Raw genomic sequence first — 115,343 nt, forward strand, 5'->3', positions numbered from 1 at the left:
AAGATCCGGAGATGCTGGCGTTGGCTGGTAAGATGGAGATGCGGCCTGACGATGAAACTGCCATTGAGATGTGCCATAACGTGCTTACACTGCCGATACTTGCCAAGTTAACAGAGTATAGTGAATTACAGGCAGAAGATGTAAGGTATGTAGCCGATTATCTTTACAAACTGGACTCTGGAGAGCTGAATTCCATCTTTAAGGGCAGATTGCTCTTTGACATCGGCATGGGCATAGTCGGACATTCTTATGGAGGGCCTACGACGGCGATTGTTTGCCGGGACGACGACCGGTTCGCCTGCGGGATTGGCTTGGATAGCGGTGCGTTTGGCCTTCTCGACAGCGACCTTAAGAAACCCTTCTTGCTACTGTTTTGTGAACCTAACTATAACATGAATGCGATAATTGGCGCTAACAATAGCATGGAAACCTATTACTTCTCTGTTGATTGTGTTGCGCATTTAGATTACTGCGACATCGTGTTTACCAGTGTTAATGAGGAACTCAGAGGCGAACGGCATGCTATGGAGATGCGAAATCTTGTTACAGACTATACGAAGAACTTTTTTGATCATTACTTACTGCAGAAGGCTGCGAGTGTGGAAAGCCTGGCATACGATGGCGTGGACTTGATCAAGAAGACCAGCAACAAGTGACATAACCGGGAGGTTGCTGATAAACGCATCTCAAAGAGCTAGCCGTACAGACACAAAGCCGATAACCCTATTACGCGGGTATCGGCTCTCTCATATTTCAGGCTATGAAAATTTCTGTTCGATAAAAGTTTTAAAATACCACTGCTCACGGTACAGATGTCCTTGCAGTGCTGTCCAATATAGTCCACTACCCGGCGCAGGGATAGGTTGTAATCATTGGCAGAATAAATGTCGCTTATGACTGTTTCCCCTTTGTTTTGCTGAATGAGGCACTCCAACAAAAAACAACGCTTATCATCTCTTTGCAGTTTGCAATAAGTTCTTCCTGCGATTCGCCCAAGGCTTGTTTGAAAACTCCATATAAATGGAGCCGCATCTGTAGATAATGGAAAGGCATTAAAACAAACTTCTCAAGATCACACAGGTGCAATATAAATTACAAATTGACAAGTGATTACCAGGACAAGGCTTTGCTGATCCAGGCTATGGCAGCAGGCGACCAGTTGGCATCCATTCTGGAGCGCAGCCAAGCTATAGCTTCCTCGCGGGAACCTTCATAAGGGGTAAGGCCGTGAATTTCCATCCAGTGGCCTACGGTCTCAAACGAAGTGCTGCTCCAGCCATTTACTTCTCCCAAGTCATTTTGGCGTGCCTGAACTCCGGAGATTACAATATCAAGGGTGCCTTGCAGCTCTGTGACCGCATTGTCAAAAGCAGTCTTCTTTTCCTTTGCTTTCATATCACCCAAAGAACGCAGCTGGCGGGTATCTATACCCTCGTTGGCACGGATCACCTGCAGCAATGTCAATGCTTCTCTGCTGGCCAAGCCGTTATTGTACCGTTCTTCCAGTTCTTTAGCGCTGCCAGCGGCTTTTACAAATGCCGGAAACCAGTCCCGCGAGACGAGAATTGCCTTTTTCTTAATAAATTTGCCGTAGCCGGCCAGTCCCTCACCCGGAAACTGTGCACGCCAGCCCCATGGATCCAGCTCTGAACCGGTATGCCAGTTCTCGGCTTTGGTCAGCCCGTTTAATGACGGATGCTCCGGAATCAGCGAAGCAAGAGGTACAATACCCAGCTTGGCAATGACCTCACTCATCTCCTTATATGTTGTTACACCGCCCTGCACTTCCACGTTTTCCATCTCACTTTCCCCCTAACGGAATGGTTAAATCACTTAATGATGTTGTTCTGGACTGCTTACACTTTCTTCATGCAGCTGATCCCTGCAATAAATGTATCAATCAGCCGGGATAAGGTGATCTCCAAGTCGAGCGGCAGGCCGAAGCCTCCCTTGTTCTCCAGTGCAGTAAAGCCGTGCAGAATACTCCGCAGTCCCCGAACAGCATGCAGTTCTCCTTCTTCCCCAAGCCCGTAACCGGACAGCACATGCAGGATTAAGGATAAAATCTGCTCACTTGTCTCTTCCAGCAATGTGTTCCCTTGATCTGGTGCTCGCAGCGTTGTTTCGTATAGACCCGGATGCTGCCTTGCAAAGTCCACATAAGCCTGCCCTATAGCGTGAACGGCTGCATCACCGGCTATCCCCTCAGAGGCCTTAGTCATCGCAGCGTGAAGCTGTTCCAGGCCGTGGACGGCCAACAGAGTCCGTAGCCCTGCCAGTCCGTTAACGTGATTATACAACGACGGAGAGCGTACGCCCAGCTTGGCCGCGAGTGAAGCCAGAGTGACTTCTCCCATCCCCCGCTCATCCGCTAATTCTGCCGCAGCCAATACCAGCGTACGTGTATCCAGTCCAGCCCTTGGTGACATCTCATCTCCCTTCCTTTCCTAGTTGCAATTGAGCTTTGCTCACAGCTTGTTTCATGGCTTCCCCTGGCGCCTTCAGCAGGTTGCCGTGTCCAACGGCAAGCACCGCTGCAGACGTCCCTGCAAGCTTAATTGCGCTGGCCACAGCCTGCTCCTTATTCCAGGTAGCCATTGCCGGAAATGGAAACCATGGTACAACCGTCCCGGCCACCGCAATTCCCCTAAAGGTCTGAAAAGCATCCCCTACAATCAGGGCCCCGCTTCGCTGATCCAGAAAAGACATTGAGCCTGGTGTATGGCCGGGAGTACTGATTGCGGTTAAAGAGCCGACGGTATCTCCGTCATGGAGCAATATATCCGGTTTGGTGGATATTTTAGGTAAACTCCCTTTAATCGGAGTCTGCGGTTCACCTTGTCTAAGCGAACGGTCCCCGCCCAGTAAAGCTGCATCCCGCTCAGATATATATACTACAGCGTCAGGAAGCCGTTTCTTCAGTTCATCCAGCGCTCCAACATGATCTCCATGAGCATGGGACAGCACGATTCGGGTAAGCGGCAGGTTTAATTTAGCAGCTGTACGGAGGATCCCTTGGACACTAAAAGACATCGCCGCATCAATCAATGTTAATTCCTGCTCTTCTACAACAAGATAGCAATTGACCGGAAACCATCCGGGCATCCACGTAAGCTGCAGCAAATTTCCTTCTTGAGTAATTCTCATAAATACACCCCTTAAAAACTAATGATATTAGTTACAATATAAACTAATGTTATTAGTTTTGCAAGAGACAGCATCTTTAGGAGCTCATCCGACTATTCCAGGTGCTTATCCGCATTTTGATTGGAGCGTTTAATCATGAACCATTGCATCCAGGTAATCCCGAAGAAAAAGACAACGGAGCCAACCAATGTGCTCATTACACTCGCAACTACATCAACTTCGTCCTTACCCAACAGGTCATAGCTGATCATCAATATTGCCCATATCAGCGCACCTGTAGCTCCACTGATCAGATTGGTTTTCTTGAGCCGCTGTACTTCCCCGGCCTTGCTCGGCAGGAGGAATAGTCCACCACGCATGCTCCGGAGCGTAACATAGAAACAAGCTGCCATCAGGATTAGGAAGCTGTCCAGCCAATACTTCAGATCCAAGTGCAGAACAAATACTTTAACAAAAAAACTGCCCGCTATGCCCACAAACACAATCGTAAACCCGTGCGCCATTAACTTATGTACTTCACCTTGAATCCGCTCATCCTTGATCCCCTTACCTTTCATAACTACTCCTCCCAAAATATATCGTTTAAAGTTGTTCCCAGTTCCTTGCAGATGGCAATACATAACCGGATTGTCGGGTTGTAATTTCCCGCTTCAATCAGTCCTATCGTCTGTCTCGTCACGCCCACCGCCTCCGCCAGCTGCTCCTGGGACAGGTCCTTCTGAATCCGCGCCAGTTTCAGTTTGATGTTCTTCTCACTCACCAGAGCCCTCCCGGAGAATAAATTCACTTACCGCTCCATTGTAATCTATAACCGTCATTATGTACAATATATATTGCATCTACATTTCAATCCGATAGAAAAAAAGCATCCCGCAGGATGCTTCAATAAGAGCTAGTCCAGGTGTTAGTCCGGATTTTTGTTCCTAACAGCGGCTTAGGTGTTTATTCCACAACTCCACTCTCCGGATAGCTGTCTACAACTGTAAGTAGCTGAGCGGCTTCCTTGCGTGGACGGCTGGCGGGAATAATCTCCGGATAACCGGCATGGATCATCGCAATCACTTTCTCTCCCGGCTTCACACCAATCTTGCTGCGGAATTCCGGAGCGTAAATATAAGGATCCGTCTTCCAAATCGTACCTACTCCCCGTTCCCATGCCGCCAGCTGGAAGTTCTGCACAAGTGCGGATGCAGCGGCAAAATCCTCATCCCACTCTCTTTGACGCGGGTCCTCAGGGATCACGACGACTACTGTTAAAGGAACCGATGAAAGATATTCTTTGCGTTTGGCTGCAAATTCCGGATCAGCTGCCCCGCGCTTCAAGAATGAATAAGCAGCATCCCCAAGGAATTCCGCCCCTTCCCCCTGAAAAGCAATAAATCTCCACGGCTGCCGAAGTCCGTGATTTGGCGCCCATACCGCGATATCCAGCAGTTCCTCAAGCAGGCCTGCAGGCAGAGGTTCAGACTTAAACTGTTTAATGGAGCGGCGCTCCTTGATCACTTCGGCAATGCTGCCGTAAGCTGCAGACTGGTTCTGATTCATAAGGATTCCCTCCAGCACTAAGTTATGATAACCATTCTCAGTGATTGTACATGATTCCAATTGCTTTTTCAAACTTGGGAATGTCCTGATCATGCGCTTCAAGCCTATCCTGTATCTTGGAGGTAAATACGCTTCTTTGCTGTACAGCCAAAAAAAAGCACCACCCGAACGGGCAGTGCCTGTAGCTCTTTTCGATCAGCCGAAACGGCCCATGATATATTCCTGGGTCATTTGATTCTCCGGATTGCTGAAGACTTTCTCTGTCTTGTCGTATTCCACAAGTGAACCGAGGTAAAAGTATGCGGTAAAATCCGAAATCCGCGCAGCTTGCTGCATATTATGCGTAACAATAACAATGCGAAGCTCTTCCTTGAGTTCCTTGATCAGTTCTTCCACTTTACCGGTCGATACAGGGTCGAGTGCCGATGCCGGTTCATCCAGCAGCAGAATCTGCGGATTAACTGACAATGCGCGGGCGATACATAACCGCTGCTGCTGTCCGCCGGACAACGCCAACGCTGAATCCTTCAGGCGGTCCTTGACCTCGTCCCATAATGCCGCACGGCGCAGACTGCTTTCCACAATTTCGTCCAGTGCCTGCTTACCTTTAATTCCATGGTATTTTGGACCAAAAGCAATATTGTCATAAATCGACTTATAGAAAGGATTCGGTTTCTGCCAGACCATGCCGATCTTTTGCCGCAGCTTGATCACATCAGTACCTTGAGCGTTGATGTCCACGCCGTCAATCCAGATGCTCCCTTTCGTTGTCGAACCGGAGATGTCGTCATTCATACGGTTAAGGGAACGAAGGAAAGTCGATTTACCACAGCCCGACGGGCCAATAAGTGCAGTAACAGTATTCTGGCCAAAAGGAAGACTGATTCCCTTCACTGCTTCATATGTGCCGTAAAATATACTTAGGTCCTCTGTTTGAAATGATTCACGCACCACAGGTTCCGCTATCCCCATCTCTTACTCCTCCTAAAATGTTTCTATAATCAAAGTTTTAGTTCATTCTTTTGGAAGCAGTCAGCTTGCGGTAAATATATCTGCCGAAATACCTTGCGGCCAGATTGAAGATCAATACTGTAATAACGAGCACGGCCGAAGCTCCGGCTGCGATTTGTACGGCATCAGGCGCCAGCCCTTCGCTGTTGACTTTCCAGATGTGAACAGCCAGGGTTTCAGCCGGACGGAAAGGATTAAGCGGTGAAGTTTGACTAAGCGGATTCCAGTTGGTGAAATCCAGACGCGGGCTGCTCATGCCCGCCGTGAACATCAGAGCGGCCGCTTCACCGAAGACACGGCCAGCGGAGAGAATCGTACCAGTGATAATCGTCGGCAGTGCCACGGGAAACAGTACAGAGGTAACAATCTTCCACTTGGATAATCCAAGGGCAAACCCTGCCTCTTTCTGCTGCTTGGGCACTGTACGGAACGCCTGCTCCGTAATACGCACCATCAGCGGCAGATTAAATACGGTAAGTGCGAGAGCACCGGATATTAAGGAGAACCCCAGATTGAAGGTGTTTACGATCAATAAGAGACCGAACAAACCTACGACAATGGAAGGGAAGGAAGACAGGACTTCCACGATCAGGCGGATAAAGTTCGTTAGTTTGCCTGGACGTGCATACTCCGCCATAAAAATCCCCGCTCCAAGACCTAGCGGTACAGTTATGATCAGCGTCAGCACCAGCAGGAACAGTGAGTTGAACAGCTGCGGCCCCACACCTCCGCCTGCGCGGATTTTTTGCGGTGCGGAAGTCAGGAAATCCCAACTGATATGGTTTAAGCCACGGATCAGAATATATCCAAGCAATCCAACCAGAATGGCTACAATGAGTAATGCGAAAAAGACGATAACGGTGGTGGCAACCTTGTCTGCTGTTCTCGGCTTCAAATTTTATTTCTCCTTTCGAGCATTCTTACGATGAGGACAAAAGCAAAGGTCATCAGCATAAGAACCAGCGCCATACTCCACAGCGCATTATTGTGCGTTGACCCCATCGTTGTATTCCCCATACCAAGCGTAATTACGCTGGTCAAGGTTGAAGCCGATTCGAAAAGTGACTTCGGCACGAAAGGTGCATTTCCGATTACCATTTGTACAGCAAGGGCTTCACCGAAAGCACGGGCCATCCCCAGCACTACCCCCGTCATAATTGCAGGGAATGTAGTCGGAAGAATCACCCGGGAGATCGTCTGCCACCGTGTAGCACCGAGCGCAAAGGAGGATTCTTTTAAGTTTTGCGGCAAAGAAGCCAGCGCGTCTGCAGCCACGCTTGTAATCGTCGGCAAAATCATTACCGATAGGACAAGCGCGCCTGCAGCAACCCCGATGCCCTGCCCTGGCAAGGTATTACGCAGAAACGGCACAATGACGCTTAAACCCACAAAGCCGTAAACGACTGACGGGATGCCTGACAGCAGTTCGATAACCGGCTGCAGCAGCTTTTTACCCCAACCCGGTACAATCTCAGTCATGAACAGAGCAGCGCAGATACTGAGTGGACTTGCGATAAGCGCTGCAAGCAGCGTAACCAGAAATGAGCCGGTAATAAAAGGCAATGCTCCGTAAGAGGGATTGTCACCTTCCGGGGACCATTTTTTGCCGAACAAGAAATCAGAAAGCTTAATTTCACCGCTGGTAAAGTTAGCAATCCCTTTGGACGCCACAAAATACACCATCGATACAATGATTACTATCAATAGGAGTACACAGAAGGACATATAAGAACGCCCGATAAAATCTTCGATATGATGTTTTTCAATTTTGGATTTCTTAGGTTTTACACTCAAGCTGCTCCCTCTTTCTAAAGTGAAAAGAGAGGCAGAAGGATTCCGCCTCTAATCACATGAAGTTCTAATGGATGAAGTCTGTAAAGCTTGTCAGCCGGGAATTACTTGGTTGATACTTTGCCTTCTACATCACGGGAAACCTGCATTTTCGAAGCCGGGATATATCCAAGCTCTACTACATCGCCGTTCTGCACTTCATCTGTCATGATGTAGTCAAGGAATGCTTTGACATGTTCAGCAGGCTCACCATTTGTGTACATGTGCTCATAAGCCCACACCGGATATTTACCGGAGATAACATTGTCTACAGAAGGCTCAACACCTTCATAGTTCAGCGTTTTTACAGTTTCATCAAGGTAAGACAATGCCAGATATCCGATAGCCCCTGGAGTTTCACCGATCATTTTCTTAACAGTACCGGAAGAATCTTCTTGAATCGATCCTTCTTGGTCTTCTGTTTTAGTTCCAAGTGCAAAGCTTTCAAAGGTTGCACGTGTACCCGAGCTTGCTGGACGGTTGATAATTTGAATCGCTTGATCCGCTCCGCCAACTTCACTCCAGTTCTTAATTTTTCCTGTGAAAATGTCAACCAGCTGCTGTTTAGTCAGGCTGTCTACTCCAGCTTTGGGGTTGCTTACTGCTGCAATCGCTACAACTGCAACTTGATGGTCAACAAGTGATTTTGCTTTTTCTGCATCTGCATCCTTCAGCTTCTCTTCTGCGAACACATCAGAGTTACCGATATCTACTTGCTTCTCAGCAACCTGAGTTAAGCCCGTGCCGCTTCCTCCGCCTTGCACTTGAATATCAACGCCTGCGTTTGCATCCATAAAGCCTTCAGCTGCCATTTCAACAAGTGGCTGAAGCGCTGTGGAACCCGAAGCCAGAATCGATCCGCTTAATTCTGCGCCGCTGCTTTCTGTAGGTGTATTTGTCGCAGCTGCATTAGTTCCCCCATTATTAGTTGCCGCATTATTTCCTCCGTTACCGCATGCCGAAAGTGCTACTACACTGGTTAAAGCCAAAGCCATGATCCACGATTTTCTGAATTGCATTTTTGTTTGTTCCTCCTAAAGGTTTTGTGTGTGTCTGACCCATTGAATCTGCTTCTTACAAAACTCACTTTGGAAGCATTCCTCTTTGTGTATCTCTTATGACTCTTCCTATTCTAGAGCTCGTTCGTTAGAGAAAAAGCTTATGTTTGTAAAACGAAAGATAAAAATTCTAATAGAAAATGTATAACAGTATAGATATAATCTATACTAAGAAGATGTTTTATTAACTTATTGCCATCCAGACCGGAGGAAATTCATGAATATTGTGAAGCTGCAAATTGTAGTCCTGATTGAAAAATACAAAAAAGTAACGGATGTCGCTGCCGAAATGGGTCTAAAGCAGCCTACCGTTTCCTTTCATATGAAAAGCCTTGAAAATGAGCTTGGAGCCTCCCTCTTTCAATACCGCAGCGGGCGTGTGCTGTTAACCGATGCCGGACGGGCGCTTTTTCAATATGCAGTTCGTATTGTTTCCCTCGCTGCAGAAGCGGAACGGAGCGTCAAACAGTTCTCCTCCCTCACATCGGGGAGCCTTACGCTTGAGGCCGGGTACATGCCTGGTACTTACTTTGTTCCTAATATAATGTCACAATTTATCAATCTTCATCCGGGGATAGATGTGTCGCTTACGATACAATCGGATCACCTTGTGCGTGAACGGCTGAGGGGGCGGGAGATCCAACTGGGGGTACTGCAAGACAGTGATGGTGGAGATGACTCCTTTCATACACAGGTGGTTGCCCGGGATGAGGTTGTTCTTATATTTGCACCCGGTCATTCGTTTGCTCAAATTAAAGTGCTGTCCCCGGAGCTGGTGGCGCAGGAGCCGTGGATTCAGCATGATCCCGCTTCCAGCCTGAGAGCAACAGCCGACCAATGGGCACAGCTGAACAATGTGCGTGTATGGAATAATACTGTTGTGAATTCACCGGAGGCTTTTAAAGGGATGATTAGCGAAGGCGGAAATGTGGGACTATTCTCCAAAACAGGAGTTAAAGACGAGGTGGCCTTGGGCCGTTTAAGTTATGCTCCGCTTCCGGGGGTTTCGCCCGGGCTTGCAACTTATGTACTGGCTTGGCGGAAGGATTATACCTTAACTCCCTTGCAGCAGGCATTTGTGGAAATGGCTGCTGCTGAGAGCGTGTTGGTCTGATAACAGAACAGTTATATTGTAGTTAAGCACTATAGTATCTGGACGAAAACAGCAGCATCCATAACAATCTTAATTTACGCATTTTTTTTCAATCTTCGTCTACGCACTTCTTTTTTATTTAATGTCGTTAACTATATATATTAATTAATGATGTGAATTAAATAAACCGGTGATCCACTCAGGCTGATTGATTCAGCTCAAAGCAGACCACCGGTTCTATGATGAACATTTCTTATTAATTCATGCCGTTAACTATATTTCGATTCTCCGCAGAAACAGCCACCGTCCTTAAAAGGACACCAAAGCTATTCGTCGTAAAGTCAACGTTTCTCTGCTACCAGCGCAAACGTCTTGGGAATTCCTTTGTCGTAAACCTCAGACGACAGGTTGGGCTCCTCCACCAGTTCACGGATGACTAGACCACTAGCAGCGGCTGCCGTAACGATCTCCCCCAAAGTCCAGCGCCGCCAATAAACAACACTATGCTTCTCACCCGTCTGACCGCCTGAAGCAGGCATATACTTCGAGTAAGACACCTTCTTCTGTTCCAGCGCCGTATCAAAATAATCGCCGCTTACCTTGTGCTTCCGTACTTTAGCGGTTGATCCTTTAGAAGAAATCAGTTTGGTCGTCACCGGATGAAAATCACGCAGCACGAAGGTTCCCCCCGGAGCCAGCAAACGGCAGACAATTTCCATAAATGGGCTCAGGTCAGTGAAATAATGGACAATCCCCATTTCAGCAAAAACGATATCATACGTGCTGTCCAGCACTTCTTCGGGCAGCTTCAGCACATCCGAGATGATATAGGACAGCCCGACTCCGGCTTCCTGCGCCAATTCCTCCGCATACCGGGCGTTAGCTTCTGAGAAATCGGCAACAGTCACTTCAGCCCCCAGCAGCCCTAGGGCTACCGCCTTCATGCCGTTCGAGCCCATCAGATTCATCATCTTCTTCCCGCGAACCTCACCGAAATAAGCGTTTAACGGGAACAACCGGGACGCCGGGTCTTTAGTCAGCTTCGCTGCTGCCTCTGACGGAGTGCCGAATCTGCTGGTCCATGCGGCATAGGTATCCTCATTCCAGAGTTCTTCACTGGAAGGCGCAGCTCCCGGATTGTCTTGCGGTTCTTGCTCTAAGTCTTGATCCTTCATACTGTGAAATACCCCTTTATATTGATAAGTTGTCTGTTAGAATGTGTGCTTTAGGAGACGCTGGGCAGAGCCTCACTTCTCTTCGCCGCTTTCCTGCGTCCTGCATACAAATAGACTGCAAGTCCTCCCATTACCAATACTCCACCGGACCATTGGAGGATTGTCAACTGTTCGCCAAGCAGCAGGAAGGCCAGAATACTTGCACCAACCGGCTCTCCCAGAATATTCATCGAGACGGTAGTCGCCGAAGTGTACTGCAGCAGCCAGTTAAACAGAATGTGACCGAAGACGGTCGGGACGACTGCCAGCAAGACGAAGATTCCCCACTCCCTTGGCGGATAATCAAAGAACGGAATGCCCGCCAGCAGATTATAGACCGCAAAAACAATAACCGCTGCGATAAATACAATCAGGCTATACAAATACGGTGGCATGCGGGCAACCAGCTTCTGTCCGATCAGCAAATGAGCGGCAACCGCTGCTGTGCCGCCAATAGACAGCAAATCACCTTTTAAATTGTCAGAGGACAGGCCGATATCTCCCCAGCCAATAAATACAACACCAAAGATCGCAATGGCAAGTCCCGCTATGGCGGCCATACTGCTTTTTTCTTTATACAGCAAATAAGCTCCAAGCATAATAAACACCGGCTCCAGTGCCATGATCATCGTCGAGCTGGCTACAGAGGTGAATTTCAGTGAACCCATCCATAATAAAAAATGCAGGGCAAGCATCGCCCCGGACACAACCAGCAGCAGCCAGTCTTTACGGCGCAGGGCAAAAGCGGCACCGCTGTAAGGCCGGGCAAAGGGCAGCATCAATAGAGAGGTGAACAGCAGCCGGTACATCCCCTGAACCGATACCGGAGCGGATGACCATTTTATAAAAATAGAAGAAAAAGAAATAGCCACAATTCCAATCAGCATCAATAGCGGAATGGGAACAGGCGGTTTTTTTGAAGTCACGGCAGGCATCCTTTCGGCTCAGATAAAAGTCACTTATGTAAATTTACCTCAGAATCCGGAAAAAAGCAGCTTTTTTCATGAAAATCCGCAACAGAGGCTGCAGCTTTCTGAAAAACAACAAAAGCATGGCCTCCCGACCTGCGGCGGAAACCCATGCCTTCGTATGTTCCTCCGGTAACCGATGAACTCCTCTAACGTTAAGGTCTAAGTACGACCTTGATACAATCCTCTTCCTTGTCTCCGAATACCTGGTAGCCATACTCCGCTCTGCTGATTGGCAGCCGGTGAGTAATGATGTCTGTCGGATCGAATTTGTTCTCCTTAATCATCTTATAGAGCATCGGCATGTAATGAATAACTGGAGCCTGACCCATCTTGAGCGTAATGTTGCGTTCAAACAATTGCCCCAGCGGGAACATATTATAATTCAGCCCATACACGCCGACAAGCTGGATCGTTCCGAATTTGCGAACCACCTGGGCGGCCGTCCGAAATGCACTGAGTGATCCGCCTTGCAGCATCAGCGTTGTTTCGATTTTCTCCACTACAGACATCTTCGCATCTAGTCCTACACAATCAATCACCACATCCGCCCCGCCACGGGTAATCTCCTTCAGATGCACCTCTAAGTTCTTTATCTTAGCAAAATTAAAAATCTCGACATTATTCTTCTGCTTGGCATGTTGCAACCGGTATGGGATATGATCTACCGCAATGACCCGCGAGGCTCCCTTCATCCAGGCGAATTTCTGCGTGAGCAGTCCGACAGGCCCGCAGCCTAGTACAATGACCGTGTCTCCAGGTTTTACCCCGGCACTTTCCACGCCCCACCAGGCTGTTGGCACAATGTCCGAAAGGAACAGGAGTTTCTCATCCTCCATCTCGGCATCCTCGGGAATAACAAAAGGACCAAAATTACCGTAAGGAACACGCAGCAGCTCCGCTTGTCCGCCGGCAAAGCCGCCGTACGAATCGGAAAAGCCGAGATAACCTCCGGTATCCTTGGCCTCGTTGGCATGGTCACACTGGCTCTCCATTTCATGCTGGCAGAAATAACATTGTCCACAGGCTACATTAAAAGGAATGATGACGCGGTCGCCTTTTTTGACTCTGGTAACGTCCGGTCCGATATCTTCGACAATCCCCATCGGCTCATGGCCAATAATATAGTCGTCGTGCATGCCGGGGATTTCCCCGTTATAGATGTGAAGGTCCGAACCGCATATCGCTGTCGAGGTGATGCGCACAATGATGTCGTCCTTCTTTTCCAGCTTAGCGTCGGTTACTTCTTTAACTTCGACTTTCTTCTTCCCTTGATAGGTTACTGCCTTCATGTTGAGGACCACTCCTTCGGAAGTAGAGTTAAGAACTTAGCAAGGCTAAACTTGTTAGCAGCATACTATGTTATAACCCCAAAGTCCCGGTGTTTATCCGTTATCCTCCGAAGTCTCTCCTAAATGCCTAAGTACTCAAAGAAATCAAATATTTCTTGTAGCACCAGCCAGCCTGCAAGCGCAGCCGCTGCCAATAGAGCAGTAAGTAACACAGTCCATACCCTAATATTGCGTTTCAGTCTGCTTGAGCGTTCCATCCCCACTTCATCATCTGATTTCCAGTACCAATCACTGTCAAGTTTCATTAACTCATCACCCTTCCGCTAATCCAGTGGGCGGATGCAGCAGCGGAGAGTACATCATCAGGGCATGATTTTCGGCCACCGCTTCATCCCCTGCAAGCTCACCACTGCGCGTAAATACTCTGCGGCGGATGCTGTTGCTGCGGACATAACCGCCCCATGGCTTCAGACGGATTACATGATCAGCCTCGTATATCTCATAATGATAAAGCAGCTTGTCATCGCATCTCCATTCGCCGTACAGATGAGTATCATCCAGGTGCAGCTTCAACTGATATGTCCGGTCTGTATTGTTCTGAAGCTGCAGATCCAAATAATTATATGCACAAGTGGCCCCGCTGCCGAAAGGTTGCGTCCGCTGTTCGTCGGGAAATACATCATAGCTGTGGCGGTGCCGCTCGGTCACGGTCAGCGGGGTGTGCAGCGTCATCCAGTAGATCAGATTGGACAGCTGGCATAATCCGCCTCCTGTGCCGGAACGAAAACCACCGTAATATAGAACCATTCCGTCCAAGTAACCTTTACGCCGGGTTAGCTTACCGATCGTTTGCCAATACGAGAAGGTCTCTCCCGGCGAGATCACCAGACCATCCAGCCTGGCGACGGCCAGACGCAGATTTGTAATCTTATTGTACTGTAGCTGCATGTCCACATTTCGCAGTCTGCGCAGGAGCGGGGTTGAATGCCCGGCTGCCTTATAGGGCAGTGCCTCAGACCGATGTCTTGTTGCCTTGTTACCGCGCTGGATAAACCATGTCCAGTATCTTTTCCAGGTGAAATATCGCTTGCCGGCGAACAATCTCAACCTGGACCGGCGCACTGGCTTCATCGCAGATTTCCCTGCATTCATTGGAATTCTACCTCACGCTCCGGCCGAAGCACAGCGAATCTCCCGCCCAGCACTGAATTATGATGCCTGACAATCTCTTCACCGCTAAAATTGGCGTTGCCGAAAGTGCTATGCGCATCCTGGACCAGTACGCTGGAATACCCCATGCTGTAGGCCCGTCTAGTGGTTGTATCGACACAGAATTCGCTTTGCATCCCGCATATGACAAGATTGGTCACACCCAAACGCTGCAGCTCCTCATGCAGCCGGGTACGGTGAAAAGCATCCCAAGTCGGTTTCTCGACTATGGAGTCTTCCTCCTTCGGTGTAATTCGGCCGCTAATCTGCCAGGTGGGCAAACCCTTCGTATACTCCTCATCCTCGGTGTGCTGGATATAGACAACCGGAGCCCCTGCGGAGCGGGCTTTATTCAATAGCGATATAATCCGGTCCATCACGCCTCCTTCATCATGCAGCTTCACATTATAAGAGAACATGGCCTCTTGGACATCGATAATTAATAAGGCTGTTGTCATGTATGATCCCTCGCTATTCCCTGGTTTTCCAATAATTATACCAGAAGACTGCCTGAAGAATCCCCCTTGAGATTTCACAAAATTCATCTCAAACATTATGAAATTGTCATCCTTTTTATTTCCCGCGCTTATTATGCCAGATGAGTGCATGAAGCTGAGGGAGCACCCGTGCCCGGTTCATCTCTGGATCGGCGATCACCTGATTAAACAGCCATTCCAGCCTACCCAGTAGACGTACGGAAATGTCACCTTCCTCCGTGACATCCTCATTGCCCGGCTGCAGGAACAGTGGCACCTCAGGGTATCGTTTATGCACTGCTTTGGCATATTCATAATCGCCTCCGTTAAAGACAACAACCTTCAGGCTATGGGCAGTTTTGCCTTTATCATGCAGCCTCCCCATAATGCCATCAAGGATCTCCCAATCCGTCGTCATACCTGAGCTTGGCGGCTTGGGGCTGATTGTCAGCACATCCACGTCGTTGAACCATTCCTGCCAGCGGCTGCCCTGGGTTTCGATTGCTGCTTGAATGCCCCGCTCGTGCAACCCCATGATGAAGGTACCCATCGCCTCACCAATTAGTGCAGGATTGCCACCGGAGATGGTTACACAGTCAAAATTATTTCCGGCTAGTGAGAGCAGTTCGGCCATAATCTCCTCTGGTGTAAGCATCCGCACCTTATCCTTGGCCGAACCATCCCATGTGAATGCGGAATCGCACCAGCTACAGCGATAGTCACAGCCATAGGTACGGACGAACATGGTTTTCACTCCGATAACTGCGCCTTCCCCCTGAATGGTTGGGCCGAACATTTCTATGACCGGAATCTTACTCACAGTCACAACCCCCATGCATCCGGTAGGAGGGTCCATCCTCCGGAATGTCCTCAGCCAGCACTTCCGCCCAGGAAGTGGGCGTCTCCCACAGCTTAACGGAATATAACGGCAACGCCACCTGCTTCAGCTTGTAGGCTATATAACACGCCATGTTCTCCACCGTCGTTCGGAAGGAGAGCATCGCTACCTTCGATCCCGTATTTATCAATGTATCCAGCACAGGCTCGTTACCCATCGCCAGAAAAGCGTGATCCAGCCGGTCGACCAGACTCTGCTGTACCGTGCTTTTAATATCGCTGAAATCAATCACGAAGCCTTCGTCCGAATGCCCCGCCTCCACGGAAGGTTTACCCTTCAGGACCACTTCAAGCTTGTAGGTGTGGCCGTGGAGATTGCTGCATTTCCCCTTATGTCCAATCAGCTGATGTGCAGCGTCAAAAGTGAATATTTTACAGACCGATACTTCGCCCAGCATTATAAGCCAACCTTCTTTCGCTCAGCCACATACTGCTCAAGACCACGCTTGCGAAGCAAACATGCCGGGCAGGTACCGCAGCCGCTGCCAATGATACCGTTGTAGCAAGTCAGTGTGTGCTGACGGATGTAATCAAACTGGCCCAGCTCGTCGGCCATCTTCCAGGTTTCTTTTTTATCCAGCCACATCAGCGGTGTATGAATGACAAACTCATAGTCCATAGACAGATTGAGGGTTACATTCAATGATTTCACAAACACATCGCGGCAGTCAGGATACCCGCTAAAATCGGTCTGGCATACGCCGGTGACGATATTGGCATATCCCAGCTGCTTCGCCAGAATTGCCGCAAAGGACAGGAACAGCAGGTTCCGGCCATCAACAAAGGTGCTGGGCAATTCATCCCCTTCACCGGATACAATTTCTATATCATCACGGGTCAAAGCATTGGGTGCCAGCTGATTCAGCAATCCCAAATCAAGAATATGCTGCTTCACATTGAATTTGGCGGCAATTCCCTTGGCAACCTCAATTTCAGCGGCATGGCGCTGGTTATAGTTAAAGGTAACGACCTGAACTTCCTCAAAGTGCTGGATAGCCCACACGAGGCAGGTTGTACTGTCTTGTCCGCCGCTGAATACGACGAGCGCTTTTTTATTCATTTCACACTCTCTCCTCTCCACGGTCTGGGATCATCGGTTATCCACTTTTTCTGGATATAGGTCATGATTGATCAGCCGGTGTTCGGCCATCGCCTCATACTTGGTTCCCGGACGCCCCCAGTTGCAGTAAGGATCAATGGATATTCCGCCACGCGGGGTAAATTTGCCCCATACTTCGATGTAACGCGGCTCCATGAGCGAGATCAAGTCATTCATAATAATGTTGACACAGTCTTCATGAAAGTCACCGTGATTGCGGAAGCTGAACAGATAAAGCTTCAGGGACTTGGACTCGACCATCTTTTGCTCCGGAACGTACGAAATGTACATCACGCCGAAATCCGGCTGTCCGGTTACAGGGCACAGGCTGGTGAACTCGGGGCAATTAAACTTCACAAAATAATCGCGGCCGGGATGTTTGTTGTCAAACACCTCGAGAATTCCCGGATCATAGCCGAATTTGTACTGCGTCCCTTGATTGCCCAGCAGGGTGACCTCTTGCATTTCCTCTTTCAATCTGCCTTCTGACATGACAAAAAAACCCTCTCTTTTCCCCCGGCTTACTGCCGGAACTGGAAAGAAGAACGAGATTTCGAAAACATGGCCCTACTAAGAAATTACGCAGCATAGCAGGAAATAAGTATAGGCATCTCCCTATACTCCCTTAAGCCCCCTTCAACCGGAGACTTTACCTATGCATCAAGATGTCTTAGTTTTTTATAGAGGGAGTTTGCGAACCTCTCCTGCGATGTACACGCAGACTTCTTCTTAAGCTTATTATTAACGTCTTGAACTATAACATGATTGGCAGAAGATTGACAACCCATAAGAATTTGCCTGCTAACAGACTTATTGCCATTGCTACTCTTTGCCGGTTCTCAGATCCATAGTACCAGAACGGTCATCCACAGCGGGAGCAGCAGACTCTCGAAAAGTAGCAGGCCATCACCGTTTAGAATACGATTTAAATTTTCCACGATTTCAATGCTTGGCAAAGCGGCGAAGAACGGATAAGTCCAGTCCGGCAGTGCCTGATATACGGAAGCATGCAGGAAAAAGACAAGCGCAGCAGGCTTCTGGCGATTAACACACGCTGCTTCCAGCCTTTGGACAGCTGCCAACCTTGGATTTCTGTCGGCAGGCTGCCAATCACTTCATCCACCCGACCCTTGGACACACCGTATTAATCGGCAAAAGGTTCAAGATTGTCGCGGATGAACTGCGTACATATAGATTTGGCAGCTCAAAGACAACCCCAATCTGAGCGCGAACCTTATTTTTTATATTGTGAAATATTCATGCCATTAATTAATATTTGTCCTTCACTGGGCTGAAGCAGGCCGGTCATCATGCGAATGGCTGTTGTTTTCCCCGCCCCTTTAGGGCCTGGAAAGCCAAATACTTCCCCTTCCCCAACTGAAAAGGACAGCCGGTCTACCGCCCGCTTCTCCTGAAACGATTTCGATACTTCCGTAAGCTGAATCAATGGCCTACCCACCTTTGCCTAAGGTTTGCTTTCCTTCAAGCTTATTCGTAGAAATTGAGAATATCCCAAGGAACTAATTAGATGTTGCAGAAATATGGATTCAATTTCAACAAAAGGGGTAACTTAGAATTTATAATCTCTTAAATAAGGATGGGATCAACTTATGGATCAAACGGTACAGAAGCTTCTAGATTGGCTCGATGCTCACGCAAACCAAACCGTTGTAATCAAAAAGCAGGAGCTTGAAGATCTCGATACAGTCCACTTTCAATTGGAAAACGTAGAGTACCGCACCGCTGAGGATAAGATCGATAATTATCTGGATGATGCGCTTATCTTAAGAGGATCAGGCAATACCCTGAATGGTGATGGTGAACTTGTGCCGCTTCCACAGCATAGTTATGAAATTGCCGTCAGCGGACTACATTTGGATAATATTGGTGAAGATAAAGCGGAACTCCAGACAGACAGAGCCAAGTATGCTCTCTCCACAAGCTAATCGGAATACTGAGAGTCCACTGCACATAACTTAATGCAAAAAAATAGGCCGCGGTAATTGCTACCGCGGCCAACAAAATGAAGTTATTCTTCTCCGATAATTTCTACTTCAGTCTCCAGCTCGACTCCGAATTTATCCTTCACTGCAGCCCGCACATGCTGAATAAGTCCGATATAATCGCTCGCAGTGGCATTATCTGCGTTGACAATAAATCCGGCATGTTTACGCGATACTTCAGCACCGCCAATCCGGGTCCCTTGAAGCCCGCTTTCCTGGATCAGCTGTCCGGCATAACGGCCCGGCGGCCGCTTAAAGACACTTCCGCATGACGGATATTCCAATGGCTGCTTGGATTCACGCAAATAGGTCAGTTCATCCATGGAAGCTTTAATTAAAGCAGAATCCCCCGGAATCAGCGCGAATCTGGCTTCCAGCACGATATATTCACCGCTCGCAAAGACACTTTGTCTGTATCCCCACTGAAACTCATCCCCTTGCAGGGTGACCAGCTGCCCTGCCTTATTGATGGCAAGCGCACTTTGCAGCACATCCTTAACTTCGCCTCCATACGCGCCAGCATTCATATAGAGAGCACCGCCAACTGTTCCGGGGATGCCGCAGGCAAACTCAAGACCTGCCAGTTCCTGCTCCAGGGCATACCTGGATACATCAATGATCTTGGCACCGCACTGGGCGTACAGAAGATCTCCATGAATTCCCATACCGCTTAAGCCTGAGGTCTGCAGGACGATCCCGCGGATTCCACCGTCACGGATAATTACATTTGAACCATTTCCCAGTACTGTAAGAGGAATATCATTCTTCCGGGCATATGTAACAATATTTTGAATTTCCTCATAAGTGGCAGGTTCAGCCAGTATATCTGCACAGCCGCCCATTTGGGTGAATACATAATCCTTAAGCACTTCATGGCTTTTTACCGTACCGGCTGGAGCCAGTTGCTGCAGATCCTCTTGAATTTTGCTGATATTCATCCTTCATGCTCCTTTTACGCTATGAAAATAATAAATCTTACCTTCTATAATGTTTATGTTGATTCAGCTTTACTTTGAACTATGGCAACCACAACTTTAACAACGAACAGGCTCCCTTGTCAATGACGGGAGCCTGCTGTGGTATGCCTGCTATTTTAAGTATGAAACAATTCTTACAGTTATATCCTAAACCTGTGACGACGCAGCTTGAATACGGTATTCGGCTCTACGTGCGGCTCGTTCCTCTTCTTTAAGACGGGGGCAGGTATAGCAGACACTTCCACCTTCGGTTCGATAATACAGACAGCAGCGGTTACGCATGTGTACCCTCTGCTCTGGATCGGCAAGGGATTCAATCTTACGTACCTCTACATCAAATGGATTTCTGGGAAGCTGGAACACATCCGCAGCCAGGCCTTTCCTCAGATAACTGTAGTCGTCCTTCACGTGAATCAGAAATTCCTTATTGCTGTTGCCTGCTGCAAGCATTTCAATGTAGTAGTTGAACTTAGACGGGAGCTGACCCCAGATCTCCCCCAGTCTCAAACCGCTGGCGGCAGACATTGTACGCAGCAGCGGGCTTGCTGTGTTCCTGTAGAACTCTGTAAACACTTTATTACGCCAAGTAACCCGACCCTGTTCGTCAGCAGGCGCTGGCTCTATCACCCAGGAATTCAAAGAGAAGGCAATACGGCAATACCCGCTCGCCGGAATGAGATGAATGCGCAAATTAGATAAGTTGATCGCCGGCACATTGGAATATAACGAGACCGAATATTGTACTGCCAGCGCCACGCTAGAGAACCAGCCGCCGAAGTATGCAGCCACAGCCTTATCGTCCAGTGCCTTCATCAGCGGTCTGTAGCAGTCCATAAATGCTCTCATACCCTCTACATTGATCAAATCCTGCGCTGTAAATGAATATCTCGCCTCCTCTGGGGGAGATGGATAAAGATCAAATTTGCTGCCTATGTCCTTTATCTGTGCCTCATTCATTCGGTTTCCTCCTTAATTCCCCTAGCTAATCCTTCAATTGTCAATTACATGCCGACAGCTTTATAAGCAGCAAGCTCGTAAGGAAGGCATAAAGGTACACCTGTACGCGGATCGGGAACGATATCACATTCGATTCCGAATACTTTGCGAAGCACATCTGGTGTCATAACCTCCATCGGGTTCCCTTCGCTGATTACGGTGCCCGACTTGATCGCTACCATATGCTGCGCGTAACGGGAGGCATGGTTCAAATCATGCACCACCATAATGATTGTGCGGCCCTCTTCCTGGTTCAGCTTCTGCAGCAGCTGTAGTACTTCCAGCTGGTGAGCCATGTCAAGGAACGTCGTCGGCTCGTCAAGGAACAGGATATCTGTCTGTTGCGCCAAGGCCATGGCAATCCAGGCACGCTGGCGCTGTCCGCCGGAGAGGCGGTCGATTGGACGATCATGGAACTCTTCCATCCCGGTAACGGAAATCGCATTGGCGATAATCGCACGGTCTTCAGGGGTCATAGTGCCGAAGCCTTTCTGATGCGGGTAACGCCCGTATCCAACCAGTTCGGATACAGTCAGTCCGTCCGGAGCCGTCGGGTTTTGCGGCAGAATGGCCAGTTGACGAGCCACTTCTTTAGTAGATAGGGTATGAATCGATTTACCGTCGAGCATAACATTGCCGCTCTTAGGCTTCATAATCCGTGCCATCGTCTTAAGAATCGTGGATTTCCCGGAGCCGTTCGCTCCTACCAGCGCTGTGATCTTTCCTGTTGGGAGAGACAGGTTCAAACCTTTAACAATCGTAGCCTCCGCATAACCAATACTCAGCTGTTCTGTATTCAAACGTTCCGACATGATCTTCACTCCTTGAAAGTTTTATGGAGCATGAGCTCCTTTTGGATTAGCAATGTAATAAAACTGACTTCGTAAGCATCCGCTTAGTTTTATGGAGCATTTTGCTCCTTTAGATAATCAGGCCTTTGATTTGGCCAGTAAATATAGGAAGTAGGGAGCGCCGATCAGCGCAACTACAATACCTGTCGGTATTTCAGCCGGCTGCAGAATCCAGCGGCCGATAGTATCCGCGGTAAGCAGCAACAACGCGCCGATTAAGGCACAGGCAGGCAGCAGCACCTGATGCTTCGGTCCAACGAGCCTGCGGGCGAGATGGGGCGCAATCAGCCCCACAAAGCCTATGCCGCCGCTTACGGCGACACAGGAGCCAGACAGCGCAACTGCGGCGGCCAGCAGCAGAATGCGTTCCTTCTCCACCGGCATGCCCAGCCCGGCCGAGGTTTGGTCCCCGAGGTTAAGTACATTCAGCACCCGGGCTTTGTAGAACGCAAATGGCAGCAAAATGGCTATCCATGGTGTCAGCGCAAGCACAAATCTCCAGTCGCCGCCCCAGATTTTACCGGCCATCCAGATCGCCACAAACTGATAATTCTGCGGATCCAGCCTTAACGACAGGATCAATTGGAAAGCATAGATGCCCGCACCTACAGCGATCCCGATAAGTATCATTCTTGTCGGCGAGAGGCCATCCTCGCGCCGGAAAGACAGGAGATAAATAAGTGCAGCCGTAAGACTTGCTCCGGCCAGCGCCAGCAGCGGAAGAACAAAGATTGGAGCTGCCGAGGTTGCCGGAACAAATGAGATAAAGATAATCACCGCAAACCCGGCACCGGCATTAATCCCCAGTGTGGAAGGCTCTGCCAGCGCATTGCGCGACAAGCTTTGCAGAATGCAGCCGGAAACCGCAAACCCTGTGCCGACAAGCAGCGAGATCACTATGCGCGGCAGCCGGAAATCAAAGAGAATCAGCTTTTGCTGCTGCGATCCCTCTCCAAGGACTGTGTGTAAGACATCCAGCGGTGATAATCGCATCAACCCGGTGTTCATACTGACAACAAAGATGACCACGATAAGAACCGCAAGTGAGGTTAATATGGCTGCTTCCCGGATACGGCGTTGTTTCCCGGTGGGTGAGTGCAGAGCTCTGCTCATGACAGCTCCCCCTTCCGTCTACTAGCCAAGTAAATAAAGAACGGCACGCCGATCACTGCGATTAAAGCACCTAGCGGTGTTTCATAAGGCGCGTTAATCATTCTGGCTGCAATATCAGCAAATACAATCAGTAGACTGCCGAGTACTGCAGAGCAGGGAATAATCCAGCGGTAATCGACACCAACCAGATAACGTGTAATATGGGGGATGATCAGCCCCACAAAAGCAATCGGTCCAACCGTCGAAACCGCGGAACCGGCGAGAATCACTACAATAATAATCCCGGCTGTTTGCACTAGCCCGGTCCGCTGTCCAAGTCCCGCCGCTACATCGCGTCCGAGACTAAGGAGAGTAATGGATCGGGAGATCAGCAGAGATCCTATCAGAGCTGCCGCAATCCAGGGAAACAAAATACGAAGCTGTGTCCAATTCGTCCCGCCGATCCCGCCTGCCATCCAGAAGGCAATATCCTGGGACAAATGAAACAGAATCGCGATTCCCTGGCTTACCGCCAGCAGCATAGCACTTACGGCGGCTCCGGCAAGAGTCAGACGCAGCGGGGTTAAACCGCTATGGGAGAGTGAGCCAATCCCGAACACAAGAATGGCTGCCGCTGCAGCGCCGATGAAGCAGTACAGCATAATGTAGAGAAAGGAAGCAGATGGCGCAAAAGCAAAAGCTAACGCCAATCCTGCACTAGCACCGGCATTCAGACCCAGTAAGCCGGAATCTGCCAGCGGATTGCGGGTCATGCCCTGCATGATTGCTCCTGCGACGGCGAAACAAGCACCAACCAGCGCTCCCGCCAAAGCACGGGGAATCCGCAGTTCCCGAATAATCTGATGCTGCTGCAGCTCCGGATTAAACCGGAAGACTGCCTCCCATACCGTCGCCAGTCTAATATCCGCGGCACCTACAGAAACGGAAAGTGCCAGACCAAAGACGACAGCGGCAAGGCCCAAAATCAAAATAACTACCGCAGCAACCGGCCTTGTCTTCAGCGGTTGATCTCTTGACGAATTTGTATTGTCAGCTATAGAACGTGTGGATGACACCATAAGTTTTCCCCTTAATAGGATGAGTTCAATGTTTTAATGAGAACAAATATCATTCTCATTATCGCAAATATCTGAATTATGTACAAGCTTTCACAGCTCGCACTTTCACTGTGAACGATTAAGTCAATGTCCTAAAAAAAGGTGCAGGCCATTGTATCTCAAGATACAAGAACCTGCACATCCCTCCACCGCTGAAGAGTTCTCTCTACACACAGTTAAGGCTGATTATTTCACGAGAAAACTCAAGACATCATCAATGGTTTTGGAGTTGGCAATGGCTCCGCTGTACAACCAGCTGCTGTCCGCGCTAAGTTCATGAACTTTTCCAGCCTTAACCGCAGGGATACCCTTCCAGATTGCACCGTTAAGAATGTCAGAGGCTTCGGTCTTGTCACTGTTCACCAGGAAGATATGATCTGCGGTCAGTTCAGCCAATTTCTCCAGCGTGATCGGATTCCAGGTCGCTCTGGATGCCGCAGGGATATCAGTAACCAGGTTGGGTTGCTTCAAACCCAGATCCCCGTACAATACAGCACCACTGCTGCGTGTTTCATCTACTATAAAGAAGTTCTTCGACACCAGCCACAGAATGGCGACCGAATCATCACCAATGGAGCTGCTGATTTTGGCTTTTGCATCTGCTGCTTTTAGATCGTAGTCTGCAATGGCTTGTTCAGCCTCAGTGCTCTTGTTCAGGAGCTCACCGATTTTGAGCAGCGATTTGCGCCAGTCTTTGCTAATCTTGTCACCAAGGACATAAGTAGGTGCGATTTTGTTCAACTGGTCATACAGACCGTTCTGCACACTCGACTCAGACTGCACAATGTGGAAATCCGGTGCAAAGCTGGTCACAGCCTCCAGCGGAAGATCATAGCTGATGGTTGGCACATCTTTAAGCTCAGCAATCAGATATTCCTGGGTTCCGTTTGTCACGGACCACTGCGCTACCGGGGTAACGCCCAGTGTTACCAGGTAGTCTTCCATGTAAGAAGCAAGGACGCGCTGCGGATTCGCTGGTACTGTGACTTTATGTCCCATGGCGTCTGTCACCGTTTTCTCTGTGGCCGGTGCCGTTGTTTCCGTTGGCGCTGCCGTTGATTCAGCCGTAGCCGTAGGTGCGGCGGTAGCTTCCGTTCCGGAATTTGCAGCTTTCTCATTATTGCCATTGCCGCAAGCGGACAAGAACAAAGTCATAGCCATACATCCGATCAATGCGAGCTTCATGCTGCCTGATCTCTTATTGTTCATCGAAAACATTAAATACCCCTCCTGTATGCACATGCATTAATGGTCAAAGGTGTCCGAGACCTTCGCCTTACTTTTTAAATGATATTGATTCTCATTATCCCTGTCAACAAAATTATTCGTTCTATAAAAAAAGGTTGCCTCCGCAAGCTACGGAAACAACCTCTGCTAACCATATTTAACTGCCTATTTGTGCAAATGATAGGGTACTGTTGATACAACTATATCTTTTTGATTCATTAGATAAGAGCGAATGAACAAGCTGGTCTGATTATGCAGGATCGCCTGCCACCAATGTTTGGTAATGAACTGTGGAATCAATACGGTAATATGATCTGTAGAAGCGGTCTTCCACTCTACGGTATCGATAAATTTCACCAGTGGGCGGATAATGCTGCGGTAACGGGAACGAAGTACAATCAGGCGTACACCCGGGTTCCATTCCTCCCATTTTTGCTCCATCTTGTGAATTTCCTCTTCATCAAAACCAACGTAGACTGCCACCACATTATCTGTTAATGACTTCGCATAACTGATCGAATGCAGCACAGCGCGTGTCACACCCGCAACCGGAACAACAACGGTACTTCCTTTAATCAGCGGTTTATCCGTAGCAGGACAAATGCGAAGCTGATCGGCTATATTCATATAATGACTATGAATGCGGTGGAATACGAACATGACAACCGGCAGGAAGATGAAGGCCATCCACACGCTGGAAAACTTAGTGATGATAAAGATAAGCGTAATCGTCAGGGTGGTCAGCATACCGATTGTATTGACTACAAATTTATTCTGCCAGCCTTTCGGCTTCGTTTTGAACCAGTGCACCATCATGCCAAGCTGCGACAGCGTAAAAGGGATAAATACGCCGACTGCATACAGCGGAATCAGCCCTTCTGTATTTCCGTGGAAAGCAGCTACAAGCACAGCCGACAATACTCCGAGAAAGATAATACCATTAGAGAAGCCCAGGCGGTCTCCCCGGACCATGAAGGCATGAGGCAAATATTTATCTTTGGCAAACATGAACGCGAGCAGCGGAAACGCCGAGTAAGCTGTATTCGCCGCCAGGAACAAGATGACGGCCGTTATCCCTTGGATGAAAAAGTACAAACCGCCCCGGCCAAACGTAGATTCGGCAATTTGCGACACGACGGTGGATTTCTCATTAGGAGTAATCCCATACCAGTATGCCAGCAGCGTAATGCCGGTGAACATCAAACCGAGGATGCCTCCCATCAGCATCAAGGTTTTGGCGGCGTTTTTTTCCGCTGGAGCTTTGAAGTTCGGAATGGCATTCGATACCGCCTCTACCCCGGTGAGTGCCGAACAACCGGAACTGAAGGCTTTGAGCAATAGGAACAGACTGACGTTGGAAACGGCGGAACCGATCTCCGGGATTTCGGCATGAGCCCCGCCTGTAATATATTTGTACACCCCGGCAATGATGAGTACAAAGATAGAGACCACGAACAGATACACCGGAATGGCAATAAATGAAGCGGACTCCGTCACCCCGCGGAGATTGATAATCGTCAAGATCAGAATGACGGAGACTGCAATAAGGACAGTATGATTATGAAGACTCGGAAAGGCCGATGTGATCGCATCCGTTCCCGCCGAAGCACTAACTGCAACTGTAAGAATGTAATCTACTAATAAAGAGCCGCCAGCCAATAGGCCGGTAGGAACGCCGAGATTGCTTTTTGCCACGATATACGCTCCGCCGCCTTGCGGATAGGCAAAGATAGTCTGGCGATAGGAAAAAATAAGGATGGCCAGCAGGCCCAATACGGCTAATGCAATCGGCAATGAATACCAGATGGCGGTGAAGCCCGCGGCCACCAGTACAATGAGAATTTGCTCCGTTCCGTAGGCCACAGACGAGAGTGCATCGGAAGACAGAACAGCCAGTGCTTTCACCTTGGATAACTTTTCATGATCGAGTTCGTTCGACTTCATCGGACGCCCGATCAATAGTCGTTTTACCTTGCTTACCATTGTAGTAACAGTTCCTCTCTTTGTTGAGTTGAAACGGTAATACCGCGCGCCGTTTTCATTGGCAGGTTTCATAAATGCAGGCACAAAAATAAGCATACGGAAATGATCCGCATGCTTACGCATGCTCATTATCCCACCCTTGCTTACGAGGTTAGCTGGCGGATTCGGGCTGTGGTAGCCCTACGGTTCCGGTCAAATTGACCTGCCTCCGATTCACCCCATTGACGTTGCCGCCAAATTTGGTTCCCCCGTTTTTCCTTGCGGAAAATTCAGCGCATATTCAACTTCTCACAAGGACTAATGATAGTCTACAATAGCTTTTCAGTAAAGCGGTGAAAAAAATGAAAAAAGAATGAAAAAACATCCAAAAAGCTCAAATCCAAGACCCGGGATAAGTGGATCTTTCATTCTCTTTCATTATCCCAGCGTTCCGTGATTTTTGAGTGTTTTGGATGTTAATTGTGACAAAAATTTAGGGAATATTTATGCTCTAAATTCTGCTTAGCCTTTTCTTATTCAGCTGGCTCTTCTTGGCGCCCGGTCCAGAGCAAAATTGCGATTAGAGCAAAAGCAATCAACGCAAGCAGAGGTACTGTAATGAACCCTAAAAAGTTCAAATAATCCTCATTGCAGGGTACACCAATTGTGCATGGCAAGATTTTACTGAGTGCAGGAATTTTCTGCTCTGCGTAATGGTACAGGGAGATACTCCCGCCTATCAGACATAAAGGCAGCACATAAGGAATGATGCGTTTATCTCCCCGGTATGTGGCAATTCCGAGCAGAATCAGCTGAGGATACATAAAGATACGCTGGAACCAGCACAGCCTGCAGGGTTCATAATGCAGCACTTCACTAAGATACAAGCTTCCTGCTACAGCAATTACCGAAACAAACCAGGCCAGATATAGGCAGTGGCGTCTGCAGAAGGTAGAGAATTTCATCATTTGGCATCCGCCGAATCAAGGGCGATTTGCACCTGTGAGTCGATAGCTTCGATATCAAAGGCCTTGTCTACTTTCACTCCATTAACAAATACAGTAGGAGTAGAGGTCACTTTGCTGTCATCGGCTAACTTCATATCTCTCTGTAGTTCACTTTCATAGGTGCGTTCCTCAATGTCTTTACGCAAGAGGTCAAAATCTATCGGCAGGTTCTCCTTCTGCGCCAGGCTTACCAGGAAATCAGCGGTCGCCCACTCTTCGCTCTCCTCGCCCTGATTAGCATAGATTGCGTCAGAATAGGTCCAGAAAGCTTCACTGTTCTGATGATAGACAGACAAAGCTGCTAATGAAGCTGTTTCGGAATCCGGTCCGATAAAGGCCATATTTACGAAGTAAAAGGCCGCTTTGCCCGGAGTTACGTATTTTTCAACAAGCTGAGGTTTGATGGTACCGGTAAAGTCTGAACACGCCGGACATTTATAATCCCCGAATTCAACAATTTTGACTGGAGCATCCTCTTTTCCAAGTCTGTGCATCTCGCTGTAATTAAAGTCAGAGTTCGCTTTTGGAATCAGCATGATAAGAGCGACAAAGATAATGATAACTGCTGCTACAGTGCTGAAGATCAGTATTTTGGTTTTTTGCTTCTGCTTTTCCTGTTCTGCCCTGCGTTTCTCCTGCTTGCTCTGTTGGGGAGCCGCGGCACTGTTTCGTTTGTTTTTGCTCAAAGAGAGTTCCTTTCCGTCCACTCAGGACCCGGGTAATGAAAGTCATATAATTTAAAATTATATAATTAAAGTTCTCTCTTTGGCAAACTTCCATAGCAAACTTCAGCTCACACCATCAATATTATAAAAGGTAAACTTCCTCACAGGATAGAAATGCTATCGCAATGGAAAAGAGGACCAGCAGATCATTATAATTATTCTGATGATTTAGCATTTGGACCTTCCTTTCTCGGATAGATAAGTACAATTACACACAAAAGGCACTGCGCTTATTCTGCGCTAGTGCCTTTTGTGTGTAATGCTTAATAAGTTTATGCTCCAGCTTCCTCCGTCAAAAACTGCAGCTTCAATAGCTTAATCCGGGAAATCCGCTTATTCTCGGTTTCCTCTACCACGAACAGATGGCCGTCGAATTCAACGGTTTGCCCTTTTTGCGGCGGATTGACTTCTAACTTGGAGTATAGCCATCCGCCTATAGTATCATAGTCTTCCGTCTCCATATGAAGCCCCAGTGAGTCGTTGATCTCTTCAATCAGCATGAGGCCGTCTATGGAAAACTCATCCTCCCCCAGTTGCTCAACACCGGGACGCTCTTCATCGAACTCATCCTGAATTTCTCCGACAATCTCCTCCATAATATCCTCAAGCGTAACCATACCTGACGTACCGCCGTATTCGTCAATCAGAATGGCGATTTGAGTCTTCGCCCGCTGCATCACCTTCAGGAGTGCACTGATCTGAATGGACTCTGGAACGGTAAGAATCGGACGAATCAATTCATTGTACTTCGGCGCCTGATCCCGGATGAGATCCTTAATGTGGATAAAGCCAAGAATATGGTCCTTATCGCCATCACAAACCGGATAACGTGTTCTCATTCCGTCAAAGGCAATCTCAAGGTTCTCTTCTGCCGACAGATGACTGTTTAGACAGATCATTTCGGTTCGGGGGATCATAATCTCTCTGGCCATCGTATCGGCAAATTCAAAGATATTGTCCACCAAAGTCATTTCTGTATTGTCGATCAGCCCGCTCTTGTTGCTCTCCTGCATGAGGATGCGGATTTCTTCCTCTGTATGCGCAGTGGCCAGCTCTGAGGCCGGTGCCAGACGGAAGAAACGCAGCAGTCCGCCTGCTAACCCATTGACGAGCCAGATAAATGGATACATGATCCTGTAAAAGACGTTCATCGCACCGGCCGTTAGCAGAAGCACCTTCTCCGCTTTGTTCACCGCAATCGTCTTGGGTGCCAGCTCGCCTAGTACAATATGCAGCACCGTGATGAACATAAAGGCAATAATGAGGGAGATCACATATACGGTTGTTTCACCGAAGCCTAGGCTTGTTACAAGCGGTCCCACAATCGTAGCTATAGCCGGTTCACCCAGCCAGCCGAGTGCGAGCGAGGCAAGCGTAATGCCAAGCTGGCAGGCGGACAGATAAGCATCTAGATTGTGGACAATCTTTCTTGCTGCGGGTGCTCTTTTACTGCCCTCCTCAATCAGTGCTTCAATGCGGCCGCTTCGTACCTTGACCATCGCATATTCAACCGAAACAAAAAAGCCATTAAACAGCACAAGCAAAAGAATAAGACCTACATGTAATATACCGGGTAAAGGGTCGCTCAATTTATACTCCTATCCACCGTTCTTCGTATCAGGTGGATAGGCCCACCTCCTTCGATTTTTCAAAATGTTAGCTAGTGAAACGCCAAACGTTCCTTTCAGTTTCAATTTCCCAATGCCTTCAACTCCTGACTAGAATCACGGATTATAAATATATACATTATTATATTATTACTCACTCCATAAAAACAGGTGTAAACCGGAGTAAAAATATGATCTAGTTTTCCTTCTTATGGACATACTCCGTATAAAAGGTATAAAACAAGGTTAACGAATGCAAAAAAGGTTGTTGATACGCTTTTATATATGTTAAATCTTTCGCACCCGCTCCGTCAAACTTGTTGCCTTCAGCGTGATTATCTAATCCTCCAATTTCACACAAAAAACGGCATCCCCCATTTACAGGCGGGCTGCCGTTTGCAAGTTGTGTTCTATGGATAGTTGTTCAGGTGGATTAACGGAAGTTTCGGGCGACCGGTGGATTTCCGATGACTCCCGGATACTGGTAAGCAAGCGGCTCATCGAAGGTAGCATAATCGAAATAAATCATCAGCAGCACAGTTCTCTGTCCGGTAGCCGGATCACTGATAATGATATGATCCCGCCCGGCTGCTTCCAGCACACCTTTGTAAACCTTGGCATTCCAATCCTTGTTGTTCTCATATGTGAAATAAAAGGTCCCGATCTTGCCCAGGTTGAGGCGGAAAATGTTCTCAATGTAGGATTGTTCAAAGGCCGGGGCTGTGGTAGGCACCACGCTTCCTGTAGGCGTCATGGGGCTCCCGCTGGTGACCTGAGGTGGCATGCTGCCCATGCTCCCCATGCTGCCCATGCTGCCCATACTGCCCATGCTGCCCATGCTGCCCATGTGGCCGCTGGCAGGCATTCCACCTCCGTTCATGCCAGTGGAAGAAGAAGTGCTGCCAATCATATAAGTAACGGGACGGTAAGGTTGACCTATCATTTGTGTAAAACCTCCTAAAAGTTTTGTCAGCATTTGCTTCCTTGATTAACTTCGTGTAGAACATGGTGCGACAGCACAATTTTCGCTTGCCAGTTTCAGCGGGAGAGACAGATTACGGAAGCACGCTGACTCTCCCCGCAGGGCCGGCTGTACTAATATACAGCCGGGCAATCCGCGCTGGTTGGTGTAAAGAAGCAATGGGCTTTGTAGCGGCCGGTGTTCTGCTGGTTATACCAGGTGGCAGGACAATCGCCTACAGGACGAAAGAACCATAAGGCATTAGAGGCCGGCCATCGTCGTTCTCCGGCAATCACTCTTTTGGCCAGGCGAATGTCGGATTCCCGGGCACGCTGATAGAAGTACCCCTTCTGAGGCGCTTCAAAGCCACCTGGACTTTGAAACACCATATCGTTCATATTGCGGATATTGTTGAAGTCCAGGCAATTGCCGAGAATCCGGTTGACGCCGACATTCCCGACCATAAGCATCCCGGCTTCTCCGTCCTCTTCGGCTTCCGCCCGCATCAGCCGCGCAAGCACCTTCACATCTTCCGAGTTCGCTTTGATGACGGCCACACATTCTCCTCCTTTTGCTTCGTAGCAGTTCTGAAGGCATCCGCTCCTTACCGGACTTCTTACCTGCCTCGCAAGCTTCCACATCTCTTGACTGCTCGATGTATTGTATGTGCATTCGCCTAAGAGGTGACAGTTCACGCCTATTTTCTTCCCGTTACCTGGATAGCTTAGTTATGGCTCATAAATCATTTTGCGCGTTATTCCGCCGTCAATGATAAGCTGTGCTCCTGTAACGAAATTATTATCCGAAACCTCATCTCTATTGTAAACCGAACCAAATTCATATCACAGACAGTTAAATTAGTCAGCTGTGGAGTAATGCAGGCTGCGCTGAAACCCGTGATACCTTGTGCCTTGGTAAGTCAGCACACCTCTGTCTCCCTCAGCGCTCATGCCGAACTCATTTCCGTCCACTTTAAATTCCATCCTGACACCTTCGTCCGTCTCATAGGTTAAATAGTAGGTTGTACTGGTGCGGCTGCTCTGATTCTCATCCTGAAGCTGCTGCTGGCGGACTTCACTGCGCTTGCTGACGATCCGGGCAGGAACGGTCAACAGGGGTGAGCTGTTGTTCCGGCTCCATTGAAGCAGCCCCCTGCCAGCAGATACAGCGACAATGCCAATCATCAGGGCGAGAAAAATCGGTATTACCGTCCCGGTAAGATCAAACATCCAAGAAGAATCCGGGCCTATCCCCATGACTTATTCCTCCTTAATCCCCATTTTTCAGCTTTCCGCATAACTGCAGTCGCTTCTGTACATGTATATGCCTGTTCCGGTTCATACAGCATCACAAATAGATGAAAACCATATTCGCCGTCAGCTGACGACAGGCTACAAACCAAAAAGACCACCCGGCTCTCAGATTTGAGAACACAAGTGGTCTTTAAAAACGTTCATTCTGCCTATCAATATTAAGCATGTACAAGATCTAAGAGTTGCTTGGTTTCGTTCTCTTCTTCCGGAAGCATTCCGTTGTCCGCCCAGCAGGCTCTGCATTGTTCTTCAGTTTCACAGAGGTGTGCATCATCACAGTTATAGCATAATTGCAGAAGGTTTCTAGTCATATAATCCGTTTCAAAAGTTGTCATTGTAATCTCTCCTATTCGGAATGAAAGTTTGTGAAAAAATGAACTTGCTTTCTATGTGTTAAATATATCACACGGACAGCGCTTTGTCATGTGATTTTTTTCACATTTTTAAAGAAAATTTTAAATACGTTTTTTTGCTTCATTTAAAGCCCAGAGCATCAATACATTCGGTGGGTATAGCTGTCTTGCAGTGAAGCTTTTACTTTTTCTGCGTTCATGCCAGGAAGTTTGGCGTGGTCAGATATCATCTGAGGAACATTCGGCAATTCAGCCTTCGCAATCCAAGAGTCTGGATTCCACAAGCTGGAGCGCTTTAACGATTTTGCACAATGCATATAGCATTCTTCCACTTCAATGACTATGCCTACCAGCGGAGTCCGCCCATGAGATTCCATTCGGACAAGCAGCTCTTCATCACGGACAATATAAGCACGACCATTCACTCTGAGCGTTTCTTCCAGACCCGGAATGAGGAAAATAAGGCCCGCGTTTGGATTGGACAGAATATTCCTTAACGAATCCATTCGGCGGTTACCCGGCCGTTCAGGTATGACAAGATGGTTGTCATCCAGAACAAGCACAAAACCCGGCGCATCCCCTCTGGGTGAGACATCACATAACCCCTCCGCATCGGAAGTGGCCATGATCAACAATGGTGACTTAGCGATAAACTGGCGGCAATGCTCATCCAGGGCATCAATCGCTTTGTTCTTCACCAGTTCGCTTGGATAACCGAGTATAGCACGTAATTCCTCTTCTGACTTGATTGTATTAAAATCATGCATCTTCTTCACTCCATATGTATGAATTTCATAGATTCACCTGCTACTTATTGTAACACAGGGAAATAATGACAAGTGGAAACGGTTGAAGCTAAAATTCTTATATTTTGAAAAAAAGAGACTGCAATCTGCAGCCTCCCCGCTAAATCAACTTACATTACCTTCCAGCTCACGCCCCCATTGGTTGTCTGCAGCAGGATAGATCGCCGATTTTCTTTTTTCTCAATTAAGAGCCAGCCAACATCCTTTGAAATAAACTGCAGCTTCACAATCTCCGGATATTCCAAGAGCTTGGATTGCAGAACGCTGCTGGCCGGAAGTGTTGTCCAGGTTGCTCCCGCATTAATCGTCTTGTACATCAGATTTCCTTTCAAAGCCCAGCCGAGTTGAGAATTTAAAAAGGCAGGAGCCAGGTGGCGGTTGATCCCTGTCTGGATGCCCAGACCGAACGTAGTAAATGTCCAGCTTGCTCCGCTATTGGCGGTAAAATATCCGTTATATGTGATGGTAGCATCCTTATCTTTCTGGCAGGCCACCGGCAACCACCCGGATGCGCTGTTATTGCCGAAGAATTCCGGTTCTCCGGTGACCACTTTGTCGCAGCCTCTCCACTGTTCATTCACTAGAAACTCCGGTCCCTGACTCCATGTTGCTCCACCGTCTTGAGTCATGTAAATCTTGGGCAGCGCTCCGGTCTGGAGTGTCACGAATCCACGGTCTGTATCCTTAAAGATCATCCCGGTCGTCACGCCCGCCATCGGAATTGCAAGATTTGGCAGCTTCGGATTATATTGCTCGTTCTGCATAACCATATTCCAAGTGGCCCCCCCGTCTGCCGTTGCATACAGCGCTTTGCTTGCTTTAGTGGCATTAATATCCCAGGAGGTCATCAGCCAGCCATGGCTCGGAGAACTGAAGTAGATGGAAGAGATCGTATTCGCATCCGGAAATGAAGAGATTTTCCAGCTCAGTCCCCCATCGGTTGTTCGGAGCACAACGGTTTCCGTCGTTCCAAAAGCACTTCTTACAATCCAGCCGTTCTCTAGATCCGTAAAGAAGATCTCTTGGCTGTACACCGGATTAGACAGAAACTGCACATTTACAGAAGGTGAAATATTCGCCCAGGTTTCCCCGTTATCTTTGGTCATGTAGATCCGAAGTTCATTTTTGGTAACACCCCAGGCCAGTCCTGCAGAATCGGTTAACAATCTGAAATCCGTAAGCCGGGTCTGAATTTGATATTTAGGTGTATCTTTATTGACTAAGTTTTTGGCGTCGGGTGTAATCAGGGTAATCGTCTGCCCTTCTTCCGGCGCTTCCGTCGGCTGAGGTGGCTGAGTGGGCTCAGGAGCAGGAGAAGAAGAGCAAGCCGAGAGTATGAGTAGGCTCAGGAGAACCACCAGTAGCGTTCTCAGAACCTTGAAATCTGCTGTTTGGGATGACAAAGCTCTCTCTCCTCTTCTGTTATCGTTTATTTTTGATTCAGTTTGCTGTTTTTGTATCCGTACAGAAAATAGATCAGTAGTCCGACAGCCAGCCAGATGACAAAGCCGATCCAAGTCTCTCTCCCCAGATTATACATTAAATAAGCGCAGGTTGCCGCACTAAGCAGGGGGATGTATGGCACCCAAGGCACCGTGAACCCTCTTTTCAGATTCGGATGGGTACGGCGCAGCACAATTACACCCAAGGACACCACGAGAAAAGCGAACAGTGTTCCAATGCTGGTCAGGTTAGCCAGCCGGTCCAGTGGAACAAATCCGGTGAGCACGGCGATCAATCCTCCGACCATCCAGGTGCTGCGCACGGGGGTATGCGTTTTGGCGCTTACTTTGGACCAGCTTTTCGGCAGCAGCCCGTCCCGTGAGATCGCGAACAAGAGACGGGTCTGGCCGAAGAGCATAACAAGCAGAACCGTGGTCATCCCGGCAATAGCGCCTACAGAGATTAGACCGGCAATCATATTCTGGTCCACGAATCGCAGGGCGTAGGAAACAGGATCACTGACATTCAGGCTTTGATAAGGTACGATCCCTGTCAGAACCAGCGAGACAGTAATGTACAGCACGGTGCAGATTGCAAGGGATGAAATGATTCCGATAGGCAAATCACGCTGCGGGCGCTTCACCTCTTCCGCAGCAGTCGATATGGCATCAAAGCCGATATAGGCGAAAAAAACGGTAGCCGCCCCATTCACCACCCCATGAAAGCCAAATGGTAAAAATGGCGTCCAGTTCTCCGGTTTCACATAGAAAACTCCAGTAACTATGAAGAGAAGCACTACAGACAGCTTAATCACAACCATAATTGCATTAAAGCGGGCCGTTTCCTTGACTCCGCGAGTCAACAAATAGGAGATCAGCAAAATAATGATCATGGCGGGCAGATTTAGATAAGTGCCTTTGTCCGCATTATAAGCCCCGGAGAGTGCTGTGGGCAAATGCAGGCCGAAACCATCCAGCAGGCCCTGGAAGTAACCGGACCATCCACTGCTTACCGCCGCTGCCGCAACCCCATATTCCAGCACCAGATCCCAGCCCAGAATCCAGGCCAGTAACTCGCCGAAAGCGACATAGCTATAGGCATAAGCGCTGCCGGACACCGGGAGCGTTGAAGCAAATTCTGAATAACACAGTGCGGACAGCACGCAGGCAAACCCGGCGAGAATGAAGGAGAGCACAAGGCCCGGCCCGGCATGCTCTGCGGCTGCGACTCCTGTCATAACAAATATCCCGGTGCCGATAATGGCCCCTACACCAAGTGTTGTAAGATCCAGCGCACCCAGTGTCTTGCTCAGTTTAGCGCCATCGGCGCTTTGAGGCGCGGTCAGCGGTTTTTTGCGGAATAAATCCATTCTTAAATTCTCTCCTGTCGATGATATGAATGTGGAACTCCTAGGGTGCCGTGGTCAGCAGCTTCATGCCCAGTCCGACAAATATAACTCCGGCTGCGATGTTGGCGCCTTCCTGCACACGGGGCTTCTCCAGAAATTTGCTGCTGAAGGCACCGGCAAAATAAGCAAGCGCTCCGAAGATCAGAGCGGTCAGCACAATAAAGATAAGTCCAAGCACAAGCATCTGCAAAGGTACAACACCATAGTCATAATTCACGAATTGCGGCAGAAAGGTCAGAAAGAAGATGGCCACTTTGGGATTGAGAATATTCATAATCAGTCCTCTTCGCAGCAATGCCCTTTCATCCTTCTTCTCGCCATCGTTCACTAAGAGCGTTGCTTTACGGTGCTTCAATGATTTGTAGGCCAGGTTAAATAAATACAGTGCACCGGCAATCTTAAACAGGGTGAACAGCAGCGGAGATGTCTTCACAATGATTGACAATCCCAGTGCTGCAGCCAAAGTATGTACTGTATTCCCCAGTGCCAGTCCAACAGCGGTGTAGACACCTGCTTTCCGGCCATTCGTAATCCCCTGGGTAACAGCGAAAATAAGATCCGGACCCGGAATAAGGATCAGCAGAATGGCAGCCCCAAGGTACATAAATAGTGTAGCAATACTAAACATAGCTACCTCCTCTCTGCGAAAGCACGTTGTTAGCTTGCCCGTTTTCGGGTAATGGATTAAAAACAAGCTGCTTGAAAACACTAACTCCAGAGCTTATGATGGATAGGATTGGACAAAAAAAAATCGAAATTCGGAGGAGATGGAACAATGGCCCCCCCATTTAAGCCCAATCGTGTCGTAGTTATCGGTACCGGTGCAGTCGGTACAACAACCGCATATACGCTGCTTCTGCGCAGACGGATGCCTGAATTGGTACTTATCGATGTCAATCACCAGAAAGCGCTGGGTGAAGCACTTGACATGAACCACGGCATGCCGTTTGTCGGCGGTGTAAAACTGTGGGCAGGAACCTATGAAGATTGCCGGGAAGCGGATATTATTATCGTAACCGCCGGCGCCTCCCAGAAGCCGGGTGAGACCCGGATTGATCTTCTGCGAAAGAACATCTCGATTTTTAAAGATATCATCCAAAAGATTACGAAATACAATCAGCATGCCATTCTGCTGATTGCAACGAATCCGGTAGATATCCTGGCTTATGCCACTCTTAAGATCAGCGGCTTCGACCGCAGACGGGTCATCGGTTCCGGTACGGTGCTTGACAGTGCACGGTTCCGCTATTTGATCGGTCTTCATAAAGAAATAGATCCCCGCAGCATTCATGGTCAAATAATCGGTGAACACGGTGACTCCGAGCTTCCGGTATGGAGCCTTGCCAACGTGGCCGGCATCGATTTGGGCTTTGATGAAGCGGAACGCAAGGAGATCTTTGAAGACACCAAGAACGCCGCCTATGAAATTATCGACGCCAAAGGTTCTACCTCATATGCGATTGCTCTTGCCCTGGACCGGATCGTGGTTTCCATTCTGAACAATGAAGGTGCTGTGCTGAATGTCTCCACGCTGCTGAACAACTATAACGGAGTTTCAGATGTGTTCCTCGGTGCTCCATGTGTCGTTGACCGCTCCGGCGTTCGCGAAGTGCTGGATCTGCCGCTGAGTGAAGACGAAAAGGCAATGTTCCAGAAATCTGCAGAGAAGCTCAAAGCGGAAATTTCCAAGCTTGAATTGTAACCATTTTACTCGTTAGCACGGGGTTGTCCTGGTCATTTCAATGACTGGGACAGCCTTGTTTTATGCTTCCCGCACGCAAAAGAAACCGCCCTTCAAGCGGATGGAATATTAACCCCGCGAATAGAAGGACGGATTTTCCTTAAGTACTATAACATGAATCTTTTTTGCCTGACAATGATATTAATCTAATGCTTTAAATTTCCAAGAGCGTTCCCGACCCTTGAGACAGAGTTATTTTGTGACTAGCAATTTGTAATACTCTTTCAGCACTTGTTCCGCTTCCTTACCGTAAATATCAAATCCATTGTTGGACGAAGCCTCTTCCAGAGCGTAGAGCTTTGTACTCCAATCCCACCAGAAGAAACCGGCGAACCAAGGCTCATTCCAAAAGGTTTCAAGTGCCGAACGATAAAAGTTAGCCTGCTCGCTTTCCGAATGAGGCAGATCCTTATGCGTAAAGTCCCACGGCATAGTGGCACAGCCGAGTGCGCTGCGGCAGCCAATTTCGATAAAAACAAGCGGCTTGTTGAATCTTTCGGCTAAAGCCTTAAGCCGGGGTTTCTGCTTCTCCCAGACAGTGAGCATATTCGCATAGGAATCACCCGGCACAGAGGCTACAGGATAATATGCGCTGGTTCCGATGAGATCGACCGCATCGAGCCACTGAATTCCTTCTTCTTTGCCATGATTGGCATTGTAAACGATGGGGCCGGTATATAGGCTCTTCACCTCACGGATAACTTCCCGCCATTCTGCTTCCCTATATTCTGTAGCTACCATTTCACAACCTATACAGAACATTTCGCAGCCCAGCTCCTCTGCCAGCTCCGCATAATGCTTCAAGAAATTCGTGTAGGACTCGAACCAGGCTGCCCAATAGGCGTCTCCATCCTCAGGAAATCCGATCCGCGCTCTCCAAATCCCGTCTCTGGAGTTGACTACAGGCTTCAAGCAGACCTTCAGGCCCAGCTCCTTCGCGTTTCGCACCGCATGTTCGATATCCCGATCTGTCGGCGTATAACCGTAATCAAAGTGAATATCTGTTGAGAACACTGTATCCTGCCAGGTCCAGAAGGACAAAGCGATCCACTCACTTCCGGTATCCGCCAGCTTTTTCATCGAATCCGCTGCATAATCTTTCCGGTACTCTCCTCTTTTTGTTTCCCAGCCATAAGTCATTCCTTTAAAAAAAACTTCCTTCATCCCCAAGTCCTCCTATTAGTTAGTAATAACATGTTCTTTCGTGTACCATTTTCCGTAAATCATTGCTACAGAAATTAAACATTAGATGTAGTTCTTTAGTTCAACTAATATAGTTATTATTAAAAACCTTAATAACAGTTAGAATAAATCAAACAATTAATAATAACAAGTTATTTTTGTTATAAAAAAAGGCCCGAACCGCGTGAGTCATTTAGCGGCCGTGCCTATCAGTGAGGATAACAATTATTCTATTTGCTGGTTGACCTCAAGATAGGATGCGAATTCTGCATCCACTTCCAAAATGACCACATATCTGTGTTTAAGCTGGCAATTGTACAAAACAAGATATAATTAACATATTATTAGTTATGTAAACAATTCGGAATAATGATTTTTCTAGTTCTTCTGCGGAAACTGAATCTGCAGCCTGGACATGGCTTCTTCCTTCTCCCGGCTTGTAATATGCGTATAAACCGTTGTAGTCTGTATGGACGAATGTCCCAGCAGCTCCTGCACAGTACGCAAATCCGCCCCCTTGCGCAGCAGCATTGTGGCAAAGGAGTGACGCAGCTTATGGCTGGAGTACGGCCGGCGGTGAACCATCGGCACTTCCTGCTGAAAACGGCTAAAGGTGTCTGCAGCTATGCCCTGTATTCCCCGTATCGAGAGTCTGCGTCCTTTCTGAGAGATAAACATCGCCTCCTCTTTGCTAAGCCAAGGGGTGAGACGTTCGTTCAAGGCTTGCTGCAGAAAAGGGGCGACATCCTCCGGCACTGGCACATTGCGCCATTTGCGTCCTTTGCCAAATACACGCAGTGTACGCCGTTCTGCATTATAATCACTCAAATTCAGCGTATGGACTTCCCCCACCCGCAGCCCCATATAGGACATCAGTAAGAAAACAGCCAAATTGCGGCTCCGGTATTTGCCTTCTACAGCAGACAAAAACCGCTGCAGATCCACTTCATCCAGATAGACCGGCTCACGGTTTTTTTCGGTTTTGGATTTCTTGATCCCGGCCGCCGGATTGGCTGTCAGCAATTCCAGCTCGATGAGTGCCTTAAACAAACAATTAACCGAGGCATGCTTGCGGTTACGCGTCGCATCGCTTACCCCGCGTTCACGGACCGAGGTCAGATAGGACACTACTTGAAGCTTTTTAACGGATTCCAGACTTCTGCCATTCAGGCTCCCAAGAAACTCCCGCACATCAGCAAGATAGGATTTCTGTGTGTACGCTGTAAATCCGGCATCCTTCATCCAGATCAGAAAGGCCTCAAGCTCTTCTTCATAGTCAGGCCCCAATTTGTTCATGTATGTCCTCCTCCCCCATGATTTCAACAACTTATTGTACCACGGAATTTAATACACCTTCATTAGTATTTGTACTTCTCCACATTGCCGCATGTTTCTCTACCGTCAGCAAAAATTCCTGAAGTGCCGGCGATTTCCATTTCTTTAGATGGTAGACAGTCTGTGTAGCAACCCGCTGCGATTCATCATTCCAGTTCAGCCGGGCCAGCTTGCCGGCGGCCAGCTCGCTTCTTACCGAAATCAGCGGCAGGAATGAGATGCCGAGGCCGGACATGACACACTGCTTGATCGCCTCGATACTCCAGAATTCCAGCTTAGGATCGGGAAACACCCCCTGGCTGTTCAAATGACGCTCAAACAAAATCCGGTAGGTACAGCCTGTTTCTGTAAACAGGATGGTTTCATTCTTAAGGTGCTGCGGTTCGACACTCTCCTGCTGTAGCAAAGGATGATCCGGCGGTGCAATAAGCGTCATCTCTTCAAGAATCAATGTTTCACTGCACAAGTCTTTATATTCCGCCTCCGGCTGCAGCAGAAAAGCCAAATCCAGCTCACCGGAGCGGACGGAATCTGCCAGCTCCCAGCAGACGCCTGGTTTCAGTGTGATTTGAACCTGCGGATATTGCCCGCGGAATTCCTTAATGATGCCCGGCAGACGGAAGGCGGCCAGCGATTCTGGCGCACCAATCCGCAGGACTCCCGATACCTCATTCTCTGCACGCAGGGCATTCTGGGCCAAAGAGTGCATCCGGTGAATTTCCTGCGCATAAGGCAGCAGGCGGCGGCCGGCATCGGTCAGAATAATTTTTTTGCTGATGCGGTCAAACAAAGGCTGGCCAAGCTCTGCCTCCAGCGCTTGAATTTGCGCAGTAATACTGGACTGGGCATAGTCCAGCTTTTGAGCAGCACGGGTAAAACTGCCTGCCTCTACGACTACTAGAAACGTAAATAAATGCCGCGATTCCATATGACTCTCACCAACCTTCCCGGAAGGAATGTATCATCGGTTTTTCGAATGGATAATATTCAAATTTTCCGTTTTTCCTATGGATACATTATCTGATACTCTATAACTAAATTCAAGGTAAAAGGAAAGCGGGATCTTATTTATGAAGGAAACTCATACATTGCAACGAAACATCGGTATGCCGCAAGCCATTGCCCTATACATTGGAGCCGTGCTTGGTTCAGGTATATTAATCGTACCCGGACTGGCCGCGGAAATGGCCGGTCCGGCTTCCCTGCTGGCCTGGGGATTCATGACCCTGCTGATTCTGCCTCTGGCTTTGTCTATGGGTCTCCTCTCCGCTAAATTCCCAAATGCCGGAGGTGTGTCCCATTTCGTCACTTTGGCCTTCGGTCCCAAGGCCGGAGCCTTGGTGGGCTGGTTCTTCCTGATGTCGGTGCCCATTGGCGGACCTGTGGCTGCGCTGACAGGAGCCGGGTATATGACGGCCGCCATGGGCTGGGGAGATGGAGCCCGAATCGCTATCGCCGCCGTGATGCTGGCCATTGGCCTGATCACGAACTGGATGGGCATGCAGGTCGCAGGCAAAGTACAAATTGCCGTCGTAATCGCAATCATTGCTGTGCTGGTATTCTCGTTTGCCACCGCACTCCCCCGCATGGAAAGCACGCATTTCACGCCTTTTGTTCCCCGTGGCTGGTTAAGCATCGGGCAGGCGGCAGCTATTCTCTTCTGGTGTTTCATCGGCTGGGAGGCAGTCTCCCATCTTTCAGAAGAGTTCAAGGACCCGCAGCGTGCAGCTGTTAAGGGGGTCACCATCGCCGCTATTATCGTAGGGGTGCTCTATTTCTTATCCGCGCTGGCTACAGTTGGAACCCAAAGCTACCTCCGTGGAGGCGCTGATTCCTCGCTCGTCTGGATCATCAGCCAGCCGCTTGGCGCATGGGGCGGCTTCATCGCCGGTCTTACCGGCCTGTTCATCTGCACCGCGACGATTATCGCCTATTCCAGCGCTGCATCACGGGTGGCCTTTGCCTTGTCCCGTCAGGGCTATGCTCCCAAGTGGATGGGACGCCTGTCCAACCGGTACAAGACGCCCACTGGGGCTATTGGTTTCTTGTTGCTTTGTTTTGCTGCAGTACTGCTCCTTTACGGCAGTGGCCTGCTCTCCATCACCACGCTGATCCAGTTCCCCAATGCCACTTTCATCCTGACGTACATTGGAGGCTGCGCAGCCGGAATCCGGCTGCTCAAAGGCAACAGGCTTGGAGTAACGATCAGCTGGATATCTTTTATCGCCACATTGGCGGTGTTTCCATTTACGGGGTGGGCAATACTGTATCCGCTGCTGATTACGATCGTCTTTATCGTCGTCGCCGTGTTGGGCAATAAACGCAGCTCCGGCAGCGGTTACTCTCAGACACTGGAACATCGTTAGTCGGCGCACAGGACCCTTGAATAGAGCAGGCCGCATCCTCTTTGCTGGGCAAGGAGGGTGCGGCCTGTTTTCTTTTGAAGGGACTGTCCAAATAACGGAAAGGATGCGCAAGCGGGAAGATCAACTGGAATGTAAGCGAATCTCTGCTGACTGAGGCGGTTTCCGGCAGTGGAAGTGCGGCATAGTAAATGAAGGGTAACGACTTTACGCTGATTCTAAACAAGCGACCGCCGCCCACAGCAGCTGGTCACTTTCACTCTGCAGGGCAATACTTTCAGCGGAATCGTATGCGGAATGCTCTTCGAACATTTCATTGGCCTGCTGTTCAGTGATCGGATAGTCTTTCAATCGTTCTTCCTCCCCGGTTAGTCAATGAATATACGCTTTATCCCTAGCAAACCGTTCGCTTTTGGGCTAAAAGTTTTAGGGAGGTTAACGGGGACTGCTACGCGTTTCGTTTCAGGAAGGCCGCATACGGTTATGGATTGAAGAGAGATAGAACCCATATTTCATTAAAGGAGACGATAAACATGCCCGAAAATAAAAAGATCGTTCTCGAACCGGCAGCGCAGAAGTTTGCCGATGACAATGCAAAGCCCCCTTTCCTTCCAGACCTCGGTCCTGAAAAGGGCCGAGAAACGGTGGATACCGTTCAATCCGGTGAAATAAAAAAACCGGAGACCGATATCCAGGATCTCTCTGTTCCCGGTGGACCCAAAGGTGAGGTTCCGATCCGAATTGTTCGTCCGGTTAACTCTTCTGCTTCATCACTTCCTGTTATCTTATACATTCACGGTGCCGGTTGGGTATTCGGTAACAGCCATACTCACGACCGGCTCATTCGTGAACTGGCCGCCGGCGCGGATGCGGCCGTTGTTTTTCCGGAATACAGCCTGTCCCCGGAAGCTAAGTATCCTACAGCAATTGAGGAAATTTATGCGGTGCTGGAATGGATCTCCAATCATGGTTCCGAACATGGTCTTGACAGGGGTCGATTAACTGTAGCTGGTGACAGTGTCGGAGGCAATATGACTGCGGCCATCACGCTGATGGCCAAAGAACGCAAAGGCCCGGCAATCAGCAAGCAGCTGCTGTTTTATCCGGTAACCGACGCTTCATTCGATACGGAATCGTATCACCAGTTCGCCGAAGGTTATTTCCTCCAGCGTGAAGGGATGAAGTGGTTTTGGGATCAATATACAACAGATCCGCAGGAACGGGCTCAGATTACCGCTTCCCCGCTGCGGGCCAGCCTAGAGCAGCTCAGCGGTTTGCCGGAAGCCCTGATTATTACGGGAGAAGCCGATGTACTGCGGGATGAAGGCGAGGCCTATGCCGCCAAATTGCGTGAAGCGGGCGTAACGGTAACAGCGGTACGGTTTCAAGGCATCATCCATGACTTTGTCATGCTGAATGCGCTCGCGGACACGAATGCTAATAAAGGAGCACTGCGCTTAGCAACAGCGTGGCTGCGGCAGTAGTGCTGAAAGAAACAAGACAAGATATATGTAACGTGAAATCAGGCCAGCTTCGGGTGTATTCCGAAGCTGGCCTGATGCCTTAAAAACGGCTTAATTTCAGTAAAGTGTGCAGCTGCTCAGCAGTTATTTTTACAAATAAAATATTTAACCGCCTTCCCGCACAAATCCGCTGAAGCTGTAGCCTGGGTTAGTTCCGATTGTTATTTACGCTGACTGTAAAATTCCGCCGCTTTGGTCAGCATGTCCTTCAACGAACTGAAGGAAGTCGTATGACTGACATGCTCATTCAACTGATCCTGGGGCAGGGATTTCAAATCCTCCGCCGAAGATGCAGAGAAACCTCCGCTTTGCAGCAGCTCCTGCAGTGACTCAAAAGGCGTAAACTGTTGCAGAAACGATCCTGACAGCAACTGATCCAAAGGGAGTTTCTCCATCAATTGATCCAGCGGCAGCTGATCTAGTGGCAGCTTTTGCAGCAGATCGCCCACTCCGCCTTCTTTAACCGTATCCACCAGACCTTGTATTTTCTCACCGAATCCTCCAAAATTGAATCCCATAACAAGCCCTCCTGTAAAATCTTAGTTGCCCCTTATTACCCCAATCTGGACCGGTTGAATTACTTATTTACATATTAATTATTATGTTAACTAATAAACAACTTCCTTATTTTAGAAACTTAATGAGCATTTATACGTCTAACTAAATATGAACATTCACAAGGAGATGACTCTTTTGCCACAAGTAAAAACAATTCTCACATCACTTCTCGCTGTTTCCCTATTGTCATCCGGTACCACCCTAACGTTGCAAGGAACGGCCACTGATACCGCCTATGCAGCATCCGCCAGCGCCACTTCTGTGAAACCCGCCAAGGACACCTCACTCCCCTTAAAGTGGTCCACAACAACGGACGGCATTGGCATGTATGACAAACTGCCTATCTTGAACGGTATCCTCTATTACTCCGCCTACCCTACACTGTACGCCAAAAATATAGCTACCGGCCAAGTGAAATGGTCCTACAAAAATGGCGGGGAGCCTCAGATCGTGACGAACAACTCCGTCTTTTTTATTGACAATAACGAACAACTCGTAAAAGTATCCGCTGACACGGGGAAACTGCTGTGGAAGGTGAAAGTGTCAAAGTTCCCCATAGAAATTGGTGCTCAGGTCCGTCTGATTAACGGAAAAATATATTTCTCCAATGAACGTGGCGGTGTAGCTGTCTACCATCCGGTTACAGGAAAGAAAATTTGGGAGAATACGGATATTCCCATGTATGTAGGGACCATTTACGGAGAATATAAAGGCGCACTCGTCGTCTCCAGCACCGTAGATAATATACGCACACAATTTTTCGGACTAGATCTTGCTACTGGCAAGAAGTTATGGAGAACAGAAGGCTTTTACGAATATGTGGGTGTTCAGGATGGACATTTGCTGCTGCGGAAACAAGTAAAAGAACATTATGATGCTGAAACCACCCCTGTTGCGGGTCATGTATTAACACTGGTCCAATTGGACCCGGCAACAGGCAAAATATCAGGCCAAGAAGACTACAAGCCTCTGAATGACATTGACAGAATGAGCAATTACTACACTTCCATTCAGAATCCATATATCTACACGGTAGTTGGAAATCTTGATAAAGATGAATATACGCTAACACGGTTTACACGCAGCCAGGACAAAGAAACAGCGGAAAAAAGCTATGAAAGCTATGGCAGATGGCTGGCCGGCCCTACAAACGGAATGGCATTTTTTCAAAAAGGAACCCAAATCACCGGAGTCAATCTTAAGAATGACCGTGTTGTGAATTTCAACAATCCGGCAAGCAAGGTTGAACGTCTGCAGCGGGTTGGCAAGGCTGTATTCGCCATTTACGAGAACGGGTACCTCTCCATTAATCATGCGGATACCGGAGCCTTGTACGGGATTATCAAAACCGGAGCCGGCTACCACTATTTTGGCAATGTTACGATCGAAAAAGGAATCGCACTGATCCCGACAGAGCGTAAATTGCTGGCCGTAGCCTTGCCTAAAGAATTGCAGTAAATGATCTTTACGTTTAGCGGTTCCTGCGAAGAAACTCCCCGATTCTCCGGGCAGCTTCCAGGAGCCGCTTTTCTTCTTCAACCAGCGCGATTCTGACGAACCCTTCTCCCTGCGAACCAAAAGCATCCCCCGGGATTACAGCAACACCAGTCTTCAGCAGCAGCTCTTGAGCAAACTTGCGTGATCGGCCAACTTCACCTGGAGTTCCCCAAGCTTCCGGAAGCCGTGCCCAGACAAACATTGTTGCTTTGGGCTTAACAACAGACCAGCCTTCCAAAGACAAAGCTTCAATGAACACATCGCGCCGATGCTCATAGAGCGGAGCCACCTCCAGTTCCCCACCTCCAGCCATCGCCAGCTCCAGCGCACATACCGCAGCCTCCTGTACCGGATTAAATACCCCATAGTCTACATTGCTCTTCAGTTCACGGAGTGCGCCAACAGCTTGGCGGTTGCCGGTCATAAAACCAACGCGGCATCCGGCCATATTAAAACTCTTGGAGAACGAATGAAATTCAACCGCCGTCTCTAGGGCTCCAGGTACTTGCAGGATACTTAACGGACGGTAGCCGTCAAACCCCATCTCCGAATACGCCAAATCATGAATAACCAGCACCTCCCATTTCCCGGCTAATGCAATCAGTTTCTCCATGTAAGCCAGATCGGCCGTAACCGCAATCGGATTGCCGGGAAAGCTGAGCAGGATAAAAACCGCCTGCTGCCATATCTCATCAGGAATGCTGTCCAGATCAGGCAGAAAGTCATTTTGTTCCAGCAAAGGGAGCTGCCAGGCCTTGACCCCTGCAATCGCCAGTGAGCCGGAATAAATTGGATACCCCGGATCAGGGACAATCGCCAAATCTCCGGGGTTGCAAATGGACAAAGCAAGATGGGCCAGCCCGTCCTGTGAACCCATCAGCGCCACCAGCTCTTCCTCATCATCCACTTCAACATCAAACCGCCATTTCATCCAGGCTGCCGCTTGCTTGCGGAACAAGCCGCTTCCCTTGGAAGCGGGATAAGAATAACTGTTCTCTCTGAGAACTGCATCACTTAACGCTTGGCGAATCTCAAGAGCAGGTGCCTGATCCGGACTGCCGATCCCAAGGTCGATGACCTCGATGCCCGACCTCCGTGCTTCTGCTTTCCATTCGGATACCTCCGAGAATATGGATGAACCCAAATGCGATAGTTTATCCGATCGCCATCCCCGTTTGGAACTGCTGTATGTCAAAATCAAAACCCCCAGCTGTTTTTCCAATTAGTATAGCATGATTTCTTTCACCCGGTTTTACACAAAGCTCACATCAGAAGGCCGTAAACAGTTAAAACCATATTCTAGATTAAATACCGTATTAATCCAATATCAACCCTCAATTCGGCACAACCAGATGGTTAGATGAACCTATTAAAATGGATCTCAGATGAAACAGCGTATAATTTATGTTATACGCTGTTTTTTTTTGGCGTTAAATAGACTATTTGCATATACTCTCTAAATCTCGTTTGCGGCAATCATTTGGATTTCTCTGACATCATTTCACAATGCGTGAAGGATAAGAACTTGTACCCTTAGCCGTAATATTTGCGTTAACACTACCAAATACAATAAGATTTTATTTAGGCACGTTCTTATATTATAAATTTAGATCGTTATCTAATCTGAAATAGCACCATGTTGTTGTCCTTCGACACCTCGGTTCAGCAAATCCCAAAATTGTTCAACCATGACCGATGCCGGATACGGCATCGAACGGATTATCCACCATTCCAATACACCCACTGCCGCTGAAATTAAAAATTGGACCGTAATGTCCCTGTTCAACTCCCCATCGAGTTTGATCGAATCCAGATGCTCGTTCAGTCTTTGCCGAAACATTGTCTCCATTTGGTTTCGAAAAACCGTGTTTCCCTTGCTCGTCAGCATTAAGGAATAGAAAGGAGCATGCTGCTCCAAATATTCAAACGTGCGTAATAGCGTAGTTTTGGAAGGGAGATGAACCATCTTATCATCTTCAGACATACAATTGCGTAGTAACTGGTTAATCTGAGCTTCCATGTGTTGATCGCGCAAATCGTACTTGTCATTGAAATGCAAATACACCGTTCCTCGATTGACATTCGCTTCCTCAGCAATTTGATTGACCGTTATGCTCTCGAATTCCTTTTCTGACATCAGCCTCATAAAAGCATCAAAAATCGCTTGCCTCGATTTTTGAATACGCCTGTCCATATCCTTCTCCCCTTTATCCCATACAGAATGAACACATCGAAGTCCTCTGTTGAAAAATCAACAACCGAGCTTATTTTAAACATTGAACACCATTTATCGCTCTGGTACATTCACTATATAAAACATATGTTATTAATTCAACACATGTTCAATTTAAGAGGAGGTATACAAAAAATCGATATTTTAATTTAAAAGAAATCAGGAGGGTTTACAAAATGAAACTTACAGGAAACACGATTTTCATTACAGGCGGCGGTTCGGGAATTGGACGTGCATTAGCAGAAGCTCTCCACAATCTTGGGAATAAAGTTATTATCGCTGGTCGGAGTAAAGAACGTCTGGAGGAGACAATCAAAGCGAATCCCGGCATATCCGCAGTGGAATTGAATGTACAAGATCCTGCCAGCATAAAGGCGGCCGCTAAGCAGTTAATCGAAGAACACCCGGATGTAAATGTTTTGTTTAACAACGCCGGCATCATCCAGTCCGATGACGCGGCGGGCGTGATTGATGAGGATGTTTTGGTTTCGACTGTCAAGACAAACTTGCTAGGTCCAATTCGTATGACTTCTGCATTGATCGAGCATTTGAAGTCCAAAGAAGAAGCGGTTGTCATCAACACGACTTCGATACTTGGATTTATGCCATTAGCGGCGACTGCTCTATATTCCGCAACGAAGGCAGCACTTCACACCTATACGCTGTCCCAACGGTACATGCTTAAAGACACAACGGTAAAAGTATTAGAAATTGTGCCACCATGGGTTCAAAGCAACAACGATGAACCGCGTGCGATGCCACTTACATCATTCATTGAAGAAACTATAAAGGTACTTGGTACGGATACGGACGAAGTTCTGGTTGAAGAAGCAAAAATGTTTCGAAATAATCCTGGCCCGAATGAAGGTGTTTTTGTGACCCAGTTTAACGATACGATGAAGTCTAAACCTCCAAAGATTCATTGATCCACCTATAATTCTTTGAATCTGCCAGTAACCCCGGCATCAAGCGCTTTGACTCAGAAATGGCTTGGCTTGCGGCCCGTTCAATTATCGTTTATTTTGATCTCAATAGCGACAGGTCCTTTACATTAATATTAATAGACACTTCTTTCTCCCTTCGTTCCTTTCACGCTGCCCTCAATTTGGGCATACGATAAGATATCAAGCGCGAAGGTGGAACAGAATATGTCTAAGAACAAACGCGGCAAAGCATTATGGCGGACTCCCTCCCGGAGCAGAGGAACCTGCCCGATCTGTGGCAGTACGCGAATCAAGCTGCTCTATATCGGCAAAGGCGTTACCGGCGAGAAGCTTAATGTCTGCAAGAAATGCGAGGGCAAACAAGCAGGTTGAGAAGATTATGCCGGAGAAAGTAATCCTCTTTCTGAATCATAAGACAGGAAGAACAAAGGGGAGTGCCGGTGTTGCGGCACTCCCCTTTGTTCTTCTAATTAATTCAATTCATGCTGGGGCACCCAATTGCGGACACCGCTATCTTCAAGAATTCCCAGAGTAACATCCGAGATATGCGGGTCGGCCAGCAGCTTGTCCCTTACCTTGAACTTGATATCATCTGCGTCGGCAAGTGTCATTCCCCGTCTCAGCTCAATCAGTCCCTCTACATGGTAATTCCCTTCACCACAGCAATGCATGTATTGCCGATGGCAGCCGAGCCTGAAGATTTATTGCCTTTTTTGATCAAACTCCCGTTTGCACCTCATTCGGCTTTATCTGCCGCAAGTGATTTGATTTGGCCTTTTGCAGTTGGTCTATGGTTCTAATTAACCCGTTGCGGCCAAATTCTATCACTGGCAGGGGAGGCATTGAATTAACCTGTTCTCTTCTGCTACACGCTCATTTCAATACAATCTGATGGTACGCTCCCCGCTTGCCGTATCCAGAATCACTTCCCGCTCATGCTTCCAGGTAGGGCTGCTCAGCCCAAGCACGTTCTCCGGATCCCGATCCTCACCCCGAATCATAACCGAGTAGTCCTGGTTTTTCAGCTTATGCATGAATAATCCAAAATACCGGCTCCGGTAAAATTCTGCGAAATATTGGCTTTCCCCTAGTGTAGCGATCCGGTATTTCACAACCAGCAACTCTTGATTCCGGGGGGAATGCAAATATTCATATTGCCAGCCCATAAACGACGAGCAGAAGTATTTCACCCCGAACAACAACAGGATTAAGGAAACTGTCAGGAACAGGAGCAGCTGTTTTTGGAGCAGAGCCAGAGACACACTTAGCAGGATTACATGATAAAGGACAATATATCCCCCCGATGGGTGAAGCCGCGGTCCAGGCGAATAATCCAACAGTCCAAGAAGGACAAGTAGTACATCGGAAGCAAGTAAGATTCCAAGTAAACGAAATGCTATTTTTTTGCGGGCAGTCAGCTTGGACAACATAAGGCCCTCCCTTTTCCATCAGTAATATGCCTAATGATATAAGCAGGAGCAGATGCAATAAAGAGAAATTACCAGGTTTTTCTTTCCTGTTTTATTGTTTTAATTGCCAGGTTAGTCATGCTTCACATACGGGTCTCGGGGAAACCCGGTTTGATCCACAGCCTGGAGATGTCCAGAAAACCAAAAGATCCCGTATGCAAGCCGAACAGACTCTGATTCAGCTGGGCTCTTTTGTTCATATGACAGCCATAGAGGACCCAACAATTCTCGCGCAGAATCGCTTCCGTCCGCTCCAGAAGTTCGCCTCTGCCTTCTGCAGGCAGTTCTGCAAAATGCTCCAGTTCCCGCTGTAATTGGTCCCGCTGATTGTCTTGAAGCAACGCGTGCAGATGGTTGGACTTGTTCACAAAGTAATTAATCATTCCCCACTGCCAATCATCTTCGAGTACCTCTTCCGCAAACAGGAAATCCGCCTGCTGCTTGACTTCCTCCATGTTGTATTCCTTGTAGGATATCAGGCAAATATGCAGACCGATTCGCTCCGCACGCTGCTGCAGCCACTCAGCTTCTTCAAGCTCATCCTTTCTGGGAACATAAGCAAGCGTTATCTCTACTCCGCTGTACCCGCTGGATTCCAGCAGCTTTGCCGCCTCTTCAAGTGAATGCTCTTTCCAGATTATGCGGCGGCTATTCCAAGGCAGGAAGCTGTCTGCCGGTGTAATCCGGTTACCGCCCAGTTCCCTGATCAGCGCAGAAGGGTCATAAAGAAGACGTATCGCCTGGCGAAAAAGCAGATTGTGCTGAATTCCCTCTTTGCGAAAATTCACGATAATATATCTGCAACCCAGCGCCGGGTAATCAATACTGTTGCCGGAGCAACCATCCGAATAGGAGCCTGAAACGGCGGCATCCGGCAGCTGGTATTGGCGTGTACCGGAGCCCTGATCCGGCAAATACCAGATTTCGACCCGGTCCAACAGCGGACGAATGCTGTAGTAATCATCAAAGGCTGCAAGCACAAGCACATCTTCATTCAAATTCATCAGCCGGTAGGGACCTGTTCCAAGGGGTTCCTGGTCATTATCAGCATCAAAGGGCAGAATCGACATGTGAATGGAGCTTAAGAGATGAAGAAAAAAGAGATTGGGAGATGATAGATTGAAGCGGATCCGGTGATCCCCCTCAAGCTCTACTTCTTCAATCCCCCGAAAGTGCCATAATGCCGAACTGTCCAGCTCCACCAGCCGCTGCAGCGTACTTTTCACATCCCGCGAGGTCATCACCCTGCCGTGATGGAATCGAACACCTTTGCGCAAATAGAAGATATAGCTGGTATGGTCCTCATTCGCTTCCCACATATGGGCCAGTGCCGGGTTAAAGGAATCGCTAACGGCATCATATGTAACTAAAGTACTGCAGATTTGTCCGATCAGATAGGCTTCAAAAGCTGTGTATACAAAAGCGGGGTCAAGCTTCTCCATGCTGCGGTTGCGGGTAATCCGCAGGACATCAAGTCCTGTGGTCGATTCTGTCTCGCTCTGATAGCCCATTTGTCTATTTAACAAGGTTAATAACCTATCCTTTAGCGGACCTTTGACCTCAGGCAGCCCAATTAACTCGATTGCCTGCTTTATCTTCCCGCTGCTAATCAGCTCCAAAAGATAATTCTCCAATATCTCTTCCACAGTGCGTAAAAAAGTCATCGCCGAGGTGTGGCCTCTTCCCCGTCCTGCCTGCCACTGGATGAACCCCTTCTCCTCGAGCTTGCGCAGAATAAATTTCACGTTGCGTGGCGTGCAGCACAGCACAGATGCCAGCAGCTCAATTGTCACCGGAATAGGCACATGAATAGTAAAGGGATTATTAATCTCTGAGGCAACCCGTAAATAATGTGTAACGTTATTGTCCATGATCCATGCTCCTTTAAAGGTGAAACGGGGAACGCAATCCTTACACTTTTACTTCCCCCTTTTATCATTACAATTATACATAAAGCAGCTTTGATTAGCAGGTTTAAAAATTCAGCAACCAGAGTAGGAGATTCACATTATATGAAACAACATTTGCAGCACATCCATCCCTTAGCCTGGACCATTATTATCGGGACAATGTTTGGACGCCTGGTTACCTCCATGAGCATCCCCTTCTTATCCATCTATCTCACCCAGGTGCTTGGCGCTTCCGCGACCCAGACAGGCTTTACGGTAGCTGTCAGCTCACTGGCTGGCGTGCTGATCAGTTTCTATGGAGGTTATATCTCCGATGTTATCGGGCGTAAAATCGTAATGCTGGTCTCGGTCTTCGGCTGGGCCTGTGTATTCTTCGGCTTCTCTGCCGCCCAGCATTTATGGGTATTCTTCCTGGTTAATACACTAAACGGCCTATGTCGTGCCGTATTTGAACCTACTTCTCGCGCCTTACTGTCGGATATTACCCCACCGGACCATAAACTGCTCGTGTTCAATTTAAGATACGCCGCCGTCAATCTGGGTGTTGTTTTTGGTCCGATTATTGGCCTGCAGCTGGGATCTGCAAAATCGACCTTCCCGTTTCTGATTGCCGGAATTGTGTATATCGCTTATGGGCTTGTGCTGTTTATGCAGTTCCGCATCCATCATTCCACTCTTCCGCAGCGTTCCGAAGTCCGTGCTCCGAAGCTGCGCGAAGCACTGGCAACCACCACCCGGGACCGGGTATTCCTGCCCGTACTGCTGGGTACAATCTTCTGTGTACTGGGATATGGGCATTTCAGTTCCACACTGGCCCAGTATTTAGCAATGAATACCCATTTCACGAACGGAGGACAGGTCTTCTCCTATATGCTGTCCCTAAATGCCGTAACTGTACTGGTGGTCCAGTACCCGATTGTCCGCACTGCAAGCCGATTCTCACCGATTGTCCCTTTGATTCTGGGGAATCTTTGCGTAGCGCTGAGCCTGCTGCTGTTCGGAATTGCCGTTGGATTGGCACTGCTGATGTTCAGTGTCGTATTGTTCACCATTGGCGAGGTACTGCTCTTTACAATGATGGACATGCTCATTGACCGGATTGCCAAACCGGAATGGAAAGGTACATATTTCGGAACCATAGGCTTTAATAATCTCGGCAATGTAATAGCTCCTATCCTGGGGGGGCTGCTGCTGGATCAATTCGGCGCCGCAAATGGACCGGCTGTCTTTGTGCCCCTGGCCTTAACCACCGCCTTGGGGCTGCCGTTCCTCATTACAGCCCACAAACGACTCAAGATCAGAGAAATGGGCGCTGGTGATGTAAACGTATAGTAACCAAAAACCCGGATAAGCTTAGAAGCTTGTCCGGGTTTACTAATGATGAACATTGCACACGCAGAGTGGAATTTGTTCGTTTAATCACACATTAAAGACATACTTTGAAAATAGCCCCCAGTAGTCGTAATCATATTCTTGCGGATAGCTTATCAAATGTTTTGAACGATAAATCCAAGTTTTAAGATACTTGCCCATCTCTTAATTTCCTCTTGAGTCGGGTTCCACGCATGTTCAATATCTCTGAACAAAATCCAATCTCCCTCAACTATAGTTTACATAATATTATTTATGTAACCTTATTCTCATAAACTTTCTTTCTGGTAACCAATGTCATCCGGTTCAAGAGTTCCGTTCACATAAGCATATCTCATCAACACATTGCCAATGAACATCCCGGGGGAAATCTGGATAGACAGTTCAGCCGTAAGGACATGATCCTGAATGAAGTATCTGACAATGTTTCCGACAACCGGTTGATCAAACCATATACCTGCATCACTTTCATTGAACTTAAAAGGATAATCCTTGCCAGAAACTGAGATCGTGTATTCCCGCTCGCCGTTTCCCTTTTGCAGCACAGAGGAAATTTCATTTCTTACACTGTCTTTAGGATCGGAAACCGGAATCTCTGTAAAATCAGCAGTCAACACATGAACCTCCGATTCACGTACACCTGTACCAGTAGCTGTCGTAAGTACAACAGCAATTTCATCTCCCTCTACGCCGTTCAAATCACTGAGGATGACCTTCGGATAAAAAGAGGGGTTGGAGGTATTGCTCCATTCATAATCTCTGGACTCATTATCGAGTTGAACAGTCAACGGGGAGTAGCCGCTCTCCGGCTTGCTGACCCCGTACACAGCGATTTTCTGAGCTTTATCTTCCGTCAAAAGAACCTTATGATTACCTGTACTATTATTCTGCTCCGCATTCTGTGACTTGTCCGTTGTACAACCGCTAAGTAAAATAACCCCTGCTGCTACAGCGCTAGCAATCTTGTTCACATTACTCCTCCTCGCACTGCCCCCAATAGGATTGATAAAATGTCAATGCTTAAATTATCGCATAAGCTTTAGAGGATAATGTGTAATTTTAGTTGCAAATCATTTAAATTCCAGTAACTATTTGCAGAGCTTGATCATAGATACTTATGCTGCAAAGCAGTTATTTTCTGCTTAATGTACTCTCTGAGTAGGGGCGGTTCAAGAATCTCGATATCGGTGAGCAGCGCCAGCGCCTTCAGACAGGCATTCTCATAGCTGTACATATTTACAGTCAACAGGAGAAATCCATCCTCTTCACCCTTTTGCATAACCTCAAGCCTGTTAACAAGTTCCTGCTTACCCTGTTCTATGCGAAGGACCACCGGATAGTGTTCTTCAGCCCTCCGGCTTTGTTTAAAGCTCTCCTCCCCGCTGCTCCAATACTTCTCCAAAGAAAACTCCGCCGGAATTCTATATTTTTCCTCCAGTAATTGTACCGCTTCGAACCGCTCGCATTTAAAGGTGCGCATGCCCTCTGCCTCCTCGCAATAAGCGGCCAGATACCAAGCCCCTTGTTTGACTACGAGGCCGTAGGGAAGCAGTAACCGGGAAGAAATTTCGTTATTGACCTTTCGGTATTGAACGCTAATCTTTTGTGATTTCCACAGCGCAGCACGCAGAGTCTCCAGACACGGCACCGCATTCCGTTCCGTCCACCAAGGGGTATCATCGAAATAAAAGACATTTTGGGCTTTGCGGATATCCTCCTGATAAGCGGCTGGCAAGGACTTTTCCAGCTTTAATAACGCGTTCCTCAACTTGAGGCCCGATTCGCTGTTCCTTCCTGATTGAAAGCCCATTCCCGTTAAATAGAGCTGAACCATCTCGTCCCCGTGCAGCTGCCGCAGGTTGACCGTGTAGCCCTCCATTAGCGAAATCCCGCCACTCGGCCCAGGTGCAGATATCATGGGAATTCCAGCCTCCGCCAGAACGTCTATGTCTCTATAAATGGATCGTACCGAGGTTTCTAGTGCGGCCGCCAAGTCACTTGCTTTCATTTTCCCCCTGGATTCTACCAGTAACAATATCCCAATCAAGCGATGCAAGCGCATATATTCACTCCTGTCCTGCCCACGAAATTATTAGGGTTTGAAGCTTCTCGAATTCTTGCCACTCTGTTGTCAACAATAGCAGTGTACTATGAAATATATCAGAGAGAAGGAGCTGCTGCAAATGAATATTGGTATATTAGGAACAGGTTTCGGAGCATATCATGCCGCCATATTAAAGAAACTGGATAGCATTGACCGGGTTGTCATCTTTGGGAGGAACGAAGACAAGCTGCATAAGCTGAAGGAAGAGCTTGGGGTTGAGATCACATCGTCAATAGAGGACATTATGCAAGATTCCAGACTGGATATCATTGATATCTGTCTACCTTCCCCACTACATAAGAAATACACTCTAGAGGCAATGAAAGCCGGCAAACATGTAGTTTGTGAAACTCCGGTTGTGCTAAGTTTAGAAGATGCGACGGCAATGAGAGAGGCTGAGCTTCAATATGGGAAAAGAATTCTCGTCAATCAGTTCATCAAATTTGATCCGGCCTATCAATATCTGTATGAAACCACACAACAGGAGAAGTATGGCAAGCTGCTGCATGTGTCTGTCAAAAGAGAAACCCCACCACTTTGGGGGAATCTGGGGCTTGGCACCCTCCCTACAAATCTGATGATCCATGAGCTGGATTTCATCACCTGGCTGCTGGGTTCAACTGCTCCCTCCTCCGTATGGGGAACAAATGGCGGCAAGGAAGAACAAGCACTGGTCCGTGTATCCTTTGAGGAATCCGGGGTCTCGGCGGAAGTTAGCGTTTCTTCGTTTATGCCTGATTCTTACCCCTTTACAGTTGGATATGAGGCTTACTTTGAACAGGCAAAGCTGGTCTTTCATGAAAGTGATGACATGCAGGGAAACATCGATTCTGCATTGTATGAATACAGCAAGGCCGGCAAGCAAGAGATCGTTCTGGAGAAACAGGATCCATACAAGCTAAGCCTCCAGCATGCGATTCACTGTTTACAAGACGGCTCGGAATCCGTCCTTTCGCTGAATCTAGCACTCCAGTCCATGGAAATAGCGCTTGATTTGAAGCAGCGGTTAACCGGCTCTACAGACTAAGTACGAAATCAGTGAATTAATTTTTAACGATCGGGGCTGTGCCCCGGTCTTTTTCCTGGGTTTAGTATGCAAGTTCGGTGTGTGTAAGGTATGGCTCTGGAGTATCAAAGAAACGCTGTAGTAAAGGGTTTCTGTTGTGAATTTTTCATATGTTGAAATATTATCTAATAAATACAAGCATCAGACTGGCCTAAATAAAAGAAACGGCGGCAGCCATGGACGAAATAAAGTCCTAGACTGCCGCTGTTTTTTGAGCTATCGTTTCCCTTTAGATTAATGACCTGTCTGAAATCGGAATAAAATGCTGCCAACTACACAAATGTCAAAACAAATGGACTCCGCCTCTACCGGAAATTTTCTACACGCTCATGCAGAAAGGCGCCTAGCGTGCGTGGCTCTCTGCCGAGCAAGCGCTTCACAGTGTCATTTGGACTTTCTGGCACCACCGTAGACATGGTTTGAATTTCCACAACGTGGTTCGCAAGCCAAGGAGGCATATGACCGTGCTCGATAAGATTACGGAGTAGTACTTGAGGTTCCATGTTGATGTAACTTATCGGCCGATTAAGCAGGGCGGATAGTTGACTCGCGATCTGGGGATAACTGAAAATCTCCGAACCAGTAAGCGTATATATTTGGCCTGATACCTCGCGGTTGGTTAGGACTTCTGCGGCAACATCTGCGATATCGCGACAGTCAATGAAGTTACACGGTGAATCGCCCATGGAGCCAAAGAATACATTTTGGGTTGTGATCGTTGGTGCAAGGCGCATTAAGTTTTGCATGAACGCATAAGGGCGCAACACGGTGTGGATGAGGCCCGATTCCCTCAGCGTTTTCTCAATTTCTTGATGCCAGCCCGCCACAGCCACTGGAGAGCTCTGCTCAAAGGCAGGGCTGGATATTTTTACGATGTGTTTGATTCCAGATTCGGCGGCAATCTGAATGATCGAAGTTTCCAATTCGATTTGTCTTGGACTGTTAGACATAGCAAGGAAGAGCTGGCTAGCACCTGTAAACGCGCGGCGCAGCGATTCTGGGTCGGAAGCCTCCACCCATGCGACCTCGATAGTCAATCGGCCTTTTTCTCCGATCTGATCACGCAACTTCTCTGGCTCTCTGCTCAGCGCCCTGACAGGTACGCCTAGATCAACCAAACGTTCCAAAAGCGCACTGCCTATCGTACCTGTTGCTCCCATAATAACTATCATTTTTTTCTTCTCCTTTTGGATGAAAAATTAGTTGTGACGGCAAGACGCCACCGCCATGTCACTATCGTGCTTGCTATGAATCCAGACAACGGGAAATCGATCCAGACACGTTCGGCCCAGGCCAAGTGATAGCTTGGAATCATGATTTCTAGTGAAACAGATGTCACCCATGCAGCGTATAGGCCAACCGAGGACCCGGCCAATGCGAACACCCCTACCACAACCAAGTGAGGTGCACCGATGACCCATCGCATATGCCCCACCCGGCTGCGCAACAAAAGGCCAATCATCAAGGCCATCAAGGCCGATGCACCGCCGATTGTGGTCAATGCCCCTATTTGAAGCCCCCTATTGGCACTAACCAATCCCCCGATACCTGCCATGATGGCGGGAGCGGCATAGGCCATTACAACTTCACGCCATAGTACAAAAGTCTTTTTCTTGGAGCCAACAGCCTTGATGCCGTAAACATCATCTGACTGATTCGGGTATTTCATCTGGTTCATTTAGTTGCCCCCTCCTTCTTTGAAATAGTTCAATGATTGCTTTCAGTGAAATATAATTAGGTTCCTAACTATATAAGAGTAAAAATAGGCTAGCATCACTAGCCCATTTTACTCATTACTGATTTTTCCTTTTGGTTTCGGGCCTAGTTCGCCCGTAAGTGCTGAGATGCCTTGTGTAACTCGGCCTAGCAAGTCAAGAAATACGCTGCGCTCCTCGATATTAAGTAAGCCCACCATTGCTTCCAGCCAAGCGAAATGCTCAGGAGCCATTTCACGGAGCTTCTTCGCTCCTTCTTCCGTCAAAATGACCGTTCTCTGACGGCCATCGTCTGAGCTTAATCGCCGGGAAACTAGGCCATCCCGTTCAAGAATGTCGATAAGACCAGTCACTGTAGCACGTGTAACGCCTAGATGCTCCGCTAATTGCGAAGGCAACTCTTCTCCTTCGTTGTCTTCAAGATCTGCCAATAAACGATATCGCCCTGTTGATAAACCGAATCTAGAGAAATGAATCTCCGAGGCATGCCCAAGCTTGGCTCCCGCTGCCATTAGCCTAGACGCGACGAGTATAGCCTGTGCGTCTATGTCTAGGTTATAGCGATCAATCTGACGCTTAGATTGTACAAGTGATGGAATAGCGTCAATGTCATTTATTATTTTATTATTGTTGTTCATATATATAGTATGGTCCCTAATTACTTTTGTGTCAACACATTTTAATAACACATCAACACAATTTCCAGATATGAAGAAAGGCGGGGCCTCATCAACCGAAGATGATACCAAATATAATGGAGTTATACAGTTGTATTTGGTTATGTAGTCCTGCCCGTTAATCCTTTACAATATAACGATAAAATAGAAAAGAGCTGCTAAGACAAAACGGTATAGCGCAAACCATTCCAATCGAAGCCGTTTAATCAGTTTGATAAACGTCACTACTGCAATCATTGCCACAATAAAGGATGTCATAAAGCCAATTAACATTAGAAAAAAATCGTCAGAATTCAGCAAATCGCGACTATCGTACAAATCCAACAAGCTTGCACCAAACATAACAGGCACGGAAATGAGGAACGTGAAATCTGCAGCGGCTTTTTGGCTAGTGCCAAGCAAAAGACCACCCGAAATCGTCGAACCCGATCTCGAAAATCCCGGCCACAATGCCAAACACTGGAACAGGCCAATCCCGAAAGCCTGTTTATAATTAATCCCATCAATCGTATCAGCGGTTTCAGTTCTCCTACTCCGTGCAGCAATGATCATCAATACTCCACCCACAACTAGACCGATCAAGACAGGGGTTGGGCCGAATAATTTGCTTTTTATTGTGTCCTTGAAGAGAAGATATAGGATTAATGCTGGTAACATAGCCAAAATCATATGAATGACATTTAATCCCTTACTTTTGGAAAAGTCCATTCTAATCATATTAGCCCCAATCTTCAAATATCTCCTCCAATAAAGAATTAGAACTGCCATCACTGCACCCAACTGTATAACAATTTTAAATGTTATTGCCGCGTCTCCCTCAAAGCTAAGCAAATTGCCTGCTAAAATAAGATGTCCAGTAGACGATACCGGTAAAAATTCAGTTAAGCCCTCAATTATGCCGAGTATGATTGCTTTAATTACATCACTCATCAGTGGATAGCCCCCTTTCGAAAATAAGCTCGTACAACAATTTCTAGTATAAGGGGGAGCATATCTATATTCCCATCGCTTAACATAACAATATTCAATTTAGTATGACATAATTGTCACATTGCTCATATTCTCTATTGAATAAGTGATCATTAAACAAAGACGACTAGTTAACATAGTATTGATTATGTTAACTAGTCGTCTTCGTCTTCTTTTATTAGTCAATTCATCGCCTGAGCAAAGCTCGTTATCCTGTCCAAAGCTAACCCTGTATTGCCTTTTTCCTTTCCTTTGGCGATCCGGAGAATTAATTTGTCCGTTGCAGACATTTTATCGGTATAAATCTCATCTCCGAATACTTCCTTCACAAGGGCTTTGCTGTACAATTCTTCAGGAAAAGCAAGTCGGAGCTCTTGCTCCGCCTGCTCTCCCTTCAAGCCTGCGCAAATGAACAGCCCGAGTCGTTTGCTCTTTAACATCTCCTTATTCTCTCGGGAGAATTGCGCCATTTCCTTGCGGATTTTCCCGTAATAGACGGAGCCGCCTAAAATAATATTGTCATACGCAGTAAGCGGCGGAACTTTGACGTACTTAAGATTGATCGCTTCCACTTCGCCCTGCAGCTGGGATTTCAAGAGATAGGCTGCCTTCTCTGTACATCCGTATTTAGTGGCATACAAAATCAATGTCTTCATTATACCCGCTCCTTATCAGCTTCCAGAATGGAATTATCCTGATGCTATCGTTAGCATCGCCTGCAAATGACGTGAAATCAAGGCTTCCTTCTGTTCCTCCGGGGGATTCTCTACAGTCAGTCTGATAATCAACCCGAAGGCTGCGCTCCAAATAACTTGGGCAGTCAGCTCCAGTTCACGCTCACTTTGTGACCCCAAGCCCTTGAACCTGCGGAGTGTTGCGCACAGCATGCCGATTGCTTTCCGTTCCTGTGAAGCCCCCATATGCAGCACCGCAGTATGCCTGAGGACTGCCGCAGAATCATTAAGCAATATATTGCGGTATTGTGTCCCCTCCGCTATAGCCATATGGATAAACTGCGACAAAGAGCGGCTCAACGCCTCCTCCGGTAATAATTCTTCACTGTTATGTGCCGTGGCAGCGTTCAGTTTCTGAAGCAGATTGCGATACCCTTGCTCCAGCAGTTGCCCGATGATATCCTCTTTCCCCTCAAAATAGTGATAAATAATCCCAGGTGAATACTCCATACGTTCAGCTATTTTGCGGATCGACAGCTTCTGTATTCCATTCTCGGCCACTAATTGGCCTGCCGTTTCCAGAATCAGCATCCGCATAGCTTCCCGCTCACGCTCTTGCCGGCCTTCTTTGCTCATGGTGACTCCTTTCAATAATCCGATTCATTAAACAATGTAATGTTATTAAACAACGTTCAATATGTAATTCAAATATATATCTGTACAACTCGTATTGTCAACATGTATAAAACTTTTGAATGGATCAGCAGCGGTGCATATAATGAAATAGGCTAACTTTACAGCGGCTACAAAACAACCGGTGCCAAGCTAGCCCATGTACTGCTCTATGAATTAATCCGCTCCAATACGCTACATCATCCCCGTTATCAGCAAATTTACGCCTGTTACGTTTACAAGCACTCGCATGATCTATAAAGTATGGATCACGCCTCTTGCTCAAGCTATAGTGGATAATGATGCTTCAGACTAATCTCCTTATGAAATAGATGTTTAATTATCGTACCTCTTTTTCCAATCGTCAGACCATTCCTTAAAGGTTAGACCTGTCACTTCTTCAAGCGTCCTTCCGTCCAGCGAATAGGCGCTTCCCATCAGCAACTCGCCTTCTTTAAGCGGGAACGAAGTCCCGCCAATCACTTCTCCATCGGCCATCAGGATGTTAACATTGGTGGTATCCGTCAGATATATTTTTTCGAGCGGATGATTAGATACGGTGAACTTATAAATGGTTATTTTTTTGCCTAGATAATCATCCGGGGAAGCGGCTTGAACACCCCACATCTGCTGATAAGGGGTCGATTCTGGACTTCCATACAGCAGCTTTTTAGTCAACGTGTATTCAAAAGCCTCGTCTTCTGTAGAGATGATCTTATAGCCTTGCGCCTTAACATAGTCATATGCAGTTTGTTCATCCCTTGCAGGTTCTTTACTGCAGCCCATTAGAATCAGTAACATAAAGCCGATCCATATGCCAAAATATCTGTGTGATCTCATTTCACCCCTCCATTTCTTCAGACCAAGCAGGTGCTGGAGTTGCTACAAAGACGCCCTCCGCCGGCATCAACACTCCGAGCGGCAAGGTCCGATGGGCGGAAAAATCAGCAGAGATTTCTTCCCCTTCAATTATGTATGTCCTTCGCAGCTGCCGTTGGCGAGAGTTCAGAAGTTGAGGATACTCCGGTCTGAATCGCTTCTTGCGCTACATCAGAAGGCATATTCGCAAGCTTGTCATCACCATCCTTACAACCCGTAAATAACGCAGACGATAGCGCAATACAGACGATCCACAATTATTGTTTCGTCATATCCATCTAAAACTGCCTCAATTACCAGACGCTGGAAAACAGCAAAAGTTGCGATTTCAAACAGTATCAGATATACCGTTGTGGATGAAAACACTTAGAGTGAAGCGCAATTTATTTTTTAATCTTATTAATACTTAATGTACTGAAGTACTGACTTGGGTTACCTTGCTTTGGATTAAAGCGCTCTTTAAATTCTCCATGCGTATAGCTGCCGATCACCCGGTGCCAAAAGTTGCGGGCAGGCGTATTGGCGCGGATCTGCGACACCTTCCAGTCACCCGGAAACATATCAAACAACCGGTGGGCTGCCCATGTGCCTACACCGCTGCGGCGGTATTTCTGCATCACAAAAAATTCAGTCATGTAGTACTGCCCTTCCGGGTTGCGAAGCAGACGGTCCACCAGTGCGAATCCGGCAATATGCCCATCCACCGTAAACAAATAAGCGAATTTATTGTTGCCGCTGTTCCAGTAAGCTTCAAGTCCGGGATACGCCGGAAAGCCGCCATCACGGTCTACCTCAAGATCCAGGTAACGGGTAAAGTCATACAGATAGAATTGCATGAGTCTGCTGATCGTCTGCTTTTGCTCCTTGGGAACCAGTTCGATTCCAAGCTCCATTAGGTTCACCTCTGCCATTCACGTTTACTTCACATCATATAACTTTGTCACTTCTGGAGCAAGCGCACCGCCCTCTCCGTTTACCGGAATCAGGCCATATGTCGATAGAAGACATTATGTCTGATCCCAGAATGGATGTAATAGATATCTGCCTGCCCTCTCCGCTGCATAAGACTTACACTGTGGAGGCGATGAGATGCGGCAAACATGTATTTTGCGAAACGCCGGTTGCCCTTGAACCGGAAGATGTATAGGCTATGCTCCCGGATGAGCAGCAATACGGCCGCAGAATTCTCGTCAATCAATTCATCATATTCGATTACGTCTATGAGTACTTGTATAAAGCGCTATACTTCCGAGGGCCAAGTAGATATTCCCGCTAATCCCGAACAATTTCTATGAAAAAAGCTTGCTACTTGAATGGAAGTACATCGCGATTGAATCCGTTGACTTTTGCCGCCCGTTATGTGATTTCATCCTTTTTCCTGGTGATTGTGATTAGGTAAAGATATGTGTTGTAGGTGGGCGAATGGGCTAGATGAAGCATTAGGTTTTGATTTTTCTATTGTGAAATATTCATATAATGAATTTTTATAGTAATGTGGAAAAAGGGGACTTATTCGTTGATGCCGACGGCTCGTGATTTATCTCTTTTAGACAAAACCGGAAGATTGTTAACATAATTATTATTATGTGAATTCGTGACCTTCCCAAAATCAATACAGCGGCAGCACTTCAAGCAGAAACCTATACATCCTTATATTTGAACAGAATCATCTGTTCTTGCTGCCGCTCTTTTGCTCTTTCATCGCATCCGTAGGATACTCCTTGCCATTGGCTTGCTTCCCCTCAACTCCGGGACATTTTAAGCACGCATTTGTCTAGCTTATCCACCGATAATCCAGCTCCAGCTTCGTGCCCCTTCCCCTTGACCCTGCGCAGAATCCATCTGTCCAATGTTGATGTTTTCTCCGGATCAATCTCATCACCCAGGATCTCCTTGAAGATGCCCTGTTGTACAAAACCTCAGAATGAGCTTGCTTCAGTTCCTCCTCCGCCTTCTCCCCTGTCATTCCTGCATAGACGAACAATCCCCAGCCGCTTGTTTAACAGCTCCTGCTGATATTTGGACGTAAACAACGCCATTTCCTTGCGGATTTTGCCAAAGTAGATGGAGTTGCCCAGAATTACCGTGTCATATGAAGCCAGGGCCGGCACTCTGGCCTATTTTAGATTCATAACCTCAGCCTCTCCAAGCCTGGATTTCAAAAGTATTGCGGCCTTCTCTGTACATCCATATTTACTGGCATACATAATCAATGTTCTATTCCTCATAATATCCGCCCCTATTCTATGGGTAATGAGTTTGAAGACTATCCCGGTTCCTGTACATTGCTCAATACAAGGTACAAACAAACAATAACACCCAAATGAAACGCAGGGAACGCTACCAGCTCTACTGTAGATACACTTACTCCCGCCCTCAGCATCCCAATGATCATGGCTGTGATGGAGGTTAGGAGAGCAGCGGCTTTCACTATGACTACAGAAGCAAGCAGATAACCATAAGGCCGCCTGCGAATGAGCAGTACCCCGGTAATTGCCGTGAGCGGAACAACAATAGCTAAATCGAGTGCCTGAATCACTAATGTGCTGTAATGCTCCAACCCTACAGGGGCTGTCTCTTCCCGTAAAGAACTAGCAAGCCTGCCCAGCCATAACATCATAATCATAAACGCGGTAAACAGCAGGAAAACACCGATGCTTGTGGCCGGTAAACTGTGTTTAAAATAACGTTCTACCTTCTCCCGCTCTAGGGACAACAGTGTCAGAATAAAAGCAAATAAGCTGGCTGAGAACAACATGACATAGATTAGAAACAGCTGATTGTACATAGACAGGAAGCCGTAAGACGCATAAGTATATGTAAAATATCCCAAGGCTCCAGCTAACAGCAAACGTCCTCTGACCCTCCCTCTGAAGCTCATAACCAGTGACACAACCAGCAAAGGAACCCCCAATACCAGCGTAACTCCATCCTGGGCTATCGCCTGAGCAGCAGCGGAAACTGAATCGTGTTTATATATCCCACTACCATATAATTCGACCTTGTCACCCCAGATAGAGGTAAAAGATTCAGACCTTCTTGCCGCCTCCGGGCCGTGACCTGACAGCAATCCGTACCCCGACGCAATTATCGCAAGGAGAATAATTAAACCCGTTAAAATGCCAACTGATCGTCTATATTCCATTGGCGTCTCCCCCTGGTCGAATAGTCAAGCAGAAACGGCTTTGCCGTCCTTTAAAGGACGGAACCGTTCCAGCCCCCGATTCCTCCGCTGTTGTCACCCGAATGAACTGCGGCAGCGACTGGCTTAGCTTCTCCTCAGCCGATTCTTCATTCTGCGAAGTGTGTAATCGGGCTGTTAGTCCATCAATCAACTTCCTGTACCCCTGCTGTAGAAGCTGCTCCACAATAGCCTCCTTTCCCTGAAAATAGTGATAAATGATTCCGGCGGAATAGTCCATCCGTTTAGCAATCTTGCGGTTAGATATCTGCTTCATCCCCTTCTCGGCCACCAGCTCACCGGCTATTCTCAGAATCAAATGACGCATCGCTTCGCGTTCCTGCTCTTGCCTTTGTTCTTTGCTCATGATTTCAAAATTCCTCCATTTGCGTTTAGAGCAGTGAATTTAACACTGCAATGTTTTTGAACGATGTTCAATATACATTATATGGTACTATACTGCTGCGGGATGTGATTATTTTGATATTCTTAAGGAATCTCATTTCCAATTGTATAATTTCCTAACAGAAATAGAGCCTGAGATAGCCCCGGCGGGCATCCCAAGCTTTAGATTTATCATTCAGTTGCCGAATTTAGTTAACATAATTATAGGGTAGCATTAGAATGAATTATGAAGATTACACACCCTGCTGATCGTCTGCTTTTGCTCGTTGGGAACCAGTATTCCAAGCTCCATTAGGTTCACCTCTGCCTTTCACGTTTACTTCACATCATATAACTTTGTCACTTCTGGAGTAAGCTGCCTGCCTCTCATTCCCGGTCCAGCACAAAACATGATATGATAGATTTAGACCGCAACACTTCAAACCTAAGCAAACTATGAAAAAGGTGATTGTTATCAGCATCCAAAAAAACAGCGACCGGAAAAATCTCGACCAGAGGCTGCATCTTATGCCATGGTTTGTACAGCAATTCATTGACTATAAACGGCCGGATCTGTCGCCTTCAACCCTACTGGAGTATATCCGTGATTATGAATCTTTTTTTGGGTGGCTGCGTGTGGAAGGTCTGTCAACGGCCGGCAGTAATGCTGAAATCACTCTGCTTGATCTGGAAACACTCCATATGGACAGTATTGTCGGCTACCGGCTGCATTTAACTACCCGCGCCGAAGGAACGAACACCCGGGTGACGGTATCCCGCAAGCTGTCTGCTCTGCGCTCCCTGTTCCATTACCTGAGCCAGATTGCCGAAGATGAGAATTTCTACCCGCTGCTGAAGCGCAATATTATGGCCAAGGTGGAAATCAAACGCATTCATAAACCGAAAGATACCGCAGCCAAGCTAAAGGGGAAAATTCTCGAAGACGAGGAACTGCTGGAATTCGTAGGTTACATCTATGAGGGTTATGGCAGGGACGTTGAGGCTAACAAGCAGGCATATTACTCCTTTCAGTTGAACCGGGAACGGGATGCCTGCATCGCCAGTCTGATCTTGAATTCCGGCCTGCGTGTATCCGAGGTGGTTAATCTCAACGTGGATGATCTGGATGTGAATAACAAGCTGCTTTATGTATACCGTAAGGGCAATAATGACGAGACCTTCAAAACACCTGTGTATTTCCGCGAGCAGGCCAAGGATGATCTCTCGCTCTATCTAAGTCTCCGCCAGGCCCGCTACAAGACGCCAAAGAGGGAAAAGGCGTTGTTCATTGCATTGCCCAATGGCAGCCAGGAAGGGAAACGGATGACAAAACGGGCGATTCAAGAGATGATTATCAAATACGCCAAACGTTTCGGAAAGCCGTATTTGACTGTGCACAAGCTGAGGCACTCTTTCGCCACGGACTATTATCTGCAAAATGATATCTACAAAACCAAGGAGCAGCTTGGACACGCTTCGACCGAAACTACCGAAGTCTATGCCCATCTTACGGACAAAACGATGTCCGAAGCGATTGAACGGCGTGTAGAGAGCTGATGGCATCACTGCTGCTCTGAAGGAAACATGTGAAGCTGCATTCGAGCGGAGTTTTGTTCTAATGCTGAAGAGTATTTAATTTTTATTATTGTAAGGAGCATACCCATGTCAGAGAATTACAATTATTCACCATCCGGCCCGGCCGGAGCTTCTCTCGTTTTGCAATCTGACTGCGAGAACTGTTTTGGCTTGTGCTGTGCGGCGCTGCCCTTCGCGGCTTCGGTAGACTTCGCGATGAACAAGAACGCCGGACAGCCCTGTCCCAATCTGCAGACGGACTTCCGTTGCGGTATTCATACCGCTCTGAGAGACAAGGGCTTTCGGGGCTGCACAGTGTATGACTGTTTCGGGGCAGGCCAAAAGATATCCCAAATCACCTATGGCGGCAAGGACTGGCGGCAGGCTCCCAAAACATCATCACAGATGTTCGAGGTATTCCCGGTAATGCGTCAGCTACATGAACTGCTGTGGTATCTCACCGAAGCACTTCATTTCCAGTCTGCTGCCCCGCTTCATAGTGCGCTGTCTACCGCTCTGGAGAAGACCGAACAACTCACGAACCTGAAGGCCGAGGCGCTGCTGGCGCTGGATGTTGCTGCACACCGGGGGGAAGTCAACGAATTGCTCCTGCGTACCAGTGAACTTGTGCGTGATACGGCCCGGAGGGAGCTGAAGTCGGTTCCCAAACGACAAGCAAAATATGGCCGCGGCGCGGATCTGATCGGCGCCAAACTGAAGGGTGCGGATCTGCGGTGCGTAAGCCTGCGGGGAGCCTATCTCATTGCCGCTGATCTCAGCGGTGCAAATCTGCAGGCTGCTGACCTCATTGGCGCAGATTTCCGGGATACTAACCTAAGCGGAGCTGATCTGACCGGCAGCCTGTTTCTTACACAAGCACAGCTTAATGCAGCCAAGGGCAATACCTTAACCAAGCTGCCTCCAGCGCTTGCCCGTCCTGGTCACTGGACATAGGATCTTCAACAATAGCAGCCCCAGTCTTCCGTTACCATGGAGGACTGGGGCTGCTGCTCCTTATGACTTGATTTTGAAGAGACTGTTCAATGAAGCGCGGATAGAATTTTTTGGGTTTTCTATTGTGAATTTTTCATATGTTGAAATTTTGAAAATAATTCCGTTGCTGCCACAAAAAATCAGCGATTGCCGCACTGTCGTTGATGCTGAATTGCCGGATTCCCGGCTCAATCCACACGTTGTCCTTCATTTCCTCCCAAAATGCGGCAGCGACCTTATTCTGCGCATTGTTCAGCAGGCTCAGGTCTTCTTCGTTATGAACCAGTACTATTTTAGGATAAGCTTCGTGTTTGAAGCCCTCAACGAGCACATAATCATAGCTGGAAAAAGCTGAAATCAGCTCTGCCAAACTGCTGCTGCGTTCTTCGATCACCGATGTCTTTCTGCCGCTGGTGATGGCAATTGCGGATGCTCCGGCCTGCCGTTGCTGCCAGGTATCTGTCCCCGGATGATCCATTTCATAGTCATGGGCATCATGTTTAATCACCGCCACAGTGCAGCCGTGCCGCTGCAGCAGCGGAATCAAGCCACAGATCAGCGTAGTTTTGCCGCTGTTTTTATAGCCGACAATCTGGCATACGGCAGGTGGACTCTTGTCGCCACCGCCATTCGATTCCGCACCCGTTCGAGGACTTCCCACGGGAAACCGGCTTGTCCTGCCTGCATTTCTGCTGCAGGTATGGCTGTTCTTGCTTTTTACATTCTTACCTCGTCCTAGCCTTGAGTTGCCAATGTTCAGCCGCGCAAAGTCCCGGCCTGTCTCACTTCTTTTCTTGCCCCGCTTCATCACGTTTCTGCTTCACCCCTGATCTCTAATTCACGCACGCTCCCGCATGGCTGTTAGAGTCCATTCAGCCCTGAAGTTCTCCCGGCAGCTTTAGCACCCTTACCTTAGCGCCGGCGCTCAAGCCGCGTTCTTCCGGCGGAACGACAATCAGACAATCGCTGTCCTTGATCGTTACCATGACCGAAGATTCGTCGATTGCTGCCGGATAGGCATACAAGCAGCCGTCACGGAATTCCAGCCTTGCGCGCACATAACGTGTATAATTGTTCACCTTCGAATAATCTGCGCCAAGCACAGCCGTCCATTCCGGCAAAAAAGGCAGCGTAGCCCCCTGCATCAGGGAAATGACCGGCCGCGCAAACAGATGAAAACCTACGAAGCAGGCTCCGGGATTTCCGGACAGTGCCAGCAGCAGCTTGCCTCCGCGAACAGCAGCTGTTGTGACGCTTCCCGGGCGCATCGTAACTTTATTAAATAGCATGTCGCCGCTGTTCTCCCGGACCAGATCACCCATAATATCGTAGTCCCCCACCGATACACCGCCCGTAGTGATCACCATGTCATAGCTATCCAGAGCCATTTGCACTTTGCTCCGGGCCAGCTCCAAGTCATCTATGATTGCACCCAGCATGAAAGGCTCACCCCCGGTCTCCCGCACCAGCGCTTCCAGCATCGGTGAGTTGCTATTACGGATTTTTCCGGGTTGAAGTGGCTCATCTACCTCCAAAAGCTCAGTACCCGTAGCGAAAATCCCGATCTTAGGCCGTCTCAGTACTTTGACAGTATGTACTCCAAGCGCTGCCAGCGCAGCGATCTCACCCGCAGCAATCTTCCCTCCTGATTGAAGTACAATCGCCCCTTCTTTCAGTTCAAAACCCTGCGGGGTAATATTGCGGCCGGCCTGCTGCGGCTTGCGGAGTCCGACAAAACTTTTGCCATCAGCTTCCCTGGTTTCCGTGATCTCCAGCATCACAACCGCATCCGCACCTTCAGGCACCTGCGCCCCTGTCATAATTCGCGCGGCTGTTCCGGACGTTATACTCACAGCAGGTACAGCTCCGCATGGAATATCATCCACGACTTCCAGCCAGACCACGTGGTCTGGCCCGCAATCCTTAGTATCCCCGGCGACCAGCGCATACCCGTCCATCCCTGACCGGTTAAATGCCGGAAAAGGATGCGGCGCAATCACCGGCTCGGCCAAAAAACGCCCGCAGCTCTGATTCAGCGGTACTTCCTCACCATCCAGCAGTTTTGCATATTCAATCACCCGGGCTTGTGCTTCTTTAACCTGGAGTGCTTTTCGATGAAATTTACGATCCGGCGTATCCTGTCTGCTATTCATAAGAACCCTCCGTCCTCTGTCTCATGTGGCATCATGTGCCTACTGTTTGCTGCTCCGGTACAGAACTATTTTAACATGAGGCCCGGGAAAGTGATATTGGATATGAGTGTCTGTTCTCGGTATTTCCCGCTTAGCTTTACAAGACAAAGAAAAAAGGATACCCGCTATAGAAGCGAAGGTATCCTCTAATCCCCATTTGGGATGCAAAAAAAACAGGTGTTGAATTACGAAGCCCGGATCACTTTGACATCTCCCGGAATTACTTTCTCGCCCTCATAAAGCATAAACCGCCCGTTCTGCCATTCCACCCGCAGCAGCCGGTAATCATCGGACTGGTACTGCCAGACATGCTGCTCTCCGCCATTGGTATACGGCGTCTGTCCCGTTACCGCTGCGAACCCTTCGTATTCTTCCTCAAGGTGGAACGTGTAACCATCCAGCTCCAGCGTAGAAGGTACCTCAGCAGGATCATCCAGCCGCCCGTCAATCGGTTGATACAGACTGTACTGCAGCTGTTCACGCTCCTCGATATAGAGATAGGAGATCTTGCTTCCGTCACGGAGTGTCAAGACAACCGCATTGCGGCCGCTGGTTTTCGTCCGTCCCGTTACTTCATAAGTAACCAGCGACACTTCGCAAATATCTCCCGGGGAGAGATTCAGCATACTTTTTGGTGCAGCCGGTGCTTCTGTTTTGGAAAAAAGATTACCTATACGTTTCCATATACTCAAACTCCATCATCCTCCTGTTATATTTAACCTCGTATATAAGCCGCAATAATTAATGCCCCCGTTACATGCAGCGAGCCAGCCAATAATCCATAACCGATTTTGCCCAGCTGGGTGCCATAATCAAGATTAAGCTTACCCCAGCGGCTCAGCAGCAGGCGGACTGACTTTTCAAGGAAAAACAAAAGAACAAAAGATACTATCGAGACAATAAGCGCATCTCCCAGACCCTTTGAAGTGGAAATGGATGCCGATAATATGTAGGCTTGGGCCAGCAGTTTCAGTACGAAACGCGTTGTGACCGCCATATTACCTGCCTTCAGTTCCTCCAAATCATTATAACGGGTAAACAGCGAATCCACGAACATCAGTACACATAGAAGCACTGCGCCGCTCACCGTCCATACAACCATGGACACCAGTGTTTGGAAATCCATTGCTTTAGCCCCCGCTTATTCAGATTGCTGCTCCTATCCGACCACATAGAGAAGGCGAAGGAGAAACCGCTAGTTCCGTCTCCCCTTCGCCTGTGAACACCGGCTTTAGGACCGGTAAGTCCATATCCTATTGTTTGTCGTATTGCTTCATCAGCGCAGCCAGCTCATCTTCTACAGCTTGGTCCTTGCCCAGCTTCTCGAATTCATCGTCAAGCGATTTGTTCCCCGAGCTCATCTCATTGCTGGCTTCTGCCTGAGCTTCAGCTTGCAGCATTTTTTCTTCCATGCGCTTCAATCCGGCAGAAGCCGAGTCAGAGCTGAAACCGCTCATTGCCTTATTAATTTCTGTTTGCGCCTTTGCGGCATTGAAGCGGGCTACCAGAGTCTCACGTTTGTTCTTCATCTGTGTGAGCTGCTTGCGCATTTCATCCAGCTTGGCACGCAGGTTGTCGGCTGAAGCTTTATTCTGCTCGAAGCTTGTTTTGTACTCCACCAGCTTGACTTCAGCGGATTTCTTCTCTTCCAGCGCGCGGCGGGCCAGATCGGCATTGCCGGCTTGGGCTGCCGTATGCGCCTGCTGGTTGCGCTTGGCTACAAGTGCTTCCTGCTCTTCATACAGCTGTTTGAATTTCTTCTCGATGGCGATCTGGGCAGCTACCGCTTTCTCAGCATCCTCCAAATCCTCGGTCATGTCACGGATATATTGGTCCGTCATTTTGACCGGGTCTTCCGCCTTGTCAATAATCGCATTCACATTGGACATGGTCAAATCACGCAATCTTTTAAATATAGACATCGGTTCATTCCTCCAAAATAAAAGTTAATTTCTCATTTGGTATCTTTTACGCAGAGTGGCGAGAATCGTTTCAAATTTATTGCGTTAAATATTGATCCACCTTGCTGTATACGATTTCTACAACTTTAGTGATGTCCTCTTTGCTCAAATCATCATAATGAATGCCCATAACCACCGTGACCGTCTTACCCAGTGCAGCCGATACCTTGAGCGCGATGGCTTCACTGATTGTATGTTCTTTGTGATGGGGGACGGCAGAGGTGGATACGCTGATGTTATCACCGTCAACATATGCGGTGCTTGCCGCACCGATATGGCGGACTCCTCCGGTAATGAGCAGCAGTAAATCACGGCCTACAGCTATTGCAGACAGTTCAATGTCCTCTGGATGGAACTCATAAGCAACCAACCCGATCTCCCCCTTCCCATTATATTAACCTTGAAGCACGAAGATATCTCAGGTCAGCGGAAAAACAGTACCTGCAAAACTTGGGAGAGCTCACACAATACCGCGGATCTCGTCCAGGGAAGAGATGTTCTCTGTTAGCATGAACTGCTGCAGTTCCTCCACAAGCGTGCTGCCTGCCCGCAGGTTCATGAAATTATAGGTTCCAACCTGGATAACCGTTGCTCCGGCCATAATAAATTCTATAATATCCGTTGCCGAGGTAATTCCGCCCATACCGATTACCGGAATGGACACCCGTTTGGCTACCTGATGCACCATACGCAGCGCCACTGGCTTGATCGCCGGACCGGACAGTCCGGCATACAGATTATTGAACACGCTGCGGCGGCGGCGGACATCGATCTTCATCCCTGAGATCGTGTTGATCAGCGAAACCGCATCCGCTCCCTCTTCCTGGCACATCACAGCCATTTCGGCGATATCCTCGGCGTTGGGTGACAGCTTCACGGCGAGCGGAAGTTTCGTTGCTGCTCTGACCGCACGCACGACCTCCTGTGCAGCAGGAGTCTTGACACCGAAAGCGATGCCTCCTTCTTTTACATTGGGGCAGGAAATATTAAGCTCAATCATGTCCACCGCAGTTGTACCGGCTAGACTCCGGGCTTCGGCATCCCGCTGGATCAGCTCGGCACCGAGCACATAATCATGCAATGTATTGCCGCCAAGATTCACAATCCGCGCAGTATCCAGGGTCTCCCAATAGGGAAGTTCCTTGGCCAGAAACCCTTCCACTCCAGGGTTCTCCAGACCCACACTGTTCAGCATACCGGAAGCCGTCTCATAGACACGAACACCGGGGTTTCCGGCCTTGGCGTTAAGAGTAAGACCTTTGCCGGAGATTCCTCCCAGCATGGACACATCATAAAGCTTGCCATACTCACGGCCGAAGCCGAAGGTACCAGAAGCCATGACGATCGGATTCTTGAAATGTACGCCTGCTATATTGGCAGTTAAATTAATCATGGAAGAGCACCTCCTCCGCCAAAAAGACCGGCCCGTCCGCACATGCCTTACGCTGCCCGTCTCGGCAGGACACACTGCATACAAGACATGCACCTATCCCGCAGGCCATCCGGTTCTCCAGTGAAAGATACACGCCCGGTATTTTGCCTGCAGTCTCGGCTGCGAAGCCTTTTAATTGTGCTGCTTTCAGCATAGGGTGCGGTCCACAGACAAAAATATGATCATAGCTGGTAAAATCAACATTGTCGAGAATCAGGCCGCCGACATTGACCGTCAGCTCCGCCGCCAAGGGACGAAATGCTTCCGTACGGAAGGCTTCCCGGCTGAATCCCAAATAAATGTCGCTGTTCGGAAGCTTCTGCGCACAATAATAAAGCGGAGCAATGCCAATCCCCCCGCCTACCAGAGCAACCTTCCCCTCAACTTCGGGAAAGCCATTGCCAAACGGCCCTTCAAGATCAATGTTATCTCCGGGTGTCAGACCGGCAAAGATTTCAGTGCCTTCCCCGACCACATGATAGAGAAATTCGACACCGTCATCGTTTACTTGATGTATGCTAAGCGGTCTGGACAACAGCGGATAGGCTCCCCATGCCCGCAACATGTAGAATTGACCCATTTCACCGCCGTAATTCCCTTCAACCCGAAGGTGGTACACTCCATCAGCCAGCCGCTCGTTAGTTATAACTGTCGCCACGTTATCAAGCTCCTTCAAATTTAATCTTATTAACCATGCCCTAGAAGGAATTTAAAATCTGTGACATATTTCACATTGGTAGAGTGCTATTTTCTGTGCCATACCCCGCGCTCATAGGGTTTCGGCACATTCGCTTCGTCTACCCCGCCAAGCGCTTCCTCTGCATGCAGCGCCCAGTAAGGGTCACTGAGCATTGCCCGGCCAATAGCTACGAGTTCCGCCTTCTCTTCGGCAACTATGGACTGGGCTTCTGCGTAGTTCTCAAGACGTCCTACCGCTATAACCGGAACCTGCAGTCCGCTTCTGATATATTCAGCGAGATCCACCTGATAAGCCGGACCCGCGTTAGGTCCGCCATTAGAGCCGACCGGTCCTTCTCCGCCAGAAGATACATGGAACATATCTACGCCAGCGTCTTTATACCGGCGGCAAATGTCCAGAGCATAGGCTTCATCATAGCCGCCTTCGACATATTCTCTGGCTGATACTCTCATCAGCAGCGGCATCTCTGCGGGCAGTACTTCTCTAACTGCTTGGACCACCTGTTCGCCGAACAGTGCTAAATCAGCTCCGTACTCATCCTCTCTAATGTTGGTGAGCGGTGAATGGAACTGATGAATCAGGTATCCATGGGCACCGTGAATCTCTACCGTGTCAAAACCGGCTTCCACTGCCCTGCGCGCGCCCTCACGGTAAGCCAAGACAAGCTCTGCGATCTCTTCTTTAGAGAGGGCCTGAGGTGTTTTGGACTTCTCATCGAACGGAATTGCCGACGGAGCAACCGGCGGTTCCGCATCCAGAGCCTTGCGGCCTGCATGACCTAACTGAATAGCAATTTTGGCGCCGTACGCATGGACCCCATCCGTAATCTTACGGTAGGCCGCTATCTGGTCATCGCTCCAGATCCCGGTGTCGTGGTTAGTGATTCGCCCATCTGGATGCACACCGCTCATCTCTACAATAATAAAGCCGGTTCCGCCAACGGCGCGGCTGACATAATGCACGAAATGCCAATCATCCGGTATTCCGTCCTGCTTGTGCACCGCATACTGGCACATTGGGGGCATAACTATCCGATTCTTTAAAACTAAAGCCTTCAATTCATAAGGCTTGAATAAATCAGTCATTTCCGATTCCAACCTTTCCGGTTATCCGATTTATAGTGGAAGCGAATCTCCCATTTCATTAGTATACACGTAAAATTCACGGCAATAAATCTCAAACTGTGAGCATGGAAGTCCAGCATAAATTAGCCTCCGCTTGGGGATAACAAGGGAGAAACAGCAGTGCGCGAAGTTACATAGGAGGTGTGGATGAATGGATAAGCTGCTAAAAGGGCGGAAACTGCTCATTCTCTTAGCAATTACAATGGTTCTGCTTAGCCCCGCGACCTCTGCAGAGCTTGTTTCAGCCTCTTCTCCCCTGCTGCAGCAACCGGAAGAGCACGGAACCCCTCAGCCACAAAATGCTGCCGAAGACGAAGTAGAGGCTATCGCACCCGGTTCTTCTTCTTCCGCAGCGGCTGCCCGGCGGCAAAAACGCAGCAGAACTCTGACTCTAAGCCAGCTGATGCGCAAATATCCGGAGACGATTATGACCAAGGGGCCCCGGAACAGGATGATCGCCCTGACGTTTGATGATGTTCCTGACCCGCGTTTCACACCGCAGCTGCTGGATGTTCTCCGTAAATATCATGTGAAAGCGACCTTTTTTGTCGTCGGAAGCCGGGCGGAGAAACATCCTGCACTGGTGCAGCGGATGATCAGGGAAGGCCATGTTGTCGGCAACCACTCCTATAATCATCCGGAATTCGGGAAGCTTAGTGTAAATGAATTCCGGACACAAATTGTGCGTACCGAAAATATTATTGCTGCTCTTGCCGGGTATAAGCCACGATTAATTCGCCCACCGTATGGAGATATCAGTGAGCAACAACTCAAATGGGCAAAAAGTCACGGCTACAAGCTGATCCATTGGAATGTTGATTCTTTGGACTGGCGGGGGTTGTCAAAATCACAGGTGAGAAACAACATTCTGTCCCATGCGGGCAAGGGGGCGATTGTGCTGCAGCATGGCGGCGGCGGCCAAGGAAGCAATCTTCGGGGGACGATCCAGGCGCTCCCGGAAGTTATTAATATCTTGCGCAAGCGGGGCTACACTTTTGTAACGGTCCCCCAGATGCTTCAGGTGGATAAAAATAAGTAACTATTTAATTGACTTTAGCCTCTACGTTGTTCATTATTTCAACTGATAATAGCAAAAGCTTCGCCGTCCATTTAGGAACGGTGTTCGTATGAAATTAAAATAAAAAGGAAACGAGCTGCCATGATCTCCGGCATTCATCGTTTCCTTTTGAGTGTGGCTTAATAGCGGCGTGGAGCCTTAAAAGCAGACTATTCAATAATGTACAAATTCACGTACTGAAATCCAAAATCCGATACGAAGCTTTGGCTTCCGGGAATAAAGATATCTATACGGTTGCCTTTGATCGCACTTCCCATATCCGTGGCCGTGGCCAGAAATGCCTGCTTCGGCAGCCCGGGATGCGAATGTCCGGTCACCAGCACCTTCGTGCCGAGCGGAATCACATTCGGGTCTACAGCAATCGTGCCCAGCTTAAGCGCATCGCCGAAATAATCGACCGCCCCCCATTTGCCGTTCTCACTGGCTGCTGAGGAGTAAGCTGTAGCTTTGGCCTGAATAATCTTGGCATAGTTGAATTCTTTCCCCCAGGCTTGTACTATATTGGATTCCTTCTCCACGTTCAGGCTGGTCGAAATGACGGAAGCTGGGAACGAGGTGTCTGCAGCAGCAATAAGTTTATTCTCACGTGGAATGGTGAGCTTAAGCCCCGGATAAATATTCATGCTCGCAACCGACTTGTTGGCGTTCATGAGTTCATCGACACCGATACCGTAGTAGTTCGATAGTGTATAATAGGTGGTAGTTTCTCCTGCAATATGTACGCTGTCCGCCTTGGCGGGGACTGCATGCAGCAATGTACTGATGCCAACAGCAGCAGCAAGGGCTGTAATGGCTCTGAATCTGATCTTCATATTTGCCTCCTTCATTAGTGGGTGCAAGAGGGTTCCCGTGAGGGAATATCTCGCACCAAGATAACTCTGGACGTATGTACCTTCTTCTTATGCCTTATGCCGGCATATCCAGTGCAGTAGTTTGTAAACTAACAGTATTGAATATATCACAATTTTGTAACCAATGCCTAAGAAATTGTTACCATTCTGATAGAATTTACTTTTTCTCCACGCATTCAGAGGAATACTTTTACATAGTAATTATATTTTCCCATTACATTAAGAGGTTTTTTAAGATATTCGGATATTATCCGCGAAAATTTTACACAGATTTAACAATTCCCCCTTCGGCAAATAGTAGAATGGTAGAATACGATAAAGTTATTAAGACATTGAAGCACACTTGGAGGGTCTATGAACGCAGAAGAGAAAAAAAACAACCATAGCAGTCCAGCTACTGCTTACCTCAACCGGGACTTAAGCTGGATCGAATTTAACCGCCGTGTACTGCTTGAAGCGCAGGATCTGGATAATCCGCTGATGGAACGCGCCAAATTCCTCGCGATCGTATCCAGCAATCTGGATGAGTTCATCAGTGTGCGTGTAGCCGGAATTCAGGATCAGATTAGAGCCGGCTATACGAAAAAAGATTTTACCGGCTATACCCCCTCCGGATTGTATAAACGTCTGATCAAGCGGGTCACCAAAATTATTGCCGACCAATACCGCACCTTCCGCGATATCTCCCGGCATTTGCATAAAGAAGGCATTGTCTTTGTTAACTATGAGGATCTGACCCATGCTCAGGAGTTGTCGATTGAGCAGTATTACCGCGACATTATTTTCCCTGTTCTGACTCCGATGGCCGTTGATCAGAGCCGTCCGTTTCCGCTTGTGCACAGCCAGTTCATCTATCTGGCTGTGGTGCTGACCCGTAAGAACAGCCAGGAAGAGGATCCCTATTTCGCCATCCTGCAGATCCCTTCCAACCTGCCGCGGTGTATTCCGCTCCCTCACCGTTCCAACAGCAAAAAACGGCAGTTCGTCTTTATTGAGGATGTTATCCGCCATCATATTCAAACGTTATTCAGCGGTTATGAGCCGGTAGCAGTCAGCGAGTTCCGGCTAACCCGCAACTCTGATCTGACGATTGATGAGGAAGGCGCAGAGGATTTGCTCGAAGAGATTGAAAAGGAGCTGCGCAAACGCCGCCGGGGTGTTCCCGCCCGGCTTGAGGTGCAAAAAGGGATTCATCCTTATGCCCTTGAACAGCTGCAGGCCGAGTTCGAGCTTGAGGATTTTGTCTTTGAAATTGACGGGCCCCTTGACCTAGGGTTCCTGCGGGGATTCGCAGGCAGCCTAAAGGGCTTCAGTTACCTGTTTGATGCTCCGATAGTGCCGCAATATCCGGCGGAATTTGAGGAGAATGAGGATTTCTTCGAAGTGCTGCGCGAGCGCGATGTGCTAGTGTACCATCCATACGAATCCTTTGATGCGATGAGCGACTTTATTATTCAGGCTTCCGAGGATGAGCATGTCATGGCCATCAAGATGACCCTGTACCGGGTCAGCGGCAACTCGCCGCTGATTACCGCCCTGGCCAATGCCGCAGAATCGGGCAAACAGGTTACCGTGGTAGTAGAGCTGAAAGCCCGGTTTGACGAAGAGCGGAACATTGCCTGGGCACGCAAGCTGGAACAATCCGGCTGCCATGTTGTCTATGGCCTGGTCGGGCTCAAAACGCATGCCAAAGTAACGCTGATCGTCCGCCAGGAAGGGAACGAACTGCGCCGCTATGTACATGTCGGTACCGGGAACTACAATGACAGCACAGCCAAAGCCTACACCGACCTCAGCCTGTTCACTGCCAATAATGAAATTGGGCTGGATGCCTCAGAGCTGTTCAACCAAATGACCGGTTATTCCGCCAATTATGACTGGAATGCCTTCATCGTCGCTCCGACCAACATGAGCCTGTCGCTGCAAAAGCTGATTCTCCGCGAAGCCGAGCACGCGGCAGCCGGCAGACCGGCACGGATTATAGCCAAGATGAACTCTTTGTCCAATCAGGAGGTCATCGACAGCCTGTACAGTGCAGCCCAGGCCGGTGTTTCCATCGATTTGATTGTACGCGGCGTCTGCTGCCTGCGCCCGGGCATTGAAGGCCTGAGTGAGCGGATCACAGTCCGCAGCATCGTCGACCGTTTTCTTGAGCATTCACGCATCTATTATTTCGAGAATGGCGGCAAGCCGGAAGTGTATTTATCCAGCGCCGACTGGATGACCCGCAATCTGACCCGGCGGATTGAACTGATGTGTCCGGTGTTAGACAGTGGCATCCGTAAGCAGATCGTCAAGATTCTTGATCTGTCGCTTAAGGATAACGTGAAAGCCAGCTTCCTTCAGCCGAATGGATACTACGAAAGGCCGGACGACAAAAAGGCTCCCTTCCGGAGCCAAGTAGCCGCTTTGGAGGTCAGTCATTGGAAAGGGAGCCGAGCTTTACCTTCACCGACCAAGCATTCTTAAATGCTTTTAGGGCGTTCTCAATGTCTTCCTGTCCGATATGCACCTCACCTACACCTTCAAGCTCCAGATGAAGAGTATTGCCGTGCAGCTCCGCATTCAATCCGCGGATTACACCGATCTCGGTGCTGTCCAGAGCAATGCTCAGCTGTACGAGCGTACCCAGCTTATGAATCCACTCCTCGTCGGAAGCCAGTAAAATGTCCTTATGTGTCTGGGACAATTTCTGCTTCCGGCTTTTTGTGCTGTAGGAAGCAATAAGCGCACTGAGAATCAATTGCCGGTGGGTAAGACCCCGAATCGGTGAATTCATCAGCCAGTAGCGAGTATGCCGTTTCGACTGGTAGTAGTTAATATTCGACCCTGTACGATGCAGCATGATGGAGACATAGATCAGCATCTTCTGCTCTTCGCGGTCACCTTCATGTCCCAATGCGCCAAACAGACTCATCGCAAGCTTGCAGATATGTTCCAGATGCCCTTTAGAAGTGCGGATATCGAAGCGGATTATCGTATCCAGACTGAACTCCAGCGCACTGTCACACACCGGCTGCTCAGGATTTAAGAGGTCATGCAGCATGCCTTCCCGCAAACCTTCCCCGCTGATGAGTGCCTGACTGGCTCGGATATAGTTGTAAACTGTATGGAAAATGACCAGCCCCGACACAATGATGTCCGCCCGGCTCTTGGACAACCCTTCCATATCTTTCCGTTTCTCATAAGGCGTATCAGGCAGTATCTCCATAAACCGGTCTATCATTTCACTGGAGAGTACATAACCATGAGAATTCGGCAAGGAATACTCCCTCATCTTCTGGTCCAGCTTGCCTAATGAACGGAGCGTTCCCCCGAGGCCGTATAACGGCAGACCAGCACTGGTGCCCAGCCACTCATGCTCGACTAGCCTGCCAGTCACATAAGCCTGGAGCTTCTTCACTTGTTCGCTGTTCCAGTTGCCTTGGTGGCTGAACATGAGGTTGGTGTTGACCGCACCGAATGGAAAGGAAATGCTGTGCTGATAGCGCCGTCCGCGGAACAGGGTAACCTCCGTACTGCCGCCGCCAATATCAATCACGAACCCGTCCTGAACATCAAAGGCATTAATGACGCCAAGAAATCCAAAGTAAGCTTCCTGATAGCCGCTGATCACCTCAATTGGAATCAAGGAAGCCTCTGAAAGGTATGTAATGATCTCGGAAGAATTTGCGGCGTTGCGGATGGCCGCTGTCGCTCCTGCACGGATCCTATCCACCTCAAAAGCGCTGCAAATCTCCTTGAACTGGCGCAAGACAGGAATAATGGTGTCCATATCTTTCCGCTCGAGCCTGCCCGCTTTTGTAATCTTCTCACTTAGCCTTGCAGAGTATTTGCATTCCTTGATGATTTTGTAACCTCCTTGCCGCGTTGTATCATAAATCACAAGACGAATGGAGTTGGAACCAATATCAATGATGCCTATCCGGCAGAGATCATCGCTCATCTGTATGTACCCCCTTCAAGTTGATCGAGCATATTTATATACTATATCACCCATTTAGGTCTTAACCAAAAGCAAAACGGCCGCCGGAGTTATTTCCAAGGGCCGTTTTGTGCGTTTCTATAAGACTTTGCTGAGGAAATCGCGGGTCCGGTCATGTTTCGGATGGCCGAAGACTTCCGCGGGTGTCCCCTGTTCTACGATATAGCCGCCATCCATAAAAAGAATCCGGTCACCCACTTCACGGGCAAAGCCCATTTCATGAGTGACAATAACCATCGTCATCCCATCTTCGGCCAGCTTCTTCATCACTTCCAGCACCTCGCCGACCATCTCAGGGTCAAGCGCCGATGTCGGCTCATCGAAGAGCATCACATGCGGCTGCATGGCCAGTGCACGGGCGATGGCGATCCGTTGTTTCTGCCCGCCGGAGAGCTGAGCCGGGTAAGCATCGCGTTTATCTTCAAGCCCAACCGTCCGCAGCAGCTGCATCGCAATTTTTTCAGCTTCCGCCGGCTGTTGCTTTTTTACTTTGAGCGGAGCCAGCATGATATTCTGCAGCACCGATTTGTGCGGGAACAGGTTGAACTGCTGGAACACCATGCCCATTTTTTCACGCGTTACATTAATATCATGTTTCTTCGCTGTGATGGACTCGCCTTCAAAGGTGATTTCTCCCCCAGTGGGCTGCTCCAGCAGATTCAGACACCGCAAAAAGGTGCTTTTGCCGGAGCCGCTGGGTCCGATGACCACCACGACTTCGCCTTTTTGGATTTCTAGGTCAATGCCCTTCAGGATTTCCAGCTTGCCAAAATGTTTTTGCAGGTTGTTAACGGCGATCATCCGTATTCAGCCTCCTTTCGAGAATGCCAAGCAGCTTAGATAAAGTAAATGTAAGGATGAAATACATGATGGAGATAATAATCAGCGGTGTAAGCCCCTCATAAGTAATGGCTGTAATATTTCTGGCCTGGAAAAGAAGATCCGCCACCCCGATCATCGAAACAATGGACGACTCCTTAATGATCGTAATGAACTCATTGCCGATAGCCGGCAGCACATTCTTCAACGCCTGGGGAAGCACGATGTAGCGCATGGTCATCCCTTGTTTCATCCCGAGAGAACGGGCTGCTTCCATTTGGCCGCGGTCCACGCCTTGAATACCGGCACGGAAGATCTCGGCCAGATAAGCGGAACTATTAATCGTGAGTGTAATCGCACCGGACTGAATCGCCGAAAATTCCAGACCTAACTCCACTAAGCCGTAATGGATAAGAAAGAGCTGTACCAGCATTGGCGTACCGCGCAGAAATTCAACCCATGCAGTAGCTATAAACCGCAGCACGCTCCACTTGGACATGCGCAGCAGGGAAACTATAATTCCCAGGACAAAGCCGCAGAATACCCCAATCAATGCCAGGAGCAGGGTATATTTTAAACCGGAGAGAAAAAGATTGCGGTATTCATATGCCATATCGAATAAATTCATTGCAGGTCTAACCTCCTGTCTTCAAGTAGGATTTCAAAAAAATAGAAAACAGCGGATCACCGCCATTTTCTGAATAGTGTAACTGTACTCTGCATAACTGTCTTTACTTCTGAAAGTGCCGGAACCCGAGCTTCCTTTATTTGCTTATGGAAAGGTCACTTGCAGCCGATACGTACTCTTCAATTTTGCCGTCTGCCGTCAAACGTTTCAAGGTTGCATTCACTTGATCCAGCAATTCTGTATTGCCTTTCTTCACTCCGATAACGTATCCGTCATCTTCTACCACAGGTTTGGCGTCAGTAATGACGAGGCCCTTCACGTTCTTCACGAACGATTCGGCAACAGGCCCTTCCATAATAGAAGCATCTACACGGTTAGATTGCAGCTGCATAACAATCTCAGTCATTTTGGTCAGCGAGGTCAGCTTCGCCCCTTCAATTTCTTTGGCGATATCTTCCTGAATCGAACCTGTCTGAATGCCAATCTTGGTATTCTTCAGGGCATCCATAGTAGCAAATTTATCTTTATCAGCTTCACGAACGACAACCGCTTGCTCTGCTTTAAAGTAAACATCAGAGAGGCCGACTGCTTTTGCACGTTTTGGTGTATAGCTCAGTCCGGAGATAACAATATCCACTCTTCCGCTCGACAGCTCATTCAACAGGGAATCAAAAGGAAGATCCCTGATAACCAGTTCAGCACCCATATCAGCAGCGATGTCCTTGGCAATCTCGATGTCAAAGCCTACGATCGTATCCTTGCCATCTATCATTTTATGGAATTCGTAGGGCGGAAATTCTGCGCTGGTTCCCAGCGTCAGTGTTTTGGCTGCAGTTTCGCTGCCCGCGTTGCCATTCGATGCCGCAGTTTTATTATCATCATTGTTATTGGTACCACAGCCAGTCATAAGTCCTACCGCCAGCAGCATGCCTAAAGAAAGTTTACCCCATTTTTTCATCTGTATATCTCCCCTATCCTGTTTTGGTACTCTAAGTTGTGCCTTTGACCGATTTATTATAAATCACTCCGCATGAATATGCAAAGACAAATTTGTGACAAAGCCCCCGTAAATCAAGGTTAGAAGAATATGGTGTAAGCATGCATTACGTTCCCTCATTTTGCACACACCCTGACTTGAAGTATATACTATTTACTATCTCCAGCTACTTCCTGGAATAAACGGAATTGGTTCACAACGACCTCTGGAGTGGTAATAACATGCAAACTGTGTGAAAAGGATGCCTGCGAGGTTAGTTTGTTCGAAGTGGTTTCAATACTGAGTATTCTTCTCACAAACATAAGCTTATGCTTTCGATGTCAGTTTGTTCGAAGTGTTTCAATGATGAGAATGCTCACAAACATTTAGGAGGTGCAGGCCATGCTGTTGGAAGCAATGTACCATGTTCCCCGTGACAAATGGGCTTATGCCTACGATACAAAAACTATACATCTGCGTGTTCGCACCAAACGTGACGATGTGGACTGTGTAGCAGCCCTTACAGGTGATAAATATGATTGGGATCATACCTTTTATGAAATCATGATGGAAAAAGCCGCTTCCGACGACAGATTCGATTATTGGGAGGCTGCGGTCCGGCCTAAATATAAACGGCTCAGCTATACTTTTCGCGTCAGCAAAGGACAGGAAAATGTATATTTGCTTGATAACGGCATCCGTTCGGAATGCCCTCAGCCGCCTAACCACTTCTACGAGTTTCCCTATATACATCAAATTGATCTGTTCAAGGTTCCCAACTGGGCCAAGGATGCGGTGTTTTATCAAATTATGACCGAACGTTTCGCCAATGGCGATCCCACCAATGACCCGGAAGGAACCGAAGCCTGGGGCGGAACTCCGAAGCTGGATAATTTTTTCGGCGGAGACTTGCAGGGAGTACTGAATCATCTTGACGATCTGGATGAGCTGGGTATCAATGCTGTATATTTCACTCCGCTCTTCCTCTCCCCTTCCAACCATAAATATGACATCATGGATTATAAAAAAGTCGACCCTCATTTCGGAGATAATGAGCTGCTGAAACATGTAGTCGAGGAATGCCACCGAAGAGGAATACGGGTGATGCTGGACGCCGTCTTCAATCATTGCAGCGACAAGTTCCCGCCTTTTCAGGACGTGCTGGAGAAGGGTGAATATTCGGTTTATAAAGATTGGTTCCATATCAACTCCTTCCCGGCTGAGATAGTCGACGGTATTCCTACGTATGACACTTTCGGCTTTTTTGGCAATATGCCCAAATTCAACACAGCTAACTTCGAGGTCAGAGCCTACCTGCTGGAAGTCGCCGAATATTGGATCAAGGAGATCAAAGTAGACGGGTGGCGGCTGGACGTTGCCAATGAGGTGGATCATCATTTCTGGCGCGACTTCCGCAAAGTAGTGAAATCCGCCAATCCGGAGGCCTATATCGTTGGGGAGGTGTGGAGTGACTCCCTTACGTGGCTGCTGGGCGATCAGTTCGACTCGGTGATGAACTACCCGTTCTCAGGAACGGTGCTGGAATTCTTTAATGGCGGTATGGATGGTATCACCTTCGGACAACGGATCGGCGCTTTGTTGATGAGATATCCGCAGCAGACAAACGAGGTGGTCTTCAATTTGCTCGGCAGCCACGACACTCCCCGTTTGCTGACGGTGGTAGGAGAAGATAAACGGCGCCTCAAGCTGGCGGTTGTTTTCCTCTTCACCTTTATGGGAACACCTTGTATTTACTACGGGGATGAGATCGGCCTGACCGGATCAGAAGATCCCGACTGCCGTAAATGCATGGAGTGGGATGAAAAGAAGCAAGACCGCGAGCTGTATGATTTTTACCGGATGATGATCTTCCTGCGCAAAGAGCACAAAGCCCTTCGGGAAGGCAGATTCCGCATTCTGGTAGCCTGTGAAAATGACCCCTGCATCGTGTACGAACGTGCGGATGAAATCATTCATTTCACGGTCTGGATGAACAATTCCCCGGAGCCTCGCACGCTTAGACATCCGATGGAAACTGATGACTGGCAGGATGCGCTTACCGGCGAACCGGTTGCCCCGAAAGAGGGGATTATGCATATCTCGCTTGACCCTTATGGTTACCGGATTCTGTGCCGTGCGTTAAATTGAAGAAACAGGCGTCAGCCCATAATAAAACCAGTCAAGCACGATAAAGTGTCTGACTGGTTTTGTTATGCTATATCCACTCGAATTTAATTATTGTGTAATTTTGTTGTATATGTCGATATACTGCTGGGCGGAAACATTCCAGCTGTAGTCACCGGCAAAAGCGTTTTTCGTAACTTTTTTCCAGTGTTCCGGCTTGCGGTAGAACGATACAGCCCGGCGCAGTGTATGCATCATGTCATGTGCGTTGTAATCCTTAAATGTGAAGCCGTTGCCTTCGCCAGTTTCCTCGTTATAGGCATGAACGGTATCATTAAGTCCCCCCGTCTCACGGACTACAGGAATACTTCCATAACGCAGCGCCAGCAGTTGGCTGATTCCGCAGGGCTCGAACTTTGATGGCATCAGGAACAGATCGCTGGCCGCATAAATTTTGCGCGATAAAGCGTCATTGAACAGAATCTGCGAAGAAAGCTTGGTCGGGTACCGCCATGCCGCTTCACGGAACCAGCGTTCATAGGATTCGTCCCCTGTGCCAAGCAGTACAAATTGAATATCATCGTAATACAGCAGCTCATCCAGCACGCGTGTCAGGAGATCAAGGCCCTTGGAATCAACCAGCCGCGTAACCATTGCGACCATCGGAATATACGGGGCTACCGGTAGCCCTAACTCCTGCTGCAGGCCCAGCTTATTCTCAGCCTTCTTCGCCAGATTTGAACGGTAACGCGTAAAGATTTGCGGATCGGTGTTGGGATTGTAGCTCTTGGTATCAATGCCGTTAACAATCCCGCTGAGACTGTCTGCCCGGGAAGAGAGCAAGCCATCCAGACCATATCCATAATAGGCCGTACGGATTTCTTCCGCATAAGTCGGACTGACCGTAGTCACATGATCACTGTGGACAATCCCGCCCTTCATATAGTTCACGTTACCGTAATACTCTACACCGCTGAAGTAGCTGTCATCCAGGCCAAGCAGCTCACCCAGCACGGAATAAGGAAACACGCCTTGGTATAGCAGATTGTGAATGGTAAAGACAGTGCGCATTTCGCTGTAGAACGGAACATGCCGGTAATGGCCCTGAAGCAGCATCGGAATGACTGCAGCATGCCAATCATGGCAATGCAGCACATCCGGCTGAAAATTAATGGCCGGCAGGCATTCCAGAACCGCCCGGTTGTAGAATGCAAACCGTTCACCATCATCCAGATATCCATAGATGCCGTCACGGCCAAAATAATATTCATTGTCGATAAAATAGACCGGAATACCCTCGTAAATAATCTGTTCAATGCCGCAATACTGATTTCGCCAGCCGACAGGAACATCCACTACGGCTACATGCTCCATTTGCGAAGTGAACTTCTCCGGAATTCCCCGGTATTTTGGCAAAATCACCCGTACATCCACTCCTGCGCCCTTTAGCGCCTTGGGCAGAGCTCCAATGACATCAGCCAAACCACCTGTCTTAACAAAAGGATGGGCTTCGGCTGCAGCAAATAAAACTTTCATTCAGATTCCCCCTTAAATGTACGAATTCTCTATTTCAAGCTTGTTTGACCACCTTGCGGCCGGATTTCTTGAGCACCAGAAATCCAAGTGCCGGAATGGTCAGCTCTATGCTGTTCAGCTGGTTATGCCATTCTTGCTTGCTGCTCTTCATAGGCTCATTGCTGGCACCCGAGCCGCCAAACCGAATATCCTCAGAGCTGAATATCTCCTCATAAGTTCCCGGGCGGGGTACGCCAATCCGGTACTGACGCCGTTCCACCGGCTGAAAATTGATAATTACAAGCAAGGTATCAACGGGTCTCTTGCCTCTGCGGATATAGGACACAATACTTTGGCCATTATCGTCGGCATCAATCCACTGATAGCCTTCCATATCATGATCCAGCTCCCACAATGCTTTTTCCGCCAAATACAGCTTGTTCAGCGCAGCGGTATAGGCCAGCATTCCACGGTGGCTTTCATAATCCAGCAGCAGCCAATCGAGCTGCTCCTGATCCTTCCACTCGATAAATTGTCCGAATTCTCCACCCATGAACAGCAGCTTTTTGCCGGGATGGGTAATCTGGTAGCCCAGCAGTAACCGGAGACCGGCAAATTTCTGTTCATAAGAGCCTGGCATCTTGTCCAGCAGCGATTTCTTGCCGTGGACCACTTCATCATGAGAGAGCGGTAACGTATAGTTCTCGGCATAGGCATAACAAATTGGGAAAGTCAACAAATTATGATGAGCGGGCCGTACCCCGAAATCATGTTCTATGTAGCCCAGTGTGTCATTCATCCAGCCCATATTCCATTTGTAATTGAAACCGAGTCCCCCTTGATGAGCTGGAGACGTAACGCCAGGCCAGGCGCTGGATTCCTCCGCCATCATCAATGCTTTCGGATAATACTGGAAGATTGCTTTATTCAGCTGTTGTATGAAACGTATGGCTTCAAGATTCTCAAGACCCCCGTTTTGATTGCGTCTGAACTGATGGCCTTGCTTCTCAAAATCGAGCCGCAGCATGCTTGTAACCGCATCAACTCTCATGCCATCTATATGATACTGCTCGAACCAGAACAAGGCATTTGAAATCAGAAAGGAGGAAATTTCCGGCTTGCTGAAATCAAAGGAAAGCGTGCCCCAGCCCGGCTTCTCGGCCAGCATAGGGTCCGCATACTCATATAGTGGTGAACCGTCAAACATTCTCAGTCCATGTGCATCCTTCGCAAAATGGGCCGGAACCCAGTCAAGAATAACCCCAATGCCTGCCTGATGCAGCTGATCAATTAAATACATCAGCTCATGCGGCTCTCCGTAACGGCTCGTTGCGGCAAAATATCCGGTTCCCTGATAACCCCAGGATAAATCATAAGGATGTTCAGCCAGCGGCATAAACTCCACATGGGTATAACTCATCTCCTGCAGATAAGGGATCAGCAGATCGCTCATCTCCCGGTAAGTGTAGAATTCTCCGTCTTCCTTCTGACGCCAAGTCCCGAAATGCATTTCGTAAATGTTCATCGGCGCGTTATAGGGTGCTTTATTCCGCCGCCTCCAGGCAGCGTCTCCCCAACTGTAGCCGCTAAGCTCCGCCACCACTGATGCCGTCGCCGGACGCACTTCAGCCTTGAAAGCATAAGGATCAGCTTTAAGGAAGCTTTCGCCATTCGCTGCGACAATCCTGTATTTGTAAAAAGTTCCCGGCTCTATGCCCGGAAAAAAACGACTCCAAAATCCTGAATCGGGTATCTTATATAACGAGTCCACGTCCTGCGTTCCATCCCAGCCGTTATGATTACCAGCCAGTCCTACATATGTCGCATGAGGAGCCCACACGGTAAAGCGTACGCCGGTCATTCCTTCTTCAGCGGCAATGTGCGCGCCCAGCATCGTATAGCTGCGATAATTCGTGCCCTCATGGAACAGGTAAATATCTTCAAATGACGGGAGGTTTTCTGCTTCTTGTATGTCAGGCAAATCATCACCACCTTATTATATAGGATGCACCTATAACATTACCCGAATGTTGGGCGTTTGAAAATGATTTTACAAGCAAAATAAGCTTTCACAGAATAAAGAAAATATTCATGTAATCTTTCTTGCGGTAACGCAATATATTTCACCTATGTCGTTTCAAGCGCTTGTGGGGAGTTTATATTACAAGCATTGACAAAAAAATGGGAGGGATAACAAATGAGTAATAAAAAATGTATCGCCATGCTCCTGGCGGGTGGTGAAGGCCGCAGATTGGCCCCCCTGACCAGCACAATGGCAAAGCCTGCAGTCCCTTTCGGAGGACAGTATAGAATCATTGACTTTCCCCTCAGCAACTGTGTGAATTCCAATATCGACACTGTAGGCGTACTGACGCAGTACGAAGCTACTTCCTTGCATCAACATATTGGTGAAGGGGAACCCTGGGGGCTTCACAGCACAACTGATCAGGGGGTCAGACTGCTTCCTTCGGGAGTTGAAGGCCGTGAGAGCTATTCTGGAACAGCTGATGCCATTTATAAGAACATTGAGTTTATTGACAATCAAAATCCTGAGCATGTACTGATCCTCTCGGCAGATCATATTTACCATATGGACTATCGAAAAATGCTGGATTACCATATCGACAAATCCGCCAAAGCCACCATCTCGGTAATGGAAGTGCCTTGGGATGAAGCAAGCCGCTTTGGTGTGATGAACGTAAATGAGAAGCTGCGAATTTCTGAATTTGCCGAAAAACCAAAAGTCCCTAAAAGCAACCTCGCTTCGATGGGGATTTATCTATTCGAGTGGAAATACCTGAAAGAACATCTTCTCCGTGATGCCGCAAATCAGGCTTCCAGCCATGACTTCGGCAAAGATGTGATCCCGACGATGCTGGAGGCCAATGATGAATTGTTTGCCTTCCGTTTTGAAGGCTACTGGAGAGATGTAGGTACAGTAGGCAGCCTCTGGGAAGCGCATATGGATCTTCTGCAAGCCGATAATGGCTTTAAGCTCGACAACTCGAAGTGGCCAATGTACAGCCGGGCCCGCCGGACCAAACCCGCTGCAGTTAAACCACGTATGCCGTCGCAGATCAAAACAGCAGATTGCCTCATAAATGAAACTTGCCTTCTGGAAGGCAGCCTGCAGCGCTCTGTAGTGTTCGGCGGCGTGGAAATCGGCAAAATGACCATGATTAAACAAAGCGTTATTATGCCGGGTGTACGTATCGGCCGGGGCGTAGTAATTGAAAATGCAATTATCGGTGAAGGAGCTGTTATCAAAGACGGTGCTGTAATTAAGGGCAGTGTGGACAACATTGTCGTTGTCGGTCCTAATGAGATTGTGGCCGCCAAACCTGTCATTCGTACTCAGCCTTCCCGCCTATTGCAGGAAGTGTACGAAAAAACCGGACGTCTGCGGGCTGAAGGACTTCCTTCTTAAGTTATCAGCATCCCGTCAGTCTCCAACCTATACAAGAAAAAGCAGCAGTCTCTGATAACCGGAGCTGCTGCTTTTTTCTTGTATATTTACTTCCTGTCGCTTTACACTCATAAAGAGCCTATTACAGTAATTCGGGTCCGGTTCCACCCTCTGCTGCAACTGGAGGCTGTTCCTCGGTCAGCGGCAAAATAACAGTAACCTGCGTTCCTTTGCCCAGCTCACTATCCAATTCCAGCTTTCCGTGATGAAGCTCCACAATTTGCTGGGAAATGGCAAGCCCCAGTCCGGTTCCTCCGTTCAGCGCGTCGACCTGGAAGAAACGATCGCGGACTCTGGAGAGGTGGGCTTCGCTGATGCCAATCCCGCTGTCCCTGACAATGACAGCCAGCTCCTCCTTGGAGAGAATGTGGGTGGACAAAACAATGCTGGAATCTTCGGGGGAGAATTTCACGGCGTTGTCCACCAAATTCAGGAATACCTGTTTCAGCCGGTTGGCATCTCCTTTGATATAGATCGTCCCTTCACATTCCAGCAGCAGATGTATACGTTTCTTCTCCGCTTTGGCCCATACATTCAATATCGTCTCCTGAAGCACCACTTTGATATCGATAAGAGCAATGGATAACTTCATCTCATTCTGCTGCAGCTTGGAGAAGTCGAGGATTTCCTCCACCAACCCGATCAGCCGGTCGCTTTCCTTAGATATAATCCCCATACCCAGCTTAGTTTCCTCCGGGTCGTAGCCACCTGAAACCAGTGTTTCGCTCCAGCCTTTGATACTGGTCAGCGGCGTCCGCAACTCATGGGAAATCGAGGAAATGAAATCATCCTTAATCTGATTGCTGCGGATAATTTCATCTGCCATATAGTTGAGTGTGGTTGCCAAATCACCAATCTCATATTTGTAGTCACCTTTGATCCGGGTCGTAAATCTGCCTTTGGCCATCTGCGCCGATACTGCCGTAATATTGTTGAGCGGCTTTACGATGGAATTGGCAAGACCGAAGCTGAAGAGCATAACAATAGCCATTACTGCTCCACCGATACCGATGGATACCAAGGTAAGATTCAGCAAATCTGAGTTGATTCTCTCCATGGACGTAAGGTACCTTACAATAAAAGAATCGCGGCCGTTAATGTGCAGCATTTTGGATACCGCCATAACGCTCTCATTCGTCCCTGCTTGTCTGCCTATCCAGCGTCCGATGCTTCCGCCAACCGCTTCTGATACATCGCTGGTAGTAATCGTACGGTCAGGCTGAAATGGCGTAGATCCGGTAAGGATATCACCGTTTAGGGTCAGTATTTCCAATTCCGTATTATCCATATCGAAATATTCAAGCAGCTTCTGAAAATGAACGGGCGAACCCTCGTTGGAAAATGTAAATTTATAGAAGTTTTCCGATATTCCGATCTGGGTAGTGATTTTATTATAAACACTATCGTAATAATACGTCCGGATGGCCAGCAGAAAAATAACCTCAACGAGGAGGAGCGCCACGAAGACTACAAGAATATAGTGCAGTACAATCTGTCTGCGCATCCCCTTCTTGATCATTGTCCTTGACCCTTCCATTTATAGCCGTGTCCCCATACGGTCTGTAGGTATTCGGGTTCTGAGGGATTATTCTCAATCTTTTGGCGCAGCCGGCGGATATTTACATCAACAATTTTTGGATCGCCCATGTACTCCTTGCCCCAGACATGATCCAAGAGCGAGTCGCGGCTGAGCGGCGTGTTTTCTTTTTCCAGGAAAAATTGTACCAAGGAAAACTCAGTTGGCGTCAGTTCGATGCCTTCTCCGCTGCGCTTAAACTGTTTAGAAATCAGATCGAGCGTAAACGGCCCCGAATGAAATGAGACCTTTGCAGACTGCTCCCGGTGAACATTGACACGGCGCAGCAGCGATTGTATACGGGCGATCAGCTCCGTAGGACTGAATGGTTTGCTGACATGGTCATCCGCACCGACTGAAAGGGCGTAAACCTTATCCTGCTCCTGGACTTTTGCCGTAAGAAAGATAATCCCAAGCCGTTCATTCGTTTCCCGGATGCGTCTGCACACCTCAAACCCGTCAATGCCGGGAACCATTACGTCCAGGAGTGCAATATCAATATCAGGAACCGTAGTCAGCTTGTGCAGTGCTTCATTGCCGTCAGCGGCTTCCAGCACCTCAAATCCGTTGCGCTTGAGATTAATAACTATAAAACTGCGGATGGATTCTTCATCCTCCAGGATTAATACCTTACTCATCGATTCCCTTCCTTTCTATAGGCGAGGTGATTTTATTGTTGTCGCCCCCGCTTGTGTTCTGCTCAACTTCTCCCCGGTAGCCGATAAACTTATCAAGATCAAATCCCAATATTTTCCATCCACTGCTCTTTACACGCTCCCACTCCGCCGGAGAAAAGAATGAGATTTCTGCAACCGTCTCACCGGTATTAGACAAAATAAATTTAAGTGATTTGTCCTGAACCGACTTGGTATCCACTGTAACATTCTCATGCCATTCCGGTAAAAGATCAATCCTGAAGCGGTCCGACGGATCACGATATTGCAGCGCGGAAAAGGTTAAGCCGTTTTTGCCGTCCCATTTGTAATAAGAATTAAAATAGGGGATCGTTTCAGGATCAAAATATTCCCAGCCCTTCGGCGGCTCCAGCAATCCGATTTCGATAACACCGTCGCCGTCGATATCCTCGCTGACAATCTTCCTGTCCTTAAAGGTCCGGGCATCTCCGGGGATCACCACACGCAGCTTATTATTCTCCATCACTACCACTGTCGTGTATGCTGAGCGTGAATCCACTGCCGAATCCAGTACTATACCTTCTTTATGCTCTGCCACTTTACCTGAGACAATATTGTAATAATTACTGAAATAAGGATCAAGATCGTCAAGCTCATCCAAAACCTTAAAGCCGTCGTTGTACTGATAGGTAGTAATTGTCGCAAACTCATTGCGTTTAAAATATACAACCGTGATGTCTTCAATCCCGTCTTCATTGAGATCATCGACCATATATTTCGTGTAGGGCTGGGAGAGCACTTCCTCCAGTTCTCCGCCGGAATAGGAGTAGACCACCATCCCTTTCTCTACACCGCGTGAATAACCGGCAATGATATTCTGCTTCCCCTCACCGGTTACATCCCTTAAATCAACGGAATCCAATTCCGTTCCGCCACCGTCAAATACCAGCTTCTTCTCCCAGACATCATCCCGCTTCTCCAGGATCATGCCGTGAATCAGTACGGCCTCGTTCTTCGTCGAATAGAAGACGAGCGTCTCCATCGTTCCGTCCTTGTCCAGATCCTCAGTGAAAATAGAGCTGTCATCGTCACTCACCGGACGGATCAGCGAAGCTCCCGCCGGCATGTGGGACGTGATCGCCGTCATCAGCGAAGCCTTGTCGGCAGACAGCTCCGGCGCCTTCATCCGCAAAACAGGATCGCTGATGAAGGTGCAGCCCGACAGTATGGACAGAGAAAGAGCTACCGCCGCCAGACGTCTCAGAACTCGATTATTCAACTTCATCACTCTTTCCTTGTTTCGTGGTGTAATGTTTACAGATGCAAGCGTTCTTGTGATGTCAGACGGCGGCCCTTTACATCATGTTTGATCCGGCCGTCTTCAAGCACCCACAGCCGTGTAGCATAACGTTCCGCCAGCTCTAGGGGCAACACCGTCACTACCGTCAGCCCTGTCTCTTTGCAGAGCTTGCGCAGGGTTTCCAGCACTCCCTCCGCTGTACGCGGATCAAGACCGGTAACCGGTTCATCTGCCAGAATCACCTTGGCTCCGTGAACCAGTGCCCGGGCAATCGCCACCCGCTGGCGTTCTCCGCCGCTTAGCTGGCTTGTCTTCATCTTGGCCTTATCCAGCAGACCCAATAAATCGAGCTCGTCCATCGCGCCCATGTAGTCGTCTGAACGGACCATTCCTGTTACCATCCGCCAGAGGGGTGTTTGTGAGGACTGGCCTATCAGCACATTCTTAAGCGCAGTCCGGTTCGGATTGAGCTCTGCATTTTGCTCCAGATAAGCCCACTCCCGGCGGATCTTCCGTTTGCCGGTAAAGACATTTCCGAGAATATTGACTCCATCCACCCTGAAGTTCCCTCTGTCCCATTTCTCTTTCAGCGCAAGGCAGCGCAGCAGCGTTGACTTGCCGCTCCCGCTGGCTCCCAGCAGTACAACAAGCTCACCTGGTTCTAATTGAAAGCCAATGTCCTGCAGAACAGGCATTTTTTCTTCCCCGACTGCTTTGGCTAAATGTTCAACTGTGATCATAGTTCAGCCTCTCCCTGTCTTTGACTCTACTCTATAGTGTACTCTGAAAGCGTGATCGATTTCCATGCGAGCATCCGTTCTTATCTTACCTCAATTCAGCTGGCGTGGCGAGAATAATAACCCTGCTAAACCGAACAATATATAAAAAGCGCCCAGCAGGACAAAAACACCGCTTCCCCAGCCAAATTCTAGCAGCAGTCCGCCGATGCCCGGTCCCACAATGCTGCCGATACTAAAATGAAAGGAGGAAACCACATTTGCCGCAGGCAGCAAATTGCGCGGAAGAATATCCGCAGCGTAACTTAGACCCAGCGAGAAGAAAGAACCTACCAGACCGCCTGCCGCCATCAGCACAACCAGCGTCAGCAGGAAATGATTACCGGACAGCGGCAGCAAGGTAAAGGCCAGACCGCCACTCACACCGGAAAAGATCAGAATCTTCTTTCGGCCGTAGCGGTCGCTCCATAACCCCAGCGGCAGTTGAAGCAGCAGACCGCCAATACCGGCGAATGGCAGCAGCGCAGCAATCTGATCCGTGCTGTAGCCAATGCGCAGTCCGTACACAGGGAAATTGCTGTTCAGACTAGCTTCCATATAGCCGTAAAGAAGTGCAGGAATCAGGGCATACCAAGCGAGGCTGTAGCTCCGCCCGAAACGCCGCGCTTGTCCCTCCCCATGCTCCACTTTATCCGGGTGAGAATCCGGCAGCTTGATAAGGACCAGCAGCAGCACCAGTACAAAAAGCACAGCGATGATCAAAAACGGTGCAGCCTGGCCATATCGCAGCAGGCTGATCCCAATCGGGCCGAGACTAAATCCGAGTCCGTAGGACATCCCATACAGCGAGAGATTGCGCCCCCGGTGCTCCGCAGGTGTCATGAGCAGCACCCATAGCTGCGCGGCATAGTTAATGGCTGAGTCTCCAATGCCCACAAACAGGCGCAAGACAAACCAGACCTTGATGCCCGGCAGCAGCGGGAACAAGAGCAGCGCCACCAGCACAAGGCTGAGCCCGGCAGCGATCAGCCTCTTGAAGCCGATGGCGCCAAGAACCCGCTCGGCTACCAGCGTCATCGCAAAAGAGCCTACATATAAAGCAGCGGCATTAAGGCCGTTGAGCGAGGAAGAAACCCCTTTTTGCTCCAGCAGAATGGAGAGCACCGGAAGCAGCAGCCCTTGGCTGAGCCCGGCAGCGATAATAACTGTAATTAGAATCATATAATTCCATTTGTTGTTCAGTTTGCTTGTTGCGCTGAGCCGGTCTGACACGAATGAATCCTCCTAAAGGTTTTGTGAGCATATGCTTCCTTAGTCACTTCGAACAAACCTGGCTTCGGAAGCTCAGGGCTATGTAATACAATAGTTAAGCCAACGGACGTGAAACGGCAAACACCGAACATTATAGTGGACAACCCTCTTCAAAACAAGAGATAATATATAGAAGTGACGGATTTCCCTGGGGGTGTATGCTTCATGAGCTATGAACTAAAAATTGATGTCTCGCCTGTATATGAACTGCTGGACAGTTTCATGATATATGTTACCGGTAAATGGATCTCCAATCTGGATATAGGTCCCGACTGGGTCCGTGATCTCGACGGCCGCATACCGCCGCAGCAGGTATCCGCTCTGAAGCAGGCTGCCGAATGGCCTTTTACTGACTATGATGTGCTGTATGCCTGGGCTTATAACCGCGGGCCAGGCTCCAAAGTGCTGCAGTTCCTGGACGAACTGGAGTCCTCCTCACTGGAGGAGCGCTTCGGGCGCCTGTCTCCCCTGTTCCCCGATTTTACGATTAAAGAATGCAAACGGATCAGGGACAGCTATGCTCCGCTTCTTCGCCTTTGGTATGATCAGTACTTCCGTCATGTGGAGCATAAGATTCTGCCGCTGCTGATCGAGGACGCCTCGGAGAAGAAGCTGCTGGAGAGTAAAATGGACCCTGGAGCGCTGATTGAATACGCCTCAGGCGGAGTGGTAGTCGGAGACATCCCGGATTTGCAGACTATTGTGCTGCTGCCTACAGTGCACAACAGGCCGATTAATACGTATTGCTTCTATAATACCTTAATGATCATTCAGTACCCTGTAGATGTGCCTTCTGAAGACGAGGACGAGCCGCCTACCGTATTGCTGCGCCTGACCAAGGCGCTGTCGGACCCGACGCGTCTAAGACTGCTGCGCTATGTGGCTAATGAGCCCAAGACCCTATGGGACATGCAGTCCGATTTGAGCCAGTCCAGTGAAATGCTTATGCATCATTTGCTTATCCTGCGGGTCGCCGGTCTCCTGCGCGTCCATCTGGGCAGTGAAGGAGAAGGCAATGAACGTTACAGCATCCGCGCGGACGGCGCCTCGGATCTTCAGATGTTCCTGGAATCCTATATTCGTTTATAATAACAGTACCAAACAGAGATAAGCGAATGCTTACGAAGCGAGTTTTGTACGAAGCCCGGCCGATAAGTATCTGCTAACAAAACTTTTAGGAGTGAGCGTTATGAAATATTCAACACAGCAAGTAATTTTCGATTTGGACGACACCCTGGTGCACTGCAACAAATATTTTGACCTCATTCTGGGGCAGTATTTCGAACTCATGTCCGACTGGTTCAGCGGCTTCGGTCCTACTACGGGTGAAGTCCGCACCAAACAGGCCGAGATTGATGTAGAGACGGTAAGCACCAGCGGACTGGCCAGTGAAAATTTCCCCAAGTCCCTCATCGCAACCTACCACTATTTTTGCGCCAAATTTAACCGGCCGACCGATCCCTATCAGGAGCAGCAGCTGATGAAGCTTGGACTCAGTGTCTATGATCAGGAAATCGAAGCCTATCCGGGCATGGTGGAGACGCTTGATTCATTGAAACAGGACGGTCATGATTTATATCTGTATACCGGCGGCGACGATACGATTCAACAGCGCAAGATTGAACAGATGAAGCTGGATGTATATTTCAACGACCGGATTTTTATCCGCCAGCACAAAAATGTAGAATCGCTGGAAAATATTCTGAGCAGTTACCCGTTCGAGCGCCAGCGCACCTGGATGATCGGCAACTCTTTGCGCACCGATGTACTCCCAGCCGTGACCGCAGGCATCAACAGCATTTACCTGAAGCAGCAGAACGAATGGCTCTATAACCTGATCGAGCTTCAACGTGAAATGCAGCAATCTGTAGTAACCATTTCTTCCATTCACGAAGTAACCCCGGTAATTCGGACAGCGGCTCTGCGGCAAAATCACGGGTGACAAAAAGACAAGTCCTTGTTACAAATGACATAGGCAACCTCCTGGCAGTGTGATTATACTGTTTGAGAAGATTTTCATCTCATGCAGGAGGTAGGAATGAACAAGAAGAAGACGAACCCTAAGAACGCTTCGGATAACAGACGCTTACTCCCCATGCTGCTGGCTGTAGTTGTGGTTATCCTCCTTGGTGTGCTTGTCTATATCACGACGGGCAACAAAGACGATGAGGCCATAGTATTCGACAACCTGCCTAACTACACGGATGTAAAAGGCACCATCGTGGTTGACGGGCTGAAGTATGAGAAGCAGCCGCATCTCGGAAGCGAAGATGCCAAGGTCAAGGTCATTGAATTCGCCGATTTCAAATGCCCTGCCTGCAAGAAATGGACGGCAACTTATCTGGATACGTTCATTAAAGATTATGTAGATAGTGGCAAAGTACAATTTTATTTCATGAACTTTGCATTTATTGACCGGGATTCTTATCTTGGCGCAAGTGCCGGCGAAGCCATCTATAAGCAGAGTAACGAGAAATTCTGGGAGTATCTTCACAAGCTATATGAGAATCAGGGTGACGAGAGCAAGATCTGGATTACCCAAAAGTTCATCCTAGACTTCGTGAAGGATAATATCGATGGCCTGGACTATGCTCAATTTGAGCAGGATGTTCAGAATCACACCTACATGTATGATGTGAAGGAAGACTTTAAGATTGCCGGCTCTTATGGAGTGAATGGCACACCTAAATTCATGGTGAACGGCGTTCTCCTGCCGAACTCTTCATATGAAACACTGGCCGCTGCAATCGAAGCCGAACTGGTCAAATAAGAAAGTAATGCGTTTAAAAAGAGGATGCGCTCCGGCCGGAAATCATTAGGCCAGGGTGCATCCTCTTTGATTGCTCGTAAGATTTAAACTTTGCGTTTTATTCTACGGTCAGTTGACCTGTGCTCACATCAGAGAGTACCAGTTTGCCCTCTTGCGGCGAGCCGTCCTCGCCGGCAAGCTTCAGCTTGCCTGTTTTGCCTTTCTCAATCAGCGCCTTGACCTGGGCATCACTAAGGGTGCGGCCGTGATTTTCCTTCCAAATGACAAATTTGCAGCCTTCCTTGTAATGGGAACAGCCATACCCTTTGCGGCCCATAAAAATCGTTCCACCGCAGCCGGGCCGCGGACACTTCCCGATGATTTTTGGTCCGTCATCCCCTTTGGCCGCAGCCGCTTTTCCGGCAGCTTCCGCTCCTGACTCTCCCGCCGCTTTGCGGGGCTTCGCCTCAACCGGTTTGCCTGCCGGCTTGCGTGCCGCACCGGCTCCGCTTCGTCCCTTGGCTCCGCCTTTCAAGGATGGCGTCTCCCCTTCAAAGGAGGTTTTGGCTGCCCGGGACTGTACCCGGACTTTGTCCACAATCATCGAGGCGAAGCGTTTGACGTTCTCCATAAACTGCCCGTCCGCCGCCGTGCCTCTGGCGATTTCATTCAACCGCCGCTCCCACTGGCCGGTCATTTCCGGTGACGTCAGCAGTTCAACACCTGCACCACGAATAAGCTCAATGGCAGTCCTGCCCTTTTGCGTAATGGCGATTTTTTTGCCCTGCATTTCCACATAACCCACGTTCTTAAGCCGTTCAATCGTCGCCGCGCGCGTAGCCGGTGTGCCAAGGCCGGAGTCCTTCATCGCGTCGCGCAGCTCCTCATCCTCAATCTGTTTGCCCGCACTTTCCATTGCTTTCAGCAGCGTGCCCTCCGTGTAGTGCTTAGGCGGCTGGGTGTCCTTCTCTTTGACGATCGCATCACTGCACAGTACCTCATCAGCAGGAACCACTGAGAACGGTTCATTCACTTCAATTTCTTCTTCCTCTTCATCTTCCTTGCCTTTGCCCTTGGACGGCTTGGCCTTGTCCTTCTTCTGATCGCCGTAAATCACTTTCCAGCCGAGGGACAGCAGCTCCTTGACCGTAGTTTTGAAATTTTCGTTCTCCACCTCAGTAAGTACGGTATGAACCTTATATTCAGCAGCCGGATAAAATTGCGAGAGGAAGCGGCGCACAATCAAGTCGTACAGCTTGGCCTCATCTGTGCTAAGTCCCGATGCTTTGCGGTTAGTCGGCAGAATGGCATGGTGATCTTCAACCTTCGAGGGATTGCAGATAAACTTATTGCCTTTATGGACCAGATTCCGGTTGGCGCCTTTGACCCATTCGTCATACGATGTTCCTTGCAGGGCGGAAAGCGTCTTGTGCATCTCCGGGATGTTCTGCTCGGTCACATAGTTGGAGTTGGTCCGGGGATAGGAGATCACCTTATGCTTTTCATATAATGCCTGAGCAATATCGAGCGTTTTTTTGGCGGAAAAAGCATGCTTGCCGTTCGCCTCGCGCTGCAGCAGCGTCAAATCATATAACTTAGTCGGATACTCTTTCGTCTCTTTGACCTCATAAGAAGCTATCCTGCCCGGCTTGCCCTTGACCTTGGCGGCCAGCGCTTCAGCTTTGGTTCCATCCGTCAGGCGTTCCCCTTGCCACATCCCTTTGTAGGTCATCTCGTTCTGAGCGAACTGCCCCTCCACTTCAAAAAATTTAAGCGATGAAAAAGCTTCGATCGTCTTCTGGCGGTCATAGATCAGCGCAAGTACTGGAGTCTGCACCCGCCCGACGGACAGCAGCACATTATGTTTGGTCGTAAACGCCCGTGAGCCGTTCATGCCAATCAGCCAATCCGCCTCGCTGCGTGCTCTGGCGGCTTTGGTTAGGTTTTCGTACTCTGAACCGTCCCTCAGCTCCTGGAACCCTTTACGGATCGTCTCCGGAGTCAAATCGGAAATCCACAGCCGTTTCACTGGCTGATTCAGCTTCAGATGCCGCTGTATCAGCGAAAAGATATGCTGCCCCTCCCGCCCCGCGTCGCAGGAATTGACCAATAAGTCGCTGCGTTTGGCCAGTTCACCAATAACTTTCAACTGGTCAATGGTACGCGCATTGGGTACCAGCTTGAACTGCTCGGGGATGATCGGCAAATCATTGATATTCCATTTTTTATATTTGTCGTCATAGGCTTCAGGCTCGGCCAGCCCGATAAGATGTCCAATCGCCCATGTGATGATGTACTGCTCCCCTTCCAGATAGGAACGGTAATTTTTGGCCTTCGGTTCTATTGCGGCGGCGATATTCCGCCCCATATCCGGTTTCTCCGCAATAATGAGTGTCTTCAAAAAGTATCGCTCCTTAACCTTTCATTCTTCCAAAATACGTCCAGTAGTCTATTATACCATTATGTTTAACGTATTACCTGCTATTAATCAGTATAAATTGAGCACCAAATACATGCGTTCATGGAGAATACCAAGCTTTTTTATCATTAAATACAAAGAGCGGCTCCAGCTTCCTTTGCAACTCCAGTTAACGGTGATGGAACCGGATGTGAATAAAAAATACCCCGCCAGTATAATCACTGACGGGTTGTCGTTTTATTTTTGCAGGTCTCTTAATACTGCCCCAAGGTCAGCGGTATACTTGGTCAACCTTAAGCTTATCTCTGTACGCATAACATCACGAGTTAGTCCAAAGCGTTCCTGGTACCCCCGGCAAAAAATTTTATAATATACCAAAAATTCCTCCTGTTCATCCGCCAGCACCCTGATATTCCGCTGCTTCAGCTCTTTTTGTAACTGATAGGTATCCTCAATAATTCTGCGCTGTATGGCTTGCCCGGCCATTAAAAAGGCGCGTTTAAGGATGTTTCCTGAATGTTCGATCTCCTTCAGGCTCTTGCTAACCATAGTATCTAGGTAAGGGAGCAGTATGAGGTCACGAACCATTGTCCGTTCAGCGACGGTTATCATTTTACTTACCTCATCATCCTGCTTCTGCTCATACTGCTCCACATGTTCGGTCATTAACATTTTGGTTTTCCATCTCTCATTCCCGTTTAATTTACTCATTTATAATGTCCTCCAATCTGTTCGGCCCGTTCCAGGGCAACTCCAGATTCGAGCAACGAAGAAGCACGTATAAGCGCTCGGCTACCGTACCGGGTTTTGATTTGATCAATTGCCCGTTCTCTGTTGTATGTGCGGATACGGTCATCAAATAAGGTAAGCTGCATGACACTGTCATCGCTCAAATGCGATATAGATATAGCTAAACGGCTTATAGGCATACCGGTCCAATTATCACAGAATAAGCGATATGCCGCTGCTGCCACCTCATGAGTTAAAGACGATGGCTCCGGCAGTGTCATTTGTCGGCTGTATGAATTTGATTTATCACCATCGGTTTCTGATACCGCTATAGACACCGTTGCTCCCATATAACGGTATTTCCGCGCTCGTTGGCAAACCTCAATCACCAATTCAAGCAAGACAACCTCAATTTCAGGTAGTCGGGTATACAAATTCCAGCGTAGAGCCTTACCGTGTCCTACTGATTTGATCTGATGGCGTATGCCGGTAACTACCGGGCTGGGATCTATGCCACGGGCAGTCTGCCAGTAATACTCCGCCTGGATATCACTCTGCTTGCCCATGGTCGTGCGCATTCTCCGCTTAAACTCACCCAACTCCATACGGGCGATATCTCCAATTGTGGTAATACCCATGCGGTAAAAATTTTTGCTCATTCGACCAGCCACCATAAACATTTCATGCACTGGCAACGGCCAGAGCTCTTTATCTAAATTGTCGTAATCAAGCCTGAAAATTCCGCCGTCCTTCTTCTTGGCAAAGTTGTTTGCCATCTTAGCAAGTATTTTTGTCGGTCCAATCCCCACTCGGGTCCAAACACCAGTTGATAACATGACATGCTGCTGAATGGAGTGAATTACCTCCTGCAAATCTCCTCCAAAAAAGCTCAATGAGCCTGTCACATCCAAAAATTGCTCGTCGATACTGAAGGCTTCAACAAGGTCGGTATACCCGTGATAGATTTCTGAAATCAGCAGAGAGACCTTTATATACGTACTCATCCGTGGCCGGATGACCACGAGATCCCGGCATTTAGTCATTGCCTCTCCCACTCGTGACGCGGTGGTTACACCATAGGATTTAGCTATGGGGCAGGCCGCTAAGACAATGCCGTTCATCCGCGTTGGATCTCCGACTGCGACAGGCTTATCTTTGTATTCAGGGTGGGCAGCTTTTTCAACGCTTGCGTAAAACGATTGGCAATCTGAAAGTAAAATGATTCGGTCCTTAGGCATATCGCTGCTCCCGTGATGGATGCCACGCGAGGATATTAGAAAGCAGAAAAACTCGTGGACGGCAGACTGTTAAGCAAGTAGCCCGAATGCGCCCATTTCGTATGTCCAATATTTCAATTCGCCTCTGAGTGATCTCTCCCAATTTGTCCAGGTATATAATTTCGATGGTTTGGCCGATGCTCATTTTCATGATTGATCGCCTCCGATAAAATAAGAACATTTGTTTGTATTATAACCAAACATACGTTCCTTATACAATAAGTAAGATATTCTTCGAATGGGATAAAAAAGAAAAAGAATTACTCACTTACCTTATTGCATACAATGAAAAAGATTAAATTACAAAAAAACCCACCGGAGGCAGTGGGCAATATTAAACTATTTTTCTTACTCTATTAAAATACATTGAACCAAATTATCAAATTTATCTTTACTTGTCGAAATTTCTATACACATTCTCTCTAATCTCAGATTCCTTTTCATTCGAGATATTAAAGTTGATTTTAAAATTACTAATAGTACTTACTCATGGTTCGAGGATATTTGAGGGTGAATAGCAATAAAATCTTGAAATCGTGTCAGGAGTTTTTGACTCTCATTTTATTAGGTTAGTAAAATGATCTTGTTCTCCTTAGTAACAAAGTCTGTAAAGATTTTAAGTAAAGAGCACATAGGGGAGTTTCCTTATCACACTCTATGAGGTCGCTCCCAATGTTTTATGTTTTTTATCCATCTATAATAGGCGCAACCTGTATACGTATTACTTTGACAAAGGCCGGACTAACTTCTTTCCTCCTAGGCAATTTCCTTCCGAGTCTTTTTCAGATCCAAACGTTCCTGAAGTAGCTCGGGAAACAGAATCGTTGTGACATCCAATCTCGATGTTGTCATAAACAAGGCAGTTGGTCAGGATAAAGGCTTTCAGCGCTTCCTTACTTACGTCTTCTGAAGTACCATCGCATTCGGTGTCTTGTTCCTCGCCCTGGTTTCCTTCGCTGACATTCCCTCCGGAAACACTTCCACTTTCTTCATCTTTAACTTATTGCCGTCTCCCTCGCCGGTCAGCCATTTCTGCCTCCAGACTCTCTCACTGATCTCTATCCACATGAACGTTGTCAGTCTCAGCCCAATTCTGATGCCCTTCTTTACCTTGATCGAAATGAACTTGATGAATTTTGAAATGTCTTAGAGGAGTCTGGCATCGACGATGATTTAGAACCCTTTTATTATTTGTTGTTTAGCGGATCTCGTTCAGGAGAATTTTGCGCTTTGGAGTGGCCTGACAAATCCCTTGTTCAATACGAATACCCTTAGAGTTCGCAGAAATGGAACCATTATTATTTTCACCACAACATTCGGGGTGGCGATCAGCAGGGAAAATGAAGCTTTTGGTTTCTCTGCTGCAGATGTCCCCCCTGCTGCCATTGTGGCAACCGGGCAAATTCAGTATACGGTTGAAATCTTCACCAATGCAGCTGCCACAGATACATTAATAACGTTCAGGCGAGAAACTTCAGCGGAATTGCCGCATCAAAACCGCCGCAAGCTGCTATCAAACTTTCAATTCAATTCAAAGTCCCGGCAATCCGCATAACCGCTTCTGTAATATCCAGTACTTCCTTAGTACTGGCTTTGCGGTCCATATATTCAACCTTCTGCGCTGTAGCATCCTTGCCTACAACAATCGCAACCGGAATACCGATCAGGCCGAAATCCTTAAATTTCACCCCGGCACGCTCATCCCTGTCATCATAAAGCGTGTCAATCCCTAGAGAGGTAAGCTGCGCATACAGTTGTTCAGCCACCGCAATCTGCTCTTTGTCCTTTGTTGACATCAGTAGAATATGAACATTGTAAGGCGCGAGCGCTTGGGGCCAGATAAGACCCTGTTCATCATGATTTTGCTCGGCTACGGCAGCCAGCAGCCGCGAGATGCCGATCCCGTAGCAGCCCATAATCATCGGAGCGCTTTTGCCTGAATCGTTCAAATACGTGGCTCCCAGCTTCTCACTATACTTGGTTCCCAGCTTGAAAACATGGCCGATTTCAATTCCCTGATGAAAGTGCAGTACCCCTTTGCCGCAATTCGGACAAGCCTCACCCTCCACGGCATTTCGGAGATCACCCGCATGCTTGAGGCTGAAATCCCGTCCGGGTACGACACCGCGCAGATGGTAGTCTTTCTCTCCGGCACCCGTTATGCCTGACTCCATGGCCGCAACTGCCGAATCAACCAGCACGGTCAGCGAAAGACCGACTGGACCAATATAACCGCTCTCTACTCCCGCGGCATGCTGCACAGCATGATAATCTGCCAGGGAGATGTTGCTAACCCCGATCATTTTGGCCACCTTATGTTCGTTGACCTCATGATCACCGCGAACCAGTACGGCATAAAATTGACCGCCAGCTTCATAAATCAGCGTCTTGATGATTTCCTCAGGCTGGATATGCAATTCGAGCTCGAGTTGTTCAATCGTCCGGATGTCCGGCGTATGGAACTTCTCCACCGCAGGTTGGTCCCCTCTTATCGTGCGTACTTCTTGCACTCCCTCAGGAGACCGAACTTCAGCCAGTTCCAGATTTGCAGCATAGTCGCAGACGGAGCAGACGCCAATGGTGTCCTCTCCGATTTCGGAAAGCGCCATAAACTCGTGGCTCCCGCCTTCACCGCCTATGGCCCCGGAATCGGCATGTACTGCCCGGTACAGCAAACCGCAGCGTTCAAAAATCCTTTGATAGGCGTTATACATTCGCACATAAGATTCGTCCAGCCCATCCCAGCTGGTATCGAACGAATAGGCATCCTTCATCAGGAACTCCCTGCCCCGCAGCAGCCCGGAACGCGGCCGGCGTTCATCACGAAACTTGGTCTGAATCTGGAACACAGTCAGTGGCAGCCTTCGGTAGGAATTGATCTCCCCCCGCACCAATGAAGTTATTACTTCCTCATGGGTTGGCCCCAGTACAAACTCCCGGTCATGACGGTCTTGAAGCTTGATCAGCTCCTTGCCGTAGACCTCATATCGCTCCGACTCTTTCCACAGCTCAGCAGGCTGCATCGCGGGCATCAGGATCTCCTGTGCACCCGCGGCATCCATTTCCTCGTGGACAATTTGTTCAATCTTGCGGAGCACGCGGCGGCCAAGAGGCAAGTAGGTATAGATTCCGGCCGCCAGCTGGCGGATGTATCCTGCACGCAGCAGCAGCTGGTGGTTTGCGGTCTCGGCTTCAGCCGGAGCTTCGCGAAGGGTTGTGGCAAGTAGTTGACTTTGACGCATAAGGTTCAGCCCTCTCTGGTTTGGTTAACGCAATTTCTCAAATCTTCTTAAGAAAACGCAAAAAGACACATTCGTCAGGGACGAATGCGTCGTGATACCACCCTATTTCAACCGCCAATCTGTGCCTGGCAGTCCTCAAATCCGGATAACGGCCGGGGCCGGCAGCACCTTAATGTCTTCCAAAGTGCAGCAGCTTTCAAGGCAGGGTACACTTCTCTCGCTTCATGAAGGACCTTTCAGCCGGTGAGTCCCCTCTCTGATCCAAGCGATTCCAGAAACGTAGATCCTTGATCAACGCTATTACGCTATTAGTATGGTATTCAATTTAAAGGATAATGAAAAATTCGTCAAGCCTGCTGAGAGGTCCATCAGTTTCCAATCTCTCCAATTTCAGTGCAATTAATCCTTTACAATGTAAAATTATATCAGAATGTATGTTAATTCTTTCATATTCAAATATAGACATATGAAATTATTGTGTCAATAAACCGAATATATCATTATAACATTCAAGGAGCAGCTGCTTACGACCTAATCTGCTTCTATGCAATCAAGGGGGAGTCATAACAATGTACACAAATATTAGAAAAATCATCCGCAAACTCACATCCCGTTCACTTCAGAGGAGGATGATGTTAATCTTCACGATTATGCTGGTTATCCCAGTCCTTCTCGTGAGTTACTTCTCCTACTCCAGTGCAAGCAAACAATTGGAGCTGAAGATGCAGGAATCTACACAGGCCAGTGTGAATTTGCTAAAAACTACAATCAATGAAACGGTAAATGCAGCTATGAAAAATGTTCAGCAGCTCAGCCAGCAGCTCACTTCCGCGGACATTGATGCTCAAACACCGGAAGCCCGTGAACTCATTGAATTGTTCATGAAAGAACATCCAGAGCTGGAGATCCTTACGGTGGGTAATGAAAAAGGCTCCTGGATGAAGGCTCCGGATCCCGGCAAGCAGCAGGATTACGATCCGCGAACCAGAGAATGGTACAAGGCGGCCATGCAAAATGCCGGCAAAGTTACCATCGTGGATCCATTCGTTTCCGTCACTACAGGCAACTATAACCTGTTCATCTCTGAAACACTAAAAGACGGCAAAGGAGCAGTCACCACCAGCCTTAGCCTTAAAGCGATGAGCGAACGAATCAACCAGGTGAAGCTGGGAGATCACGGCTACTACTATGTCGTTGACCGCAATCATAAATTTGTGTCCCATCCCGTCAAAAAAGCAGGAGAAGATATCGACGACTATGTGGTGAAGCTGCTTACAAATGAGGGTGGAACGCTATCCTATACTAATCCGGATTCGGGTCTTGAAATGCGGGGATATTACACGACTGATCCAATTACCGGCTTCACGATTGTCGGTGTCTTAACCACACAAGAATTCTCGGATGCCTCCCTGCCTATACTCTATACCGGCTTAATGGTTCTTGGAGCAGCCCTGATTGTTGCATTGGTATTGATGTACTTTATTGTCCGGGCAATCTCCCGTCCTATCGCCAACCTCAACAACTCGGCACGCCGTGTAAGCGAGGGTTATCTGAATGAACGAATTGTGATTGACCGTACAGATGAGATCGGCCAATTAGCTGAGAACTACAATCTCATGGTCGACTCCTTACGGAATATCGTGATTGATATCTCGGATACGTCCGGACTCTTGGCTGCTTCGAGCCAGCAGCTGACAGCAACTACCGAGGAGAACTCCAAAGCAACAGCCTATGTAGCCGGGCTGGCAGAGGAGTCTTCGAATGGTGCCGAAACTCAAACCGCAGCGATGATTGAAACGTCGCGGGCGATGGAAGAAATGTCCTCCGGCATTCAAAAAATAGCCGAAGCCGCCTCATCCATCGTTGATTCCTCGACCGATACAGGAGCAGATGTGCTCGTCGGGAGCCGCAAGATCGAGCAGGTCAGCAAGCAGATGAACGCCATCCGGGAATCTACACAACTGTCAGCTGAGCTGATTGGACAATTAAATGGCCTAAACAGCGAGGTCTCGGAAATGAGCAGCGCCATTTCCACTATCGCTGTACAGACTAATCTGCTCTCATTGAATGCAGGAATCGAAGCCGCACGCGCCGGGGAACATGGCAAAGGATTTGCAGTAGTTGCCGCCGAGGTACGCAAGCTGGCTGATCAGTCTAAAATGACTGCCGGCAATATCCAAGACACTATTGTTCAGATGACTGAACTAATCGATCAGACCTATGAAACTATCCAGAATAGAGTGTCGGCAGATGTCGAGCTTGGGATGCAAGTAACCGAAGAAGCCAAAGAAGCCTTCGCGAGCATTGAACATTCCACAGCCAAGATCAACGGACAGATCCATGACATCTCTGCGATCACTGAACAAATGTCAGCAGGTGCAGAAGAAGTCGCAGCATCTGTCCAGGAGATCTCGAACATCTCGCGTTCCGCTTCCGATGCCTTCCAGAATGTAACAGCTGCTACCCAGCAGCAGCTTGCCTCGATGGAAGAGATCACCTCTTCATCCGGTGAGCTGTCCAAAATGGCCGGAGATTTGCAGCAAAAAGTCGAACACTTCAAGCTTGAAGATTAGGCAGCCGCCTAATCTTCACCTGTCAGCTAAATCAGCTCTAATTTAAAGAAGCCGTCTTCCACAGCTTATACTGTGAAAGACGGCTTTTAAGGTTTCATGTTCAGATATTCATTATAGATTAGACAAGAACTGTCGATCCCATCAGATATTTATCGACTTCACGTGCAGCTTCGCGTCCTTCATTGATCGCCCAGACCACAAGACTTTGCCCACGGCGCATATCACCAGCAGCAAATACCTTATCCACGTTCGTGTTGAACTTGCCGTAACGGGCCTTCACATTACTGCGCCGGTCTGTCTCAAGGTTTAACTCCTCGATCATCTCCTGCTCCGGTCCGTCAAACCCAATCGCAATCAGCGCAAGCTGAGCCGGATATACAGCCTCAGTACCTGGAACCGGCTGATAAATCTTACGTCCGGTCTCATCCACCATCCGGCGGATTTGCACGGTATGAAGTTCCTTGAGGTTGCCTTCTTCATCACCTACGAATTTCGTAGTCATGATGGAGAATTCACGCGGATCATCACCGAAGATTGCCTTGGCTTCCTGCTGTGCATAGTCAAGCGTATACACATTCGGAAACTGCGGCCAAGGATTGGCAATCGGATCACGCTCAAGCGGGGCTTTGTCATGCGTACCAAACTGGGTAATGCTGTTGCAGCCATGACGGAGCGAAGTTGCCACACAGTCAGAACCGGTGTCACCGCCGCCAAGCACAATAACATCCTTACCTGCAGCAGAGATAAAGTTGCCATCCTGCAGATTGGAGTTCAAGTAGCTCTTAATCGTGCCGTTCAAATAATCCATCGCATACATGACGCCCTTAAGCTCAGCTCCCGGGACGTTGAAACGGCGTGCCTTAGTCGCTCCGCCGCAGAGGACAACCGCATCAAATTCATCGACCAGCTGCTGTGTCGGAATGTCTTTGCCGATCTCTGTATTCACTACGAAGTTCACGCCTTCGGCAGCCAGCAAGTCAACACGGCGCTGCACGACACGTTTGTCCAGCTTCATGGTCGGAATTCCATATGTCAACAGGCCGCCTACACGGTCACTGCGTTCAAATACAGTTACAGTATGTCCTGCCTTGTTAAGCTGGGCCGCTGCAGCCAGACCAGCGGGTCCGGAGCCGACGATGGCTACTGACTTGCCGGTACGCTTCTCCGGCGGACAAGGCACAACCCAGCCTTCCTCAAAGCCCTTATCAATGATGGCAAGCTCTATCGTCTTGATCGTAACCGGCTGGCCGATCAGACCGACGGTACAAGAGCCTTCGCAAGGTGCCGGACAGATGCTGCCCGTAAATTCAGGGAAATTGTTCGTCTTATGCAAGCGTTCGAGTGCTTCCTTCCACAGTCCCCGGTACACCAGATTATTCCATTCGGGAATGAGATTGTGGACAGGGCATCCTGAAGTTCCGCCGGCCATATCAATACCTGTATGACAATAAGGGGTTCCGCAATCCATACAACGGGCGCCTTGTGTCCGAAGCTCGTCCTCGGTTAAATGATGGTGGAATTCTTCCCAGTCTTTCACGCGCTGTTCAGGATCCCGGTCTCCTGGGAGCTGGCGCTTATACTCCATAAATCCAGTAGGTGTAGACATATTTACGTTTCCCCCATCCGTTCTCTTCGTGTTGATGTATAGTACATTGTAACATATTGCGGCAGACTCATGTCGTTTCAGCGCAATGAAGTACCTGCACATTCTATACTACTTTTAAGTTTAGCATTTCTAATTTTAATTATAGTAGCATTCTATACTTTCGCACTGTAATGGATTAATCTGCTGATTATTTGTACTATTTCACATGTTGTGTCAGAGAAAACGCTTTTTCTTCAAACCGTACGTTCATAAACATAGAATCGGTAATCATACGGATTTTTCTCATCGCGAATTCCTGGGGTGTTGGAAATCTCTGTCCACTCACTCCACTCTACCTCAGGAAATTTCGTATCGCCTTCAAACTCATGTTCAATCCGGGTCACAATCAGCTTATCGGCATACGGCAGGAACATCCGGTAGATCTCCGCACCGCCAATAATCATCAGTTCATCACCCTTGCCGCCTTCAGCCAGCGCTTCCTCCACGGTATGCACGACCTTTGCTCCCTCCGGAGCATAGCTGCGGTCCCGGGTAATAATAATACTCGTTCTGTCCTTAAGCGGCTTGCCCCCGAGCGACTCCCATGTCTTACGGCCCATTAGCATTCTTTTGCCAAAAGTTTCGGATTTAAAAAAGGCAAAATCACGCGGCAAATGCCAGGGCATATCATTGTCCTTGCCGATTACACCGTTAGCACCCATTGCCCATATCATGCTGATGCTCATATTTTAGCCCCCTTTTCAAGGAATCATCAGAAATGTATCCAACAAAGACTATATGGCCACTGGTGCCTTAATTCCCGGATGATGAACATAATCTGTAAATTCAAAATCTTCAAAGGTATAATCAAAAATACTGTCCGGCTTTGTGAGAATCTTCAGTGTAGGCAGCGCATAAGGCTCTCTGGACAACTGCTTGGCGACCTGCTCCAGATGATTTGTATAAATGTGCACATCGCCTCCGGACCAGATGAAATCACCAACCTCAAGGCCGGTCTGCTGGGCGACCATATGTGTGAGCAGGGCGTAGCTGGCAATGTTAAAAGGCAATCCCAGGAAAGTGTCCACTGAACGCATCGTCAGCATGCAGGACAACTTGCCGTCCGCAACATAGAATTGGAACACAAAATGGCAAGGCGGCAGCTTCATCTGCTCAATCTCTCCCACATTCCAGGCACTGACGATATGACGGCGGGAATCGGGATTATGTTTGATCGACTCGATCACATTCGAAATCTGATCAATAATCCGGCCGTCGGCGCTCTCCCAGGACCGCCATTGGGACCCGTATACGGGTCCCAGCTCCCCGTTCTCATCTGCCCATTCGTCCCAGATCGAAACACCGTGCTCCTTCAGATAGGAAGTGTTCGTCTCTCCTCTAAGAAACCACAGCAGTTCATAAACTACCGATTTCAAGTGAATGCGCTTGGTTGTCACCAGCGGAAAACCCTCTTGCAGATCAAAGCGGAGCTGGCGCCCAAATACGGATATCGTACCGGTACCTGTCCGGTCGCTTTTTTCCGTGCCATGATCCAATATATCCTGAAGTAAATCCAAATATTTACGCAACAGTCAGCGCTCCTCTCCTCTTTTTCTTTAATCATTTTACCATGAGCTGGCCGCCTTGCAACATGCCAAAAAAAAGGCATTATCATACTCGCCATCTTTGCTGATACATTGGGAATGGACAACATTATTTCCATGAATGAAGAGATCGGATCATCCGCAAAATAAAGACCGACATATATGAAGAACAAATTCTCAACAAGAGGCGGTGAACTGGTATGCAATGGATGCGTTCCTTTCTAGGAATGGTAAATAATCGAAGAACTATTATGTCTTCTTTATTGGCATTAGGTGTTGGAGTTACTGTTTTTGGGATTAGACAGCGGCGCAGATTAAACGGGAATGCCTGGAATCAGATGATTCAGCCTGTGCGAAGAATATTCTAAGTACAAAATTAATAACATCAAAAATAATCAGCCGGGTATCTAATAAACCGGCTGATGATAATATGAAGAAGGTGATATTCAATGCCCCGAAACTATATAAATGGATACAACATGTATTATGGAGATTGCGGAAAAGGAACAGCGATTGTATTCATTCATCCTCCGGTATTGACAAGCTTGAATTTTCAATATCAGGTGAGAAAATTGTCGGCAAATTTTCGAACGGTCGCTTTTGATATTCGGGGCCATGGTCGAAGCGAGGCTTCCAAGAAGGAAATTACCTATCCGTTAATCGTTGAGGATATCAGGCAGTTGATGGATCATTTGAAGATCGAAAAGGCATTTTTGTGCGGATACTCAACCGGCGGCTCGGTTGTACTCGATTTTATGTTAACCTGTCCCGATCGGACATTGGGAGGCATTGTGATTGGCGGAATGTCGGAAGTAAGCGACAATAGGTTAAGAAACAAAATAGCGCGCGGACGCTTCCTCTCTCAAATCGGCGCTGTCATTGCAATTGCCCTCTCCACTGCTTGGACTCAAGCGAAACCCAAGCTGTCTTTGATGCGATCAATATTTAACGATGCTAAAAAAACAAACGCCAGAAACGCTGAACAGTATTATCAATACAGTTTGAATTATAACTGTACGGCAGATTTGGGAAAGATACATCAACCCGTATTG

Annotated in this window: 115 protein-coding genes, 1 pseudogene and 2 riboswitches (2 of these 118 only partly in view); of the genes and pseudogenes, 25 read left to right on the forward strand and 91 right to left on the reverse strand. The window is 48.4% G+C overall.

Going from position 1 to position 115,343, the window contains the following annotated elements:
* A protein-coding gene (locus NST07_RS18245) for a choline esterase (RefSeq protein ID WP_342479915.1) crosses the window boundary here: on the forward strand, nucleotides 1-656 show its 3' portion. Its footprint begins 490 nt before the window's first position; 656 of the gene's 1,146 nt are visible here — the last part of the coding sequence; its start codon lies off the left edge, out of view; its stop codon occupies nucleotides 654-656.
* Between the two features lie 454 nt (nucleotides 657-1,110).
* On the opposite strand, the gene NST07_RS18250 is transcribed toward NST07_RS18245, so the two are convergent.
* From NST07_RS18250 to NST07_RS18295, 10 genes are all read right to left on the reverse strand, one after another.
* Nucleotides 1,111-1,800: a hypothetical protein gene (locus NST07_RS18250; RefSeq protein ID WP_341093592.1), complete on the reverse strand. Its 690-nt coding sequence runs from the start codon at nucleotides 1,798-1,800 to the stop codon at nucleotides 1,111-1,113.
* A gap of 56 nt (nucleotides 1,801-1,856) precedes the next feature.
* Nucleotides 1,857-2,429, reverse strand: coding sequence for a WHG domain-containing protein (locus NST07_RS18255; RefSeq protein ID WP_342479916.1), 573 nt, complete (start codon nucleotides 2,427-2,429; stop codon nucleotides 1,857-1,859).
* A 1-nt stretch (nucleotide 2,430) separates the two neighbouring features.
* Nucleotides 2,431-3,147, reverse strand: a complete 717-nt coding sequence (locus NST07_RS18260; RefSeq protein ID WP_341093596.1) for an MBL fold metallo-hydrolase — start codon at nucleotides 3,145-3,147, stop codon at nucleotides 2,431-2,433.
* Nucleotides 3,148-3,239: 92 nt separating this feature from the next.
* On the reverse strand, nucleotides 3,240-3,704 hold the full coding sequence (locus NST07_RS18265) for a DUF6773 family protein (RefSeq protein WP_341378799.1): 465 nt from the start codon (nucleotides 3,702-3,704) through the stop codon (nucleotides 3,240-3,242).
* A 2-nt stretch (nucleotides 3,705-3,706) separates the two neighbouring features.
* Nucleotides 3,707-3,907 (reverse strand): helix-turn-helix transcriptional regulator, encoded by a 201-nt coding sequence (locus NST07_RS18270; RefSeq protein WP_340898044.1) that lies wholly within the window; start codon nucleotides 3,905-3,907, stop codon nucleotides 3,707-3,709.
* A gap of 182 nt (nucleotides 3,908-4,089) precedes the next feature.
* Nucleotides 4,090-4,692, reverse strand: coding sequence for a nitroreductase (locus tag NST07_RS18275; protein ID WP_341093598.1), 603 nt, complete (start codon nucleotides 4,690-4,692; stop codon nucleotides 4,090-4,092).
* A 195-nt stretch (nucleotides 4,693-4,887) separates the two neighbouring features.
* Complete coding sequence (pstB, locus tag NST07_RS18280; protein ID WP_341093600.1) at nucleotides 4,888-5,664, reverse strand: phosphate ABC transporter ATP-binding protein PstB; 777 nt, start codon at nucleotides 5,662-5,664, stop codon at nucleotides 4,888-4,890.
* 37 nt (nucleotides 5,665-5,701) lie between these two features.
* Entirely contained in the window at nucleotides 5,702-6,598 is an 897-nt protein-coding gene (gene pstA, locus NST07_RS18285) for a phosphate ABC transporter permease PstA (protein ID WP_341093602.1), read from the reverse strand.
* Complete coding sequence (pstC, locus tag NST07_RS18290; RefSeq protein WP_341093603.1) at nucleotides 6,595-7,497, reverse strand: phosphate ABC transporter permease subunit PstC; 903 nt, start codon at nucleotides 7,495-7,497, stop codon at nucleotides 6,595-6,597. Before pstC ends, pstA begins: the two co-directional genes overlap by 4 nt.
* Nucleotides 7,498-7,598: 101 nt before the next feature.
* Nucleotides 7,599-8,552, reverse strand: a complete 954-nt coding sequence (locus NST07_RS18295; RefSeq protein WP_340898041.1) for a phosphate ABC transporter substrate-binding protein PstS family protein — start codon at nucleotides 8,550-8,552, stop codon at nucleotides 7,599-7,601.
* 256 nt (nucleotides 8,553-8,808) lie between these two features.
* On the opposite strand from NST07_RS18295, the gene NST07_RS18300 reads away from it, so the two are divergent.
* Complete coding sequence (locus NST07_RS18300; RefSeq protein ID WP_341093606.1) at nucleotides 8,809-9,705, forward strand: LysR family transcriptional regulator; 897 nt, start codon at nucleotides 8,809-8,811, stop codon at nucleotides 9,703-9,705.
* Nucleotides 9,706-10,025: 320 nt separating this feature from the next.
* Here the strand turns inward: NST07_RS18300 and NST07_RS18305 are convergent, their stop codons facing one another.
* Both NST07_RS18305 and NST07_RS18310 read right to left on the reverse strand, forming a co-directional pair.
* Nucleotides 10,026-10,859, reverse strand: coding sequence for a class I SAM-dependent methyltransferase (locus NST07_RS18305; protein WP_341093607.1), 834 nt, complete (start codon nucleotides 10,857-10,859; stop codon nucleotides 10,026-10,028).
* Nucleotides 10,860-10,909: 50 nt separating this feature from the next.
* Nucleotides 10,910-11,785 carry a DMT family transporter gene (locus tag NST07_RS18310; RefSeq protein WP_342479917.1) on the reverse strand — a complete coding sequence of 292 codons (876 nt, stop codon included), beginning with the start codon at nucleotides 11,783-11,785 and terminating at the stop codon, nucleotides 10,910-10,912.
* A gap of 10 nt (nucleotides 11,786-11,795) precedes the next feature.
* On the opposite strand from NST07_RS18310, the gene NST07_RS18315 reads away from it, so the two are divergent.
* Nucleotides 11,796-12,002, forward strand: a complete 207-nt coding sequence (locus NST07_RS18315) for a hypothetical protein (RefSeq protein WP_342479918.1) — start codon at nucleotides 11,796-11,798, stop codon at nucleotides 12,000-12,002.
* A 19-nt stretch (nucleotides 12,003-12,021) separates the two neighbouring features.
* Here the strand turns inward: NST07_RS18315 and NST07_RS18320 are convergent, their stop codons facing one another.
* From NST07_RS18320 to NST07_RS18365, 10 genes are all read right to left on the reverse strand, one after another.
* Nucleotides 12,022-13,158 (reverse strand): zinc-dependent alcohol dehydrogenase, encoded by a 1,137-nt coding sequence (locus tag NST07_RS18320; protein ID WP_341093611.1) that lies wholly within the window; start codon nucleotides 13,156-13,158, stop codon nucleotides 12,022-12,024.
* Nucleotides 13,159-13,277: 119 nt separating this feature from the next.
* The gene (locus NST07_RS18325; RefSeq protein WP_342479919.1) at nucleotides 13,278-13,463 is read right to left on the reverse strand and encodes a hypothetical protein; all 186 of its coding nucleotides are present in this window, start codon (nucleotides 13,461-13,463) and stop codon (nucleotides 13,278-13,280) included.
* Nucleotides 13,464-13,470: 7 nt separating this feature from the next.
* Nucleotides 13,471-14,310 carry a VanW family protein gene (locus tag NST07_RS18330; protein ID WP_342479920.1) on the reverse strand — a complete coding sequence of 280 codons (840 nt, stop codon included), beginning with the start codon at nucleotides 14,308-14,310 and terminating at the stop codon, nucleotides 13,471-13,473.
* On the reverse strand, nucleotides 14,307-14,825 hold the full coding sequence (locus NST07_RS18335; RefSeq protein WP_341093614.1) for a cysteine hydrolase family protein: 519 nt from the start codon (nucleotides 14,823-14,825) through the stop codon (nucleotides 14,307-14,309). The genes NST07_RS18330 and NST07_RS18335 overlap by 4 nt, the downstream gene beginning before the upstream one ends.
* Before the next feature lie 115 nt (nucleotides 14,826-14,940).
* Entirely contained in the window at nucleotides 14,941-15,663 is a 723-nt protein-coding gene (gene queE / locus NST07_RS18340) for a 7-carboxy-7-deazaguanine synthase QueE (RefSeq protein WP_341093617.1), read from the reverse strand.
* On the reverse strand, nucleotides 15,656-16,138 hold the full coding sequence (locus NST07_RS18345) for a 6-carboxytetrahydropterin synthase (RefSeq protein WP_341093619.1): 483 nt from the start codon (nucleotides 16,136-16,138) through the stop codon (nucleotides 15,656-15,658). Before NST07_RS18345 ends, queE begins: the two co-directional genes overlap by 8 nt.
* Nucleotides 16,138-16,800 carry a 7-cyano-7-deazaguanine synthase QueC gene (gene queC, locus NST07_RS18350; protein WP_341093621.1) on the reverse strand — a complete coding sequence of 221 codons (663 nt, stop codon included), beginning with the start codon at nucleotides 16,798-16,800 and terminating at the stop codon, nucleotides 16,138-16,140. The genes NST07_RS18345 and queC overlap by 1 nt, the downstream gene beginning before the upstream one ends.
* A 30-nt stretch (nucleotides 16,801-16,830) precedes the next feature.
* Nucleotides 16,831-17,331, reverse strand: a complete 501-nt coding sequence (queF, locus tag NST07_RS18355; protein ID WP_341093623.1) for a preQ(1) synthase — start codon at nucleotides 17,329-17,331, stop codon at nucleotides 16,831-16,833.
* 172 nt (nucleotides 17,332-17,503) lie between these two features.
* Nucleotides 17,504-17,547, reverse strand: a riboswitch (PreQ1 riboswitch).
* A 131-nt stretch (nucleotides 17,548-17,678) separates the two neighbouring features.
* On the reverse strand, nucleotides 17,679-17,921 hold the full coding sequence (locus NST07_RS18360) for a hypothetical protein (RefSeq protein WP_341093626.1): 243 nt from the start codon (nucleotides 17,919-17,921) through the stop codon (nucleotides 17,679-17,681).
* Nucleotides 17,922-18,073: 152 nt separating this feature from the next.
* Nucleotides 18,074-18,286, reverse strand: a complete 213-nt coding sequence (locus tag NST07_RS18365) for an ATP-binding cassette domain-containing protein (RefSeq protein ID WP_341093628.1) — start codon at nucleotides 18,284-18,286, stop codon at nucleotides 18,074-18,076.
* Nucleotides 18,287-18,449: 163 nt separating this feature from the next.
* Here NST07_RS18365 and NST07_RS18370 point away from each other — a divergent pair, with 163 nt between their 5' ends.
* Entirely contained in the window at nucleotides 18,450-18,785 is a 336-nt protein-coding gene (locus tag NST07_RS18370) for a hypothetical protein (RefSeq protein ID WP_342479921.1), read from the forward strand.
* Nucleotides 18,786-18,868: 83 nt separating this feature from the next.
* On the opposite strand, the gene murB is transcribed toward NST07_RS18370, so the two are convergent.
* From murB to NST07_RS18460, 18 genes are all read right to left on the reverse strand, one after another.
* A complete protein-coding gene (murB, locus tag NST07_RS18375; RefSeq protein WP_341378803.1) occupies nucleotides 18,869-19,780 on the reverse strand; it encodes a UDP-N-acetylmuramate dehydrogenase in 912 nt (303 codons plus the stop codon).
* 186 nt (nucleotides 19,781-19,966) lie between these two features.
* Nucleotides 19,967-20,776 carry a (2Fe-2S)-binding protein gene (locus tag NST07_RS18380; RefSeq protein ID WP_341093633.1) on the reverse strand — a complete coding sequence of 270 codons (810 nt, stop codon included), beginning with the start codon at nucleotides 20,774-20,776 and terminating at the stop codon, nucleotides 19,967-19,969.
* A gap of 44 nt (nucleotides 20,777-20,820) precedes the next feature.
* On the reverse strand, nucleotides 20,821-21,627 hold the full coding sequence (locus NST07_RS18385) for an ABC transporter ATP-binding protein (RefSeq protein ID WP_038592689.1): 807 nt from the start codon (nucleotides 21,625-21,627) through the stop codon (nucleotides 20,821-20,823).
* 117 nt (nucleotides 21,628-21,744) lie between these two features.
* The gene (locus NST07_RS18390) at nucleotides 21,745-22,779 is read right to left on the reverse strand and encodes an iron ABC transporter permease (RefSeq protein ID WP_342479922.1); all 1,035 of its coding nucleotides are present in this window, start codon (nucleotides 22,777-22,779) and stop codon (nucleotides 21,745-21,747) included.
* The gene (locus NST07_RS18395; protein ID WP_342479923.1) at nucleotides 22,776-23,837 is read right to left on the reverse strand and encodes an iron ABC transporter permease; all 1,062 of its coding nucleotides are present in this window, start codon (nucleotides 23,835-23,837) and stop codon (nucleotides 22,776-22,778) included. Before NST07_RS18395 ends, NST07_RS18390 begins: the two co-directional genes overlap by 4 nt.
* A 225-nt stretch (nucleotides 23,838-24,062) precedes the next feature.
* A complete protein-coding gene (locus NST07_RS18400; RefSeq protein ID WP_341378807.1) occupies nucleotides 24,063-25,094 on the reverse strand; it encodes an iron-hydroxamate ABC transporter substrate-binding protein in 1,032 nt (343 codons plus the stop codon).
* 174 nt (nucleotides 25,095-25,268) lie between these two features.
* On the reverse strand, nucleotides 25,269-27,086 hold the full coding sequence (locus NST07_RS18405) for an APC family permease (protein WP_341380379.1): 1,818 nt from the start codon (nucleotides 27,084-27,086) through the stop codon (nucleotides 25,269-25,271).
* Between the two features lie 125 nt (nucleotides 27,087-27,211).
* A riboswitch (cyclic di-AMP (ydaO/yuaA leader) is annotated at nucleotides 27,212-27,371 on the reverse strand.
* Between the two features lie 227 nt (nucleotides 27,372-27,598).
* Entirely contained in the window at nucleotides 27,599-28,030 is a 432-nt protein-coding gene (locus tag NST07_RS18410) for a disulfide oxidoreductase (RefSeq protein ID WP_341097689.1), read from the reverse strand.
* Nucleotides 28,030-28,758 (reverse strand): thioredoxin domain-containing protein, encoded by a 729-nt coding sequence (locus NST07_RS18415; protein ID WP_341093640.1) that lies wholly within the window; start codon nucleotides 28,756-28,758, stop codon nucleotides 28,030-28,032. The genes NST07_RS18410 and NST07_RS18415 overlap by 1 nt, the downstream gene beginning before the upstream one ends.
* A 311-nt stretch (nucleotides 28,759-29,069) precedes the next feature.
* A complete protein-coding gene (locus NST07_RS18420) occupies nucleotides 29,070-30,386 on the reverse strand; it encodes a hemolysin family protein (protein WP_341093642.1) in 1,317 nt (438 codons plus the stop codon).
* Between the two features lie 451 nt (nucleotides 30,387-30,837).
* Nucleotides 30,838-31,242 (reverse strand): spore coat protein GerQ, encoded by a 405-nt coding sequence (gene gerQ, locus NST07_RS18425; protein ID WP_341097690.1) that lies wholly within the window; start codon nucleotides 31,240-31,242, stop codon nucleotides 30,838-30,840.
* 257 nt (nucleotides 31,243-31,499) lie between these two features.
* The gene (locus tag NST07_RS18430; protein ID WP_341093643.1) at nucleotides 31,500-31,922 is read right to left on the reverse strand and encodes a cell wall hydrolase; all 423 of its coding nucleotides are present in this window, start codon (nucleotides 31,920-31,922) and stop codon (nucleotides 31,500-31,502) included.
* Nucleotides 31,923-32,222: 300 nt separating this feature from the next.
* A complete protein-coding gene (locus NST07_RS18435) occupies nucleotides 32,223-32,615 on the reverse strand; it encodes a DUF2500 domain-containing protein (protein ID WP_341097691.1) in 393 nt (130 codons plus the stop codon).
* A 221-nt stretch (nucleotides 32,616-32,836) separates the two neighbouring features.
* On the reverse strand, nucleotides 32,837-33,013 hold the full coding sequence (locus tag NST07_RS18440) for a hypothetical protein (protein ID WP_179091757.1): 177 nt from the start codon (nucleotides 33,011-33,013) through the stop codon (nucleotides 32,837-32,839).
* Between the two features lie 158 nt (nucleotides 33,014-33,171).
* Nucleotides 33,172-33,798: a pyridoxamine 5'-phosphate oxidase family protein gene (locus NST07_RS18445; protein WP_341093645.1), complete on the reverse strand. Its 627-nt coding sequence runs from the start codon at nucleotides 33,796-33,798 to the stop codon at nucleotides 33,172-33,174.
* Nucleotides 33,799-33,947: 149 nt separating this feature from the next.
* On the reverse strand, nucleotides 33,948-35,240 hold the full coding sequence (locus NST07_RS18450; protein WP_342479924.1) for a hypothetical protein: 1,293 nt from the start codon (nucleotides 35,238-35,240) through the stop codon (nucleotides 33,948-33,950).
* Between the two features lie 26 nt (nucleotides 35,241-35,266).
* A complete protein-coding gene (locus NST07_RS18455; protein ID WP_342479925.1) occupies nucleotides 35,267-36,649 on the reverse strand; it encodes an amino acid permease in 1,383 nt (460 codons plus the stop codon).
* A gap of 40 nt (nucleotides 36,650-36,689) precedes the next feature.
* Nucleotides 36,690-37,316, reverse strand: a complete 627-nt coding sequence (locus tag NST07_RS18460; RefSeq protein ID WP_341093650.1) for a LysE family translocator — start codon at nucleotides 37,314-37,316, stop codon at nucleotides 36,690-36,692.
* 147 nt (nucleotides 37,317-37,463) lie between these two features.
* Here NST07_RS18460 and NST07_RS18465 point away from each other — a divergent pair, with 147 nt between their 5' ends.
* Nucleotides 37,464-38,390, forward strand: a complete 927-nt coding sequence (locus NST07_RS18465) for an L-lactate dehydrogenase (protein WP_341093652.1) — start codon at nucleotides 37,464-37,466, stop codon at nucleotides 38,388-38,390.
* Between the two features lie 231 nt (nucleotides 38,391-38,621).
* Here NST07_RS18465 and NST07_RS18470 read toward each other — a convergent pair whose 3' ends face one another.
* The 3 genes from NST07_RS18470 to NST07_RS18480 form a co-directional block, all read right to left on the reverse strand.
* Nucleotides 38,622-39,593: a glycosyl hydrolase family 53 gene (locus tag NST07_RS18470; RefSeq protein ID WP_341093654.1), complete on the reverse strand. Its 972-nt coding sequence runs from the start codon at nucleotides 39,591-39,593 to the stop codon at nucleotides 38,622-38,624.
* Nucleotides 39,594-39,989: 396 nt separating this feature from the next.
* Nucleotides 39,990-40,907 carry a tyrosine-type recombinase/integrase gene (locus tag NST07_RS18475; protein WP_341093656.1) on the reverse strand — a complete coding sequence of 306 codons (918 nt, stop codon included), beginning with the start codon at nucleotides 40,905-40,907 and terminating at the stop codon, nucleotides 39,990-39,992.
* A 31-nt stretch (nucleotides 40,908-40,938) separates the two neighbouring features.
* Nucleotides 40,939-41,874, reverse strand: a complete 936-nt coding sequence (locus tag NST07_RS18480) for a LysR family transcriptional regulator (RefSeq protein ID WP_342479926.1) — start codon at nucleotides 41,872-41,874, stop codon at nucleotides 40,939-40,941.
* Nucleotides 41,875-42,016: 142 nt separating this feature from the next.
* Between NST07_RS18480 and NST07_RS18485 the strand changes: the two genes are divergently transcribed.
* Nucleotides 42,017-43,312, forward strand: coding sequence for an amino acid permease (locus NST07_RS18485; RefSeq protein WP_341093658.1), 1,296 nt, complete (start codon nucleotides 42,017-42,019; stop codon nucleotides 43,310-43,312).
* Nucleotides 43,313-43,516: 204 nt separating this feature from the next.
* On the opposite strand, the gene NST07_RS18490 is transcribed toward NST07_RS18485, so the two are convergent.
* Complete coding sequence (locus NST07_RS18490; RefSeq protein ID WP_341093660.1) at nucleotides 43,517-43,660, reverse strand: hypothetical protein; 144 nt, start codon at nucleotides 43,658-43,660, stop codon at nucleotides 43,517-43,519.
* Nucleotides 43,661-43,842: 182 nt separating this feature from the next.
* Between NST07_RS18490 and NST07_RS18495 the strand changes: the two genes are divergently transcribed.
* Nucleotides 43,843-44,793, forward strand: a complete 951-nt coding sequence (locus NST07_RS18495) for an alpha/beta hydrolase (RefSeq protein ID WP_342479927.1) — start codon at nucleotides 43,843-43,845, stop codon at nucleotides 44,791-44,793.
* Between the two features lie 200 nt (nucleotides 44,794-44,993).
* Here the strand turns inward: NST07_RS18495 and NST07_RS18500 are convergent, their stop codons facing one another.
* The gene (locus NST07_RS18500) at nucleotides 44,994-45,350 is read right to left on the reverse strand and encodes a hypothetical protein (protein ID WP_341093663.1); all 357 of its coding nucleotides are present in this window, start codon (nucleotides 45,348-45,350) and stop codon (nucleotides 44,994-44,996) included.
* Nucleotides 45,351-45,525: 175 nt separating this feature from the next.
* Here NST07_RS18500 and NST07_RS18505 point away from each other — a divergent pair, with 175 nt between their 5' ends.
* Nucleotides 45,526-46,848, forward strand: a complete 1,323-nt coding sequence (locus NST07_RS18505; protein ID WP_341093665.1) for a PQQ-binding-like beta-propeller repeat protein — start codon at nucleotides 45,526-45,528, stop codon at nucleotides 46,846-46,848.
* 13 nt (nucleotides 46,849-46,861) lie between these two features.
* On the opposite strand, the gene NST07_RS18510 is transcribed toward NST07_RS18505, so the two are convergent.
* Both NST07_RS18510 and NST07_RS18515 read right to left on the reverse strand, forming a co-directional pair.
* Nucleotides 46,862-48,082 (reverse strand): aminotransferase class I/II-fold pyridoxal phosphate-dependent enzyme, encoded by a 1,221-nt coding sequence (locus tag NST07_RS18510; protein WP_342479928.1) that lies wholly within the window; start codon nucleotides 48,080-48,082, stop codon nucleotides 46,862-46,864.
* Between the two features lie 423 nt (nucleotides 48,083-48,505).
* Entirely contained in the window at nucleotides 48,506-49,081 is a 576-nt protein-coding gene (locus tag NST07_RS18515; RefSeq protein WP_341093668.1) for a TetR/AcrR family transcriptional regulator, read from the reverse strand.
* A gap of 215 nt (nucleotides 49,082-49,296) precedes the next feature.
* Between NST07_RS18515 and NST07_RS18520 the strand changes: the two genes are divergently transcribed.
* Together NST07_RS18520 and NST07_RS18525 are read left to right on the forward strand one after the other, a co-directional pair.
* On the forward strand, nucleotides 49,297-50,046 hold the full coding sequence (locus tag NST07_RS18520) for an SDR family NAD(P)-dependent oxidoreductase (RefSeq protein ID WP_341093669.1): 750 nt from the start codon (nucleotides 49,297-49,299) through the stop codon (nucleotides 50,044-50,046).
* A gap of 222 nt (nucleotides 50,047-50,268) precedes the next feature.
* Nucleotides 50,269-50,436 (forward strand): hypothetical protein, encoded by a 168-nt coding sequence (locus NST07_RS18525; protein WP_341093670.1) that lies wholly within the window; start codon nucleotides 50,269-50,271, stop codon nucleotides 50,434-50,436.
* Nucleotides 50,437-50,534: 98 nt separating this feature from the next.
* Here NST07_RS18525 and NST07_RS18530 read toward each other — a convergent pair.
* The 3 genes and pseudogenes from NST07_RS18530 to NST07_RS18540 all read right to left on the reverse strand — a co-directional run.
* A pseudogene (locus NST07_RS18530) lies at nucleotides 50,535-50,711 on the reverse strand (cation transporter); the annotation flags it as partial.
* A gap of 231 nt (nucleotides 50,712-50,942) precedes the next feature.
* Nucleotides 50,943-51,491 carry a hypothetical protein gene (locus NST07_RS18535; RefSeq protein ID WP_342479929.1) on the reverse strand — a complete coding sequence of 183 codons (549 nt, stop codon included), beginning with the start codon at nucleotides 51,489-51,491 and terminating at the stop codon, nucleotides 50,943-50,945.
* A gap of 125 nt (nucleotides 51,492-51,616) precedes the next feature.
* Nucleotides 51,617-53,404 carry an ABC transporter substrate-binding protein gene (locus NST07_RS18540; RefSeq protein WP_342479930.1) on the reverse strand — a complete coding sequence of 596 codons (1,788 nt, stop codon included), beginning with the start codon at nucleotides 53,402-53,404 and terminating at the stop codon, nucleotides 51,617-51,619.
* Nucleotides 53,405-53,545: 141 nt separating this feature from the next.
* On the opposite strand from NST07_RS18540, the gene NST07_RS18545 reads away from it, so the two are divergent.
* Complete coding sequence (locus tag NST07_RS18545; protein WP_342479931.1) at nucleotides 53,546-54,775, forward strand: MFS transporter; 1,230 nt, start codon at nucleotides 53,546-53,548, stop codon at nucleotides 54,773-54,775.
* A gap of 308 nt (nucleotides 54,776-55,083) precedes the next feature.
* Here the strand turns inward: NST07_RS18545 and NST07_RS18550 are convergent, their stop codons facing one another.
* Nucleotides 55,084-55,785, reverse strand: a complete 702-nt coding sequence (locus NST07_RS18550) for a hypothetical protein (protein ID WP_341093676.1) — start codon at nucleotides 55,783-55,785, stop codon at nucleotides 55,084-55,086.
* A 134-nt stretch (nucleotides 55,786-55,919) separates the two neighbouring features.
* The gene (locus NST07_RS18555) at nucleotides 55,920-56,822 is read right to left on the reverse strand and encodes a WYL domain-containing protein (RefSeq protein ID WP_342479932.1); all 903 of its coding nucleotides are present in this window, start codon (nucleotides 56,820-56,822) and stop codon (nucleotides 55,920-55,922) included.
* Between the two features lie 175 nt (nucleotides 56,823-56,997).
* On the opposite strand from NST07_RS18555, the gene NST07_RS18560 reads away from it, so the two are divergent.
* A complete protein-coding gene (locus NST07_RS18560; RefSeq protein WP_341097693.1) occupies nucleotides 56,998-57,945 on the forward strand; it encodes a Gfo/Idh/MocA family oxidoreductase in 948 nt (315 codons plus the stop codon).
* 344 nt (nucleotides 57,946-58,289) lie between these two features.
* Here the strand turns inward: NST07_RS18560 and NST07_RS18565 are convergent, their stop codons facing one another.
* The 8 genes from NST07_RS18565 to NST07_RS18600 form a co-directional block, all read right to left on the reverse strand.
* Entirely contained in the window at nucleotides 58,290-59,156 is an 867-nt protein-coding gene (locus NST07_RS18565; protein WP_341093678.1) for an SDR family oxidoreductase, read from the reverse strand.
* The gene (locus NST07_RS18570; RefSeq protein WP_341093680.1) at nucleotides 59,153-59,662 is read right to left on the reverse strand and encodes a hypothetical protein; all 510 of its coding nucleotides are present in this window, start codon (nucleotides 59,660-59,662) and stop codon (nucleotides 59,153-59,155) included. The genes NST07_RS18565 and NST07_RS18570 overlap by 4 nt, the downstream gene beginning before the upstream one ends.
* Nucleotides 59,663-59,770: 108 nt before the next feature.
* Nucleotides 59,771-60,337, reverse strand: a complete 567-nt coding sequence (locus NST07_RS18575) for a MarR family transcriptional regulator (RefSeq protein ID WP_341093681.1) — start codon at nucleotides 60,335-60,337, stop codon at nucleotides 59,771-59,773.
* A gap of 165 nt (nucleotides 60,338-60,502) precedes the next feature.
* Entirely contained in the window at nucleotides 60,503-61,306 is an 804-nt protein-coding gene (locus NST07_RS18580) for an undecaprenyl-diphosphate phosphatase (RefSeq protein WP_038592788.1), read from the reverse strand.
* Between the two features lie 221 nt (nucleotides 61,307-61,527).
* Nucleotides 61,528-62,001, reverse strand: a complete 474-nt coding sequence (locus NST07_RS18585; RefSeq protein WP_341093683.1) for a flavodoxin domain-containing protein — start codon at nucleotides 61,999-62,001, stop codon at nucleotides 61,528-61,530.
* 33 nt (nucleotides 62,002-62,034) lie between these two features.
* A complete protein-coding gene (locus NST07_RS18590; RefSeq protein WP_341093684.1) occupies nucleotides 62,035-62,655 on the reverse strand; it encodes a TetR/AcrR family transcriptional regulator in 621 nt (206 codons plus the stop codon).
* A 372-nt stretch (nucleotides 62,656-63,027) separates the two neighbouring features.
* Nucleotides 63,028-63,531, reverse strand: coding sequence for a hypothetical protein (locus NST07_RS18595; protein ID WP_342479933.1), 504 nt, complete (start codon nucleotides 63,529-63,531; stop codon nucleotides 63,028-63,030).
* Between the two features lie 422 nt (nucleotides 63,532-63,953).
* On the reverse strand, nucleotides 63,954-64,481 hold the full coding sequence (locus NST07_RS18600) for a GNAT family N-acetyltransferase (RefSeq protein WP_341093688.1): 528 nt from the start codon (nucleotides 64,479-64,481) through the stop codon (nucleotides 63,954-63,956).
* Nucleotides 64,482-64,561: 80 nt separating this feature from the next.
* Between NST07_RS18600 and NST07_RS18605 the strand changes: the two genes are divergently transcribed.
* Nucleotides 64,562-64,717: a Gfo/Idh/MocA family oxidoreductase gene (locus tag NST07_RS18605; RefSeq protein WP_341093689.1), complete on the forward strand. Its 156-nt coding sequence runs from the start codon at nucleotides 64,562-64,564 to the stop codon at nucleotides 64,715-64,717.
* Between the two features lie 772 nt (nucleotides 64,718-65,489).
* On the opposite strand, the gene NST07_RS18610 is transcribed toward NST07_RS18605, so the two are convergent.
* The 3 genes from NST07_RS18610 to NST07_RS18620 form a co-directional block, all read right to left on the reverse strand.
* Complete coding sequence (locus tag NST07_RS18610; RefSeq protein ID WP_341093690.1) at nucleotides 65,490-65,681, reverse strand: flavodoxin domain-containing protein; 192 nt, start codon at nucleotides 65,679-65,681, stop codon at nucleotides 65,490-65,492.
* Nucleotides 65,682-65,836: 155 nt separating this feature from the next.
* The gene (locus NST07_RS18615) at nucleotides 65,837-66,715 is read right to left on the reverse strand and encodes a hypothetical protein (RefSeq protein WP_342479934.1); all 879 of its coding nucleotides are present in this window, start codon (nucleotides 66,713-66,715) and stop codon (nucleotides 65,837-65,839) included.
* Nucleotides 66,705-67,118 carry a TetR/AcrR family transcriptional regulator gene (locus tag NST07_RS18620; protein WP_342479935.1) on the reverse strand — a complete coding sequence of 138 codons (414 nt, stop codon included), beginning with the start codon at nucleotides 67,116-67,118 and terminating at the stop codon, nucleotides 66,705-66,707. The genes NST07_RS18615 and NST07_RS18620 overlap by 11 nt, the downstream gene beginning before the upstream one ends.
* A 491-nt stretch (nucleotides 67,119-67,609) precedes the next feature.
* Between NST07_RS18620 and xerS the strand changes: the two genes are divergently transcribed.
* Nucleotides 67,610-68,692 (forward strand): tyrosine recombinase XerS, encoded by a 1,083-nt coding sequence (gene xerS, locus NST07_RS18625; RefSeq protein WP_340899802.1) that lies wholly within the window; start codon nucleotides 67,610-67,612, stop codon nucleotides 68,690-68,692.
* A gap of 105 nt (nucleotides 68,693-68,797) precedes the next feature.
* On the forward strand, nucleotides 68,798-69,664 hold the full coding sequence (locus NST07_RS18630; RefSeq protein ID WP_341093693.1) for a pentapeptide repeat-containing protein: 867 nt from the start codon (nucleotides 68,798-68,800) through the stop codon (nucleotides 69,662-69,664).
* Between the two features lie 133 nt (nucleotides 69,665-69,797).
* On the opposite strand, the gene mobB is transcribed toward NST07_RS18630, so the two are convergent.
* The 9 genes from mobB to NST07_RS18675 form a co-directional block, all read right to left on the reverse strand.
* The gene (gene mobB, locus NST07_RS18635) at nucleotides 69,798-70,511 is read right to left on the reverse strand and encodes a molybdopterin-guanine dinucleotide biosynthesis protein B (protein ID WP_342481958.1); all 714 of its coding nucleotides are present in this window, start codon (nucleotides 70,509-70,511) and stop codon (nucleotides 69,798-69,800) included.
* A 64-nt stretch (nucleotides 70,512-70,575) separates the two neighbouring features.
* A complete protein-coding gene (gene glp / locus NST07_RS18640) occupies nucleotides 70,576-71,856 on the reverse strand; it encodes a gephyrin-like molybdotransferase Glp (protein ID WP_341378823.1) in 1,281 nt (426 codons plus the stop codon).
* A gap of 224 nt (nucleotides 71,857-72,080) precedes the next feature.
* Nucleotides 72,081-72,587: a DUF4178 domain-containing protein gene (locus tag NST07_RS18645; protein WP_076109570.1), complete on the reverse strand. Its 507-nt coding sequence runs from the start codon at nucleotides 72,585-72,587 to the stop codon at nucleotides 72,081-72,083.
* A gap of 23 nt (nucleotides 72,588-72,610) precedes the next feature.
* The gene (locus NST07_RS18650) at nucleotides 72,611-73,021 is read right to left on the reverse strand and encodes a DUF350 domain-containing protein (RefSeq protein ID WP_341093700.1); all 411 of its coding nucleotides are present in this window, start codon (nucleotides 73,019-73,021) and stop codon (nucleotides 72,611-72,613) included.
* Nucleotides 73,022-73,148: 127 nt separating this feature from the next.
* Nucleotides 73,149-73,817, reverse strand: coding sequence for a PspA/IM30 family protein (locus NST07_RS18655; RefSeq protein ID WP_341093703.1), 669 nt, complete (start codon nucleotides 73,815-73,817; stop codon nucleotides 73,149-73,151).
* Between the two features lie 76 nt (nucleotides 73,818-73,893).
* Nucleotides 73,894-74,226, reverse strand: coding sequence for a hypothetical protein (locus tag NST07_RS18660; protein ID WP_341093704.1), 333 nt, complete (start codon nucleotides 74,224-74,226; stop codon nucleotides 73,894-73,896).
* Between the two features lie 90 nt (nucleotides 74,227-74,316).
* Nucleotides 74,317-75,249, reverse strand: coding sequence for a dihydroorotate dehydrogenase (locus NST07_RS18665; RefSeq protein ID WP_341093705.1), 933 nt, complete (start codon nucleotides 75,247-75,249; stop codon nucleotides 74,317-74,319).
* On the reverse strand, nucleotides 75,242-75,946 hold the full coding sequence (locus NST07_RS18670) for a dihydroorotate dehydrogenase electron transfer subunit (protein ID WP_341378825.1): 705 nt from the start codon (nucleotides 75,944-75,946) through the stop codon (nucleotides 75,242-75,244). The genes NST07_RS18665 and NST07_RS18670 overlap by 8 nt, the downstream gene beginning before the upstream one ends.
* A gap of 86 nt (nucleotides 75,947-76,032) precedes the next feature.
* On the reverse strand, nucleotides 76,033-77,073 hold the full coding sequence (locus NST07_RS18675; RefSeq protein WP_341093708.1) for an NADH:flavin oxidoreductase/NADH oxidase: 1,041 nt from the start codon (nucleotides 77,071-77,073) through the stop codon (nucleotides 76,033-76,035).
* Nucleotides 77,074-77,263: 190 nt separating this feature from the next.
* Between NST07_RS18675 and NST07_RS18680 the strand changes: the two genes are divergently transcribed.
* Nucleotides 77,264-78,151, forward strand: coding sequence for a polysaccharide deacetylase family protein (locus NST07_RS18680; RefSeq protein WP_341093710.1), 888 nt, complete (start codon nucleotides 77,264-77,266; stop codon nucleotides 78,149-78,151).
* A 188-nt stretch (nucleotides 78,152-78,339) separates the two neighbouring features.
* On the opposite strand, the gene NST07_RS18685 is transcribed toward NST07_RS18680, so the two are convergent.
* Nucleotides 78,340-79,002, reverse strand: a complete 663-nt coding sequence (locus NST07_RS18685) for a 3D domain-containing protein (protein WP_341093712.1) — start codon at nucleotides 79,000-79,002, stop codon at nucleotides 78,340-78,342.
* Between the two features lie 393 nt (nucleotides 79,003-79,395).
* On the opposite strand from NST07_RS18685, the gene ppk1 reads away from it, so the two are divergent.
* On the forward strand, nucleotides 79,396-81,510 hold the full coding sequence (ppk1, locus tag NST07_RS18690) for a polyphosphate kinase 1 (protein ID WP_341093713.1): 2,115 nt from the start codon (nucleotides 79,396-79,398) through the stop codon (nucleotides 81,508-81,510).
* Here ppk1 and NST07_RS18695 read toward each other — a convergent pair.
* The 4 genes from NST07_RS18695 to NST07_RS18710 form a co-directional block, all read right to left on the reverse strand.
* Nucleotides 81,458-82,987: a Ppx/GppA phosphatase family protein gene (locus NST07_RS18695; RefSeq protein WP_341378826.1), complete on the reverse strand. Its 1,530-nt coding sequence runs from the start codon at nucleotides 82,985-82,987 to the stop codon at nucleotides 81,458-81,460. The genes ppk1 and NST07_RS18695 overlap by 53 nt on opposite strands.
* Nucleotides 82,988-83,104: 117 nt before the next feature.
* Nucleotides 83,105-83,827 (reverse strand): amino acid ABC transporter ATP-binding protein, encoded by a 723-nt coding sequence (locus NST07_RS18700; protein WP_341093715.1) that lies wholly within the window; start codon nucleotides 83,825-83,827, stop codon nucleotides 83,105-83,107.
* The gene (locus NST07_RS18705) at nucleotides 83,814-84,473 is read right to left on the reverse strand and encodes an amino acid ABC transporter permease (protein ID WP_341093716.1); all 660 of its coding nucleotides are present in this window, start codon (nucleotides 84,471-84,473) and stop codon (nucleotides 83,814-83,816) included. The genes NST07_RS18700 and NST07_RS18705 overlap by 14 nt, the downstream gene beginning before the upstream one ends.
* A 136-nt stretch (nucleotides 84,474-84,609) precedes the next feature.
* Nucleotides 84,610-85,431 carry a transporter substrate-binding domain-containing protein gene (locus NST07_RS18710; protein ID WP_341093717.1) on the reverse strand — a complete coding sequence of 274 codons (822 nt, stop codon included), beginning with the start codon at nucleotides 85,429-85,431 and terminating at the stop codon, nucleotides 84,610-84,612.
* Between the two features lie 420 nt (nucleotides 85,432-85,851).
* Between NST07_RS18710 and NST07_RS18715 the strand changes: the two genes are divergently transcribed.
* Nucleotides 85,852-87,597: an alpha-glycosidase gene (locus NST07_RS18715; RefSeq protein WP_341093719.1), complete on the forward strand. Its 1,746-nt coding sequence runs from the start codon at nucleotides 85,852-85,854 to the stop codon at nucleotides 87,595-87,597.
* A gap of 87 nt (nucleotides 87,598-87,684) precedes the next feature.
* Here the strand turns inward: NST07_RS18715 and glgA are convergent, their stop codons facing one another.
* Both glgA and glgB read right to left on the reverse strand, forming a co-directional pair.
* Nucleotides 87,685-89,109: a glycogen synthase GlgA gene (gene glgA / locus NST07_RS18720; RefSeq protein ID WP_341093720.1), complete on the reverse strand. Its 1,425-nt coding sequence runs from the start codon at nucleotides 89,107-89,109 to the stop codon at nucleotides 87,685-87,687.
* Nucleotides 89,110-89,143: 34 nt separating this feature from the next.
* On the reverse strand, nucleotides 89,144-91,069 hold the full coding sequence (gene glgB, locus NST07_RS18725; RefSeq protein ID WP_341093722.1) for a 1,4-alpha-glucan branching protein GlgB: 1,926 nt from the start codon (nucleotides 91,067-91,069) through the stop codon (nucleotides 89,144-89,146).
* 216 nt (nucleotides 91,070-91,285) lie between these two features.
* Between glgB and NST07_RS18730 the strand changes: the two genes are divergently transcribed.
* Nucleotides 91,286-92,515, forward strand: coding sequence for a glucose-1-phosphate adenylyltransferase (locus NST07_RS18730; RefSeq protein ID WP_341378830.1), 1,230 nt, complete (start codon nucleotides 91,286-91,288; stop codon nucleotides 92,513-92,515).
* A 121-nt stretch (nucleotides 92,516-92,636) separates the two neighbouring features.
* On the opposite strand, the gene NST07_RS18735 is transcribed toward NST07_RS18730, so the two are convergent.
* From NST07_RS18735 to NST07_RS18755, 5 genes are all read right to left on the reverse strand, one after another.
* Entirely contained in the window at nucleotides 92,637-94,073 is a 1,437-nt protein-coding gene (locus tag NST07_RS18735) for a HAMP domain-containing sensor histidine kinase (protein ID WP_342479936.1), read from the reverse strand.
* Nucleotides 94,070-94,768, reverse strand: coding sequence for a response regulator transcription factor (locus tag NST07_RS18740; RefSeq protein ID WP_038592865.1), 699 nt, complete (start codon nucleotides 94,766-94,768; stop codon nucleotides 94,070-94,072). The genes NST07_RS18735 and NST07_RS18740 overlap by 4 nt, the downstream gene beginning before the upstream one ends.
* Nucleotides 94,761-96,044 (reverse strand): hypothetical protein, encoded by a 1,284-nt coding sequence (locus tag NST07_RS18745; protein ID WP_341093725.1) that lies wholly within the window; start codon nucleotides 96,042-96,044, stop codon nucleotides 94,761-94,763. Before NST07_RS18745 ends, NST07_RS18740 begins: the two co-directional genes overlap by 8 nt.
* A gap of 35 nt (nucleotides 96,045-96,079) precedes the next feature.
* On the reverse strand, nucleotides 96,080-96,805 hold the full coding sequence (locus NST07_RS18750; protein WP_341093726.1) for an ATP-binding cassette domain-containing protein: 726 nt from the start codon (nucleotides 96,803-96,805) through the stop codon (nucleotides 96,080-96,082).
* A 90-nt stretch (nucleotides 96,806-96,895) separates the two neighbouring features.
* The gene (locus NST07_RS18755; RefSeq protein WP_341097695.1) at nucleotides 96,896-98,023 is read right to left on the reverse strand and encodes an MFS transporter; all 1,128 of its coding nucleotides are present in this window, start codon (nucleotides 98,021-98,023) and stop codon (nucleotides 96,896-96,898) included.
* 255 nt (nucleotides 98,024-98,278) lie between these two features.
* Here NST07_RS18755 and NST07_RS18760 point away from each other — a divergent pair, with 255 nt between their 5' ends.
* From NST07_RS18760 to NST07_RS18770, 3 genes are all read left to right on the forward strand, one after another.
* A complete protein-coding gene (locus tag NST07_RS18760; protein ID WP_342479937.1) occupies nucleotides 98,279-99,202 on the forward strand; it encodes an ArsR family transcriptional regulator in 924 nt (307 codons plus the stop codon).
* Nucleotides 99,203-99,302: 100 nt separating this feature from the next.
* Nucleotides 99,303-100,055 (forward strand): HAD family hydrolase, encoded by a 753-nt coding sequence (locus NST07_RS18765; protein ID WP_341093730.1) that lies wholly within the window; start codon nucleotides 99,303-99,305, stop codon nucleotides 100,053-100,055.
* 96 nt (nucleotides 100,056-100,151) lie between these two features.
* A complete protein-coding gene (locus NST07_RS18770) occupies nucleotides 100,152-100,883 on the forward strand; it encodes a DsbA family protein (RefSeq protein WP_341378832.1) in 732 nt (243 codons plus the stop codon).
* Between the two features lie 97 nt (nucleotides 100,884-100,980).
* On the opposite strand, the gene NST07_RS18775 is transcribed toward NST07_RS18770, so the two are convergent.
* From NST07_RS18775 to NST07_RS18785, 3 genes are all read right to left on the reverse strand, one after another.
* Nucleotides 100,981-103,263 (reverse strand): DNA topoisomerase 3, encoded by a 2,283-nt coding sequence (locus NST07_RS18775; protein WP_341093733.1) that lies wholly within the window; start codon nucleotides 103,261-103,263, stop codon nucleotides 100,981-100,983.
* Between the two features lie 255 nt (nucleotides 103,264-103,518).
* Nucleotides 103,519-103,992, reverse strand: a complete 474-nt coding sequence (locus NST07_RS18780) for a hypothetical protein (protein WP_341093735.1) — start codon at nucleotides 103,990-103,992, stop codon at nucleotides 103,519-103,521.
* Entirely contained in the window at nucleotides 103,989-105,248 is a 1,260-nt protein-coding gene (locus NST07_RS18785; RefSeq protein WP_341093736.1) for a DNA polymerase IV, read from the reverse strand. The genes NST07_RS18780 and NST07_RS18785 overlap by 4 nt, the downstream gene beginning before the upstream one ends.
* A 1,291-nt stretch (nucleotides 105,249-106,539) precedes the next feature.
* Between NST07_RS18785 and NST07_RS18790 the strand changes: the two genes are divergently transcribed.
* The gene (locus NST07_RS18790) at nucleotides 106,540-106,842 is read left to right on the forward strand and encodes a hypothetical protein (RefSeq protein WP_341378834.1); all 303 of its coding nucleotides are present in this window, start codon (nucleotides 106,540-106,542) and stop codon (nucleotides 106,840-106,842) included.
* Here NST07_RS18790 and NST07_RS18795 read toward each other — a convergent pair.
* Nucleotides 106,814-108,529, reverse strand: coding sequence for a proline--tRNA ligase (locus NST07_RS18795; protein ID WP_341093738.1), 1,716 nt, complete (start codon nucleotides 108,527-108,529; stop codon nucleotides 106,814-106,816). The genes NST07_RS18790 and NST07_RS18795 overlap by 29 nt on opposite strands.
* A 569-nt stretch (nucleotides 108,530-109,098) precedes the next feature.
* On the opposite strand from NST07_RS18795, the gene NST07_RS18800 reads away from it, so the two are divergent.
* A complete protein-coding gene (locus NST07_RS18800) occupies nucleotides 109,099-111,102 on the forward strand; it encodes a methyl-accepting chemotaxis protein (protein ID WP_341093739.1) in 2,004 nt (667 codons plus the stop codon).
* Nucleotides 111,103-111,220: 118 nt separating this feature from the next.
* Here NST07_RS18800 and NST07_RS18805 read toward each other — a convergent pair whose 3' ends face one another.
* From NST07_RS18805 to NST07_RS18815, 3 genes are all read right to left on the reverse strand, one after another.
* Nucleotides 111,221-112,708, reverse strand: a complete 1,488-nt coding sequence (locus tag NST07_RS18805; RefSeq protein WP_342479938.1) for a glutamate synthase subunit beta — start codon at nucleotides 112,706-112,708, stop codon at nucleotides 111,221-111,223.
* A 233-nt stretch (nucleotides 112,709-112,941) separates the two neighbouring features.
* Nucleotides 112,942-113,433, reverse strand: coding sequence for a dihydrofolate reductase (locus tag NST07_RS18810; RefSeq protein ID WP_038592908.1), 492 nt, complete (start codon nucleotides 113,431-113,433; stop codon nucleotides 112,942-112,944).
* A gap of 48 nt (nucleotides 113,434-113,481) precedes the next feature.
* Nucleotides 113,482-114,276, reverse strand: coding sequence for a thymidylate synthase (locus NST07_RS18815; protein WP_341093741.1), 795 nt, complete (start codon nucleotides 114,274-114,276; stop codon nucleotides 113,482-113,484).
* Between the two features lie 464 nt (nucleotides 114,277-114,740).
* On the opposite strand from NST07_RS18815, the gene NST07_RS18820 reads away from it, so the two are divergent.
* On the forward strand, nucleotides 114,741-115,343 hold the 5' portion of the coding sequence (locus NST07_RS18820; RefSeq protein WP_341093742.1) for an alpha/beta hydrolase. The gene runs 174 nt beyond the window's last position; 603 of the gene's 777 nt are visible here — the first part of the coding sequence; its start codon is at nucleotides 114,741-114,743; its stop codon lies off the right edge, out of view.

This window comes from Paenibacillus sp. FSL L8-0340 (genome assembly GCF_038593145.1).
GTDB lineage: Bacteria > Bacillota > Bacilli > Paenibacillales > Paenibacillaceae > Paenibacillus_AQ.

Excerpts from the sequence above, each read along its gene's own strand:
- NST07_RS18320 (WP_341093611.1), bottom strand. The coding sequence starts at position 13,158 with ATGAAGGCAGTAACCTATCAAGGGAAGAAGAAAGTCGAAGTTAAAGAA.
- NST07_RS18325 (WP_342479919.1), bottom strand. The coding sequence starts at position 13,463 with ATGAAACTTGACAGTGATTGGTACTGGAAATCAGATGATGAAGTGGGG.
- NST07_RS18545 (WP_342479931.1), top strand. The coding sequence starts at position 53,546 with ATGAAACAACATTTGCAGCACATCCATCCCTTAGCCTGGACCATTATT.
- NST07_RS18335 (WP_341093614.1), bottom strand. The coding sequence starts at position 14,825 with ATGACAACAGCCTTATTAATTATCGATGTCCAAGAGGCCATGTTCTCT.
- NST07_RS18715 (WP_341093719.1), top strand. The coding sequence starts at position 85,852 with ATGCTGTTGGAAGCAATGTACCATGTTCCCCGTGACAAATGGGCTTAT.
- NST07_RS18515 (WP_341093668.1), bottom strand. The coding sequence starts at position 49,081 with ATGGACAGGCGTATTCAAAAATCGAGGCAAGCGATTTTTGATGCTTTT.
- NST07_RS18370 (WP_342479921.1), top strand. The coding sequence starts at position 18,450 with ATGGATCAAACGGTACAGAAGCTTCTAGATTGGCTCGATGCTCACGCA.
- NST07_RS18655 (WP_341093703.1), bottom strand. The coding sequence starts at position 73,817 with ATGTCTATATTTAAAAGATTGCGTGATTTGACCATGTCCAATGTGAAT.
- NST07_RS18440 (WP_179091757.1), bottom strand. The coding sequence starts at position 33,013 with ATGACAACTTTTGAAACGGATTATATGACTAGAAACCTTCTGCAATTA.
- NST07_RS18255 (WP_342479916.1), bottom strand. The coding sequence starts at position 2,429 with ATGTCACCAAGGGCTGGACTGGATACACGTACGCTGGTATTGGCTGCG.
- NST07_RS18675 (WP_341093708.1), bottom strand. The coding sequence starts at position 77,073 with ATGACTGATTTATTCAAGCCTTATGAATTGAAGGCTTTAGTTTTAAAG.
- NST07_RS18705 (WP_341093716.1), bottom strand. The coding sequence starts at position 84,473 with ATGAATTTATTCGATATGGCATATGAATACCGCAATCTTTTTCTCTCC.
- NST07_RS18295 (WP_340898041.1), bottom strand. The coding sequence starts at position 8,552 with ATGCAATTCAGAAAATCGTGGATCATGGCTTTGGCTTTAACCAGTGTA.
- NST07_RS18465 (WP_341093652.1), top strand. The coding sequence starts at position 37,464 with ATGGCCCCCCCATTTAAGCCCAATCGTGTCGTAGTTATCGGTACCGGT.
- NST07_RS18605 (WP_341093689.1), top strand. The coding sequence starts at position 64,562 with ATGTCGATAGAAGACATTATGTCTGATCCCAGAATGGATGTAATAGAT.
- NST07_RS18330 (WP_342479920.1), bottom strand. The coding sequence starts at position 14,310 with ATGAATGCAGGGAAATCTGCGATGAAGCCAGTGCGCCGGTCCAGGTTG.
- NST07_RS18315 (WP_342479918.1), top strand. The coding sequence starts at position 11,796 with ATGGGAACAGGCGGTTTTTTTGAAGTCACGGCAGGCATCCTTTCGGCT.
- NST07_RS18470 (WP_341093654.1), bottom strand. The coding sequence starts at position 39,593 with ATGAAGGAAGTTTTTTTTAAAGGAATGACTTATGGCTGGGAAACAAAA.
- NST07_RS18560 (WP_341097693.1), top strand. The coding sequence starts at position 56,998 with ATGAATATTGGTATATTAGGAACAGGTTTCGGAGCATATCATGCCGCC.
- NST07_RS18600 (WP_341093688.1), bottom strand. The coding sequence starts at position 64,481 with ATGGCAGAGGTGAACCTAATGGAGCTTGGAATCGAACTGGTTCCCAAG.
- NST07_RS18380 (WP_341093633.1), bottom strand. The coding sequence starts at position 20,776 with ATGAATGAGGCACAGATAAAGGACATAGGCAGCAAATTTGATCTTTAT.
- NST07_RS18475 (WP_341093656.1), bottom strand. The coding sequence starts at position 40,907 with ATGAACAAATTGGGGCCTGACTATGAAGAAGAGCTTGAGGCCTTTCTG.
- pstB (WP_341093600.1), bottom strand. The coding sequence starts at position 5,664 with ATGGGGATAGCGGAACCTGTGGTGCGTGAATCATTTCAAACAGAGGAC.
- NST07_RS18500 (WP_341093663.1), bottom strand. The coding sequence starts at position 45,350 with ATGGGATTCAATTTTGGAGGATTCGGTGAGAAAATACAAGGTCTGGTG.
- NST07_RS18795 (WP_341093738.1), bottom strand. The coding sequence starts at position 108,529 with ATGCGTCAAAGTCAACTACTTGCCACAACCCTTCGCGAAGCTCCGGCT.
- NST07_RS18750 (WP_341093726.1), bottom strand. The coding sequence starts at position 96,805 with ATGATCACAGTTGAACATTTAGCCAAAGCAGTCGGGGAAGAAAAAATG.
- NST07_RS18390 (WP_342479922.1), bottom strand. The coding sequence starts at position 22,779 with ATGAGCAGAGCTCTGCACTCACCCACCGGGAAACAACGCCGTATCCGG.
- NST07_RS18495 (WP_342479927.1), top strand. The coding sequence starts at position 43,843 with ATGCCCGAAAATAAAAAGATCGTTCTCGAACCGGCAGCGCAGAAGTTT.
- queC (WP_341093621.1), bottom strand. The coding sequence starts at position 16,800 with ATGAATAAAAAAGCGCTCGTCGTATTCAGCGGCGGACAAGACAGTACA.
- NST07_RS18525 (WP_341093670.1), top strand. The coding sequence starts at position 50,269 with ATGTCTAAGAACAAACGCGGCAAAGCATTATGGCGGACTCCCTCCCGG.
- NST07_RS18780 (WP_341093735.1), bottom strand. The coding sequence starts at position 103,992 with ATGAGTAAATTAAACGGGAATGAGAGATGGAAAACCAAAATGTTAATG.
- NST07_RS18595 (WP_342479933.1), bottom strand. The coding sequence starts at position 63,531 with ATGAGATCACACAGATATTTTGGCATATGGATCGGCTTTATGTTACTG.
- ppk1 (WP_341093713.1), top strand. The coding sequence starts at position 79,396 with ATGAACGCAGAAGAGAAAAAAAACAACCATAGCAGTCCAGCTACTGCT.
- NST07_RS18575 (WP_341093681.1), bottom strand. The coding sequence starts at position 60,337 with ATGAACAACAATAATAAAATAATAAATGACATTGACGCTATTCCATCA.
- NST07_RS18810 (WP_038592908.1), bottom strand. The coding sequence starts at position 113,433 with ATGAGCATCAGCATGATATGGGCAATGGGTGCTAACGGTGTAATCGGC.
- NST07_RS18735 (WP_342479936.1), bottom strand. The coding sequence starts at position 94,073 with ATGATCAAGAAGGGGATGCGCAGACAGATTGTACTGCACTATATTCTT.
- NST07_RS18685 (WP_341093712.1), bottom strand. The coding sequence starts at position 79,002 with ATGAAGATCAGATTCAGAGCCATTACAGCCCTTGCTGCTGCTGTTGGC.
- NST07_RS18555 (WP_342479932.1), bottom strand. The coding sequence starts at position 56,822 with ATGAAAGCAAGTGACTTGGCGGCCGCACTAGAAACCTCGGTACGATCC.
- NST07_RS18805 (WP_342479938.1), bottom strand. The coding sequence starts at position 112,708 with ATGTCTACACCTACTGGATTTATGGAGTATAAGCGCCAGCTCCCAGGA.
- NST07_RS18570 (WP_341093680.1), bottom strand. The coding sequence starts at position 59,662 with ATGAACCAGATGAAATACCCGAATCAGTCAGATGATGTTTACGGCATC.
- NST07_RS18760 (WP_342479937.1), top strand. The coding sequence starts at position 98,279 with ATGAGCTATGAACTAAAAATTGATGTCTCGCCTGTATATGAACTGCTG.
- NST07_RS18410 (WP_341097689.1), bottom strand. The coding sequence starts at position 28,030 with ATGAAATTCTCTACCTTCTGCAGACGCCACTGCCTATATCTGGCCTGG.
- murB (WP_341378803.1), bottom strand. The coding sequence starts at position 19,780 with ATGAATATCAGCAAAATTCAAGAGGATCTGCAGCAACTGGCTCCAGCC.
- NST07_RS18540 (WP_342479930.1), bottom strand. The coding sequence starts at position 53,404 with ATGGACAATAACGTTACACATTATTTACGGGTTGCCTCAGAGATTAAT.
- NST07_RS18265 (WP_341378799.1), bottom strand. The coding sequence starts at position 3,704 with ATGAAAGGTAAGGGGATCAAGGATGAGCGGATTCAAGGTGAAGTACAT.
- NST07_RS18740 (WP_038592865.1), bottom strand. The coding sequence starts at position 94,768 with ATGAGTAAGGTATTAATCCTGGAGGATGAAGAATCCATCCGCAGTTTT.
- NST07_RS18480 (WP_342479926.1), bottom strand. The coding sequence starts at position 41,874 with ATGGAATCGCGGCATTTATTTACGTTTCTAGTAGTCGTAGAGGCAGGC.
- mobB (WP_342481958.1), bottom strand. The coding sequence starts at position 70,511 with ATGAAGCGGGGCAAGAAAAGAAGTGAGACAGGCCGGGACTTTGCGCGG.
- NST07_RS18765 (WP_341093730.1), top strand. The coding sequence starts at position 99,303 with ATGAAATATTCAACACAGCAAGTAATTTTCGATTTGGACGACACCCTG.
- NST07_RS18455 (WP_342479925.1), bottom strand. The coding sequence starts at position 36,649 with ATGGATTTATTCCGCAAAAAACCGCTGACCGCGCCTCAAAGCGCCGAT.
- glp (WP_341378823.1), bottom strand. The coding sequence starts at position 71,856 with ATGAATAGCAGACAGGATACGCCGGATCGTAAATTTCATCGAAAAGCA.
- NST07_RS18300 (WP_341093606.1), top strand. The coding sequence starts at position 8,809 with ATGAATATTGTGAAGCTGCAAATTGTAGTCCTGATTGAAAAATACAAA.
- queF (WP_341093623.1), bottom strand. The coding sequence starts at position 17,331 with ATGTCAGAAGGCAGATTGAAAGAGGAAATGCAAGAGGTCACCCTGCTG.
- NST07_RS18310 (WP_342479917.1), bottom strand. The coding sequence starts at position 11,785 with ATGCTGATTGGAATTGTGGCTATTTCTTTTTCTTCTATTTTTATAAAA.
- NST07_RS18650 (WP_341093700.1), bottom strand. The coding sequence starts at position 73,021 with ATGGATTTCCAAACACTGGTGTCCATGGTTGTATGGACGGTGAGCGGC.
- NST07_RS18565 (WP_341093678.1), bottom strand. The coding sequence starts at position 59,156 with ATGATAGTTATTATGGGAGCAACAGGTACGATAGGCAGTGCGCTTTTG.
- NST07_RS18755 (WP_341097695.1), bottom strand. The coding sequence starts at position 98,023 with ATGATTCTAATTACAGTTATTATCGCTGCCGGGCTCAGCCAAGGGCTG.
- NST07_RS18400 (WP_341378807.1), bottom strand. The coding sequence starts at position 25,094 with ATGTTTTCGATGAACAATAAGAGATCAGGCAGCATGAAGCTCGCATTG.
- NST07_RS18700 (WP_341093715.1), bottom strand. The coding sequence starts at position 83,827 with ATGATCGCCGTTAACAACCTGCAAAAACATTTTGGCAAGCTGGAAATC.
- NST07_RS18800 (WP_341093739.1), top strand. The coding sequence starts at position 109,099 with ATGTACACAAATATTAGAAAAATCATCCGCAAACTCACATCCCGTTCA.
- NST07_RS18590 (WP_341093684.1), bottom strand. The coding sequence starts at position 62,655 with ATGAGCAAAGAAGGCCGGCAAGAGCGTGAGCGGGAAGCTATGCGGATG.
- NST07_RS18620 (WP_342479935.1), bottom strand. The coding sequence starts at position 67,118 with ATGAGCAAAGAACAAAGGCAAGAGCAGGAACGCGAAGCGATGCGTCAT.
- NST07_RS18460 (WP_341093650.1), bottom strand. The coding sequence starts at position 37,316 with ATGTTTAGTATTGCTACACTATTTATGTACCTTGGGGCTGCCATTCTG.
- NST07_RS18585 (WP_341093683.1), bottom strand. The coding sequence starts at position 62,001 with ATGAAGACATTGATTTTGTATGCCACTAAATACGGATGTACAGAGAAG.
- NST07_RS18730 (WP_341378830.1), top strand. The coding sequence starts at position 91,286 with ATGAGTAATAAAAAATGTATCGCCATGCTCCTGGCGGGTGGTGAAGGC.
- NST07_RS18250 (WP_341093592.1), bottom strand. The coding sequence starts at position 1,800 with ATGGAAAACGTGGAAGTGCAGGGCGGTGTAACAACATATAAGGAGATG.
- NST07_RS18405 (WP_341380379.1), bottom strand. The coding sequence starts at position 27,086 with ATGGTAAGCAAGGTAAAACGACTATTGATCGGGCGTCCGATGAAGTCG.
- NST07_RS18785 (WP_341093736.1), bottom strand. The coding sequence starts at position 105,248 with ATGCCTAAGGACCGAATCATTTTACTTTCAGATTGCCAATCGTTTTAC.
- NST07_RS18385 (WP_038592689.1), bottom strand. The coding sequence starts at position 21,627 with ATGTCGGAACGTTTGAATACAGAACAGCTGAGTATTGGTTATGCGGAG.
- NST07_RS18615 (WP_342479934.1), bottom strand. The coding sequence starts at position 66,715 with ATGGAATATAGACGATCAGTTGGCATTTTAACGGGTTTAATTATTCTC.
- NST07_RS18695 (WP_341378826.1), bottom strand. The coding sequence starts at position 82,987 with ATGAGCGATGATCTCTGCCGGATAGGCATCATTGATATTGGTTCCAAC.
- NST07_RS18665 (WP_341093705.1), bottom strand. The coding sequence starts at position 75,249 with ATGATTAATTTAACTGCCAATATAGCAGGCGTACATTTCAAGAATCCG.
- NST07_RS18630 (WP_341093693.1), top strand. The coding sequence starts at position 68,798 with ATGTCAGAGAATTACAATTATTCACCATCCGGCCCGGCCGGAGCTTCT.
- NST07_RS18345 (WP_341093619.1), bottom strand. The coding sequence starts at position 16,138 with ATGCTGGGCGAAGTATCGGTCTGTAAAATATTCACTTTTGACGCTGCA.
- NST07_RS18680 (WP_341093710.1), top strand. The coding sequence starts at position 77,264 with ATGGATAAGCTGCTAAAAGGGCGGAAACTGCTCATTCTCTTAGCAATT.
- NST07_RS18485 (WP_341093658.1), top strand. The coding sequence starts at position 42,017 with ATGAAGGAAACTCATACATTGCAACGAAACATCGGTATGCCGCAAGCC.
- NST07_RS18395 (WP_342479923.1), bottom strand. The coding sequence starts at position 23,837 with ATGGTGTCATCCACACGTTCTATAGCTGACAATACAAATTCGTCAAGA.
- NST07_RS18305 (WP_341093607.1), bottom strand. The coding sequence starts at position 10,859 with ATGAAGGATCAAGACTTAGAGCAAGAACCGCAAGACAATCCGGGAGCT.
- NST07_RS18770 (WP_341378832.1), top strand. The coding sequence starts at position 100,152 with ATGAACAAGAAGAAGACGAACCCTAAGAACGCTTCGGATAACAGACGC.
- NST07_RS18520 (WP_341093669.1), top strand. The coding sequence starts at position 49,297 with ATGAAACTTACAGGAAACACGATTTTCATTACAGGCGGCGGTTCGGGA.
- NST07_RS18260 (WP_341093596.1), bottom strand. The coding sequence starts at position 3,147 with ATGAGAATTACTCAAGAAGGAAATTTGCTGCAGCTTACGTGGATGCCC.
- NST07_RS18445 (WP_341093645.1), bottom strand. The coding sequence starts at position 33,798 with ATGCATGATTTTAATACAATCAAGTCAGAAGAGGAATTACGTGCTATA.
- NST07_RS18275 (WP_341093598.1), bottom strand. The coding sequence starts at position 4,692 with ATGAATCAGAACCAGTCTGCAGCTTACGGCAGCATTGCCGAAGTGATC.
- glgA (WP_341093720.1), bottom strand. The coding sequence starts at position 89,109 with ATGAAAGTTTTATTTGCTGCAGCCGAAGCCCATCCTTTTGTTAAGACA.
- NST07_RS18580 (WP_038592788.1), bottom strand. The coding sequence starts at position 61,306 with ATGAGTGATGTAATTAAAGCAATCATACTCGGCATAATTGAGGGCTTA.
- gerQ (WP_341097690.1), bottom strand. The coding sequence starts at position 31,242 with ATGGGCAGCATGGGCAGTATGGGCAGCATGGGCAGCATGGGGAGCATG.
- NST07_RS18710 (WP_341093717.1), bottom strand. The coding sequence starts at position 85,431 with ATGAAAAAATGGGGTAAACTTTCTTTAGGCATGCTGCTGGCGGTAGGA.